General features: G+C 42.8%; 104 protein-coding genes, 2 tRNA genes and 1 other RNA gene (1 of these 107 only partly in view). 57 read left to right on the top strand and 50 right to left on the bottom strand.

Annotated elements, in window-relative coordinates; genetic code table 11:
- The first annotated feature begins 249 nt into the window (after window positions 1-249).
- On the top strand, window positions 250-726 hold the full coding sequence (locus tag AAAH86_RS06845) for a hypothetical protein (RefSeq protein WP_343486770.1): 477 nt from the start codon (window positions 250-252) through the stop codon (window positions 724-726).
- Here AAAH86_RS06845 and AAAH86_RS06840 read toward each other — a convergent pair.
- The 7 genes from AAAH86_RS06840 to AAAH86_RS06810 form a co-directional block, all read right to left on the bottom strand.
- On the bottom strand, window positions 718-2052 hold the full coding sequence (locus AAAH86_RS06840; RefSeq protein ID WP_343486769.1) for a DUF58 domain-containing protein: 1335 nt from the start codon (window positions 2050-2052) through the stop codon (window positions 718-720). The two genes, AAAH86_RS06845 and AAAH86_RS06840, sit on opposite strands and share 9 nt — an antisense overlap.
- Before the next feature lie 119 nt (window positions 2053-2171).
- Entirely contained in the window at window positions 2172-2660 is a 489-nt protein-coding gene (locus tag AAAH86_RS06835) for a hypothetical protein (protein ID WP_343486768.1), read from the bottom strand.
- Window positions 2661-2764: 104 nt separating this feature from the next.
- On the bottom strand, window positions 2765-3763 hold the full coding sequence (locus AAAH86_RS06830; protein WP_343486767.1) for a MoxR family ATPase: 999 nt from the start codon (window positions 3761-3763) through the stop codon (window positions 2765-2767).
- 2 nt (window positions 3764-3765) lie between these two features.
- Window positions 3766-4977 (bottom strand): DUF4350 domain-containing protein, encoded by a 1212-nt coding sequence (locus tag AAAH86_RS06825; protein WP_343486766.1) that lies wholly within the window; start codon window positions 4975-4977, stop codon window positions 3766-3768.
- Window positions 4978-5694 carry a DUF4129 domain-containing protein gene (locus tag AAAH86_RS06820; protein WP_343486765.1) on the bottom strand — a complete coding sequence of 239 codons (717 nt, stop codon included), beginning with the start codon at window positions 5692-5694 and terminating at the stop codon, window positions 4978-4980.
- Complete coding sequence (locus AAAH86_RS06815; protein WP_343486764.1) at window positions 5691-6632, bottom strand: hypothetical protein; 942 nt, start codon at window positions 6630-6632, stop codon at window positions 5691-5693. The genes AAAH86_RS06820 and AAAH86_RS06815 overlap by 4 nt, the downstream gene beginning before the upstream one ends.
- Window positions 6595-7581 (bottom strand): stage II sporulation protein M, encoded by a 987-nt coding sequence (locus tag AAAH86_RS06810; protein WP_343486763.1) that lies wholly within the window; start codon window positions 7579-7581, stop codon window positions 6595-6597. The genes AAAH86_RS06815 and AAAH86_RS06810 overlap by 38 nt, the downstream gene beginning before the upstream one ends.
- 35 nt (window positions 7582-7616) lie before the next feature.
- On the opposite strand from AAAH86_RS06810, the gene AAAH86_RS06805 reads away from it, so the two are divergent.
- The 4 genes from AAAH86_RS06805 (at window position 7617) to AAAH86_RS06790 (ending at window position 9779) form a co-directional block, all read left to right on the top strand.
- On the top strand, window positions 7617-8342 hold the full coding sequence (locus AAAH86_RS06805; protein ID WP_343486762.1) for an RDD family protein: 726 nt from the start codon (window positions 7617-7619) through the stop codon (window positions 8340-8342).
- A gap of 278 nt (window positions 8343-8620) precedes the next feature.
- A complete protein-coding gene (locus AAAH86_RS06800; protein WP_343486761.1) occupies window positions 8621-8872 on the top strand; it encodes a type II toxin-antitoxin system ParD family antitoxin in 252 nt (83 codons plus the stop codon).
- Window positions 8859-9161, top strand: a complete 303-nt coding sequence (locus tag AAAH86_RS06795; protein ID WP_343486760.1) for a type II toxin-antitoxin system RelE/ParE family toxin — start codon at window positions 8859-8861, stop codon at window positions 9159-9161. The genes AAAH86_RS06800 and AAAH86_RS06795 overlap by 14 nt, the downstream gene beginning before the upstream one ends.
- 12 nt (window positions 9162-9173) lie before the next feature.
- Complete coding sequence (locus AAAH86_RS06790; protein WP_343486759.1) at window positions 9174-9779, top strand: trimeric intracellular cation channel family protein; 606 nt, start codon at window positions 9174-9176, stop codon at window positions 9777-9779.
- A gap of 183 nt (window positions 9780-9962) precedes the next feature.
- On the opposite strand, the gene AAAH86_RS06785 is transcribed toward AAAH86_RS06790, so the two are convergent.
- Window positions 9963-10682 carry a peptidylprolyl isomerase gene (locus tag AAAH86_RS06785; RefSeq protein ID WP_343486758.1) on the bottom strand — a complete coding sequence of 240 codons (720 nt, stop codon included), beginning with the start codon at window positions 10680-10682 and terminating at the stop codon, window positions 9963-9965.
- Between AAAH86_RS06785 and AAAH86_RS06780 the strand changes: the two genes are divergently transcribed.
- Window positions 10681-11322, top strand: coding sequence for a CoA pyrophosphatase (locus tag AAAH86_RS06780; RefSeq protein ID WP_343486757.1), 642 nt, complete (start codon window positions 10681-10683; stop codon window positions 11320-11322). The two genes, AAAH86_RS06785 and AAAH86_RS06780, sit on opposite strands and share 2 nt — an antisense overlap.
- A 36-nt stretch (window positions 11323-11358) precedes the next feature.
- Complete coding sequence (locus AAAH86_RS06775; RefSeq protein ID WP_343486756.1) at window positions 11359-12174, top strand: lysophospholipid acyltransferase family protein; 816 nt, start codon at window positions 11359-11361, stop codon at window positions 12172-12174.
- Here AAAH86_RS06775 and AAAH86_RS06770 read toward each other — a convergent pair.
- From AAAH86_RS06770 to AAAH86_RS06760, 3 genes are all read right to left on the bottom strand, one after another.
- Window positions 12171-12818 carry a hypothetical protein gene (locus tag AAAH86_RS06770; RefSeq protein WP_343486755.1) on the bottom strand — a complete coding sequence of 216 codons (648 nt, stop codon included), beginning with the start codon at window positions 12816-12818 and terminating at the stop codon, window positions 12171-12173. The two genes, AAAH86_RS06775 and AAAH86_RS06770, sit on opposite strands and share 4 nt — an antisense overlap.
- 2 nt (window positions 12819-12820) lie before the next feature.
- On the bottom strand, window positions 12821-13315 hold the full coding sequence (locus AAAH86_RS06765) for a sigma-70 family RNA polymerase sigma factor (RefSeq protein WP_343486754.1): 495 nt from the start codon (window positions 13313-13315) through the stop codon (window positions 12821-12823).
- Between the two features lie 123 nt (window positions 13316-13438).
- Window positions 13439-14866 (bottom strand): amidohydrolase, encoded by a 1428-nt coding sequence (locus AAAH86_RS06760; RefSeq protein ID WP_343486753.1) that lies wholly within the window; start codon window positions 14864-14866, stop codon window positions 13439-13441.
- A 101-nt stretch (window positions 14867-14967) separates the two neighbouring features.
- Here AAAH86_RS06760 and AAAH86_RS06755 point away from each other — a divergent pair, with 101 nt between their 5' ends.
- A complete protein-coding gene (locus tag AAAH86_RS06755; protein WP_343486752.1) occupies window positions 14968-16257 on the top strand; it encodes an NAD(P)/FAD-dependent oxidoreductase in 1290 nt (429 codons plus the stop codon).
- Window positions 16258-16506: 249 nt separating this feature from the next.
- On the top strand, window positions 16507-17016 hold the full coding sequence (locus AAAH86_RS06750; RefSeq protein ID WP_343486751.1) for a hypothetical protein: 510 nt from the start codon (window positions 16507-16509) through the stop codon (window positions 17014-17016).
- Between the two features lie 3 nt (window positions 17017-17019).
- Here the strand turns inward: AAAH86_RS06750 and xerD are convergent, their stop codons facing one another.
- Window positions 17020-17916 (bottom strand): site-specific tyrosine recombinase XerD, encoded by an 897-nt coding sequence (gene xerD, locus AAAH86_RS06745; protein WP_343486750.1) that lies wholly within the window; start codon window positions 17914-17916, stop codon window positions 17020-17022.
- Between the two features lie 167 nt (window positions 17917-18083).
- On the opposite strand from xerD, the gene AAAH86_RS06740 reads away from it, so the two are divergent.
- The 6 genes from AAAH86_RS06740 to AAAH86_RS06715 all read left to right on the top strand — a co-directional run bounded on the left by AAAH86_RS06740 (window position 18084) and on the right by AAAH86_RS06715 (window position 22503).
- Entirely contained in the window at window positions 18084-18593 is a 510-nt protein-coding gene (locus AAAH86_RS06740) for an outer membrane beta-barrel protein (RefSeq protein WP_343486749.1), read from the top strand.
- Window positions 18594-18762: 169 nt separating this feature from the next.
- Window positions 18763-19278 (top strand): hypothetical protein, encoded by a 516-nt coding sequence (locus AAAH86_RS06735; RefSeq protein WP_343486748.1) that lies wholly within the window; start codon window positions 18763-18765, stop codon window positions 19276-19278.
- Window positions 19279-19397: 119 nt separating this feature from the next.
- Complete coding sequence (locus AAAH86_RS06730) at window positions 19398-19985, top strand: porin family protein (RefSeq protein WP_343486747.1); 588 nt, start codon at window positions 19398-19400, stop codon at window positions 19983-19985.
- 300 nt (window positions 19986-20285) lie between these two features.
- The gene (locus AAAH86_RS06725; protein ID WP_343486746.1) at window positions 20286-20789 is read left to right on the top strand and encodes an outer membrane beta-barrel protein; all 504 of its coding nucleotides are present in this window, start codon (window positions 20286-20288) and stop codon (window positions 20787-20789) included.
- Window positions 20790-20869: 80 nt separating this feature from the next.
- A complete protein-coding gene (gene aroQ, locus AAAH86_RS06720; RefSeq protein ID WP_343486745.1) occupies window positions 20870-21286 on the top strand; it encodes a type II 3-dehydroquinate dehydratase in 417 nt (138 codons plus the stop codon).
- A 50-nt stretch (window positions 21287-21336) separates the two neighbouring features.
- A complete protein-coding gene (locus AAAH86_RS06715; RefSeq protein ID WP_343486744.1) occupies window positions 21337-22503 on the top strand; it encodes a PQQ-dependent sugar dehydrogenase in 1167 nt (388 codons plus the stop codon).
- A 4-nt stretch (window positions 22504-22507) separates the two neighbouring features.
- On the opposite strand, the gene AAAH86_RS06710 is transcribed toward AAAH86_RS06715, so the two are convergent.
- The 6 genes from AAAH86_RS06710 to AAAH86_RS06685 form a co-directional block, all read right to left on the bottom strand.
- The gene (locus tag AAAH86_RS06710) at window positions 22508-22786 is read right to left on the bottom strand and encodes a DUF3817 domain-containing protein (protein ID WP_343486743.1); all 279 of its coding nucleotides are present in this window, start codon (window positions 22784-22786) and stop codon (window positions 22508-22510) included.
- 87 nt (window positions 22787-22873) lie between these two features.
- Complete coding sequence (gene lpdA / locus AAAH86_RS06705; protein ID WP_343486742.1) at window positions 22874-24265, bottom strand: dihydrolipoyl dehydrogenase; 1392 nt, start codon at window positions 24263-24265, stop codon at window positions 22874-22876.
- A 97-nt stretch (window positions 24266-24362) separates the two neighbouring features.
- A complete protein-coding gene (locus AAAH86_RS06700) occupies window positions 24363-24896 on the bottom strand; it encodes a DUF1572 domain-containing protein (RefSeq protein ID WP_343486741.1) in 534 nt (177 codons plus the stop codon).
- 22 nt (window positions 24897-24918) lie between these two features.
- On the bottom strand, window positions 24919-25344 hold the full coding sequence (gene msrB / locus AAAH86_RS06695) for a peptide-methionine (R)-S-oxide reductase MsrB (RefSeq protein WP_343486740.1): 426 nt from the start codon (window positions 25342-25344) through the stop codon (window positions 24919-24921).
- Window positions 25341-25841 (bottom strand): peptide-methionine (R)-S-oxide reductase MsrB, encoded by a 501-nt coding sequence (gene msrB / locus AAAH86_RS06690; RefSeq protein WP_343486739.1) that lies wholly within the window; start codon window positions 25839-25841, stop codon window positions 25341-25343. Before msrB (AAAH86_RS06690) ends, msrB (AAAH86_RS06695) begins: the two co-directional genes overlap by 4 nt.
- 129 nt (window positions 25842-25970) lie before the next feature.
- Window positions 25971-26501: a hypothetical protein gene (locus AAAH86_RS06685; protein WP_343486738.1), complete on the bottom strand. Its 531-nt coding sequence runs from the start codon at window positions 26499-26501 to the stop codon at window positions 25971-25973.
- 152 nt (window positions 26502-26653) lie between these two features.
- Here AAAH86_RS06685 and glgB point away from each other — a divergent pair, with 152 nt between their 5' ends.
- The 5 genes from glgB (at window position 26654) to AAAH86_RS06660 (ending at window position 33884) form a co-directional block, all read left to right on the top strand.
- Window positions 26654-28549, top strand: coding sequence for a 1,4-alpha-glucan branching protein GlgB (gene glgB, locus AAAH86_RS06680; protein ID WP_343486737.1), 1896 nt, complete (start codon window positions 26654-26656; stop codon window positions 28547-28549).
- A gap of 93 nt (window positions 28550-28642) precedes the next feature.
- Complete coding sequence (locus AAAH86_RS06675; RefSeq protein ID WP_343486736.1) at window positions 28643-31042, top strand: glycoside hydrolase family 31 protein; 2400 nt, start codon at window positions 28643-28645, stop codon at window positions 31040-31042.
- Between the two features lie 163 nt (window positions 31043-31205).
- Entirely contained in the window at window positions 31206-32012 is an 807-nt protein-coding gene (locus tag AAAH86_RS06670; protein ID WP_343486735.1) for a M48 family metallopeptidase, read from the top strand.
- A 63-nt stretch (window positions 32013-32075) separates the two neighbouring features.
- Entirely contained in the window at window positions 32076-33398 is a 1323-nt protein-coding gene (locus AAAH86_RS06665; protein WP_343486734.1) for an MFS transporter, read from the top strand.
- Window positions 33399-33482: 84 nt separating this feature from the next.
- Window positions 33483-33884, top strand: coding sequence for a hypothetical protein (locus tag AAAH86_RS06660; protein WP_343486733.1), 402 nt, complete (start codon window positions 33483-33485; stop codon window positions 33882-33884).
- Between the two features lie 77 nt (window positions 33885-33961).
- On the opposite strand, the gene AAAH86_RS06655 is transcribed toward AAAH86_RS06660, so the two are convergent.
- From AAAH86_RS06655 to AAAH86_RS06640, 4 genes are read right to left on the bottom strand one after another with little or no spacing between them, the layout of a single operon-like run.
- Window positions 33962-34687, bottom strand: a complete 726-nt coding sequence (locus tag AAAH86_RS06655) for a head GIN domain-containing protein (protein WP_343486732.1) — start codon at window positions 34685-34687, stop codon at window positions 33962-33964.
- A 41-nt stretch (window positions 34688-34728) separates the two neighbouring features.
- Window positions 34729-35829 carry a hypothetical protein gene (locus AAAH86_RS06650; protein ID WP_343486731.1) on the bottom strand — a complete coding sequence of 367 codons (1101 nt, stop codon included), beginning with the start codon at window positions 35827-35829 and terminating at the stop codon, window positions 34729-34731.
- Complete coding sequence (locus AAAH86_RS06645; protein WP_343486730.1) at window positions 35807-36367, bottom strand: hypothetical protein; 561 nt, start codon at window positions 36365-36367, stop codon at window positions 35807-35809. The genes AAAH86_RS06650 and AAAH86_RS06645 overlap by 23 nt, the downstream gene beginning before the upstream one ends.
- A 10-nt stretch (window positions 36368-36377) precedes the next feature.
- Entirely contained in the window at window positions 36378-36932 is a 555-nt protein-coding gene (locus tag AAAH86_RS06640) for an RNA polymerase sigma factor (protein ID WP_343486849.1), read from the bottom strand.
- Window positions 36933-37153: 221 nt separating this feature from the next.
- Between AAAH86_RS06640 and lon the strand changes: the two genes are divergently transcribed.
- Both lon and cmk read left to right on the top strand, forming a co-directional pair.
- The gene (lon, locus tag AAAH86_RS06635; RefSeq protein WP_343486729.1) at window positions 37154-39604 is read left to right on the top strand and encodes an endopeptidase La; all 2451 of its coding nucleotides are present in this window, start codon (window positions 37154-37156) and stop codon (window positions 39602-39604) included.
- A gap of 50 nt (window positions 39605-39654) precedes the next feature.
- A complete protein-coding gene (cmk, locus tag AAAH86_RS06630; RefSeq protein WP_343486728.1) occupies window positions 39655-40377 on the top strand; it encodes a (d)CMP kinase in 723 nt (240 codons plus the stop codon).
- Between the two features lie 12 nt (window positions 40378-40389).
- Here the strand turns inward: cmk and AAAH86_RS06625 are convergent, their stop codons facing one another.
- The gene (locus AAAH86_RS06625; RefSeq protein ID WP_343486727.1) at window positions 40390-40770 is read right to left on the bottom strand and encodes a LysM peptidoglycan-binding domain-containing protein; all 381 of its coding nucleotides are present in this window, start codon (window positions 40768-40770) and stop codon (window positions 40390-40392) included.
- 263 nt (window positions 40771-41033) lie between these two features.
- Between AAAH86_RS06625 and rpsA the strand changes: the two genes are divergently transcribed.
- The 9 genes from rpsA to ppk1 all read left to right on the top strand — a co-directional run bounded on the left by rpsA (window position 41034) and on the right by ppk1 (window position 49432).
- A complete protein-coding gene (gene rpsA / locus AAAH86_RS06620; RefSeq protein WP_343486726.1) occupies window positions 41034-42896 on the top strand; it encodes a 30S ribosomal protein S1 in 1863 nt (620 codons plus the stop codon).
- A 101-nt stretch (window positions 42897-42997) separates the two neighbouring features.
- Window positions 42998-43537, top strand: a complete 540-nt coding sequence (gene pyrR / locus AAAH86_RS06615; protein ID WP_343486848.1) for a bifunctional pyr operon transcriptional regulator/uracil phosphoribosyltransferase PyrR — start codon at window positions 42998-43000, stop codon at window positions 43535-43537.
- Window positions 43534-43890, top strand: coding sequence for a hypothetical protein (locus AAAH86_RS06610; RefSeq protein ID WP_343486725.1), 357 nt, complete (start codon window positions 43534-43536; stop codon window positions 43888-43890). Before pyrR ends, AAAH86_RS06610 begins: the two co-directional genes overlap by 4 nt.
- 12 nt (window positions 43891-43902) lie before the next feature.
- Window positions 43903-44829, top strand: a complete 927-nt coding sequence (locus tag AAAH86_RS06605; RefSeq protein ID WP_343486724.1) for an aspartate carbamoyltransferase catalytic subunit — start codon at window positions 43903-43905, stop codon at window positions 44827-44829.
- A gap of 4 nt (window positions 44830-44833) precedes the next feature.
- A complete protein-coding gene (locus AAAH86_RS06600; RefSeq protein WP_343486723.1) occupies window positions 44834-45166 on the top strand; it encodes a ribonuclease Z in 333 nt (110 codons plus the stop codon).
- Entirely contained in the window at window positions 45163-46068 is a 906-nt protein-coding gene (locus tag AAAH86_RS06595) for a ribonuclease Z (protein ID WP_343486722.1), read from the top strand. The genes AAAH86_RS06600 and AAAH86_RS06595 overlap by 4 nt, the downstream gene beginning before the upstream one ends.
- A 68-nt stretch (window positions 46069-46136) precedes the next feature.
- Window positions 46137-46784, top strand: coding sequence for a pyridoxamine 5'-phosphate oxidase (gene pdxH / locus AAAH86_RS06590; protein ID WP_343486721.1), 648 nt, complete (start codon window positions 46137-46139; stop codon window positions 46782-46784).
- 68 nt (window positions 46785-46852) lie between these two features.
- Complete coding sequence (locus tag AAAH86_RS06585) at window positions 46853-47338, top strand: histidine phosphatase family protein (RefSeq protein ID WP_343486720.1); 486 nt, start codon at window positions 46853-46855, stop codon at window positions 47336-47338.
- Window positions 47339-47341: 3 nt separating this feature from the next.
- Entirely contained in the window at window positions 47342-49432 is a 2091-nt protein-coding gene (gene ppk1, locus AAAH86_RS06580) for a polyphosphate kinase 1 (protein ID WP_343486719.1), read from the top strand.
- A 341-nt stretch (window positions 49433-49773) separates the two neighbouring features.
- Here the strand turns inward: ppk1 and AAAH86_RS06575 are convergent, their stop codons facing one another.
- A complete protein-coding gene (locus AAAH86_RS06575) occupies window positions 49774-50355 on the bottom strand; it encodes a tRNA-(ms[2]io[6]A)-hydroxylase (RefSeq protein WP_343486718.1) in 582 nt (193 codons plus the stop codon).
- Between the two features lie 58 nt (window positions 50356-50413).
- Window positions 50414-52192: a DNA polymerase III subunit gamma/tau gene (locus tag AAAH86_RS06570; protein ID WP_343486717.1), complete on the bottom strand. Its 1779-nt coding sequence runs from the start codon at window positions 52190-52192 to the stop codon at window positions 50414-50416.
- A gap of 105 nt (window positions 52193-52297) precedes the next feature.
- Between AAAH86_RS06570 and rnpB the strand changes: the two genes are divergently transcribed.
- Window positions 52298-52616: RNase P RNA component class A (gene rnpB / locus AAAH86_RS06565), an RNA gene on the top strand.
- Between the two features lie 51 nt (window positions 52617-52667).
- On the opposite strand, the gene AAAH86_RS06560 is transcribed toward rnpB, so the two are convergent.
- The 4 genes from AAAH86_RS06560 to AAAH86_RS06545 all read right to left on the bottom strand — a co-directional run bounded on the left by AAAH86_RS06560 (window position 52668) and on the right by AAAH86_RS06545 (window position 55389).
- Window positions 52668-53231: a hypothetical protein gene (locus AAAH86_RS06560; RefSeq protein ID WP_343486716.1), complete on the bottom strand. Its 564-nt coding sequence runs from the start codon at window positions 53229-53231 to the stop codon at window positions 52668-52670.
- A gap of 64 nt (window positions 53232-53295) precedes the next feature.
- Complete coding sequence (rsmD, locus tag AAAH86_RS06555) at window positions 53296-53838, bottom strand: 16S rRNA (guanine(966)-N(2))-methyltransferase RsmD (RefSeq protein ID WP_343486715.1); 543 nt, start codon at window positions 53836-53838, stop codon at window positions 53296-53298.
- Entirely contained in the window at window positions 53838-54674 is an 837-nt protein-coding gene (locus tag AAAH86_RS06550; protein WP_343486714.1) for a DUF3822 family protein, read from the bottom strand. Before AAAH86_RS06550 ends, rsmD begins: the two co-directional genes overlap by 1 nt.
- Window positions 54652-55389: a hypothetical protein gene (locus AAAH86_RS06545; protein WP_343486713.1), complete on the bottom strand. Its 738-nt coding sequence runs from the start codon at window positions 55387-55389 to the stop codon at window positions 54652-54654. The genes AAAH86_RS06550 and AAAH86_RS06545 overlap by 23 nt, the downstream gene beginning before the upstream one ends.
- Before the next feature lie 104 nt (window positions 55390-55493).
- Between AAAH86_RS06545 and AAAH86_RS06540 the strand changes: the two genes are divergently transcribed.
- From AAAH86_RS06540 to AAAH86_RS06515, 6 genes are all read left to right on the top strand, one after another.
- Window positions 55494-56930, top strand: a complete 1437-nt coding sequence (locus AAAH86_RS06540) for an AAA family ATPase (RefSeq protein WP_343486712.1) — start codon at window positions 55494-55496, stop codon at window positions 56928-56930.
- 66 nt (window positions 56931-56996) lie between these two features.
- The gene (locus tag AAAH86_RS06535; RefSeq protein ID WP_343486711.1) at window positions 56997-57566 is read left to right on the top strand and encodes a DUF4126 domain-containing protein; all 570 of its coding nucleotides are present in this window, start codon (window positions 56997-56999) and stop codon (window positions 57564-57566) included.
- A gap of 38 nt (window positions 57567-57604) precedes the next feature.
- Window positions 57605-58318: a 3-deoxy-manno-octulosonate cytidylyltransferase gene (kdsB, locus tag AAAH86_RS06530; protein WP_343486847.1), complete on the top strand. Its 714-nt coding sequence runs from the start codon at window positions 57605-57607 to the stop codon at window positions 58316-58318.
- Window positions 58309-59019, top strand: a complete 711-nt coding sequence (locus tag AAAH86_RS06525; RefSeq protein WP_343486710.1) for an HAD family hydrolase — start codon at window positions 58309-58311, stop codon at window positions 59017-59019. Before kdsB ends, AAAH86_RS06525 begins: the two co-directional genes overlap by 10 nt.
- The gene (locus tag AAAH86_RS06520; protein ID WP_343486709.1) at window positions 59019-60140 is read left to right on the top strand and encodes an iron-containing alcohol dehydrogenase family protein; all 1122 of its coding nucleotides are present in this window, start codon (window positions 59019-59021) and stop codon (window positions 60138-60140) included. The genes AAAH86_RS06525 and AAAH86_RS06520 overlap by 1 nt, the downstream gene beginning before the upstream one ends.
- Window positions 60141-60214: 74 nt before the next feature.
- Window positions 60215-60754 (top strand): 1-acyl-sn-glycerol-3-phosphate acyltransferase, encoded by a 540-nt coding sequence (locus tag AAAH86_RS06515; protein ID WP_343486846.1) that lies wholly within the window; start codon window positions 60215-60217, stop codon window positions 60752-60754.
- On the opposite strand, the gene AAAH86_RS06510 is transcribed toward AAAH86_RS06515, so the two are convergent.
- The 3 genes from AAAH86_RS06510 to AAAH86_RS06500 form a co-directional block, all read right to left on the bottom strand.
- Window positions 60751-61245, bottom strand: coding sequence for a hypothetical protein (locus AAAH86_RS06510; protein ID WP_343486708.1), 495 nt, complete (start codon window positions 61243-61245; stop codon window positions 60751-60753). The genes AAAH86_RS06515 and AAAH86_RS06510 overlap by 4 nt on opposite strands.
- Window positions 61246-61309: 64 nt before the next feature.
- The gene (locus AAAH86_RS06505) at window positions 61310-62683 is read right to left on the bottom strand and encodes a sulfatase-like hydrolase/transferase (protein ID WP_343486707.1); all 1374 of its coding nucleotides are present in this window, start codon (window positions 62681-62683) and stop codon (window positions 61310-61312) included.
- Window positions 62684-62685: 2 nt separating this feature from the next.
- Window positions 62686-64509 (bottom strand): family 43 glycosylhydrolase, encoded by a 1824-nt coding sequence (locus AAAH86_RS06500; RefSeq protein WP_343486706.1) that lies wholly within the window; start codon window positions 64507-64509, stop codon window positions 62686-62688.
- A 169-nt stretch (window positions 64510-64678) separates the two neighbouring features.
- On the opposite strand from AAAH86_RS06500, the gene AAAH86_RS06495 reads away from it, so the two are divergent.
- The 11 genes from AAAH86_RS06495 to AAAH86_RS06445 all read left to right on the top strand — a co-directional run bounded on the left by AAAH86_RS06495 (window position 64679) and on the right by AAAH86_RS06445 (window position 85110).
- Window positions 64679-67468 carry a Two component regulator three Y domain-containing protein gene (locus tag AAAH86_RS06495; protein ID WP_343486705.1) on the top strand — a complete coding sequence of 930 codons (2790 nt, stop codon included), beginning with the start codon at window positions 64679-64681 and terminating at the stop codon, window positions 67466-67468.
- Window positions 67469-67703: 235 nt separating this feature from the next.
- Window positions 67704-70766, top strand: a complete 3063-nt coding sequence (locus AAAH86_RS06490; protein ID WP_343486704.1) for a TonB-dependent receptor — start codon at window positions 67704-67706, stop codon at window positions 70764-70766.
- Window positions 70767-70785: 19 nt separating this feature from the next.
- On the top strand, window positions 70786-72333 hold the full coding sequence (locus AAAH86_RS06485; protein ID WP_343486703.1) for a RagB/SusD family nutrient uptake outer membrane protein: 1548 nt from the start codon (window positions 70786-70788) through the stop codon (window positions 72331-72333).
- Between the two features lie 11 nt (window positions 72334-72344).
- A complete protein-coding gene (locus tag AAAH86_RS06480; RefSeq protein WP_343486702.1) occupies window positions 72345-74138 on the top strand; it encodes a LamG-like jellyroll fold domain-containing protein in 1794 nt (597 codons plus the stop codon).
- A gap of 46 nt (window positions 74139-74184) precedes the next feature.
- The gene (locus tag AAAH86_RS06475) at window positions 74185-75558 is read left to right on the top strand and encodes a glucoamylase family protein (RefSeq protein ID WP_343486701.1); all 1374 of its coding nucleotides are present in this window, start codon (window positions 74185-74187) and stop codon (window positions 75556-75558) included.
- Window positions 75527-76942: a glucoamylase family protein gene (locus tag AAAH86_RS06470; protein WP_343486700.1), complete on the top strand. Its 1416-nt coding sequence runs from the start codon at window positions 75527-75529 to the stop codon at window positions 76940-76942. The genes AAAH86_RS06475 and AAAH86_RS06470 overlap by 32 nt, the downstream gene beginning before the upstream one ends.
- Window positions 76943-76962: 20 nt before the next feature.
- Entirely contained in the window at window positions 76963-79236 is a 2274-nt protein-coding gene (gene bglX, locus AAAH86_RS06465) for a beta-glucosidase BglX (RefSeq protein WP_343486699.1), read from the top strand.
- 3 nt (window positions 79237-79239) lie between these two features.
- Entirely contained in the window at window positions 79240-80166 is a 927-nt protein-coding gene (locus AAAH86_RS06460) for an alpha/beta hydrolase (RefSeq protein WP_343486698.1), read from the top strand.
- Window positions 80163-81788 carry a sulfatase gene (locus AAAH86_RS06455; protein ID WP_343486697.1) on the top strand — a complete coding sequence of 542 codons (1626 nt, stop codon included), beginning with the start codon at window positions 80163-80165 and terminating at the stop codon, window positions 81786-81788. The genes AAAH86_RS06460 and AAAH86_RS06455 overlap by 4 nt, the downstream gene beginning before the upstream one ends.
- Window positions 81785-82618 carry an endonuclease/exonuclease/phosphatase family protein gene (locus tag AAAH86_RS06450; RefSeq protein ID WP_343486696.1) on the top strand — a complete coding sequence of 278 codons (834 nt, stop codon included), beginning with the start codon at window positions 81785-81787 and terminating at the stop codon, window positions 82616-82618. Before AAAH86_RS06455 ends, AAAH86_RS06450 begins: the two co-directional genes overlap by 4 nt.
- Window positions 82615-85110, top strand: coding sequence for a glycoside hydrolase family 2 TIM barrel-domain containing protein (locus AAAH86_RS06445; protein WP_343486695.1), 2496 nt, complete (start codon window positions 82615-82617; stop codon window positions 85108-85110). Before AAAH86_RS06450 ends, AAAH86_RS06445 begins: the two co-directional genes overlap by 4 nt.
- A 45-nt stretch (window positions 85111-85155) precedes the next feature.
- On the opposite strand, the gene AAAH86_RS06440 is transcribed toward AAAH86_RS06445, so the two are convergent.
- The 8 genes from AAAH86_RS06440 to thrA all read right to left on the bottom strand — a co-directional run bounded on the left by AAAH86_RS06440 (window position 85156) and on the right by thrA (window position 94034).
- Entirely contained in the window at window positions 85156-85866 is a 711-nt protein-coding gene (locus AAAH86_RS06440; protein WP_343486694.1) for a YebC/PmpR family DNA-binding transcriptional regulator, read from the bottom strand.
- A gap of 50 nt (window positions 85867-85916) precedes the next feature.
- The gene (locus AAAH86_RS06435) at window positions 85917-86204 is read right to left on the bottom strand and encodes a 4a-hydroxytetrahydrobiopterin dehydratase (protein ID WP_343486693.1); all 288 of its coding nucleotides are present in this window, start codon (window positions 86202-86204) and stop codon (window positions 85917-85919) included.
- Window positions 86205-86211: 7 nt separating this feature from the next.
- Entirely contained in the window at window positions 86212-86925 is a 714-nt protein-coding gene (locus tag AAAH86_RS06430) for a flavodoxin family protein (RefSeq protein ID WP_343486692.1), read from the bottom strand.
- Between the two features lie 135 nt (window positions 86926-87060).
- On the bottom strand, window positions 87061-87912 hold the full coding sequence (locus AAAH86_RS06425; protein WP_343486691.1) for a sugar nucleotide-binding protein: 852 nt from the start codon (window positions 87910-87912) through the stop codon (window positions 87061-87063).
- Between the two features lie 4 nt (window positions 87913-87916).
- On the bottom strand, window positions 87917-89005 hold the full coding sequence (gene gcvT, locus AAAH86_RS06420; RefSeq protein ID WP_343486845.1) for a glycine cleavage system aminomethyltransferase GcvT: 1089 nt from the start codon (window positions 89003-89005) through the stop codon (window positions 87917-87919).
- Between the two features lie 104 nt (window positions 89006-89109).
- Window positions 89110-90405: a threonine synthase gene (gene thrC / locus AAAH86_RS06415; protein WP_343486690.1), complete on the bottom strand. Its 1296-nt coding sequence runs from the start codon at window positions 90403-90405 to the stop codon at window positions 89110-89112.
- A gap of 157 nt (window positions 90406-90562) precedes the next feature.
- Window positions 90563-91489, bottom strand: coding sequence for a homoserine kinase (locus AAAH86_RS06410; protein ID WP_343486689.1), 927 nt, complete (start codon window positions 91487-91489; stop codon window positions 90563-90565).
- A 100-nt stretch (window positions 91490-91589) separates the two neighbouring features.
- Window positions 91590-94034 (bottom strand): bifunctional aspartate kinase/homoserine dehydrogenase I, encoded by a 2445-nt coding sequence (gene thrA, locus AAAH86_RS06405; RefSeq protein WP_343486688.1) that lies wholly within the window; start codon window positions 94032-94034, stop codon window positions 91590-91592.
- A gap of 395 nt (window positions 94035-94429) precedes the next feature.
- On the opposite strand from thrA, the gene AAAH86_RS06400 reads away from it, so the two are divergent.
- The gene (locus AAAH86_RS06400) at window positions 94430-95962 is read left to right on the top strand and encodes an NAD(P)H-hydrate dehydratase (protein ID WP_343486687.1); all 1533 of its coding nucleotides are present in this window, start codon (window positions 94430-94432) and stop codon (window positions 95960-95962) included.
- A gap of 3 nt (window positions 95963-95965) precedes the next feature.
- On the opposite strand, the gene AAAH86_RS06395 is transcribed toward AAAH86_RS06400, so the two are convergent.
- Both AAAH86_RS06395 and AAAH86_RS06390 read right to left on the bottom strand, forming a co-directional pair.
- Window positions 95966-96382, bottom strand: a complete 417-nt coding sequence (locus tag AAAH86_RS06395) for an STAS/SEC14 domain-containing protein (protein WP_343486686.1) — start codon at window positions 96380-96382, stop codon at window positions 95966-95968.
- Between the two features lie 209 nt (window positions 96383-96591).
- Window positions 96592-99141: an ATP-dependent Clp protease ATP-binding subunit gene (locus AAAH86_RS06390; protein WP_343486685.1), complete on the bottom strand. Its 2550-nt coding sequence runs from the start codon at window positions 99139-99141 to the stop codon at window positions 96592-96594.
- A 259-nt stretch (window positions 99142-99400) separates the two neighbouring features.
- On the opposite strand from AAAH86_RS06390, the gene gyrA reads away from it, so the two are divergent.
- Window positions 99401-101932 carry a DNA gyrase subunit A gene (gyrA, locus tag AAAH86_RS06385; protein ID WP_343486684.1) on the top strand — a complete coding sequence of 844 codons (2532 nt, stop codon included), beginning with the start codon at window positions 99401-99403 and terminating at the stop codon, window positions 101930-101932.
- A 28-nt stretch (window positions 101933-101960) separates the two neighbouring features.
- On the top strand, window positions 101961-103205 hold the full coding sequence (locus AAAH86_RS06380; protein ID WP_343486683.1) for a tetratricopeptide repeat protein: 1245 nt from the start codon (window positions 101961-101963) through the stop codon (window positions 103203-103205).
- A gap of 55 nt (window positions 103206-103260) precedes the next feature.
- On the opposite strand, the gene AAAH86_RS06375 is transcribed toward AAAH86_RS06380, so the two are convergent.
- Together AAAH86_RS06375 and AAAH86_RS06370 are read right to left on the bottom strand one after the other, a co-directional pair.
- A complete protein-coding gene (locus tag AAAH86_RS06375) occupies window positions 103261-104106 on the bottom strand; it encodes an NlpC/P60 family protein (RefSeq protein WP_343486682.1) in 846 nt (281 codons plus the stop codon).
- Window positions 104033-105208 carry an acetyl-CoA C-acyltransferase gene (locus AAAH86_RS06370; protein ID WP_343486681.1) on the bottom strand — a complete coding sequence of 392 codons (1176 nt, stop codon included), beginning with the start codon at window positions 105206-105208 and terminating at the stop codon, window positions 104033-104035. Before AAAH86_RS06370 ends, AAAH86_RS06375 begins: the two co-directional genes overlap by 74 nt.
- Before the next feature lie 109 nt (window positions 105209-105317).
- Between AAAH86_RS06370 and AAAH86_RS06365 the strand changes: the two genes are divergently transcribed.
- The 3 genes from AAAH86_RS06365 (at window position 105318) to AAAH86_RS06355 (ending at window position 107755) form a co-directional block, all read left to right on the top strand.
- Window positions 105318-107354 (top strand): HDIG domain-containing metalloprotein, encoded by a 2037-nt coding sequence (locus AAAH86_RS06365; protein WP_343486680.1) that lies wholly within the window; start codon window positions 105318-105320, stop codon window positions 107352-107354.
- Between the two features lie 109 nt (window positions 107355-107463).
- A tRNA-Ser gene (locus AAAH86_RS06360) sits at window positions 107464-107547 on the top strand.
- 133 nt (window positions 107548-107680) lie between these two features.
- Window positions 107681-107755: transfer RNA gene (locus AAAH86_RS06355), tRNA-Pro, on the top strand.
- 532 nt (window positions 107756-108287) lie between these two features.
- On the opposite strand, the gene AAAH86_RS06350 is transcribed toward AAAH86_RS06355, so the two are convergent.
- The 6 genes from AAAH86_RS06350 to AAAH86_RS06325 form a co-directional block, all read right to left on the bottom strand.
- Window positions 108288-108410 (bottom strand): hypothetical protein, encoded by a 123-nt coding sequence (locus tag AAAH86_RS06350; protein WP_343486679.1) that lies wholly within the window; start codon window positions 108408-108410, stop codon window positions 108288-108290.
- On the bottom strand, window positions 108403-108693 hold the full coding sequence (locus AAAH86_RS06345) for a nucleotidyltransferase family protein (RefSeq protein WP_343486678.1): 291 nt from the start codon (window positions 108691-108693) through the stop codon (window positions 108403-108405). The genes AAAH86_RS06350 and AAAH86_RS06345 overlap by 8 nt, the downstream gene beginning before the upstream one ends.
- 527 nt (window positions 108694-109220) lie before the next feature.
- Window positions 109221-110234: a sugar kinase gene (locus AAAH86_RS06340; RefSeq protein WP_343486677.1), complete on the bottom strand. Its 1014-nt coding sequence runs from the start codon at window positions 110232-110234 to the stop codon at window positions 109221-109223.
- 32 nt (window positions 110235-110266) lie between these two features.
- Window positions 110267-112579 carry a chondroitinase-B domain-containing protein gene (locus AAAH86_RS06335; protein ID WP_343486676.1) on the bottom strand — a complete coding sequence of 771 codons (2313 nt, stop codon included), beginning with the start codon at window positions 112577-112579 and terminating at the stop codon, window positions 110267-110269.
- A gap of 10 nt (window positions 112580-112589) precedes the next feature.
- Window positions 112590-113537, bottom strand: a complete 948-nt coding sequence (locus AAAH86_RS06330) for a TIM barrel protein (RefSeq protein WP_343486675.1) — start codon at window positions 113535-113537, stop codon at window positions 112590-112592.
- 40 nt (window positions 113538-113577) lie between these two features.
- Window positions 113578-114288: a ribonuclease activity regulator RraA gene (locus AAAH86_RS06325; RefSeq protein ID WP_343486673.1), complete on the bottom strand. Its 711-nt coding sequence runs from the start codon at window positions 114286-114288 to the stop codon at window positions 113578-113580.
- A 109-nt stretch (window positions 114289-114397) separates the two neighbouring features.
- On the opposite strand from AAAH86_RS06325, the gene AAAH86_RS06320 reads away from it, so the two are divergent.
- Complete coding sequence (locus AAAH86_RS06320) at window positions 114398-114895, top strand: shikimate kinase (RefSeq protein ID WP_343486672.1); 498 nt, start codon at window positions 114398-114400, stop codon at window positions 114893-114895.
- A gap of 99 nt (window positions 114896-114994) precedes the next feature.
- A protein-coding gene (locus AAAH86_RS06315; RefSeq protein WP_343486671.1) for a polysaccharide lyase family 7 protein crosses the window boundary here: on the top strand, window positions 114995-115343 show its start. It continues 1661 nt past the right edge of the window; only the first 349 of its 2010 coding nucleotides appear in the window; it begins with the start codon at window positions 114995-114997; the stop codon falls past the right edge of the window.

The following is a 115343-nucleotide window of genomic DNA, read 5'->3' as shown; positions in this document are numbered from 1 at the left end:
ATGATGTGTCAAAAGGTAGTGTTTTTTCTTTTGGCGACTGTCCTTATGGTTGGGGGTGGTTCAAATCGACTGGCTTTACCATGTGACGCAACAATGTCGCGCAGATTAAAGCTTATTATTTAACTACTCTAGGTGGAACAGAAATACATTTTTATACCCAAATTTCTACAAAACCAGTACGAATTACTAAAACTTGCAGTTTATCGAATAAATGTTTGTTGCTGAGTTCATTTTTTACCTTTGGCAAACATGAAACCAACAATCACCATCTTTTGCCTTTTAGTGGCCTTTAATGGCTTTTCGCAACTAGAACGTGATAAGGCCCTACACTTTTTAGGTGGCAATCTTTTTGGCCTTGCTGGAGCAGGTATTGCCAAAAATGTCTCCGATGGCAATCGCTTTTGGACCTTTGCAGGGGCTGTTGGCGGCGCTACGCTGGTCGGTCTAGGCAAAGAAGCCATTGATTCGGGGCAACGCGAAAATGGTTGGGACAATGATGACCTGTTGGCCACCATTCTCGGTGGGGTAACGGTCGGGGTGACCATCGACCTTTTTACCGACCACAAGCGAAACAAGAAACGAAGAGAACGAAAAGAAGCAGAAGCTGAGATAACTTTTCAATATCCTACAGGGCAAAATTCTGATGTTTTGGCATCGCAAAATAAATCGTTGCCCTCACTGTCAAGTCTAGGGCTTTCGCAGCATTTGAAGCTGGGTTTAGAGTAGCCCCCGTGCCTTGATTTCCAAATATTTGTTGATGGTATTGATGGTCAAGTCCTGTGGTTTGGTCAAAATGGTCTGAATGCCGTGTTTTCTAAGTTCGTTGACAATCAATTTCTTTTCGTAAATAAACTTTTCAGCAATGGTCTGCTCAAAGATTTGGCGCACGTTTTCGGCCTTTTTCTCAGCGAAATGGTTGAGTTCCGTATTTTCAAAAAAGATGACGACCAGCAAATGTTGTTTGGCCAAGGCCTGTAGGTAACCCATTTGACGGTGCAGTGCATCTAAGGTCTCAAAATTGGTGTAGAGCAGCAACAGACTACGTTGGTTGATGTTCCGTTTGATGTCAACGTACAGGCGACTGAAATCGCTCTCCACAAAATCGGTGTGTAGGTTGTAGAGCGTTTCCAAAATCAGGTTCATCTGAGAGCTTCTCCGCTCCGCCACGACCCTATTCTCGATTTTGTTGCTAAAGGCAAACATGCCCGCCTTGTCGTGCTTTTTTATGGCAATGTTGCTAATGACCAACGTGGCATTGATGGCATAATCCAATAAGCTCAATTCCTCAAACGGCATTTTCATGACCCGCCCCTTATCGATGACGGAATAGATGGGCTGCGATTTCTCGTCTTGGTATTGATTGACCATTAACTGGCTTTTTTTGGCCGTGGCCTTCCAGTTGATGTTGCGGATGTCATCGCCCCGAACATACTCCTTGATTTGTTCAAACTCCATAGTGTGGCCGATACGACGGATTTTCTTCAGGCCGTATTGAAACAGGCGATTCGTAAAGGCCATCAAATCATATTTGCGCAATTGCAAAAAGGAGGGATACACAGGCACCTCGTAGGCACCGTCAAACACATATTTTCGGGCGATGAATCCGATAGGGGATGAGGCAAAAACATTCAGGTTCCCAAAGGAATAGACACCACGTTCCGTGGGGCGCAGCTCGTAAGCGTAGTTTTTGATTTCCCCGGAATTCAATTGGCTTTTGAGACCAAAATCCCTTTTCTGGAATTGAAACGGCAGTTCATCAATGATTTTTACTGTTGCTGTAAATAGATATTCATTGGCCACTTCAATCGTAATGGGATTTTCATCCCCATTCGACAATTTATCAGGTACTAGACGTTTGCCAACGATTTGCCCTTTGGAACCATAAAGCAATAAAAAATCCACAATGAACAGTAGCACAAACAGAAAGAACAGAATCTTAAAAACGCCAAAAAGATTGTTCAAGAAATAGGCCGCAAGAAACCCTACGATAAGCGAGACAAGCACGATAAAGAATCGTTTTTGAAGAAAGGTATGTCGGAAAAGTCGCTTCACTGTTCGCTACGCTTAGTTAATGGCTATTGGGTTAATGGTTAATTGGTTATCCATTTCAAGTTTCTGGTTTCTCACTTCGACTGCGCTCAGTGTGACACGCTTCATACTTCCAAACGTTGTTACAAATCGATTTCTCTATTTTTATATAGTTCCATTGCCTTTAAGTAATTCAAGGCACCTTGCATGGTCAAATCATATATAAAACCGTCCAGTTCAGGATGATGGGTCTTGGTCCATTCCACCAATGAATTCACTTGCTTTTCCCAGACTTGCCAATCGGCGTTCGGGCAATCAAGCTCTTCAAAGCTTGAAATCTTATCTTCTTTAAAATTGATTTTGTATTGGCACGTCAAATGATTGTTCTTTAGAAATTCATATCGCATTGAGCTATACGACACAGTTGCAAGGATATCATTATCAGAGCTTTCTACATTTAGTAATTTTTTTCTAGTTCTTAAAACGGAATCCCATTTAAAAAACTCATAAAAACTTGTATGCGAATACGTTGTCACATAATCTCCTGAAGTAATCGAAATGCTATCGTTCAACAACGTTCTCATGGTATTAAAATCTGACATATCGAATGCTTCATAATATTGTTTTACCATTTTGGTACGGGATGGTTTTTTCTCAGTGCATCCAATTAAAAGAAATATGATCGTCCCGCTTAGTAGAAAATAGTTTTTCATGAATTACATCTAACGTCTCACGTCTATCGAGGTACCTCAATCCCCTCCACAATCTGCTGTACCACTTTTTCGGTGGTAAAACCTTCCATTTCACGTTCCGGGGTCAAAATGACCCGATGGCCCAGAATCGGATAGGCCACTTTTTTGATATCGTCGGGCGTGATAAAATCACGGCCGTTGATGGCTGCCATGGCTTTTGAGGCATCCATCAAAGCGATGGAAGCCCTTGGCGATGCCCCCAAATAGAGATTGGCATTGGTGCGGGTATTGTTGACAATACTTGCGATGTATTTCATGAGATTGTCTTCAACAATAACCTCTTTAATGGTCTTTTGGTACTCCGCAATCTGTTTTGCGGTTAGCACTGATTTTATCAGTTCTTCAGGGTCGGCATTCTTCTGTTCGTGCTTGGATTCCAATATTCTGATTTCCTCTTCCAATGAGGGGTATTCCACATTGATCTTGAACAGAAAACGGTCCAGTTGCGCTTCAGGTAGGCGATAGGTACCTTCCTGTTCTACAGGGTTTTGGGTGGCAAACACCAAAAAGGGCGGTTTCATATCAAATTCGAGTCCATCAATGGTGATTTGTCGTTCTGCCATCGCCTCGAAAAGTGCTGCTTGTGTCTTGGCAGGGGCACGGTTGATTTCATCGATGAGAATGATATTGGCGAACAATGGCCCTTTTTTGAACTCAAATTCTGAGGTCTTCACATTGAACACCGAGGTGCCCAAAATATCACTGGGCATCAAATCGGGCGTAAATTGTATTCTGCTGAAATCAACGTTCATGGTCTTGGCCAAAAGCTTGGCCGTGACGGTTTTGGCCACACCAGGCACACCCTCAATCAATGAATGGCCATCGGCCAAAATGGAAATGACAAGCAGCTCAATCATGTTCTGCTGCCCGATGATGACCTTGCCCAATTCGTTTTTGATTTTGGTCACGGCTTCTTGCAATTTGCTTAAATCAATCCGTGAATTGAATTGCAGCGATTCGTCTTGTGGGTTCTGTTCTTCCATGTTCAGTGTTTGAATTTGTATATTTTTTTGCTCAGCTCGATGCTTTCGGTCTCACTGTGTACGCTTTTGTTTTTAAGATGGTGGATGTACTCCATGAGATTTTTAGTCTCCTCCACACTTTTTCCAGATTTGGCCGCCAATTCGGGAATCAATTTTTCAATGGGTTGATTGGTGTCGACATAATGGCGACTTCTCAAATATTCGAAAAAATAATTCAGTTTTTTGTTGACGATGTCCGTAAAATCTTTGTTCTGGTGGTAGAGCGCCCCGACGGTCTGGGCAAATTCCACGGATGAATTTTTCAGGGGTTCGATTATGGGGATGATGCGCTGCTCACGCCTGGCCCTGAAAATTACGAACAACAAAAGCCCGACCATGGTGAGGTAATACGTCCATTTTAAAGCAGCTTGGTTGAGCACAAATCGCATGGGGGAATCGATGACCGCCCGCCCCGACTTTTTGTAACCATCCCAATAGAGATAAGGTTTGTTCTGTAGGTACGAAAAAGCATGCTCCACATAGGCATCATTGCCCCTGAGCATGTAATAGTTTGAAAATGCTTCCGGAGCAGCGCTCAAGTAGAATGTACCCTTGCCAAATGTGGTCTTGATAAAATTCGGATAACGTCGCTTCTCATCCGGTTTTTGTGCCAATGGGTCTTCCCACACATAATTGACATGGCCCAAAATGGTGGTGTTGGCGGTATCGACACTGGTGAACCGCCATTTGTTCATTCCCCTTGCATACTCGAAGGAAGCATTTGAGAATTTGGGATGGGTCAAGTCCAGTGAGAGCGTATCCTCCCGAATGCCATAATCGGCTGAGGTATACACATTCAGGGTGTCGGCCAAAATACCGTGCAATTGGTTGGTCGCAATAAATACGGTATTGCCCTGACCGACATAATCGAGCAATTGAAAGCTCTCTTGGTCATCAAAATAAATGTAGTTGTTGATTAGCAAATAATTTGATTTTTCAAGCGAATCACGTTTGGTCATCATGTCGTATACACTTTCTTCAACGGTTTTTATATCGTGATTTTGAAACAGATTCCCCAGTTCACTGTACAGCACAAAACAACCAAAGGGAATTTTATCGGTTGCCGTGTACGAAGGCCGCCAATTGATGGGTTTGGGGCGCACGATTTCGGTTACGATAATGGCAACGACCGCTATGCAAAAAATGCCCAATATGATTTTTGACTTTTTATCCATCTAGTCCCTTAGCGTATTGGTGAGTACCGCGAACAGTGAATCAGCGGCTCTGTATTTTCGACCATCGATGTCTTGCTCGCCGTACCAGATATAATCGTAGATATAGGCGACCTCTCTGAACCGGGCCTTTACATCGGGCCTCTCAATTTCTTGTTGGTAATCACTGTTCGTTTTTTCAAAATGCCAATCGATGATGTTTTTTTCCGATAACCGTTTCAAAATCTTTAGAAATTGATAGCGTATGGCCAGACGGTATTCTTTTTGCTGTAGTGCTTCGTTCAAGAGTTCATCCAAATCAATATTTTCAATGTGCTGTTCGGATAAGTCTATATCGATAATGGATTTCGCCTTTTTTGTAAAGATGGAGTTGAACCGTTCATTCACTAGCACACGAACCAGTAGAAAAATGACCAAGGCCCCCATTAGGATGTAGACAATGATTTCAATCACTTTGAACGCCCCTGGCGGAACATCGATTCCGAATGTATTGTTCAGCACCCGACCTAACCAGTTGAAAAAACGTGCCAATAGGTTTTGGGCCTCCCCCGTCTTTACATCATAGTCGAATTCCTCGCCTTGGTATTTTTCGTTTAAATTATCAGGAAGTTTCCGCTCGACCAGTGGTGAGGTCGTATCTTTTGGAATGGTATCGTTGTCTGCTTGGCAAAATCCAACCGAGAAAAAGAAAACGAAGATGTAGCACGGTAAAAGTCTCACTCTGAAGTACCTCCTATTTGTTCGATTTTACTTCGGGTGTTCAGGTTGTAGGTTTTCTCGTGGAGGGAATAGTATAAGATTCCGTTGACAAATTGGGTGAGGCATTGGCCGTACACGCTGATGACCAGAAAGAGACAGGTGCCCAGAGTGTAAATGACAGTTGCCACGATGGATGAGGCATAATCCACATTATTTTCCACCACATGAAAGGTGTAAATGCCGATAAGTACTCCCGGAATGGTCAGTGCCAACAACAGCAAAATACTCAACAACAGTCCCATGACAAAGTTGACGCCCACGGCTTTCCAAAAATTGCCCGTGACCAAACTCCATCCTTGTCCCAAAGAATCGGTTACTCCTTTGTTCTCCCTCATCATGGTAAAATAAGAAACCCCGAGCCATGACATCATAAAGTATTGGATGATGTATTGCGCAAACAATCCTAACAGTGGAATGAAGGCCAAGATGATGGCCACAATCATAAAGCCAAAAAACACCAAAATCAGTAGCAGTAGAAAAACAATGGTGCTACCCAACCGACTTTTGGTATGCTCCCAAACGGATTTCTTTTCAAAATCAAACCCTTGGGTCTCTTCGTAACGAATCATGTAGCTGCTTGCCAAGCTGTAGTTCAATACACCGACCATCAGAAAAATGACAAAGAAAACGATGCCGCCCGCAATCATGTAAATGGTGTATTTTGTGTCCAACGGTGCTGCAGCCCCAAAGCTTCCCGGATTGTTCTCGTGGGCGATAAAACCAATAAACCCAGAAACCAAAAGGTAGCTCGCAATCAAAAGACCGACCAAAAAGACACCATTGTAACTGATAAAGACATTGGTGAATTTTTTGATGTTCTGCTTGAAGAAATCAAAATAGGTGGTGATGATATCGCCAAAATCACGGTTGATCCTGAGCTCGATGTATTTTTTCTGCATGAATCTTGTGTAACAATATGGGGTAAATCAAATAATAAAAAACAATCAGGGTCAATGAGGACCAGATAATGGTAAAGGCCAGCCAGTTGGGCATATTGGAGTATCGGGTGATGAATCCCTCGATAAATCCGGCAATGATGAAGAAGGGTAGGGTACTAACCACTACTTTGAGGCCATCTTTGGCACCCTTCATAAACGACACCCTTCTTGAATAGGTCTTTGGAAACAAGATGCTGTTGCCCATAATCAGCCCTGCACAACCTGCGACAATAATCACGGATATTTCAATGGTACCGTGCAGCCAAATTTGCTTGTTGGCTTCAAAAAATACGCCTTGGGTATAGAAAAAGGTGATAAAGGCACCCAACATCACCCCGTTGCTGAACAAAATATAGGCCGTGCCGATACTGGTAATGACCCCAAAGGCAAAGGCCAGAAAGGCGACACGGATGTTATTGATGGTAATGCCCAAAAAAGACCCGATTTCACTGCCACTTTTATAGATGGCCGTGGGGTCGCCGTTGGCAATATTGTTTAAGGTTTCGTTCACATAGGCATCGCCCAAAATCAATCGTACAAAAGTGGAATCGTTCAAGGCTGAAATCGAACCAATGGCCACAGCCACGATAAATATCAAAAAAGAGATACCGAGTGTCTTGTGATATTGCCTAAAAAACAATGGGAACTCATGGCCCCAAAAGTCCAAAATACGGTTACGGCTCTCTTTTTTGTTCTTGTAGATTTTTTGGTGTGCCTGTGAGGCCAGTGCGTTTAGATACAATAAAGTCTTGCTTTCAGCGTAATAGGTCTGTGCGTAGGCCAAGTCGTTGGTCAATTGAATGTAGCCGTCGGCCAGTTCGTCTGGGTCGGTTTTTGAGCCAAGGTTGATAGCCTTTTCAAATGCTATCCATTTTTCCTTATTTTGCTTGACAAAGGCGGCTTCGCGCATAAATCTATTCCTCTGAAATTTAAAAGTAGTGCTTAATGGGCAACCTTCAAATCAATACAACGCAAAATGTCAACCTAGATTATAAAATCGTCAGCATCGGTGAGCGAATCGTCGCTTTTTTGATTGATGGCTTTATTCTCTATCTCTATGCATTGCTTGTCGATACGATTGGTGATGCCATCGGATATGTCTATGAGGACCGGTGGACACAGCGCGGACTCGTCGCCCTCATATTTCTGCCCGCCATGTTTTACAGTCTCTTGATGCACAGTATTTTTAACGGACGCACTGTTGGGAAAATGTTGTTGCGGATGCGGGTGGTACGATTGGATGGCACCCCGGTTCATTGGAGCAATTATCTCGTACGTTGGATGCTTCGTCTCGTTGATATTTGGCTCTTCTTTGGTTCTGTGGGCTTATTGACCATTCTTTTCACTGAACGACGACAACGCTTGGGGGATGCCGCTGCAGGCACCGTTGTGATATCCACAAAGAATAAAGTCAAGGTCACCCACACCATTTTGGAGGAAGTCGAAGAAAAATACGAACCTATTTTCACCAATGTGACATTGTTGACCGACAAGGATGTTCGTCTCATTAAAGAAACCTATCATATCGCCCGAAGGAGCAATGATTTTAAAACATTGACAGCACTTCGGGTGAAGGTGGACAGTATTTTGCAGACCAATTCCAATCTGTATGATCGAGAGTATTTGGATACCGTGCTGAAAGACTATAATTATTATACGCAGAAGATGTGAAGAGGTTCAAGTGTCAAGTTCAAGCGCAAGTGTCAATTCCAAATGCAATTTGATTTGAAAATACAATGATTTGAAAACAATGTTAATAAAGAAATAAGTGTGCAAAAAAACATGATAATCTGTGAAATTCGTATCCAAAAACGGTTTAGGAGTTGAAGAGTTTAGTTAATTGTTGTTCTGTGAAACTTTATGGAATAGTTTGTAAAATTAGAAAAGGATTCTTGTGCATCCTATAAAAAACAAATAAATTGCACCATTATTATTAATATTGGTTCATTATGGGAACTATTAGAAAATCAATAACATTTACCGAACAGCAAGATGCCTTTGTAAAAAGTTTGATAGAACAAGGGTTTTATACCAATGATAGTGAGTATATAAGGGATATCATCCGGAAAGACCAAGAACGCAGAAAGCGTATCGTGGATTTAAATGATGCACTTATAGACGGCATGGAAAGCGGGCCAACGGATGCCACCGTAGACAGCATCTGGGAAGAAGCCATCAAAGAACATCATGCCAAAGGCTAAGTATGTCATCAGTGCAAGGGCAAAATCGGATATCAAGTCGATTGCAACCTATACTGTTGAAAATTTTGGCGAGTCCCAGGCATTAAAATATGCCCAGGGCCTCAAAACCATACTTCGAGAATTGGCCAATGACCCAGAGCTTGGAAAAAGATATGTTGCAGTAAAAAATCAGATGTTACTAAAATATCGATATAAATCGCATGTCATTTTCTATCACAAAAAGGATACGGGAATTTTCATCGTCAGGGTTTTGGGGGGTCGGATGGATTTTCCAAAACATCTGAAATAAACATCCAAAAAAATGCTTTTCTACGAGGTCATCGACATACTGGGCACCGTCGCCTTTGCCATTTCGGGCGTTTTGATTGCGATGGATAAAAGGCTTGACCTTTTTGGTGTCATTATAATTGGTTTTGTGACCGCCATTGGCGGTGGCACGCTAAGAGATTTACTGATTGGGAACACACCAGTGGTATGGATGCGTGACCTCACGTATGTCATCACCATTTTAACCACAGCAACCTTTGCCATTATTTTTTCAGGCAAGCTCAAACACTTTCGAAAATCGCTGTTTATGTTCGATACTATCGGTATCGGGTTGTACACCATGGTTGGGGTAGAAAAAGGACTGCAAGCCGAATTGTTACCCGTCATGTGCATTGCTTTGGGCACCATAACCGCCAGTTTCGGCGGGGTGATTCGTGATATTCTGTGTAATGAAATTCCCGTGATCTTTAGAAAGGAAATCTATGCAACGGCCTGTATTTTGGGTGCTGCTTCCTATTTTTTGCTATTGAAATTCTCGGTGCCCGAGGCTTACGCATATATCGCGGGCATCATCATCGTTATCGGCCTTCGCTTATTGGCCGTTAAGTTCGGGCTTCGTCTGCCGAATATTTACAGGTAAGTTCAAATTCAATTTGTGATAATTCGTGAAATTCGTGTCTTTTGAAGTACGAGGTACGGAATCAGAAATATAGGAAGCGTATAGCGTAAGGCGTTTAGCTTATGGCGAATCTCGGTGAAACTCTGCGAAACAACATTTTTAGGTAAAATTCCAAAAAAGTCATTTTTTTCATTAACCATTAACCTACAACGCTTCCGCCTTTTCAATCCAAACATTTTGGTACGGCCAATCACCATCACCTACAGGCACGTTGTTGATGGCATCAACGACATCCATTCCTTCGATGACCCTGCCGAAAGGCGTATAATTTCCATCCAAGTGGTACGAGCCCGGACGTGTCACCACAATGAAAAACTCATAGGGCGAGGCCAGTTTATGTGGATTGTCACGTTCGCTACTGGGCATTGAAATGGTGCCCCGATGATGGCGATATCCTTTTTTGCCATCCGGTGGAAGCAGATAACGGCCTATTTTTCCGCGTTTGTTCGCAGTTTTTTTGTCATCCGAATTTCCTCCCTGAATAATAAAATCCTTTACCACACGATGAAATTGGGTGTCATTGAAATATCCCTTTCGGGTCAAATAGATAAAATTGGCCTTGTGGTAGGGCACGTTATCATAAAGCTGTACCGTAAAACTGCCCATATTCGTGGTAATCTTGACCTTGTTTTGTTTTAGTGTATCTGCATAATTGAAAAAGAAATCAATGGCGTTTTCTTCATTCAAACGAAAAGCTTCCTCTTTTTTTTCAGGAGTATTTTTTGGATTGGAAACCAAGGAATCTTTTTTCTCCGTTGTTGTTTTTGCATTTTCTTCGGTTTCCTTTTTAGTGGATTTTTCGCCACATCCCACAAAAAAAATTAATACTATACTTGCAATGATTGCTTGAATGCTGTTTTGCATGAAATTTGAAAATTTTAGAAAGAATGTCGTAAAAATAAAAAATCTGCCCCTTTCGGGGATGGACGCCCATTTTGAAATGGTACCTCCTTTCCGCAGAAAATTGATCAAAGAAGCCAGATTGAAAGCAAAGGATGCCAAAAGGGCAGGGGTGATGGCACTATTTTATCCCGATGGGGAAAAAATGACCCGTTTGTTGCTCATCCATAGAAATGAGTATCCCGGGGTGCATTCAAACCAAATTGGTTTTCCCGGGGGGAAGATGGAGCAATCTGATGAAAACCTTGTGCAGACGGCACTTCGGGAAACCCATGAAGAAGTTGGGGTGAGCCCCGATGCGGTTGAGGTAGTTGCCGAGTTGAGCGATGTCTACATTCCACCGAGCAATTTTTTAGTCACCCCATTTCTGGGCTTGTACGCCAACCCAAAAAAATTTGTAATCGACACAGCCGAGGTACAACAATTGGTCGAGGTACGATTCGATGATTTTTTGGATGAAAGCAATCTTATGACCCAGCAAATCTCGACTTCTTATGCTCAAAATGTAAAGGTTCCGGCCTTCAATTTAAACGGATTTGTGGTCTGGGGTGCAACGGCAATGATGTTGAGTGAAATCAAGCAGCTGTTGCGTCAAGTGCTTTGACCCCTGTTTTGTATATTAGCCCAGCAACTTATCATAATGGGAATTTTTAAAAAAAATCCTTTCGGCCATAACTTATTTCTTAAAAAATGGCTGATACGTATTTTGGGCCTGATAACCCATTCGCGGTACAAACAGTTCAACAATTTACAGATTGAGGGCTCTGAGATTATTCGCGAACTACCTGATAAAAATGTACTATTTGTCAGCAACCACCAGACCTATTTTGCCGATGTAGTGGCCATGTTTCACGTATTCAACGCCAGTCTCAGTGGTCGTGAAGACAGTATCAAAAATATTGGATATCTGTGGCGGCCCAAGCTGAACATTTACTACGTTGCGGCTAAAGAGACCATGAAAAAAAGCCTGTTGACCAAGGTTTTGGCCTATGTCGGCTCTATCAGCATTGAGCGTACATGGCGGGCCGGCGGTGAAGACGTGAACCGACAGGTAAAGTTCAGTGACATTACCAACATTGGTACCGCGTTGAATGATGGTTGGGTCATCACCTTTCCACAGGGTACGACCACCCCGTGGAAACCGCTCAGAAAGGGTACGGCCCATATCATCAAACGATACAAACCCATTGTGGTACCCGTGGTCATTGACGGATTTCGAAGGTCTTTTGACAAAAAGGGGCTGTACATCAAGAAAAAAGGAATTTTACAATCGATGCAAATCAAAGAACCCCTTGAAATTGATTATGACAACGAATCTGTCGAACAGATTATTGAAAAGCTTGAATATGCCATTGAGCAGCATCCCTCATTTTTACATGTCATTCCAGAAGAGGAACTGGCAGAATATGAAAAGGATCATAAAAAAAGGCAGTATAGCTATAAAGGGGATAGCTAAACCTCAAGATTTCTAAGCTCTTTATAATTCATCCGCAGGCGTTTTAGCAATATTCCATAGAGCAAACGATAGAATAGCCAGAGCAGCCCAACAAACATCGCGATGGTTGCGAACAGGGCCAGAAAAATCAAAATCCACATTAGAATGGGGCTATTGGCCTGTGCCACTTGCTCTGTGACCTCTGAATAGTTTGGATTAAAAAATACCACCTGTATGAACACCAAAAGCATGGATGCAGCAAAAAGGCCTAAGCTGATCCAGACATAGGTCATCACGGTCTTTCGCGTGATGATGATGTTTTTCATCAAATCCCTCGCGGAGTCTGTGACACTTATTTTCTTGTAGTTGCTATAAAATTTGAAGATAAAATAGGCAAGGATCACATAGCTGAGAACCTCTAGTGATACCAATAGCGTTTTTGAAAATGCCCCGTCTGTCAGTCTACTTTCTTCATCACCCAACGGAATTCTATTGATGGCAATCCAAAAAACAAATTCAATAATGCTGATGTAGAAAATCCACCTGACAATTGAAGACGATTTTTTTCTCAGCATCTTGTAGATTTCCTCGTAGCTGAGTTTTGGCAGATGTCCTTCTTTTTTCTGCCAGTCTTTTTTCAATAATTCCAGTTCGTCCATCGCCATATCTACGGATTTAATATGGTTCTTAGTTTGTTTTTGATACGGTTCATTTTGACCCGCGCATTGACCTCCGTGATACCCAGTGTTTCAGCAATTTCGGTATAATCTTTATCCTCAAGGTATAAGAACACCAAGGCCTTGTCAATATCGCCCAATTGCCTCACTGCATCATACATCAATTTGAGTTGCCGCTCTTGGGTATCATCATATTCGTCGGCTTTGATCTTGAAAATTACGGAGTCATAATCTTGGGTCTGAACCCTTCTTTTCGATTTTCGGTACAAGGTAATCGCCGTGTTCAAGGCCACGCGGTACATCCAAGTACTGAACTTTGAGTCGCCCCGAAATTTCGGATAGGCTTTCCAAAGTTGAATCGTTATCTCTTGAAACAGGTCATTGTGTGCATCACGGTTGTTGGTATACAGGCTACAGACCTTATGAACAATATTTTGGTTGTTCTCAAGCTCGGTCACAAAACGATGTTCCAGTTCTTTGGTCACGTATCAGTTGGTAGATTGGTTGTTCTATTGGTAGTGAAAATGGTGTTTTTGTTACATTTCAGTAGTCGGTAGCCGGTGAACAGTAAGCGGTAACGAAAATATTTATTCTTCTAAACTCTACCATTACTTTCGATAATCCAACGCTGGCGGACGATCTCCCAACAATGGCTGATACGCGAAATCTGAACCCCTTCGTTCTTCAAACTCCGTTTTGGCCTTTTTTACCAAATCTGTTTTTTGAAACAAATCAATGGCAGTGGCGGTCAAGGTTTTTGCAGCGACCATCATGCCTTTCACACCGATGGAAGTACCCCCGGCGGCAACGGCCTGCCAGCTATGGGCAGGAGTGCCGGGCACCCATGTTGCGGTGCTGAAACCAACGGTGGGCACGACGAAACTGACATCACCCACATCGGTCGAACCATAAGCACGGGCTTCTTCTTTATAGGGCTGTACACTTTTTGCCCGTTCTTCGTTGGCATTTTCTTGCCCTAAGCTCACAGCGATTTGGTCTGCAAACTTTCTCTCTTCTTCAGAATAGGTGATGCCACCAATCTTTGAAAGGTTATCGTGCACCAACTGTTGCAGGGTAAGGTTGGGCAGTAGTTCATGAACGCCGTTGACCAATTCATAATCCATGGTGGTGCCTGTACCCATGGCGGCCCCTTCCGCAGCCTTAACAATGCGTTCAAAGATGTTTCTGACGACGTCACGACGATTGTGACGGGCATAATAATAGACCTCTGCAAAATCGGGTACCACATTCGGAGCTTTTCCCCCATCGGTGATGACATAATGAATACGGGCTTCTTGGGGAATGTGTTCACGCATCATGTTGACCATCATATTCATGGCTTCAACACCATCCAATGACGACCGGCCCATTTGGGGTGCTCCGGCGGCATGTGCAGAAATGCCATGAAATCGAAACTTGGCCGAGATATTCGCCAAGGCTGCTGCAGCACTTGCAGCATTTTGCGAACCTGGATGCCAATGCAATGCCACGTCAACATCATCAAAAAGTCCTTCACGGGCCATGTAGACTTTGGCACCACCGCCTTCTTCCGCTGGGCATCCATAAAAACGGATGGTACCTTGCTGGTTGGTTTTGGTCATCCAATCCTTTACGGCAATTGCCGCTGCCGTAGATGCCGTTCCGAATAAATGATGCCCACAGGCATGACCAGCTTCCCCGCCTGCAGATTTTTTCTCGGGCACCGCTTCTTGGGAAAGTCCCGGCAGGGCGTCAAACTCGCCCAGAATGGCAATCACAGGGTATCCTGATCCGTATTCCGCAATGAAGGCCGTGGGAATTTCAGCAACTCCTTTTTTAATGGAAAACCCTTGTTCTGACAGCGTTTTTTGAAGAAGGGCAGCGCTTTTTTCCTCTAAATAGCCCATTTCTGCCAAATCCCAGATTTTAAGGGCTATTGAAGCATATTGTTCTTTTTTTGTGTCAAGCCGTTCGAGAACTTCTTTTTTATTGCTTTGTGCGGTGATTGACCAAATGGCCAACAAAGTGAAGACTGTGGTTGTAATAAATTTGTGCATGGTACTCATTTTGGTTGTCATTCGAATATACTAAAATCTGTTGGCGAAAATGCGTTTTGCCCTTGTGTTAAATCGTAAATTTGCACTTCTAACAATAGCTAATGAACATACCACAATCGAGTTTTCCCAGAGTTGTGATTATTGGTGGGGGTTTCGGAGGCATCTCCCTTGCCAAAAAACTGAGCAAGAAAGAGTTACAGGTCGTTCTTCTTGACCGACATAACTATCACACATTTCAACCGCTTTTGTATCAAGTTTCCACAGGAGGATTGGAACCTGACTCCATAGCATATCCCATACGAAAAGTGTTACAGGGCTACCCCAATTTTTACTTCCGTTTGGCCGAGGTTTTGAATGTTGATATCGAAAAAAATCTGGTCAGCACCAACATCGGGGATTTGAAATTTGACTATCTGGTCGTGGCGACGGGTTCAGAGACGAATTTTTTTGGCAATGAATCCATCGAAAAAAACAGTATGGCCATGAAGACGATTCCACAATCGTTGAATCTTCGTAGCCTTATTCTTGAAAACTTCGAACAGGCCTTGTTGACCGACGACCTTCACGATCGCGATGCGCTGATGAACTTTGTGATTGTGGGCGGTGGCCCAACGGGAGTTGAACTGGCTGGTGCACTGGCAGAAATCAAAAAAGGGATTCTTCCCAAAGATTACCCCGATCTTGATACGCGAAGGGCACAGATCAATTTGGTGCAGGGCGGGGATAGATTGTTGCCCGCCATGAGTGAAATCGCCTCAAAAAAGGCTGAGGATTTTCTGGAAGGCTTGGGGGTTAACGTTTGGAAAAATATCAGGGTGACCGGCTATGATGGCAATTTGGTGACCACTGACAGGGATGTTTCTTTTGAAACGGCAACCGTGGTGTGGGCAGCTGGTGTCAAGGCTGCTTCTGTAAAAGGGTTGGATGCGACAGAGCTCTGTACTTTTGGCCACCGTCTGAAAGTGAACCCGTACCATCAGGTGGAAGGTTTTGAACACATCTTTGCTATTGGTGATGTGGCCTGTATGAGTACTGAGAAACATCCAAAAGGGCATCCGATGATGGCACAGCCGGCCATGCAACAGGGCGATAATTTGGGTGACAATCTGGTACGAATGCTTGAAGGAAAAAAATTGAAAGCCTTTGAATATCACGATAAGGGCAGTATGGCCACCATAGGCCGCAACAAAGCCGTGGCCGATTTAAAACGGTTCAAATTTCAAGGGGTTTTTGCCTGGTTTGTTTGGATGTTTGTACACCTTTTCTTTTTGATCGGCTTTAGAAACCGAGTGGTGGTGTTTATCAACTGGGTCTACAATTACATCAAATTTGACCGAGAGGCCAGATTGATCATCCGACCTTTTAAAAAGCAATATCAGACTTCTAAATAACTTTGAATGATGGATAAGCGAAATCGTCTGATTTTTCTTTTCCCCATACCCTGAAGGGAAGAAAAATCCTCAAAAAATATCTGAAATTCAGGAAATTATTACCCTTCAGGGTCAGGGAAATATAATTTCCGGCTTCGGATGGCTTATCCATTATTCACGTTAAAATAAGCAGTTTCGTTGCTGTTAAATTTGTCTAAATCCAGCTGGGCATCATTGTTTAGTTCTTAACTTAAAGGTCAAATTACCGCTTTGAGGCCGATACAATTATGCATAGCGTTTATTTTCATCCTTTTTGTATTTCAAGGTTATAGTCAAGAACCAAAACCTATTACTGTTGAGAGTTTTGGCTATGATTTCGCTGATGAGAAATATGATTTTGGCAATTTTTCGGTAAGTTATCCCTTGAATCCATCGACCGATATCATTCTGAGGGGTTTCAATGAAAAGACCCCTGCTTTTGAAATTTTTCGAAGTCAATTGGTTCTTAGAAAGAAAATTGCAAAGAAATTATACGGAGTAGGTGGGATTCAATACGAATGGGATTTTACTTCCATGAGAAACGGAATAAATATGATTAATCCTAGAGGTGATTCAGCAAGAAAAGAGATTCTTATTGAAATTGAATATGAGCCCAAAGAAGATATGTTTATTCAAGCTGGATTCAGACAACTTCTCAACACTCCTAAATTTGCGCCACAGGGATTTAGTAATCCAGATGGCAAAGGGGCACTATACCTGGGTTCAAAATGGAAGTTCTAAGACTTAATTTCGTGGGTGAAAATCCCTAAGCGTTTTTGCCAAATGCGTGCGGTCAACATGTACATACACCTCGGTGGTGGTGATGCTCTCGTGGCCCAACATTTGTTGAATGGCACGCAAATCCGCACCGTTTTCCAATAAATGGGTGGCAAACGAGTGACGAAAGGTATGTGGACTGATATTTTTCTTCAATCCAATCTTTTCGGCCAATCTTTTGATGATGGTGAACACCATGGCACGGGTCAATTGTTTGCCCCGTCGGTTCAAAAACAAAACGTCTTCACTTTCTTTTTGCGGTTTCAGATGATTGCGTACTTCGTGCCTGTAGATGTTGATATATTTTTTGGTCACTTCACCAATGGGTACAAAGCGTTGTTTATTGCCTTTTCCGGTTATACGGATGAAATCCTCATCAAAAAATAAATCCGATAGGCGAAGACCAATCAGTTCTGACACGCGTAGGCCACAGCCATATAATGTCTCCAATATGGCACGGTTGCGCTCGCCTTGAGGTTTTGAAAGGTCGATGGCGGCTATGAGATCATTGATTTCATCGGTAGAAAGTGTGTCTGGCAGTTTTCGCCCAATCTTTGGGGTTTCGATCAAATCCATCGGATTGTCCTCCCGATAGTTTTCAAAGACCAGATAATTGAAAAAACTTTTCAGGCCAGAGACGATTCTGGCCTGTGACCTGGGCTTGACCTGTTTTGCGGTTTCGTAGATGAATTGCTGCAAATAGTCTTTTTCAATGACAATGGGTGAGGCTTGCAAATCTTTTTCCTCAAGAAAATCAATAAGTTTTTGTAGGTCGTATGAATAATTTTTGATGGAGTTGGCTGAAAGTCCACGCTCAATCTTGAGATATACCTGATAATCTTGAAGTGCTTGGGGCCAGTTCATGGTTTAAAGATAAGTTTACAAGTGCACAAACCATACGAATAGTTTGGGTTTACATATCAAAAATGCTATTTCTGACAACGTTTTCTTACAATTTGACAACTATTTTATTAGCCGCAAGATGCGATAAGGTATGTTTGGGCCATCAAAAAAAATTAAAACACAAAAACATGAAAAAAGTAATAATGGCTTTTGCCATAGGTTTATTTACCATTGGTCTTGTTAATGCACAGGAAGGATTTAAACTTGGTGCCAATGTTGCCCTACCCGTTGGTGATGCTGGCGATATCTCAAGCTTCAGTCTTGGTCTTGATGCCAAGTATCACTGGGAAATATCAGATACTTTCTACGCTGGTGTGGCGACAGGATTTACCAATGCGTTCGGCAAAACGGAAACCATCTCTGAAGATGGATTTGAATTGGAAGTTGAATTTGAAGACGTTCAATTCTTGCCGATTGCGGCTTCAGGTAAATTTAATGCTTCAGAAGACTTCAGTATTGGTGCTGATTTGGGTTATGCCGTCGGTATCAGTGATGGAAATGATGGAGGATTCTATTATAGACCTGGAGTGGGTTATAAAATTGGTGGAAACACTGAACTGAATCTATCATATACTGGTATTTCACTTGATGGTGGTACATGGAGTACCATAGCCTTGGGCGTTTTGTTTGGCCTTTAGAAATAGTTATATGAATAATGATGCGGAAGCCTTTAGGCTTCCGCTTTTTTTTACCCTTATGTTATTGGAAGGAGTTTTCACAACTCCTTTTTTGCCAATCACAACTAAAATTATTTGAATACCATCAAAAACCCGTGCTTGCAGCCTAAATGCAACAAACCAATAAAAAATGAAGAAAGCAACTATTCTTATCATTCTTCTGTTAGGGCTGGCCGTAAAGATACAGGCACAGAACAATACCGATCGTGACAAATTCAAGTTTGGTATCAATGGCGGGCTTCCTGTCGGCGATGCCTCCGAGATTGCCAAGTTCAGCTTGGGGTTGGATGCAGCGTATCATTATGGGGTTTCAAAAGTGTTCGATATTGGCTTGGCTACCGGGTTTACAAACGCCTTTTTAGAAACTGATGACCTGGCCGTGCAATCAAATTTTGATAATGTACAGTTCTTGCCAGTTGCGGGACTTGTTCGTGTTTTTCCCCATGTGAGGAGCAGATTGAATTTTGGTGCTGACGTGGGATATGCTGTTGGCGTTTCAGAAGATACCGATAGTGGATTTTACTATCGCCCGATAGTGGCCTTCAACATTGGCCGTGGTACAGAGATTACTGGCTCATACACAGGCATTGAACTTGATGGCGGTACATGGAGCACTGCGACTTTAGGGGTGCTTTTTGGTTTTTAATACCAGTTTTATCATAAAAAATGAGTGGGCGGGCCTTCGATAAGGCCCGCTTTTCTTTTTAAATAGCGGTGTGGGTGAAATTTTTATCTTTGATAAAGAACGAACTAAACACTTTGATTATGAAAAGATTACTCCTAGTAGGTGCAATGCTACTTCTTGTATGCAGCATTTGCGCGCAAGAAACACCAAGGTTTGGCCTTACTGGTGGCTTGTTGAACAGTAATGTTGATTTTGATTTTACCCTCGGCAACATCTCGGCCACCAATAATACGGGATTTTATATCGGTGGAATTCTTGATGTACCAATTTCTGAAAAACTGCATTTTCAGCCCGAACTGACCTATGGTAGTGCAGGCGATCTGGGCTTTATTTTTCTACCGGCCATGCTCAAGTTTTATGCTGCTGAAAGTTTTCATCTGCAGGCAGGCCCCCAATTTAGTTTTTCAACGACGCTGAACGATATTAAAAATGACGTGACTGGTGCTGTAGAATTGATTGATGATGATTTTGCTGATACCATTGAAAGCATTCTTCGAAATTTTGGCGTTGACATTGGTTTTGGGGCAGGTTATGACATCAATGAGAATTTCACGATTCAGGCAAGGTATTCGATAGAGTTGACCAACAGGTACAATGGCCCTGGTTCAGGTTTGCTCACGCTAAGGGCACAACAGATTAATGTAGGGGTAGCGTATTTCTTTGATTGAAAAAGTGTTGTGATAATATGACAAATACAGAAAATTTAATCGAAAAGAATTCTTCGCAGCTTGCTGCGGGGTTTCCGATGAAATGTCATTCCCGTGAAAACGGGAATCCAAATAACAGTCCCGATAGCTATCGGGATGGTTTTTGACCTTTAGGTTAAAATGGAACCAGCTAAATACTCCTACGGCCATGCCTTGGGGATAGTTGGCTTCGAGAAATTCTCTATTGCTTGTAATATTTTTACAACTCAATTTTTGAGTTTTGTACCTTTGTTGAACAATAACTAAATAAAAATCTTAATCATGAAAAAAACGATTCTTACAGGGTTAGCGATGTTCGCAGTGATTGTCACAGCTACTGCCCAAGAGGGCTTTGCAGTTAAAGCCGGTTTAAACAATGTTTCAATAAGTGTTGACACCAATGGCTTTTTCGATGCGAGTGACAGCGAACTGGGTTTCTTCATTGGGGGGAGTTACAATTTTGAAGCGGGAGATAATTTTGACATCGAGCCCTCTTTATTGCTCAGCATTGTCGATGATTTAACATCATTGTACATTCCTGTTATGGCAAAGTATAAAATATCAGATCAATTCAATATTCAGGCAGGTCCCCAGATCAATTATTTGTTAGAAGATATTCCTGATGGCGAACTTGGTCTTGATCTCGGATTTGGCGCAGGCTATCAAATCGATAGCAATTGGTTTGTTGAAGCACGTTATGCATTTCAATTGACCAGGGGCGGAGATTTTGGTGATGTTGTTGACATCAACACGCTAACCATTGGAGGTGGTTACCGTTTTAATTAAACAATCGGAACGTTAAAATATATGGGGAGCAAATATGCTCCCCTTTTTTTATGCCCTAAAATTATAATTACATTTATGGCATGAAAATCATCATCATCAATGGCCCGAATCTTAATTTACTTGGTAAGCGTGAACCAGAAGTGTACGGTGATACCACTTTTGACGATTATTATTCACAGTTACAATTCAAGTTTAAAGATGTACAGCTCGAGTATTTTCAATCGAACATTGAGGGCGAGTTGATTGATAAAATACAATCAGTGGGGTTTTCTTACGATGGCATCGTTCTCAACGCTGCTGCGTATACCCATACCTCAGTGGGCATTGGTGATGTGGTCAAAGCCATCGACACCCCCGTGGTTGAGGTGCATATTTCAAATACTTTTTCAAGAGAAGAGTTTCGGCATCAATCCTTTATATCGCCAGTGGCAAAAGGGGTCGTTTTGGGTTTCGGGCTCAAAAGCTATGACTTGGCCATACAGAGCTTTCTTGACTGATGGAAAATCCATCAGGGGGATTGCTTCCGTAAATTATAGAAACCCCCGCTATGAAAATTCCTAATTTTTTGCTCTTGTTGGTATTGATTGGTGCTTTTTCTTGTGATAATGATTCAACAAGTACCGATGATTCGCCAACAGACGATACTGTTGACCAAGTTGAGTTGACCCTTGCGAATGCGTTTCCCCAACTATCGTTTTCACAACCGTTGGATTTACAGTCCCCAAATGATGGCACAAACCGAATTTTTGTCGCCGAAAAAGGTGGACGTATACATACATTTTCCAATGAAGAATCGGTTGATGAAAGTACGGAGTTCTTGGATTTGAGCGGTACGCTATCGACCACAAGCGAACAGGGGCTGTTGGGTTTTGCCTTTCATCCCAATTATGAAACCAACGGTTATTTTTATGTGTGCTACACGCCATCAGTAACACTTTCAGTAATCTCTAGGTTTAGTGTTTCGGCTTCCGATACCGACATGGCCGACCCCAACAGTGAGTTGATGCTTTTAGAGATTCCCCAACCTTTCGACAATCATAATGGGGGCCAAATTGCCTTTGGTCCTGATGGGTATCTTTACATTGCTATGGGAGACGGTGGTGATAGTGGCGACCCCCAAAATAATGCACAGACTCGTTCAAACCTCTTGGGCAACATCCTCCGTATTGATGTGGATAACCAAGATAGTGGACTTAATTATTCCATTCCCTCGGATAACCCTTTTGTGGGAGAAAGTAACGTTCGTCCAGAAATTTATGCATACGGTTTCAGAAATCCGTGGCGGATGAGCTTTGATGCACAGACCGGAGATTTATGGATTGGCGATGTCGGACAGGGTAAATTAGAGGAAATCGATATTGTTGTATTGGGAGGTAATTATGGCTGGAAACTCTTTGAGGGAACGGATTGTTTTTCTGGGGATTGTGACACTTCAGGGCTTACACCGCCCATTTTCGAGTACAATCATGACAATGGCGACCGTTCGATTACAGGAGGCTATGTGTATCGAGGAAGCTTAAACCCTTCCATCAATGGAAGGTACATTTACGGCGATTTTATCACTGGCAGAATATGGGCATTGGAACTTGACGGAAGCGACAACGAATTATTGTTGCAATCTGGTCTTAATATTGCTTCCTTCGGTACGGATGCAGCCAATGAACTATATGTCTGCGCTTTTGATGGCAACATCTACAAATTTCAGGAAGACTGACCGTTTAGGCCTTACTCAGATATTTCTTATCCGCATAAAAAGTCCCAAAAGGCAATAGAGAAGCCACAAAAAGTATCAAAAACCGTTTGATGCTCCATTTGCGTTCATAGCAAAATACCGCCGCAATGACCACAAACAGAATGAACAAAACGCCATGGGCATAACCCACCCATTTATTCGGCTGGCCAATCTCTGCCCAATATTTCAAGGGCATGGTAAGACCAAACAACAGTAAATAAGAGATTCCTTCGAGTATGGCAATGATTCTGAAGAGCTTTAACATAGGTAGTTTAAAAGTTTATGGGTTTTGGAGTCGAAAAACGAGGGTATTACAATCATTTAAACACATCAACTCTTACACTTTTAAACATTAAAGGTGAATCACCTCGTCATACGCATCGGCAACCGCTTCCATAACCGCCTCGCTCATGGTGGGGTGGGGGTGCACTGCTTTCAGTACTTCATGCCCTGTGGTTTCCAATTTTCTGGCGACCACGGCTTCGGCAATCATATCGGTCACACCGGCACCTATCATGTGGCAACCCAACCATTCCCCATATTTGGCATCAAAAATGACCTTAACGAAACCATCAGCGTTTCCGGAAGCTTTCGCCTTACCACTGGCCGAGAATGGAAACTTACCGACTTTAATGTCATAGCCTTTTTCTTTGGCCTGCTTTTCGGTAAGTCCGACAGAGGCGACTTCAGGCATACAATAGGTACAACCCGGAATGTTGCCGTAATCGAGTGGTTCAACATGCATACCCTTGATTTTTTCGACACAGAGAATGCCTTCAGCAGAGGCAACGTGCGCCAAGGCTTGGCCTGGCGTCACATCACCAATGGCGTAATAGCCTGGAATGTTGGTCTGGTAATAATCGTTCACCAAGATTTTATCGCGGTCGGTGGCTATGCCGACTTCTTCCAAACCGATGTTTTCAATATTGGACTTAATTCCGACTGCGGAGAGCACGATATCGGCCTCGAGCACTTCTTCGCCCTTTGAAGTTTTCACGGTGGCCTTGACACCATCGCCAGACGTATCCACTTTGGTCACTTCGGCAGAAGTCTTGATTTTTATTCCCGTTTTTTTGAAACTTCGTTCCAATTGTTTTGAAACATCCTCATCTTCAACAGGAACAATGTTGGGAAGGTATTCAACAACAGTGACCTCGGTGCCCATAGCATTGTAGAAATAGGCAAATTCAATACCGATGGCACCACTGCCCACTACAATCATCTTTTTGGGCTGTTTTTCCAACGTCATTGCCTCACGATAGCCAATCACTTTTTTGCCATCTTGTGGAAGGCTAGGCAATTCACGGCTTCTAGCGCCGGTCGCGATGATGATATGGTCTGCCGAATATTCTGCAGCATCACCATGTTCGCCCTTTACGGCAATTTTCTTGCCCGGCAAGAGTTTGCCGAAACCATTCAAGACCTCGATTTTATTTTTTTTCATCAAAAATTGAACGCCCTTGCTCATGCCATCGGCCACATTTCTACTGCGTTTGACAACCGCATCAAAGTCATGCTCTACTTTTTTGGCATTGAGCCCGTAATCTTCGGCATGTTTCAGATATTCAAATACTTGAGCAGATTTCAGCAGTGCTTTGGTAGGGATGCACCCCCAGTTCAAACAGACCCCGCCCAAGTTCTCTTTTTCGACGATGGCGGTCTTGAAACCCAGTTGTGAAGCACGTATAGCGGTAACATATCCACCAGGACCACTACCTAAAACAATGACATCAAATTTGCTCATTATGTTGTGATTTTAGTTGTTAAAAAGGCGGTGCAAAGATAGTGAACAGAACTAAGTTTTCCTTGATTGTTTTTGAAGTAAAAGAGGTACAAAAAAACTAACTTCTTTTTCCAAAGATTTTCTTGTTGAAGGCCTCTGATTTGCCTTTGGGCACAGAAAGTGATTGCCAGTCTTCTTTTTTTACCATCTTGCCCAACAAAATAATTTGGCCCACATGGCCTGAATAATGTGCTAATTGGCGGTGAACGGCTTGAACAATGGAGTGTTTTTCTCCTCGAATCTTTATTTTGGTCTCAAAGTTTGACTCGTTTAACGTATTCAAAGCATCGAAAAGACAGTTCCACCCTTTTTCCCAGAGTAGTATTAATTCTTCTTTTGTTTTTGGCGGATTTTCAAACTCGGCATCTCGATGCCGCCATGGTTTTTCACCATCCTCGGTCAAAAAATGGGTCCACCTACTGAGCATGTTGCCCGCTAGATGTTTGACAATGATGGCAATGCTGTTTTCATGTTCTGAGGATTTCCAATGTAAATCCCTTTCAGAAAGTTGGGCAAAGGTCTTGTCACCGAGCGTTTTGTACCGCTCAAATTCAAATCGGGCACTTTTGATAAAATCAACAGTGAAATTCATTTTATCTACTTTAGAAAACTAGCTATTCTTCCCCTTTGGGGAAGTCCTGAGGGGCCTTAAAATCAATACTCACTGAATTGATGCAGTACCGTTGCCCAGTGGTATCTCTTGGGCCATCATCAAAAACATGGCCCAGATGGCTGCCACAATTGGCGCATACGGTCTCAGTGCGAATCATGCCGTGCGAAGTGTCTCGAATGTATTCAATGGCACCTTCCACGGCTTGGTCAAACGACGGCCAACCGCAGCCACTTTCAAACTTATGGTCGCTTTCAAAAAGCTTGGCATTACACGCCCTGCAATGATAATCACCGTTTTTAAAATGAAGGTTGTATTCGCCTGTATACGGATATTCAGTGCCTTTTTGACGCAACACCCGATATTCTTCGGGTGAGAGTTCTTTTTTCCAGTCTTCTTCTGTTTTCTCTATGGAATATTTTTTGCTCATTCAGGATTGGGTATAAAGTCTAACGCGGCACCATTGATGCAGTGTCTTTTTCCCGTGGGTTCTGGGCCATCATCAAAAACGTGCCCCAAATGCCCACCACAGGTGGCACAATGCTCCTCGGTTCGGGCGTAACCTATTTTATAATCGATATCATAGGCAACATTGCCCTCAATTTCTTGATAGAAACTGGGCCAACCAGTACCGGAGTCGAATTTGGTCTCGCTTTTGAACAGGGGTGTGCCACAGCCCGCACAGATATAGGTGCCTTTTTCTTTATTGTCGAGCAAATCACTGGTAAACGGATTTTCAGTGGCCGCCTTTCTGAGCACGTAAAACTCCATATCGGTCAATTCGGCCCTCCATTCGGCCTCGGTTTTGGTAACCTCAAATTCTTTTTCGGTGGTGTCGGCATTTGCCATGGTATTTTTCTCTTCTTGTGAGACCCCTTTGCAAGCGCTCAGAAGCAAAAGCACCATCATAAAAAAACTTTTGTACATAATTTCCGTTTCTCAAAATAGACGGAAAAAGTCTTCCATCCTTTCAAAAATAACCATTGCCCAACACTAAAAAAAGCCCAAATCACAATGAAATGGGCCTGTAGTCTATACAGTTGTGCTATTTGGATCTTATCTTTCGATATGCTTTATATCATTAACATCCAAACCACTTATGTCCATCACTTTTTCGAGGCTTATAAAATCTTGGGCGTTAAACTCACTTCTAAAGTCTGCGGGGATAATAGCTACCCGTACAGGGATGTTTTGGGTGCTAGCTGCATCCAAACCACTTAAATCACTATCTCCAATGATTTGTAGTTCAACAGTATTGATGTCGTGGTCAAAAACATATTGAAATTCGCCAAATTCATCGAAAACACTTGCTGGTAGAGGGGTGTACAAATCGTTTCCAAATGAAATGTAAACCAAAAAAACGTCACCTTCAAGAACCCCATCATAAGAGAGTATGTCACTTACCCAAGTATTGGCTTCTGTCAGGTACTCAAAACTTACCGATTCTTGAAATACGGTGGCTATGGTGTCAGCTCCATCCAATCCGTCAAGTCCGGGAGGTCCTGGAGGCCCTTGTGGTCCCTCACAGGCAAAGGCCGTTATGATGAATAGTGCTGCTAATACTGTTTTAAATGTATTTCTTCTCATGATTTTTGATTTTATAGGGTTGTTTTGAATATTTTACCAAGTAAATCAAAAAGCGTTCCATTTTTATCAACCCTCATGTTTTCTTATGTTGCTGGCGTTTTTTGATGCTACCTCATTAAAGATCTGTAAGTTTGCATTTGAAACCGAACAATATGGCCAACGTACTATCACACAGTCTTTTTACCGATTTTGACATTGATCTCTTTAAATCGGGCAAGCACTATCGACTTTTTGAAAAACTGGGTTCCCATTTGGTGGAAGTCGATGGTAAAAAAGGAACCTATTTTGCCGTTTGGGCCCCGTCGGCGAAGGCAGTTTCGGTTATCGGCGATTTCAATTACTGGACCGAAGGTGAGCACCCACTGTTCGTGCGCTGGGACGAAAGCGGTATTTGGGAAGGATTTATCCCAGGGGTGAAAAAAGGAGACAAATACAAATACAAGATACATTCCCACAATAACGATATCAGTACAGAGAAAGCTGATCCATTCGGACGCTATTGTGAGCAACCGCCTAAAACGGCATCCATTGTTTGGGAGGATGATTATTCATGGAAGGATGCAGATTGGATGAAGGCCCGACCAGAAAAAAACGGCCTTGACAGTCCATATTCTGTGTATGAGGTGCATTTGGGCTCTTGGAAACGAAAAGACGACAATGAATTTCTCAGCTACAAAGAGTTGGCCAATGATTTGGTGGCCTATGTGAAAGAAATGGGGTTCACCCATGTAGAGTTCATGCCCATCATGGAGTATCCTTTTGATCCATCTTGGGGGTATCAACTGACGGGCTATTTCGCACCAACCTCACGTTTTGGCGAACCAGCAGATTTTAAATTGTTGGTCGATGCCCTGCATAAGGCTGGTATAGGGGTGATATTGGATTGGGTGCCGTCGCATTTTCCTGAAGATGCCCACGGGTTGGGATTTTTTGATGGATCACATCTCTATGAACATCCCGACAGACGGAAAGGCTACCACCCAGATTGGAAAAGCCTGATCTTTAACTATGGAAGAAATGAGATACGCGCTTTTCTGATAAGCAACGCCATCTTTTGGCTGGATCAGTACCACGTTGACGGATTGCGAGTTGATGCCGTGGCTTCGATGCTGTATTTGGATTATTCCCGCGAAGATGGGGAGTGGGAGCCCAATATGTACGGCAACAATGAATATTTAGAGGCCATGTCGTTCATTCGAGAGCTCAATGAAGAGGTCTATAAACGATTTGATGGTATTCAGACGATTGCCGAAGAATCCACCGCGTTCACTGGCGTATCAAAACCGGTATATCTTGGCGGTCTCGGTTTTGGCATGAAATGGATGATGGGCTGGATGCACGACACCTTAGAATATTTCAAGAAAGAACCTGTGTATCGCAAGCACCACCAAAACGACATTACCTTCAGTATGACCTATGCGTTTACCGAAAACTTTATGTTGCCGTTTTCACATGATGAGGTGGTGTATGGCAAACAATCACTGATTTACCGCATGCCCGGTGACGAGTGGCAACGCTTCGCGAATCTGCGTTTGTTGTTCGGGTATATGTTTACCCACCCGGGAACAAATTTGATTTTTATGGGCGGTGAGTTTGGCCAGACGTCTGAGTGGAATTTTCAGCAAAGCCTTGATTGGCATTTGACACAGTATGATCTTCATTCGGGCATTCAAGAACTGATCAAAGATTTGAACGCTCTCTATAAAAACCAACCTGCATTGTATGAAAAACAATTCAGTCAAGAAGGTTTTGAGTGGATAGATTGGGGTGATGCCGAAAACTCGGTGTTGACCTACACCAGAAAAGGCCATGATGACAAAAATGACCTGATAATTGCCTGTAACATGACCCCAATGGTTCGAGAGAATTATAGGGTGGGGGTGCCAAAATCAAAGCAATTGAAATTGGTGTTCAACAGTGATGATTCAAAGTACGGTGGTAGTGGCACTGGCAAAAAAACCATGAAGCCCTCAACCAAATCATGGCACGGTAGAAAACACTCTGTAGAGATGAACCTACCCCCTTTGGGTGTACTTGTTTATAAATAGTCGTACTACAACGTTGTAGTTTTTCATTTGTTCACAACATCTTTTTAGAATCTCAATCTAAAATGCTTCTTTTGTGGGTCTAATCTTTCCGAAATGATTACAAATACCGAGTTTGAAAGAAGGGGCAATCAATACCCCGATCAGATTGTCGATTTCAAGCAAGAGAACGAAAAGTTTTACTTCACCACGCAGAACGGGGTGATTCTTGAAATCACGGTATTGCGTGACAGCATGATACGTTTCAGGTATGCTACCGAACATGTTTTTGAACCTGACTTTTCGTATGCGGTCAGTGAAGATGTGAGTTTGGGCTATAACGAGTTGGATGTCAAGGAAGAAGCACCTGAATACGTCATCACCACGTCAAAAGTAAAGGTGTATGTGAAAAAAGAAAACCTCAAAGTCCAGATTGCTGACTTAGAGGGAAACATCATCAACGAAGATGAACAAGGTTTTCATTGGGAAGAAAACTTTGCTTACGGTGGCAATGTGGTGAAGATGAGCAAAGTGACCCAATCATCTGAAAGTTATTACGGGCTTGGCGACAAGGCCTCACACACCAACCTAAAAGGCAAAAGAGTCAACAATTGGGTCACCGATTCGTATGCTTATGGCAAAGATCAAGAACCACTGTACAAGGCAATACCCTTTTATGTCGGCCTTCACTCAGAAGTTGCTTACGGTGTCTTTTTCGACAATTCGTTCAGTACCTATTTTGATTTCGCCAATGAAAAAAGAAACATCACCAGTTTTTGGGCCGATGGCGGCGAAATGAACTACTACTTTTTTTACGGCCCTGAAATGTCAAGGGTCGTTGAGGCATACACCGATTTGACCGGCGTGCCAGAAATGCCACCCTTATGGGCCTTGGGATATCACCAATCAAAGTGGAGCTATTATCCTGAAAAACAGGTAAAACAGCTTGCTGCCAAGTTTAGAAAATTAAAGATACCCTGTGACGCCATTTATTTGGATATTGATTATATGGATGGCTTTCGTTGTTTCACGTGGGACAATAAAAAATTCCCCGACCCAAAAAAAATGGTCGATGAGCTGGCAGAAGCTGGCTTTAAGACCGTTACCATGATTGATCCAGGGCTGAAAATAGATAGGGATTATTGGGTCTATCAACAGGCGATGGACAATGACTTTTTCTGCAAAAGGGCTGATGGACCTCATTTTAAGGGCAAAGTCTGGCCAGGGGATTGCAAGTTTCCTGATTTTACAAATCCAGAGGTTCGTGAGTGGTGGTCGGGCCTTTATAAAGAAATGATTGCCGATGTCGGTGTTCAGGGCGTTTGGAACGACATGAACGAACCCGCAGTAATGGAAGTACCGACCAAAACCATGAATCTTGATGTGAGACACGATTATGACGGCCACCCTTGTAGCCATCGAAAAGCGCATAATGTCTATGGTATGCAAATGGCCAGGGCAACCTATGATGGTATCAAAAAATTCATGTTTCCGAAACGGCCCTTTGTCTTGACAAGGGCAGCCTATTCGGGCACACAGCGGTATTGTTCCACTTGGACGGGGGATAACGTTGCTACTTGGGAACACCTCTGGATAGCCAATGTGCAGATGCAGCGCATGTGCCTGAGCGGCTATTCGTTTGTTGGATCCGATATTGGGGGTTTTGCCGAACAGCCCAATGGCGAACTTTTTGCCCGTTGGATCCAACTGGGTATTTTTCATCCATTTTGTAGGGTACATTCCAGTGGTGACCATGGTGATCAAGAACCTTGGTCGTTTGGTGATGAGATCACCGATATTGTCAGAAAGTTCATTGAACTTCGGTACCAACTGCTTCCATATTTGTATACCATGTTCTACAAATACATCAAAGACGGTCTGCCGATGCTGAAATCATTGGTGTTTTACGACCAGGCCGATGTACAGACCCATTTCCGTACCGATGAATTTATTTTTGGCGAACAGATTTTGGTCTGCCCGGTACAGGAACCCAACGCACAGGGGCGCAGAATGTACATTCCCAATGGAAAATGGTACAATCACTGGACCGGTGAAGTGGTTGAAGGGGGTATGGAAAAGTGGGTTTCCGCGGGAATCGATAAAATTCCATTTTTTATCAAAGAAGGCGCCATCATACCCAAATATCCTGTTCAGCAGTATGTCGGTGAAAAAGAATTGACAGAGTTGCTTCTAGATGTCTACTATAAAGAAGGAACCGAAAACTCCACGGTCTACGAAGACCAGCATGATGGCTATGATTATAAAAAGGGGCGTTTTAGTCTGCGCAATTTCAGGCTTAAGGGCAAACCCAATGAATTGATCATACAACAGTTCAAAGATGGCAGCTACATCACACCCTACGAAACCTTTAAGTTACAGTTTCATGGCCTGCCCTTTAAAATTAAAACTATCGAGGTCGATAATGAAGTGGTCGATTTAAAATCGGTAAAGCTCAACGGCAACAACAGTATTCAAATCAGCAAAGATTTCACCGAATTGCACATTATTGGTGAATGATATTTTTCGTAATTTTCTATCTCTAAACACTTAAGATATGAAATGAGCATAAACTTTTTTAAGCATACCCTATCGATATGATTAAAATAAAAATATGCGAATTACTGAATGTGCAGAAATTTCTAGTTTCTTCTTTTTCAGCAAACTATAAAATTTTAAACAGATGAAACGATTACTCTTGGCAATAATGCTGTTTTTGGCCGTTGTCGCGTGCAAGACAAACCCCTTTACGGGCAAGAAAACCTTGAATTTTTATCCGAATAGCCAGATTTTTCCCATGGCTTTCGCCCAATATGACCAATTCTTGAATGAAAACAAAGTTGTAGAAGGCACCTCTGAGGCAAAAATGATCACCAATGTCGGCCAACGAATCTCATCTGCTGCCGAACGCTGGCTTGATGCCAATGGGTATCCTGGCTATTTGAAAGATTATAAATGGGAATACAACTTGGTCAACGATGAAACCGTTAATGCTTGGTGCATGCCAGGCGGTAAAATCGTGTTCTACACGGGCATTATGCCCATCTGTCAAGATGAAACTGGCGTAGCTGTGGTCATGGGGCACGAGGTGGCCCACGCATTGGCCGATCATGGCGCCCAGCGTATGAGTGCGGGCACCTTACAACAAATCGGTGCCGTGGCTGGTAATGTTGCCATTCAAGACCCCCAAAAGCGCAACATGTTCAATCAAGCCTATGGTCTTGGCACTACTATAGGTGGTATGCTTCCGTTCAGTCGAAGTCATGAAACAGAGGCTGACCGAATTGGCATACAGATTATGGCCATTGCAGGGTACAATCCTGATGAGGCCGCTGATTTATGGCGACGCATGAAAGCCAAAGGAGGGCAGGCACCACCAGAATTTTTGAGCACGCACCCTTCAACGGATACCCGTATCAAGAATTTGGAAGCTTGGGCGCCATTGGCCAAACAAGAAGCCACAAAATTTGGGGTGACCAGCTTTAAGTAGAGATGTTAAAAAGATTTTATTTCAAGCCGTCTGTTCTGGGCGGCTTTTTTTATTTTTAGCCCTATGGCTAAGGTACTTGCGATGAAGGGCAACAAAAAGTTGCTGAATGCTTGGGCATTCTACGATTGGGCCAATTCCGTATACAGCCTGGTCATCGCTTCGGCCATTTTCCCGATTTTTTATGGGGCCTTGTTTCGCGTGGCCGAAATAGAGAAAATTCAGATTTTTGGTGGTGAAATTGCACGCGCACCGCTCATCAGTTACGTCACTTCGGCGGCTTTTGTCTTTATCGCTTTTATCACCCCGCTGATTTCAGGTATTGCAGATTATTTGGGGAATAAAAAAATCTTCCTCAAATTTTTCTGTTACTTGGGCGCGGTTTCCTGTATCGGCCTGTACTGGTTTTCATTGGAAAATATCTATCTGGGATTGACGTGTTATTTCTTTGGATTGGTGGGATTTTGGGTCAGTTTCGCCATCAACAACTCCTATTTACCTGACATTGCTTTTCCCGAACAACAAGACGGCATAAGTGCCAAAGGATTCTCTTTGGGCTATATCGGAAGCGTCATCTTGCTTCTCTTTAATTTGGCAATGGTCATGAAGCCCGATGTGTTTGGCATTACGGACAGTGGGGGAGAAGCAGCTGAAATCAAGGCCATGAAATACTCTTTTGTCTCTGTAGGCATTTGGTGGATGCTTTTTAGTCAATATACCTTTTTACATCTTCCCAAAGGATATAAAAGGGAAGGCGAGCGAAAAAACATCATCCTCAACGGCTTTCGAGAGCTGCAGTCCGTTTGGAAGCAATTGGGTACTGAAACAAAGCTAAAAAGATATTTGGGTGCCTTTTTTGTTTATAGTATGGCGGTTCAGACCATCATGCTCATCGCCACGTATTTTGGGGAAGAAGAAATAGCTTGGGGCAGTGACAGCGAACGAACCACAGGGCTGATCATCAGTATACTGGTGATTCAAGTCGTCGCTATATTTGGCGCAACGGCCACAGCAAGGGCCTCAAGAGCCTTTGGGAATATCAGAACTTTGATTGTCGTCAATATCTTTTGGCTGCTGCTCTGTATCTACGCATATTTTCTACAGACACCAATGGATTTCTACATCGCCGCGGGTTTGGTGGGTATTGTGATGGGTGGTATACAGGCACTCTCACGGTCGACTTATTCGAAATTTCTGCCTGAAACCACCGATACCACTTCTTTTTTCAGTTTTTATGATGTGGCCGAAAAAATTGGTATCGTCATTGGCACCTTTTTATATGGATTTGTCGCACAATTCACGGGCAGTATGCGCAATGCGGCCATCTTTTTGGGTATTTTCTTTTTGATCGGTGCATTTTTATTGACAAGGGTTGAGCGTAAAAATTAGCAAAAGTTTAAATCAAGTTTCGATGTAAGAGTACTTCCATCGCTACGGAAACAAATATTTTTAGCACCTAATTTGTTTATAATTATGAAGCCACAAATTACATTTTTACTATTGCTATGCGCATTGGGTCTTTTTGCCCAAGAAAAACCAAAACTTTCTACAATAGAATTCGTTGAAGTCCTTAATGAAAATAGGGATGAGGCACGTTATTATTTTGAGAACAATTGGAAGGTTTTCAGACAGAAGGCCCTAGAACGAAACTATATTGCAGGCTTTCAATTGTTGGAAACCGCTAAGACAAAAGAAGCATCTTTTGATTTTATTTTGGTGACCACGTATGCCAATGAGAACAGCTATGCCAACGGTGAAAAAAACTTTCAGTCTATTATATCGGAAGCCGAAGGACTCAAACTTTTAAATCAGAAAAAGCCATCGGAGTTCAGAAAATCTGTTGCGGTACAAGAAAAGGTCATGCACCTTGAATAAAAAACCCCACTGGTTGAGTGGGGCGTGCTTTTGATTGATGATGGTTGTTTGATGATTGATTTCGATAAACCCCCTTTTTAATAACTTGATACGTCGCCTGAGCCTGAAACTTTGCTGTCAATTTTTCCAGGATTCCCTTTATAGCTGATATCACCTGAACCTGATACTCTCGCTTTTAGCATGCTGTTGGCGGTAATTTTTATATCGGCCGAACCTGAAACTTGGGCAGTGACGTTATCCGCTTTAAGGTCATAGGCTTTGACGTCGCCAGAGCCAGAAACCTGAACGTCAAAGTCTCTTGCACTGCCTTCAAGTACAATATCCCCAGAACCAGATAATTGTGCTGATAATTCGTCAGCCTCGATGGACAGTTCAACATCACCCGATCCCGCCACGTTGGCCTTGAACCTATCGGCTTTTAAAGTGGTTTTGCTCACCACATCTCCGGAGCCCGATAAAGAGACCGCACTGATGTCTTCTACGGGCACTGTGATGTTGATGCCCGAATTCCAATTGGAAGGTTTTAGATTGACCCCTTTTTCGACCTTGATGACCAAACGGCCATCGTCTTTTACTTCGGTTTTGATATACTCCAAAAGATTTTCTTCGCCTTTGAGTGTGATTTCACCTTCGTTGCCCGAAACCAATTCCACATCAAACCATCCGGCAACTGCAATGGCATCGTATTCGCCAACCGAACGTTCAATGGTGACTGTTTTTCCATTTCCTTTTACTCTTTTTCCCCATTGTGCCGTAGCAACAAAAGTGAAAAGTAATAGTGTTACAGTGAGTGTTTTTTTCATGGTTGTGTTCGTTTTTTGGTCCGCCTACAGCGGACAGGTTATTAATTTTTATAAAAAGTGATTCCTCCGTATTCGCTGTTGATATAGACTACATTACCAGAATTATCATCGCCGTGGTATCCGTTGTAGTACTTTTCACTTGATTTCTCTTTTCTGACCTGAACTTCAAAATCATCCAATCCACTGACCCCCGCATATTCTGTGGTGATGTCAAAATCAAAATGATAGCCGGGGTCATATCCAATTTTAATCCCCGTATAATCGGTTTTGATGTTTACATCTCCGGCTTCGGGCATCATTTTTGAAATCTTTACCGATCCATAATCGGCAGAGACATCAACATTGCCGTGAACTTCACCTAATTTGATGCCAATGTAGTCACCGTTGCCCTGCACGTTTTTCACATGGCCCACTTCCATAGAACCATAGTCAGAGGAATAGTCCAAGTTGCCCATCTCATTGATGACGGCATTGGTATAATCCGCTTTTACGGTCAAATCGCCAGCCTTCTCAATGGTAAACCCTGAATAGTCTGCAATGATTTCAGCACTGTTGACGTATTCAAAGGTCGACCTTGAAGTATAATCAAATCGCAGCTCATTGTTACGCCCACGTAGCTCGCCCACCTCAATTTTACCATAATCGCAATTGATCTTGGCATGGCCGTCAATGCGGTCAAGGTAGATGTTACCGTAGTCATTGTTCAGGTGCACGCTGTTTTTTACGGGTAATTTTATGGTGTAGTTCACCTGTACGTTGACATTGTTCTTCTTTCCCCAGCTCCAGCCCCAATTTCTGTCTTTATCACCAAATCGGGTACGTGCAGCGACATAACTTGCCTCATTTTCAAAATATACATCAATCTCATTGAGCCGCTCTTGTACACGGCTCTCGTTGTTGCCGTTTGTTTTGATGTGCACCTCTATCATCACTTTGTTTTCGTTCCAAGAAGTGATGTTAAGGTTGCCGTAACTGTTCTTGACCTTGAAAAGGGCATCTGAATTCACATTGAACTCTCTTTTTATGGTCTTTTCTTTGGTGTATTTTCCCTTCCAACCACTGTCACAGGGGTCAGCCTTGACTGCCAGTGGCAGCACAAAGAGAATTAGGGTCAGATATTTAAATGGTAAAATTCGCATCATTGTATGGTTTTAAATTTTTTACTTCTTCAATATTGGTCAGTACATCTTTCAATAGATCGATTCTTGTTTGAAAGTTGATAATCATGGCATTGAGTATGATTTTGCTGTTGCCCCCGTTGACCAAGTCTTGTTCCAACTTTTTGTAATCATTTTCCAATTTGGTCAACTGTAGAAGAGCGTCATCAACCAGTTGCGCCGTCTCGGGCGACTTGGCATTTTTCAACTCTTGCACCTGTTCTTCAATGAGGCTGGCAAAATAGAACTGGGTCTCTGATACCTCTGGCGCAATCTCGACCACTTGTTCATCAATGGTTGGTTTCTCATTGAACAATTGAAGCCCTAACATGCATAGTAAGGCTATTGAGGCAGCGATGGAAAGCGGTTTCCACCAACTCGTCTTTTTCCTTTGGATGCCTACCACCCCTTTTGATCGGTTCAATTTTTCAAGAAACCGTTCTTGATGTCCATCTCTGGGTTCACCAATATCAAATTGGCCCTGTAAGCTGTCAAACAATTCTTCTATTCCGTCCTTCTTCATATCAATTTTTTTAATTCAATACCAACTTCTTTCTCAAACTCTCCTTAGCCCTTGAAATCGTCGTTCTACAGTTCGCATAACTGATGTTCATGATGTCGCTGATTTCTTCGTAATCATAACCTTCGATGAGGTGTAAGGTCAAAGAAACTCTGTAATTGTCTTTTAAACTTTTCATGGTCTCCATCACTTTTTGAGCCTTCAGTTCTGTTTGACCATTGTGGCTTAAAGCAACTCCATCATTATCCTCGACCTTGTATACAACCTCATCTATATCAACAGTGTTTATTTTCTGCTGCTTTCTATAATGATAGATACTGTTGTTCACCACAATTCGTTTTAACCATGCCCCGAAGGTCACTTCACCCTTAAAAGTGTGCAGTTTCGTAAACGCGTTCAGAAACGATTCTTGCATCACATCTTCGGCTTCAGCTGTATGTTTTACAATCCGCAGTGCCGTGTTGTACATGGCCTTGTAATAGCGGTTGTAAATTTCGAGCTGGGCACTTTGTTTTCCTTCCAGACATAATTGCAACAGTGCATCAGTATGTTCGTTTTGGCGGCTCAAAAAGTTGAATGGTTTGTAGTAAAGATTTAACAATTTACCGATTGTTACACTTTTTCTTAAATTTTTAGTCTTTCATGGCACAAGAATTGTCCTTTCAAGGAGGTAAAAAGCCGTTGCATGAACTACAAGGCCTATTTTCAAAGGCTTGTGGGCAATGATTGAAGAAATAATTAGCTAAGTGCCACTGCTCAATGAATGACAGAATGGCTGAAATATGATATATGGGAGAAGTAAAATTCACAAATTTTGACAATTTGTCTTTACAGGGGATTGATGAGGATGCAGAGTTGATTCCCCTTCTGACACCGGAAGATGAAGAAGAGATGAACCGTGAGAGACTACCGGATACCTTACCGGTGCTGCCACTCAGAAATACGGTGTTGTTTCCCGGTGTGGTCATACCGATCACTGCAGGTAGGGACAAATCAATCAATCTGATCAAAGACGCCAACAATGGCACAAAGACCATTGGGGTGGTCTCACAAAAAGACGAAGAGACAGAAAATCCGAGTGTAAAAGATATCAATACCTTGGGTACGGTAGCCCGAATTCTGAGGGTTCTTCAGATGCCCGATGGCAATACCACGGTCATTATCCAGGGCAAGAAAAGGTTTGAGATTGCCGAGGTGCTTACCGAGAAGCCCTACATGACGGCGACCATCCGTGAGGCGAAAGAAACAAGACCCGATTCAAATGATAAGGAATTTTTGGCCATCATCGATTCTATCAAAGAATTGGCGTTTCGCATCATCAAAGACAACCCAAATATACCCAGCGAGGCCAATTTTGCCATCAAGAACATTCAGAGCAATTCGTTCTTGATCAACTTTGTGTCTTCAAACCTCAACCTAGAGGTTGCCGAAAAGCAAAAATTGCTTGAAATCGAGAATCTACAAGAGCGGGCCCTCACCACACTCAAGTATATGAACGTTGAGCTTCAGAAGCTGGAGTTGAAAAACGACATCCAATCCAAGGTCCGTAGTGATATGGACCAACAACAACGCGAGTATTTCCTTCACCAGCAAATGAAGACCATTCAAGAAGAATTGGGTGGTATTTCGTATGAGGAAGAGGTAGACGAGATGCGCATCAAGGCCAAAAAGAAAAAATGGGGCAAAAAGGTCAAAGAACATTTTGAGAAAGAATTGGCCAAGATGCAGCGCATGAATCCGCAGGTGGCGGAGTACTCCATCCAAAGAAATTATCTTGATTTGTTTCTTGACCTGCCATGGAACGAATACTCCAAAGATAAATTCGACCTGAAACGCGCCCAAAAAATACTGGACCGTGATCATTACGGACTTGAGGATGTCAAACGCCGGATCATTGAATATCTGGCCGTATTGAAATTGCGCAACGATATGAAATCCCCCATTCTGTGCCTTTATGGCCCTCCGGGCGTGGGTAAGACCTCATTGGGCAAATCGGTCGCAGAGGCTTTGGGGCGTGAATACGTGCGTATGTCGTTGGGTGGGCTACGTGATGAGGCTGAAATACGCGGACATCGTAAAACTTATATCGGTGCTATGCCAGGGCGCATCATTCAAAGTATCAAAAAAGCGGGCACGTCAAACCCTGTCTTTATATTGGATGAGATTGACAAGCTTTCAAACAGTCATCAAGGTGACCCATCATCGGCGATGTTAGAGGTGCTTGACCCTGAGCAGAACAGTGAATTCCATGATAATTTTTTAGAGATGGGCTACGATCTGTCAAAAGTGATGTTCATAGCTACCGCAAACAATCTCTCAACAATTCAACCAGCCCTGCGCGATCGTATGGAAATCATCAATGTTACAGGCTATACGATTGAAGAAAAGGTCGAGATTGCCAAACGACATCTACTGCCCAAACAATTGAAGGAACATGGGCTGACAGCAAAACATTTAAAGATTGGCAAGCCCCAACTCGAAAAAATTGTGGAAGGCTATACCCGCGAATCGGGGGTACGAACATTAGAAAAGCAAATCGCCAAAATGGTACGCTTTGCTGCAAAGAATATTGCTACTGAAGAAACATACAATGTCAAGGTCACGCATGCCGATGTTGAAGAAGTGCTCGGCCCACCACGAATGGAGCGTGACAAGTATGAAAATAACGAAGTGGCAGGGGTGGTAACCGGTTTGGCATGGACGAGTGTGGGAGGTGATATTTTATTCATAGAGTCCATACTTTCCAAAGGAAAAGGCACCATGAACATCACTGGAAACCTTGGCAAAGTGATGAAAGAGTCAGCAACAATCGCTTTGGAATACATCAAGTCAAATGCTGATCAGTATGGCATCAATCCAGAAGTATTTGAGAAATACAATGTACACATTCACGTACCCGAGGGCGCCACACCTAAAGATGGCCCCAGTGCGGGTATCACCATGTTGACCTCATTGGTGTCGTTGTTCACCCAACGCAAGGTGAAAAAGAGCTTGGCGATGACCGGCGAGATAACGCTACGTGGCAAAGTACTTCCCGTTGGCGGAATCAAAGAAAAGATTCTGGCTGCCAAACGGGCCCGTATCAAAGAAATCATTCTTTGCGAGGGCAACCGAAAAGATATTTTGGAAATCAAGGAGGAGTACCTTAAAGGCCTCAAATTCCATTACGTAACCGATATGGCCGAGGTCATTGATATTGCGATTACCAAACAGAGGGTAAAGAACGCGAAAAAGCTATAATCTTTGACAAAGTCCGAAACTTTGTCAAAGTTGCTTCCTATTTTTGCCCCATGCGTAAAATCATCGTTGCCATTGACGGCCATTCCTCCACAGGTAAAAGCACTGTTGCCAAGCGTCTAGCCAAAGCCTTGGGCTATGTTTTTATCGACACAGGGGCCATGTACCGCGCCGTGACGCTCTATGCCTTGCAAAATGGTTTTGTTTCAGAAGGTAAGTTGAATGCCCAAAAATTGACCGCCGCATTACCCAGTATTGAACTGAAATTCAAGACCAATACCGATACAGGTAAATCAGAAATGTACCTTAATGGCAAGAATGTTGAAGGTGAAATACGTTCTATGGAGGTTTCAAAATATGTGAGCCCAGTGGCCACGATTAAAGAAGTGCGTGAGAAATTGGTGGCACAACAGCAAAAAATGGGATTGGAAAAGGGCATCGTGATGGATGGAAGGGATATTGGCACCGTTGTTTTTCCCGATGCCGAGCTGAAAATCTATATGACCGCTTCTGCTGAGATCAGGGCACAAAGACGGTATCAAGAATTGTTGGGCAGAGGTGAGAACGTTTCCTACGATGAAGTATTAAAAAATGTGCAAGACCGTGACCGTATTGATTCCACCAGAGAAACATCCCCATTAAAAAAGGCAGAAGATGCCATAGAATTTGACAACAGCGAATTGGGGATGGAGGAGCAGTTTGAAAAGATTTTGGATTTAGCGAGACAAAAAATAGACCTTCAAGGTTTTCAAAACCTTGAAGGTCTGAAACCTTGAAGGCGTGAATCTTTATGGATTTGGAATGACCAAAACTTGGTCAGGATGAATCACATCAGGATTGTTCAGAATGTTTCGGTTCGCCTCAAAAATAGCATTGTATTTCATGGCATCGCCGTAATAATGCTTGGCAATCTTGCTCAATGATTCCCCACTTTTGACCACATGACGATGGTATACAGAACTGTCACCCACAGAAATATTGGCTTTGACATCAGAGGGGTTTTCGCCTCCGATTTGCTTGATTTTGTCCCAAAGAAGGTCTTTTTCGTATTGGGTATTGGCCTCGCCCTTGATTTTGAGCACGCCATTTTCTTCAGAAACGTCGCCATCCTTGATTCCGAGTTGCTGCCCCAGATCAAGTACGGGTTGATATTTTGCTTTAACGCCCATAGTGTTTTCGATGTTTAATGGTTATACAATTAGTGTGTCACAATATAGCCATTAAAGTCTCATTTTGGCTTAAATTTTCATTAATACTTGAAGTGGCAATCACTATCACAAGTAAATGTTTGTAGTACAATAAATTAATTGTATTTTTGCACTCCTTTTTGGCGAAATTCAAGAGAGAAAAGGAATCCAAAAAAAATCTAATTACTTCTGCGGTAATCGCCTGACTCTTGTAGCACCAGCAGAATACAAACTAAAATCAGCACATGGCTGAAGAAAAAAAGAAAGCAAAAGTAGCTGAAGCTGCTGAAGCGATAGAAGTAGCTAACACCACTGCAGAAGTTGGCGAAGAAATCAAAGAAGAGACTCCTAAACAAGACCCAAAAGAATTTCTAGAAAACTTCGACTGGGATAAATATGAAGAAGGTATTGAGCGTGTCGAGGATTCTAAACTGAAGGAGTTTGAATCTTTGGTAGAAGAGAATTTTGTCGATACCGCCGATGAAGAGGTTGTCGAAGGTACCGTTGTACACATGACCGACCGAGAGGCAATCATTGATATCAACGCCAAGTCTGAAGGGGTCATCTCGTTGAATGAGTTTCGTTACAACCCTGATTTAAAGGTTGGTGACAAGGTTGAAGTCCTTATTGACATCCGTGAAGACAAAACAGGCCAATTGGTGCTTTCACACCGTAAGGCCCGTACCATAATGGCATGGGATCGTGTAAATGACGCCCATGACAAAGAAGAAGTGGTACAAGGCTTTGTCAAGTGCCGTACCAAAGGGGGTATGATTGTCGATGTCTTCGGAATCGAGGCCTTTTTGCCCGGTTCTCAAATTGACGTGAAACCTATTCGTGATTACGACCAATATGTTGGCAAGAACATGGAGTTCAAGGTGGTGAAGATCAACCACGAGTTCAAGAACGTTGTTGTATCGCACAAAGCGTTGATTGAAGCTGATATTGAAGAACAGAAAAAAGAAATCATCGGCCAATTGGAAAAAGGCCAGGTTTTGGAAGGTGTGGTCAAAAACATCACTTCCTACGGTGTCTTTATCGATTTGGGCGGTGTAGATGGATTGATCCACATCACCGACCTGTCATGGAGCCGTATCAACCACCCGAATGAAGTGGTTGATCTGGATCAGAAACTGAATGTGGTCATCCTTGATTTTGACGATAATAAATCAAGAATCCAGCTGGGTCTGAAACAATTGGAGAAACACCCATGGGATGCCCTTGGTGATGAAATCAAAATTGGTGACAAAGTGAAGGGCAAAGTCGTGGTCATCGCTGACTACGGTGCCTTTATTGAAGTCGCTGAAGGTGTTGAAGGTTTGATTCACGTTTCTGAAATGTCATGGTCTACCCACCTGCGTTCTGCACAAGACTTTGTAAACGTTGGCGATGAGGTAGAAGCCGTTGTTTTGACCATGGATAGGGAAGAGCGTAAAATGTCATTGGGCATCAAGCAATTGACCCCAGACCCATGGACGGATATCACTTCAAAATACCCAGTTGGCTCACGTCACAAGGGAATCATCAGAAACTTTACCAATTTTGGTGTTTTTGTTGAATTGGAAGAAGGTATCGACGGTTTGATCTATATCTCTGACCTTTCATGGACAAAGAAAATCAAGCATCCATCTGAATTTGTGAATGTTGGCGATACCATTGAGGTTGAAGTATTGGAGTTGGATGTTGAAGGCCGCAAGTTGAGCTTGGGCCACAAGCAGACCACCGAAAATCCATGGGATAAGTATGCTGCCGAGTTTGCTGAAGGCACGGTGCACAAAGCCAAAATCACAGAGATTGTTGACAAAGGTGCTACGATTGACTTCAATGAAGACATCACAGCATTTGTACCACAACGCCACATGGAAAAAGAGGATGGCAAGAAACTGGGCAAAGGCGAAGAAGCAGAATTCAAGATCATTGAGTTCAACAAAGACTTCAAGCGTGTAGTGGCCAGCCATACCGCTATCTTTAGAGAGCAAGAAGAGCGTAATGTAAGATCGGCCAAAAGGAAAATGGCTGCCGCGCAAGAAGATGCTCCGACTTTAGGTGATGCAAATTCACAATTGCAGAAACTGAAAGAAAAAATGGAAGCTGACAATAAAAAATAAGTTTTCAGTTTGAGAGATATGTGAAGCCCCGACTATTTGGTCGGGGCTTTTTGTTTTGAAATTCCTTACTTTTGTCAATCAAACGAGCTGGTGCAACGCCCATGAGCCAAAAAGTACTGCTTTCCGCCAAAGAAATCCATATCATTCTCCACCGTTTGGCCTGTCAATTACTTGAAAACCACCTAGATTTTAGCAATACGGTATTGATTGGCATACAGCCGAGAGGCATCTATCTAGCAGAGCGATTGACTAAAATCTTGAAAGAAGATTACAAGGTGAAGGATATCAAACTCGGCTCGCTTGATATCACTTTTTATAGGGATGATTTTCGAAGGGGCGACAAAACCTTGGAAGCCAGTACGACCAAAATCGATTTTTTGGTAGAGGATAAAAATGTGGTCTTTATTGATGATGTGTTGTATACAGGAAGAAGCATTCGTGCCGCATTGACAGCCATTCAGTCCTTCGGAAGGCCACTTGAAATAGAACTTTTGACCCTCATAGACAGACGCTTCAGCAGGCATTTGCCCATACAGCCCAATTACAGGGGGCGTCAGGTAGATGCCATCAACGAAGAAAAGGTCAAGGTCTTATGGGCAGAGAACGATGGTAAAGATGTGGTTTATCTGGTCAACAAATGAAGGCTAAGAAAGTGAACATAGCACATGAAACCACTCTGGGCAAAGACTCAGTATTGATACGTTTCGGGGCTTTTTCAGGTTTGGATGAAATACACAGATTGGATTCTCGATTATTTGACGAACTACCTCCACATACCGGAAAGCACGATGGTCATGAAGTGGCCATTGACGATAGCCATGGTACGCTGTTCACTTATGGAAATAATGCAGAAGAACTGTTCAAGGCCATGCAGCCTATTTTAAATGATTTTTATTTTTTAAACGGGGCAGCGGTACACCTTAGCTTTCAGAAAGAAGCTAAAACACTTGAATTGGAGTTTGATTTTGAAATAATGGATAATTCGAATCAATAATCTCAGAGACACATGAGCGAACTGAGTGTAAATCATTTACTGGGAATCAAATATCTAAACAAAAGAGATATTGAGCTCATTTTTGAGACTGCCGATCATTTTAAAGAGGTCATCAACCGATCTATTAAAAAAGTACCCACGCTGCGCGATATCACCATTGCGAATATCTTTTTTGAGAACAGTACCCGAACAAAATTGTCTTTTGAATTGGCCGAAAAACGGCTTTCCGCAGATGTCATCAATTTTTCTGCATCCCAATCATCGGTAAAGAAAGGGGAGACCTTGATTGATACCGTGAACAACATTTTATCAATGAAGGTCGATATGGTGGTGATGCGACACCCCAATCCCGGGGCAGGTATATTTTTGTCGAAACATGTGAAAGCTTCCATCATCAATGCAGGTGACGGTGCCCATGAACACCCTACACAAGCGTTGTTAGACTCCTTTTCCATCCGTGAAAAATTGGGTGGCGTTGAAGGAAAAAATGTGGTGATTGTCGGTGATATCCTGCATTCAAGGGTGGCACTTTCCAACATTTTCGCACTGCAGCTGCAAGGGGCCAAGGTCAAAGTTTGTGGACCAAAAACATTGATTCCCAAACACATAGAGTCCTTGGGGGTAGAAGTGGAGACCAACCTCAGAAAAGCCCTTGAATGGTGTGATGTGGCCAATATGTTGCGCATTCAAAACGAGCGTATGGAGCTCAGTTATTTTCCTTCCGTTCGCGAATACACCCAACAATACGGTGTTAACAAGGCTATTTTAGATAGTCTTGACAAAGAAATAGTAATCATGCACCCCGGGCCCATCAATCGGGGCGTAGAAATTACCACTGATGTGGCAGATTCAAATCAATCTATTATCTTAGAACAGGTAGAAAATGGGGTGGCCATCAGAATGGCGGTAATTTATCTTTTGGCTTCAAAAATTAAATAGCGAAATGATTTTCGACAAAGAGGGCAATACCACGATTGTTTTTCAAGAGAAAACCTCTTTGGCCATGTTTTTGAAGAATCTGGAAAATGCCTATCCGAAACTAAGACACGACCATATTGTCATTAATCTTTTTTCTTTCGAAAAACTCACAGCCAATGATGTTTTGGAGTTTCTTGAAATTTCTAGAAAGCACAAAGCGGCCAACAAATCGTTTGTTTTGGTCACTGACAAGGTCTCGTTTGACGATGTACATGACGAAATCAGTTTGGCGCCAACCATACAAGAGGCCAAAGACATTATTGAGATGGAAGAAATTGAGCGCGATCTAGAATTATGAGGCTTCATATTCTTGGATGTTATTCCGCTACTCCCAGAACGCTTACCAATCCGACTTCACAGGTACTTGACATCAGAAACCACCTCTTTTTGATTGATTGTGGTGAGGGCACCCAAGTGCAGTTGCGAAAGCATAAAATAAAGTTTTCGCGTACGAAGCATATTTTTATCTCGCACCTTCATGGCGACCATTTTTTTGGACTTCCTGGATTGATATCCACATTCAGGCTGTTGGGCCGCGAGACCGAATTGCACATTTATGGGCCAAAAGGCATCAAAGAAGCCATTACCTTATTTTTAAAGTTGGGAGATTCGTGGACGAACTATCCGCTTAAATTTCACGAGTTAACATCAAGAACCTCTGAAACCATCTATGAAGATGATAAAGTGCTGGTCAAGACCATACCACTCGAACACCGCATCTATACCAACGGATTTTTATTTGAGGAAAAACCGCTTCCCAGAAATCTGAATATCGATGCAGTAAAAAAACATAAGGTGGACCGCAGTCAGTTCAACAATATCAAAAACGGGAAAGATGTGATTTTGGAGAATGGAAAAACCATTTCCAATAAAGCATTGACCTTTGACCCGCCAAAACCCAAAAAGTATGCCTATTGCAGTGATACGGCGTACAATGAGCGTATAGTGCCGCTTATTGAGAATTCAGACATGCTCTACCATGAATCCACTTTTCTGGAATCAGAAAAGCATCTGGCCGAGAAAACAAAACATTCTACAGCTCAAGAAGCGGCAACCATCGCCAAAAAAGCCAAGGTCGGTACTTTGGTTCTCGGTCATTATTCGACCCGTTACAAAAGCATTGAACTATTTAAGGAAGAAGCAGTAACGGTTTTTGAAAATGTTGTTTTGGGCGAGGATGGCAAAGTCATTGAAATCTGACGCTGTACACCATAAATAAACCCTGACAAGTTTTAACTTCTCCGTTCTTTTGCTGAAATTTGAAAGTGATGGAAAAAGATTTGGCCAATTACCGAAAGAGCTACAAAAAAAGTGCGCTTACGGAAGATGTTGTTTCCGATAATCCGATGCAGCAGTTTCAGACTTGGTTTTATGAAGTGGAGGGTTCTGATACCATTGATGAGCCAAACGCAATGACAATTTCTACAATCGGTAAAGATGCTTATCCGAAGAGTAGGGTTGTGCTGCTGAAAAAGTTTAATGAAGATGGTTTTTTCTTCTATACGAATTATGAAAGTGAAAAGGGTAAGGCGATAGCGGCAAATCCGAATGTATGTCTTTCATTTTTTTGGCCCAGTTTAGAACGTCAGGTGGTTATCAAAGGCACGGCCGAAAAAATTCCTGAAAATCTTTCTGACGGGTATTTTGAAAGCCGCCCCAGAGGAAGCCAATTGGGTGCCGTGGTATCTGACCAAAGCGAAGTCATAGAATCTAGAGAAGTCTTGGAAAAGAAACTGTACCATTTGGAAAAAAAACTTGAAGGTAAAGAAGTTGTACGGCCCAAACACTGGGGCGGATATGTAGTGAAACCTGTTTCCATTGAATTTTGGCAGGGCAGACCCAATCGTTTGCATGACAGGATTCGATATACCTTGCAAAAGAACTGGGATTGGAAAATAGAACGCTTACAACCTTAGAATTGTCCCCTTGAAGGCCCCGATAGCTATCGGGGTTAGGGGTGTATTGAAACTTTGTAAGACTGGTTATGAAGACAATAATCTTGATGCGTCACGGAAAATCCTCATGGGAGTATGGGGTTTCAGACAAAGACCGACCGTTGAAGGAAAGAGGCATCAATGATGCTCATTTGATTGCACAAAAGTTTAAGAAAGAAGGTGTAAGAATCGATTTTGCCTACTCGAGTTTGGGCAATAGGGCACTCCACACGGCCATCATCGCCCTGAGAAACCTTGACCATGATTTTGAAAAATTCCGGGTGACCGAAAATCTCTATGATTTTTCTGGCGAAAGTGTGCAAAACCACGTCAAAAACCTCGATGACAATTTGAATACGGTGATGATTTTTGGCCATAACCATGCCTTTACAAGTCTGGCCAACCTTTGGGGAAATCAGTACATCGACAATGTGCCCACGTCAGGTTTGGTACAGATAGAATTTTCTGGAAGGGAATGGAAATCGATTTCCAAAGGAAAGACTATATTGACCCTTTTTCCAAAACACTTTAAATAACCTATGGCAAATCCGAAGAACGAATACGTAAACAGAGAAATCAGTTGGCTGCATTTTAATGACCGGGTACTGCAAGAGAGTGCCGATAAAAATGTGCCTTTGATTGAGCGATTGCGCTTTCTCGGAATTTTCAGCAATAATCTAGATGAGTTCTTCAAAGTGCGCTATGCCACTGTCAAGCGTATCGTAGATGCCGGTAAAAAGGGAAAAAGTGTTTTGGGCGGTGAACGGGCAAAAGATTTGTTGGAAGAAATCACCAAGATTGTTATTGCCCAGCAATCCAAGAGTATTGAGATTCTGCGCAATATTGAAAAAGAACTCGAAGAGCGAAATATTTTTATCGTCAACGAGAAAGAAGTAGATGAACAGCAGATTGATTTTATAAGCACCTACTTTTTGAAGGAGGTGAATCCTGAATTGATGATTATCATCCTCAATGAGACCACAGAGTTCCCCGTTCTTAAAGATACGGCTGCCTATTTGGCTGTCAAGATGGTGTTGAAAAGTGAAAAGGCATCCCAAAATCGAAAAGCCAAGGAGGTACAGTACGCACTTATTGAAATTCCAAAGGGTATTGACCGTTTCGTGGTATTGCCAAAACAAGGAGACAAAGATTTCATCATCATTTTAGATGATTTGATTCGGGTCTGTTTGAATAAGATTTTTACCATGTTTGAGTATCAATCCATATCTGCCCACATGATCAAGATTACCCGTGATGCAGAATTGGATATCGACAACGATTTGAGCAAAAGCTTCATCGAGAAAATTTCATCCAGTGTTGAGCATCGAAAAATCAGTGACCCCGTACGTTTTGTGTATGATAAAAGCATCGAGAGGGATACGCTTAAGTACCTGAAAGAGAAAATGGGCATTGAAGAGAATGATAGTGTCATACCCGGTGGGCGTTATCATAATCGACGTGATTATATGGGGTTTCCCAGTTTGGGAAGGAATGACCTGCTCTACGAAAAAATCACCCCCTTGCCCGTAAAGGGGTTGAGCCTTGACGGAAGTCTTTTTGAGAGTATTGCCAAAAAAGATTATCTACAATATGTACCCTATCATACCTTCTCGTATGTCATCAAATTTTTGAAAGAGGCTGCTTTGGACCCGAAAGTAAAGTCCATCAAAATAACGGTATATCGATTGGCCAATGACTCACAAGTAGCTGCAGCGTTGATAAATGCCGCTAAGAATGGCAAACAGGTGACCGTACAGATTGAATTGCAGGCACGCTTTGATGAACAGGCCAATATTCAATATGCGAATGAGCTGCAAGAAGAAGGGGTCAAGTTGATTTTTGGTATTCCCGGTCTGAAGGTACACAGTAAAATATGCATGGTCGAACGTGAAGAAGATGGTGGGTTAAAGCGCTATGGCTTTGTCAGCACTGGCAATTTCAATGAGTCGACCGCAAGAATCTATACCGATTATACGTTGTTCACGGCCAACGATTCCATATTGAAAGAGCTGAACAAAGTGTTCAATTTCTTTGAGACCTCGTACAAAATAAACAAGTACAAGCATCTTATTGTTTCACCGCATTATACCCAAAGTGTTTTCAGTAAGCTCATTGACAATGAAATAGCGAATGCCATAGTCGGTAAAGAGGCGTACATCAAAATCAAGATGAACAGCTTCACATCGTATAAAATGGTGGATAAGCTCTATGAGGCGAGCAGGGCAGGGGTGAAGGTACAGTTGATTGTAAGGGGTATTTGCTGTTTGATTCCCGGGGTTGAGGGCATGAGCGAGAACATCGAGGCCATCAGTGTGGTCGATAAATTTTTAGAACATCCGCGTCTTTTTGTCTTTGCCAATGACGGAGACCCAAAAGTTTATATTTCTTCTGCGGATTGGATGACCAGAAATATTGATTACAGGGTTGAGGTAGGATGCCCGATATACGACAAAGACATCAAAAAAGAACTGGTTGACACCTTTGAAATCAGTTGGAACGATACTATTAAGGCCCGTGTTTTTTCAAAGAAACAAGACAATGCCTACAGAAAAACAGATGGCCCAGAAGTACGTTCACAGTTTGCGCTCTATGATTATTACAAGGAAAAGTTGGAAGAAAAAGCTATTTGAAATACGAATTACGAATTACGAATTACGAATTACGAATTACGAATTACGAATTACGAATTACGAATTACGAATTTTGCTTTTAAATGATCTGTGAAATTTCTGAAATGCAAACTCAAATGTCAAACACAAACTAAAAAGCCAAATTTTAAAAGTTATTTGTGAAAATAAGTGTAATTCGTGTCCACCAAAGCTAAAGAAGGGTAAAATTTAAAAGTGTAATTTTCCCTGCGAAACTCTGAAAGACTCAGTACAGAGCTTTGCGAAACAATTTTGAATGAAAAATCCAAAATTCTAGCACCAAATTTCAAAAAATTCTTCTCTTTCATTAACCATTAACGACCTTAACCGTGCATGGTTTCTTTTTTGCCCAAGTTTTTCATGATTTCCGCCTCGTATTCCAATAGGTCTTGCCATTTTTGGTCAACTTCTTCTCGAACACCATATTTTCGGGCGAACTGTAAAAACATGGTATAGTGATTCGCCTCGCTGACCATCAATCTTCGATAGAATTCTGCCAGTTCTTCGTCGGCTATGTGTTCAGATAACAACCGAAACCGTTCACAACTTCTTGCTTCAATCAATGCAGCGTAAAGCAATTTGTGAACAAGATGTGTTTCTCGGCTGCCTCCCTTTGGAAAGAACTTCATCAATTCAATGACATACTCATCTTTTCGTTCACGGCCCAACGACCACCCACGCTCCAGAATTTTTTCATGTACCATGTTAAAATGGCCCATTTCTTCACGTGAAAGGGCAATCATCTCTTTGACCAATTCTGATTTTTCAGGAAATCCGATAATCAGTGAAATGGCCGTGCTGGCCGCCTTTTGCTCACAGTAGGCATGGTCAGTGAGAATCTCTTCAATATTTTTTTCAACAATGTTGACCCATCGTGGATCGGTGGGCAGTTTGAGTCCAAGCATATTATTGTATCAATTTTCACAAAGATAAATTATAGGGCACGTATAAGAAAGAATCGACCTAAAGGTCTAGGTCAAACTCTTTTCGGAGCAGATCAAGGGCAGGATTTTTCTGTTTCAACTTCTCATACTTCTCTTCTGGGGTAAAGGCGTATTTTTTGTTCGTTTCTTCGTTGATTTTTATGCTCAGGGTGATAGTGTGGTTGTTCAGCTTTTCCTTCAGGTAGTCCATCAGCGGTTTTTGCTCGCGCTCTAACTCTTTTTTCATGGTGTCGTTGGGCAGTTCGATTGTGATGACGTTGCCCTCCCTTAATTTTGGGATATCGGTATGCAGGTTGCTGGCCAGAATCCGTTTTCCTTTTTTGACCAAGATGTTTGCAAAATCGTTCCAATGTCTTTGTAGGTCAACCTCTTCAAAAATAGCTTCAGGCAACTCCTTTGCATCCAGAACCTCAGAACTTTTGGTGTTTTGATGTTCTTTTTTGGTTTTCAGGCTTGAAATGGATAGCCCGGAGATCCGTTTCGGAAGATTGTTTACTATCGGTTTTTTGGTTGGTTGGGATTGGATTTCCTGTGTGTCAACTTCCTCACTGACGGAATGTCCATCGTTTACAGGCGGTGCCTCGCTCTTCACTATTTGGGGAGGGGATTTTTCTTCCACTTCTTTTTGCTTTGGCGGGGCGTCAATCCGTTCTTCCGCAGCAATGGTGGTATTTTCCTTTCTAGGTTGCATCTGCCTAAAATGGGAAGCAGGTATCAGCTGCTCAGGCTTTTTTTTTTCGCCTTCGAAAGTAAGTGATGCGAGCTTCATGAGGGTGAGCTCTACCAAAAGCCTTTGGTTTCTACTGGTTTTATATTTCAGGTCGGCATCATTGGCCACATCGAGCGCTTTGAGCAAGAATTCCTTTGATGTTTTTTTTGACTGTTCAGCGTACCTTTTTTTGGCCTCTTCACCCACTTCCAACAAAGCAATGGTCTCTGAATTTTGGCACACCATTAAATCCCTAAAATGCGAAGCGAGCCCTGAAATGAAATGGTGGCCATCAAAACCGAGCGCTAGGGTCTTGTCCAATAATACTAATAGACTGGGAATGTCATTATCAAGAATCAGTTCGGTGGTCTCAAAATAGGTGTCGTAATCGAGTACGTTGAGATTTTCAGTGACGGCCTTTCTTGTCAAGTTTTTGCCTGAAAAGCTGACAACCCTATCAAAAATGGAAAGGGCATCGCGCATGGCACCATCCGCTTTTTGGGCAATGATGTGCAGTGCATCATCCTCGGCATCAATACCCTGTTCTTTGGCAATATACTTCAGGTAATCGGCGGCATCTTTTACCGTTATCCTCTTAAAATCAAATATTTGGCAGCGTGAAAGTATGGTCGGAATGATTTTGTGCTTCTCTGTGGTCGCCAAAATAAAAATGGCATGTTTGGGAGGCTCTTCCAAGGTCTTTAAGAAAGCGTTGAAGGCCGATTGCGAGAGCATGTGTACCTCATCGATGATGTACACTTTGTATTTACCGACCTGTGGAGGAATACGAACTTGATCGATCAAGCTGCGAATATCATCGACGGAATTGTTCGAGGCCGCATCCAGCTCGAAAATGTTGAAGGCAAAGTCTTCATCTTCACGTTCAGAACCGTCTTCATTGATTTTTTTGGCCAATATTCTGGCACAGGTAGTCTTGCCAACTCCGCGGGGGCCACAGAACAAAAGTGCCTGTGCCAAGTGGTTGCTCTCAATGGCTTTGGTAAGCGTATTGGTAATGGCCTCTTGCCCAACCACATCTTTAAATGTTTTGGGGCGGTACTTTCTTGCTGATACGATGAACGGTTCCAATGTGGAGTGATTATGGCAAATACAAATATAAAAATAGCTCGGTGTAACGAATAGGGTCAAGTGGCCAACGTTTCCTTTTTTATCAACAATTGGATTACCTTTGTATGTGCAGGCCACCTTATCGACCTGACGACAAGTGTCAGGTAGGAAAGTCCGGACACCACAGTGCAGCATAGCGGGTAACACCCGTCGTCTCGATTACGGTCGGGACAGGACCAGTGCAACAGAAAGCAAGTACAGTTCGGCTGTAGTGAAATCAGGTAAACTCTATGCGGTGAAACGCCATGTAAACCGGTGATCGAGGGTAGCACGCCCGAATCGGAGGGTAGGCGGTTAGAGCTTTTGGGCAACCAAAAGTCGAGATAAATGATAGGGCCCCGATTACTATCGGGAGACAGAATCCGGCTTATAGCCTGCTTACTATTAAAAAAGGCCAAGTTTTTTGACTTGGCCTTTTTTATGTTTATTGGAGTACTTATTGTTTTCTGAAAACAATTCTTGAATCTACATCAATATCCAAAGGTATTCCCCCTTCATTTATTTGAAGGTCTTGAACCTGTTCAATAACAAGGTTTCCATTGCCGTCGATAAACGATTCGAAAGTACCATCTACTGATGCACCTTCAAGATCAGAATTGATGGATTCTAAATCAACAAGTTCACCATCGATGACAAGTTCACCGTCTTGAACACTGTACGTACCTGACTCGTTAGCGTCTGAAATGGTCTGTCTGTCCTCATCGATTGGCACTCCATTTAATGTTCCATTAGTGACAATATCGTAGGAACCAGAAGCAGTATAAGTTGTTTCTGTAAATGTGATTATGTAATCAAAATTTTCACCTACAGTATTGGTTTCACTAGTAAATGAGATACCTTCAATATTTCCTGAAAAGTCGATATCGGCATTTAAGCCCGTCATTTCCCAGGTGCCTATCAAAGAATCTTGATCTACAGGTGTAGTATTCTCATCATCGTCACTACAAGAAATGAAGAAGGTGAGCACAAAAAGGGCTGAAATAAGTTTCAAAGTTTTCATAATTGCTATTTATTTATGACTAGAACGACTTCATTGGGAGTTCCGTATGTTGCACATCAAATATTTAGGCTAATTTTTCAAAAAAGCTAAAGACACTGCTTCCGTATTTTCGGCTTTCAGAAAAATATTCTTGATCGGATAAGTTTATCTGCAGACCATGTTCAATGACCATCAGGCCACCTTCTTTGAGCATGTCATTTTGAAAAACCTGTTCTGGAATTTTTCTCAATAGGGGAGTTTCCATTGCATAGGGCGGGTCTGCAAAAATGATATCCGCTTTATTTTTTGTCCGCTCCAAGAATTTAAAAACATCAGATTTAATCACTGAAATTTCAAAATCCAACGCAGTGGCAGTCTTTGAAATAAACTGGGCACATTTAGAATTGACATCCACGGCAGTGATGTGTTGGGCACCACGGGAAGCGAACTCAAAACTTATGTTTCCGGTACCGGAGAAAAGGTCAAACACTGCAACATCCTCAAAGAAAAAACGGTTTGCCAAAATATTGAACAAAGCCTCTTTGGCCATATCAGTCGTGGGTCTCACAGGAAGGTTTTTCGGGGCGTTCAACCGTTTTCCTTTGTATTTTCCTGAAATGATACGCATTATAATGCGCTGAGAATGGTGAAATCGATGCTTTGGCCACTATCGGATTCTATCAAATAAGATGGGCCCGACGGCACAAAAACCGCCACTTTTGAAATATAGTCTTGGCACAGCTTGAATACGGCATCGTCTTCTTCAACTTGCCCAAACATTTTTAACGCTGTGGTTTCGGCATCCAATTCAAGTTGTTCAAAAGTGAACAAGATGTAATAAAGAAAATCTTCTTTGGTATGGTATTGAAAGTGATTGTAGAAAAGTAATCTTTTTTGTTTTAGGATAACCACCTCTATGGTTCGCTCGGTAAGGTAGGCATAACAAACAGGGTCTCTAGAGGTATTTTTTTGTGAAACGAGGGTCTGTATCAGTACCGTGCCGCTGTGCTTGAATTCAAATTCACCAAAAAGACTGAAAAGATAGTTGTTGACATTGACCAAAGGCACGTATACATTGATGATATCCAAAGTCGAAATTTCGTCAAAGACGATATGGTCATGAGCCAGAAGTTTGGTGTTCATTTTCAAATAGTTGGGCAACTCATTTTCATCAAACAGGTCTTTGGGCACAAGGGCAAAAAGATTGTTTTTATGAACTACACTGATGTCGGTGTATGTGCGTCCGATGACGTCTTTATCTTCAAGCAGCGATTTCAGTTCTTTTTGAACCAGATAGGGTGTTGAAGGTGCTTTGAATCGAACTTTGCCAGAGTTTGTAACTGTGTCGGTGATAGTGTCTATGACACAAAAAGAAAGTCCATTCAAACTGACTTGAATGGACAACTTCTCAAATTTGTTTCCTTCGTTTTTTTCCGTGGAACTATTGATCACCTTTTCTGTCATAGATGGCAGGCCAGTTTCCATTGGTGCTGACATCGGTCAACGAGCCTACTTTGATGGCATCGCCATTAACTTCTTCTACACTTAGTCGGGTGTTCTCTTGGGCAACCAAATCTTTTGGTTGGTCATAGAGTAAGACGTCTTTTTTCACTTTGGCCTCGAATACTGGGGCTTTATAACCGCTCTTATCGATGATATCTGCTTTCAAATCAAATTTTTCATTGTTTTGGGCGTACGGTACGTTCATCATGGTTTTGTAACGATCACTGTTTTTGAACAGTGAATCTTTGACCTTAACGGTACCCAATGTATCTACGATGACAGTATCTTGCTGTAATTCAATTTGGTACACTTTGTCATAGCGCATGAAAGAAGAATCTCTTTGCTGGGTGATGACATAGTTGCCCGTATCTACAAACTTGACAAGGTTGTTGAAATCACCTGCATACTTGCCATGCACAGTTTTGTAGGCCTCTTGTGCATCTCTGATATCTTTAAGTTTGGCGATTACCGCAGAGAAACGTTCTTGCCGCACTTGTTTGAACTTAATCGGAGCGTTGATGGAATTGTAAATAAGGTATCCTAAAAAAATGCTTAAAAATCCAAAGAGAATGACAAGAAAAGGTTTTGATTTTTGGGGCAAGAATTTATCAATAAGAAATACAAGCCCAAAAGTAAGAAGGCATATTACTACTACAATCAAGATTAAAGTCAACATTGGTATAGTCTTTCTGAGTTAATTTGTGGTTATAGACAAATCTACAATTTTTTTTTAATCACGAAACTTTTTGCCCTGAAAATAGGCTGTATCTTTAGGCGTTTATGAATGACATCAATCCTGCAGGATTCTTTAAAACCATGGTTGAAAATTTTCGTTTTCAACCGACTGCTGTTCAAGAGGTTGCCCTTGAAAAACTTTCCCACTTTGTTTTTTCAAAAAATAGAGAAGAAGTTTTTTTGCTAAAAGGCTTCGCGGGTACGGGTAAGACCACTTTGATGGCAGGCCTGATCAAGAACCTATGGAAGGCGAAGATGAAGTCAGTGCTCTTGGCACCGACGGGCAGGGCCGCAAAAGTGATGTCAAGCTACTCGGGTACACAGGCTTTTACCATACACAAGAAGATATACTTTCCAAAAAAACAAAAAGCGGGCAACATTCAATTCGTGCTTTCGCCCAACAAACATCGCAACACCGTATTCATTGTTGATGAGGCATCAATGATTCCTGATGCCCCTTCTGATTCAAAGCTTTTTGAAAATGGGTCGCTGTTGGATGATTTGATTTTTTACATCTACTCGGGCCACAACTGTAAATTGGTACTGATTGGTGATACTGCGCAACTACCGCCCGTAAAATTAGATTTGAGCCCAGCGCTCAATGGCGACAAGCTTTCGCTGAACTATGGCAAAGAGGTCATTGAGATTGAAATGAAAGAAGTCTTACGTCAGGCCCAAGATTCTGGCATTCTCTTCAATGCGACCAATTTGAGAGAACAGCTGAACGATGATTTCTTTGGGGAATACAAATTTCATGTGGATGCATTTTCTGACATCGTCAGATTGATTGATGGTCACGAAATTCAAGAGGCTATAGATTCATCCTATTCAGAGGATGGTAAAGAAGAAACGGCCATCATCGTGCGTTCCAATAAACGCGCCAATCTTTATAACAAAAATATTCGCGAGCGTATCCTTTTTTTGGAAAATCAACTCGCTGTTGGGGATTATATGATGGTGGTCAAGAACAATTATTTTTGGCTGCGACCCAACTCTGAAGCGGGCTTTATTGCCAATGGGGATATCATCGAAGTGCTCGAAATCTTCTCCATCAAAGAGCTGTATGGATTCACATTCGCAGAGGTCAAGGTAAAAATGGTCGATTACCCCAACCAAAAGCCTTTTGAGACCGTATTGCTTTTAGATACGGTGGATGCGGAAACACCTTCTCTTCCGTATGAAGACGGCAATAGATTGTATCAAGAAGTGTTGAAAGACTATGCGCACGAAAAGTCTAAATACAAACAGTTTTTAGGGGTGAAGAACAATCGTTATTTCAATGCGCTGCAAGTAAAATTTTCGTATGCGATTACCTGTCATAAGTCGCAGGGCGGGCAATGGAAAACCGTGTTTATAGAACAGCCATATCTCGCCAATGGCATCGATAGAGACTACCTTCGATGGTTGTACACAGCTTTGACCAGGGCTACACAACAGGTATATCTGATAGGCTTTAAAGACGATTTTTTTGTTGAACCCTAAAGGGTTATTTTCGTATTCAAGGATTTTATAATAGTCGAACCTGAAACTTAAACTTGAATTTTAGAGGTGACATCTGAAACCATCATCAGTATTTTTTTGGGAATCGGCCTTGCGGCATCTGCCGGCTTTCGCGTCTTTCTGCCACTTTTTGCCTTGAGTCTCGCAGCCTATTTCAATATCTGGGAACTCAACGAAAATTGGGCGTGGATAGGTAGTGTTCCAGCCCTGCTTACATTGGGTGTTGCCACTTTTGCAGAGATATTCGCCTATTTCATTCCATGGGTTGACAATGCGCTTGACAGTCTGGCCATACCCTTGGCGGCCATTGCGGGCACAGCGGTCATGGTTTCGACCATTGCAAACCTTGACCCCGTGATTACATGGTCGTTGGCCATCATTGCAGGGGGCGGTACCGCAGCGGCCATTAAAGGGGCCAATGCAACAGGCAGATTGGCATCTACCGCGACCACGGGGGGCATTGCCAACCCCATAGTTTCAACGGTTGAGACGGGTACAGCGGTCACGGTTTCCACAGCTTCCATTTTCGCACCGGTTATTGCAGTGATTTTGGTTATTATTATCTTGGCGTTCATTTTTAGGATTTATCATAAACTCCGTCCACGAAAACAACGATGACCCAACAAATCATTTTATAAAAAGTGAAGATAATCGCCATGGTTCCAGCACGTTATGAAGCTTCCCGTTTTCCGGGAAAGCTCATGCAGGATTTGGGCGGAAAACCGGTCATCCAACAAACTTATGAAGCTGTGGTGGCCACTCAACTGTTTGACGCCGTGTATGTGGTTACGGACAGTGACATCATCAGAAAAGTTATTGAAGCGGTCGGTGGCAAAGCGTTGATGAGCAAATCGACCCATGAAAGTGGCAGTGATCGAATTGCCGAGGCCATTGTTGATATGGATGTGGATATTGCCATCAATGTACAGGGTGATGAACCCTTTATTGATGCAGAAAGCTTGAGAAAGATCATTCAGGTTTTTGAGGAGGATGTAGAGAAAGAGATTGACCTTTCTTCACTGATGACCCCCATATCAGACTGGGACGAAATCGCGAATCCGAACACGGTAAAAGTGGTGGTTGACAAAGAAGGTTTTGCACTTTACTTCTCCCGTTCTGCCATTCCGTATCCACGCAGTAAAAATGAAAATACCACATACTACAAGCACAAGGGCATCTACGCCTTTAGAAAACGTGCTTTGTTGGATTTTCAGAGGCTGCCGATGCAGGTATTGGAGGCCACAGAGAAAATAGAGGCCATCCGATTTCTGGAATACGGCAAAAAAATAAAGATGGTCGAGACCCATGTTACGGGTATTGAAATTGATACCCCAGAAGACTTGGACAAAGCCAGAAAAGCATGGAAATGAACTTAGACAGTGTCAAAGTGGTAGGTTTTGATGCAGACGATACGCTCTGGGTCAATGAAACGTACTTCAGGGAGACCGAAGAACGTTTTGCCGAACTGCTTGAATCTTTTGAGACCAAGAACAAAATCGACCAAGAACTTTTCAAGGTAGAAATGCAAAACCTTGACTTATATGGCTACGGCGTCAAGGGGTTTATATTGTCAATGATCGAATGTGCACTGCAATTGTCAAACCATACCATTTCAAATGATACGCTGCAAGAAATTTTGGATGTAGGCAAAAAAATGATAGCACATCCGGTGGAATTGTTAAGCGGTGTCGAAGAAGTATTGCAAAAGCTTGAAAATAAATACAGACTGATTGTGTTGACCAAAGGAGATTTGTTGGATCAAGAGCGAAAGCTTGAAAAATCTGGTTTGTCAAAATATTTTCACCATGTGGAAGTATTGAGCGAAAAAAAAGAGGAAAATTATCAAAACCTTTTGGAGCACTTAGAAATTGATGTCAATGAGTTTTTGATGGTAGGGAATTCCCTCAAGTCAGATGTTATACCTATATTAAACATTGGTGCGAAAGCCGTTCATGTTCCTTTTCATACAACATGGGCGCACGAGCTGGTGTCAAAAGAAAAAGAAAAAAGCACAAACGGATATCTGAAGTTGGAAAGCATTAAGGATATTCTTGATTATTTGAAGCATTGATGAAGTTGGATAAAGAAGAAAGCACGGTCAAGAGAATACATAAAACCGACCATAGAAATTTTCCTATGGTGCCAAGGGTGGTCTACGGCAGGGGCAGTTTCAGCCAATTGGCGGATATCATATTGCCCATGCGCAAAAATTCAGAAGCACCCTTTATTTTTTTGGTGGATGATTTTTTTGAGGGAAAGCAATTGGAAGAACAGATACCATGGCTTTTCAACGACCAAATCATATTTATCTCGGCCGACGAAGAGCCGAAGACCGAACAGGTAGATGCAATCGTTCAAAAATTGAAGGATGATTTTGAAGAACTGCCATCGGGCATCGTGGGCATCGGCGGCGGTACACTGCTTGACCTGTCAAAGGCGGTGGCCATCATGATGGCCAATAAAGGGCTGGCACACCAATACCAGGGCTGGGATTTGGTGCAACGCCCTGCACTATACCATGTGGGGGTGCCCACCATTAGCGGCACGGGGGCCGAGGTATCGAGAACCACCGTACTTTCCGGACCTGAAAAAAAATTGGGCATCAATTCTGATTTCACAACTTTTGACCAAGTGGTGCTTGACCCAGATTTGACAAACACAGTGCCCAAAGAACAATGGTTCTACACTGGCATGGATTGTTTCATCCATTGCATAGAGTCACTCAATGGCACTTACTTGAACGCCTTCAGCCAAAGTTATGGCGAAAAGGCACTGGCATTGTGCAAAGAAGTGTTTCTCGGTGATTTGGCAGCACAAGAAAGTCAAGAAAAATTAATGATGGCCTCTTGGCACGGGGGTATGAGCATTGCCTATTCACAAGTGGGCGTGGCCCACGCCATGAGCTACGGGCTTTCGTATGTGTTGGGCGTAAAACACGGTATTGGCAATTGTCTGGTCTTTCAACATCTTGAGGATTTTTATTCCGACGGGGTAGCACTTTTTCAGCAGATGCTCGAAAAACAAGAGATTGATCTGCCAAAAGAAATATGCAAAGAACTTTCAGGGCATGATTTTGAGACCATGGCCAGCATCGCATTGAGTATGGAGCCGTTGTGGGAAAATGCCATAGGTAAGGACTGGAAGGAAAAAATCAGCACCGAACAACTCATCTCTATTTACAAGAAAATCTGAGAGACTGTAAGAAAGTAATCGAGATATTTCAAAGCAGTCTATAACTTTCACAACAGCCAAATATTTAAAGAATGATACGCCAGTTGGCCAAATTCATCTATTTCAGGGTTATGGGCTGGAAGTTGGTCGGCCATTTTCCTGATGTTGATAAATGTGTGGTTATCGTGGTACCCCACACCCATTGGCATGATTTTCCATTGGGATTGATCATTCGAAAAATTATGGGAAAAGACATTCACTATATCGCCAAGAAAAGTCTTTTCAAACCCCCTTTCGGTTTTATTTTCAAAAGTACTGGCGGTACCCCGGTAGACCGCTCAAGAAACAATAATTTTGTCGAAGCAGTGGCAGATATTTTTAAAAAGCACAAAGTATTTCGATTGGCCTTGGCACCTGAGGGAACCCGAAAAAAGGTCTCGGCATTGAAAACTGGGTTTTACTACATTGCAAAATCGGCCAATGTGCCGATTGTCATGGTCGCCTTTGATTTTGGTAAAAAAGAGGTCAAGATTTCACAGCCATTCCATCCCACAGAAAATAAAGAAGAAGATTTTCAGACAATCCACGCTTTCTTCAAAGGTGTTGTCGGTCGAGTACCAGAATACAGTTTCTAAGTTTTTTTCAGGATTTTTTGTTTTGGCTTTTCCTTCTTCTTGGTATTGCCAGGAAACACCAAATTGGTGCTAGAATAGCTCTTGCCAAACGTTAGTGCGGCTGCATATACTTGTTGTATGGCATCAACCACTTGAGCTTCAGAAAGTTCTTTGAGAGGGTGCGTGTAGACTGACCAGATAATCTCATCGCTGAGCGCATATTTTACATCCAAGGCAGAATGAAAATTGGCCACCAGCGCGTTCAACAGTTCTTCTTCTCCCAACTTTTCACGTTCCACAATGGGCGAGATAATGCGCATGCGATTCGCATTTTCATCATAGATACAGATGAGTATGCCATCGTTGACCATAAACCGAACTTGGTTATTGTCGTGGGCCATTGTATCTGCCTCTTGTTCAATGATTTCTATGAGCCTTTCAGGGGTCATTTGTTGCGAATGCAAAACACAAGTAAGAGACATGGCAGCAAGAAGAAAGAGGAAATTTCGCATGGCGTATGTTTTTTGATGAGTCGTGAATACCTCAACCAAATTACGTGATTTTTGGCTGGCCTCCTTATTGTTGTTTTTTATTGCTTTCCAAATGGTTGAAATGGCTATTGTCACTTCCCATTCTCATAACCAGCGATGGCGGAAGTTCGCCAAGACCATGGTATTCATCTTCCATCTGGTCAAAAAGTTTGAGTGCCAATTTTTTGTTTTTGGGGTACAGGTTGTTTGACTCGCCAGGATCATTCTTTAAATTGAACAACAGTGTGTCATGAGCCGCTACCGCAGATTGCCAAGGACTTCCTTTTGTGCCCTTGAAAGGCATCTTGATTTTCCACTGACCTTTACGGTAGCCTTGCAGCTTGTTGCCGTCAAAAAAAAGGAACGAATCGCCTTTTCTGTTCCCTTTTCCGAAAAGCACTGCTGAGATATCCCTTCCGTCGATTTTCAGTTCATCTGGTACATGGGCGCCTGTGATTTTGGCAAGCGTGGGAAACCAATCCATTTGGGTGGTCATCGCAGCGTGTACAGTTGCCGGTTTGATTTTTTTCTTCCACATGGCCAGTGTCGGTACCCGCATACCCCCTTCAAACGTAAACTGCTTCCCTTCTCTTAAGATCCCTGCGCTACCGCCATGGTCCTCCATGACCAGCCAAGGGCCGTTATCACTTGAAAAAATTATCAGCGTGTTTTCCAAAAGTCCTAGCGATTCGAGCTTTTTGGTGATTTGCCCGACACTCCAATCCAGTTCTTGTATGACATCTCCATACAACCCTCTTTGGGAGGTGCCCACAAAAGCTTCTGAAGCATAGATGGGCACATGGGGCATGTTATGGGCCACATACAGAAAAAAGGGCCGTTCTTTATGCTTATCAATAAATTTTAGGGCTTCTTCAGCGTACGTTTTGGTGGTAAGCCTTTGGTCTACTTGAAATTCTTCAATGTTGTTATCTCGCATATAGACCACGCTCTGCATATCGTTACTGTAAGGAATGCCAAAATAGCTGTCAAAACCCTGCTGCAAAGGCAGGAATTCTTGGCGATGCCCTAAGTGCCATTTTCCAACAATTCCAGTGGCATAATCTTTTTGTTTCAACAACTCGGCTATGGTAAGTTCACTTTGGGGCATGCCTGTGAAACTCTGGGGGAAAAACACGCCATTGATGCCCATTCGCTGCGGATAGCGGCCCGTCAACAATGCCGCCCTTGAGGGACTGCAGATTGATGATGCCGAATAAAAGTCTGTGAATTTGATGCCCTCATTGGCCAGTCTGTCAATATGGGGCGTTTTGATATCTGTGGCACCATAACAGCCCAAATCACCGTAGCCAAGGTCATCAGCAAAAATATAGACGATGTTGGGAAACCCATCAGGGTCATTTGGCCCAATTTGTCCAAAACAGCAACTGGCAGCCAAGAGAGATACTACAATCGACTTCATGCTCAATCAATTTGCAGGATTTCACTTCGTTCTGAAATACCATTTTCGTTAAATGCTTCAATACAAAAGTAATAGGGGGTATCTCGATCTAGACAGCGCATAAAGTGCTCGTTGGTATCATAAACCAACCACGATTGGTACAATTTGTCAGGGGCAATTCCCCAACGAATATTATAGCCTTGGGCTCCCTCTACAGCATTCCAAGCAAATGCAGCATCTCTACGGTCAGCTTCACGTTTTACTGTGAATCCCCCGACCTTTTTTGGTATTTCCCCGTGGCCCAGGCCAAACACCCGAAGTTCCGACATGGCAAAGTTTGCGCCGGGTACTTCGACATTGTTATAGCGTACGTACTTGGCATTTACCGGGTTTTCCAATACGATATAGGCATTAGGGGCGTCTTTGTCGCTATTGCTTCGGTCGACTACGGTTTGCCAGTTTTCCCCATCTTCTGAAGCTTCAATAAGAAAACGATGCCTCAAACCTTCGGTACGCGTATAGATTCCTGACTCATGGTCATGAAAATTCAATTGGAAGGCATAAATCTTTCCAGGATTCCGCATTTCCATCCTTATCCATTGCTTGTTGTCATTGGCTTCGGCTACCCAAAACGTTTTCGGATTTTCATCAGTTAATACTTTTGAAATAATTTCTCCATCAGCGGTTTTTTCAAGTGGTAATTCAGATACCTGCACTTCATCATCGTTTGAAGTAAATTTCATAATCTGTGTCGAGGATGACGAAACGGTGACATTTCCTTTATACGAAAGCAACATCCAACCACAATGCGCTCCTGGCTTTGTAGGATGACTTGGGGCAAACCGCGGATAATCACCGAATGCCGTGTCGGTATACATCAATCCATTGTCATCAAAATAGGTCGGGAACATGCACAAACGACGTTCCCACTGGGCGTTGGAGGCAAGTGCCATAGTTGCGAAATGCCAGTATTGTCCGTTGGTCTGCTTCACGGTAATTCCATGTCCGGCACCATTGGTAAAACCGCCCGGCTTAAAGCTCATGGGATTGTTTTTCATATAGGTAAAAGGCCCTAGGGGCGTCTCCCCAACATAGACACCATCGGCATAAACATTAAATTGGGTGCCCGGGGCTGCGTACTGCAAATAATATTTTCCGTTGTGCTTGGTCATAGAAGCCCCTTCCATATAGCCTTCCTTCAACGTTGGGTGAAAATTATCTTCCCCAAAGCGTTCCCATCCGTGTTCTTCCTCCTCCAGGTTGATCAATTCTTTTTGAACCCCTATCTCCAGGAACCGATCGTCTTTGTTCAGCATTTTTACACGAATCGGGTGCACATTCGATGACCCCCAATAAAGATACGCCTTGCCATCATCGTCGATGAACAATTCTGAATCCTGGATGTTGTTGCTAATGGATGGTGTTGGGGTCCATTTTCCGCTTTTGGGATCGTCGGTATAAAGAATGCTCCCGTAACCAGCCGGATCACCTGCAAAGTAAACCAGGGAGTCTTTATAATTAAAAGCGGTAGGAGCATTGCACCCCTCAAAAAACCATTGTTGGGGCTTGATAAAATTCCAATTTAACAAATCGGTGGAGTGCCAATAGCCAAAAGAACGTGTAACGAACATATAGTATTCACCACGAAATTCAATAACCGCGGGATCGGCACCTGAACGATAGGAAAGATTTCGGCTTGAATTGTAAACCATGTAAGTATAGTCTATATCCAAGGGGTTGCAATAGGTTTTTAACTGGTTCTTTTCGAGGACATCTTGTGCAAATGACCTTTGCCATGACCATAAAAGCATAGAACTGATAAAAAGGGTAAGAAATCTGGTTTTCATTATAAAAAAGTGAATTTGCAATTCCACACAATTTAATAAAGAACTGTACCAACGCTAAAGAAAAAAGTACATAAAAACTACATCAAAGAGACAGTTTTCATATTTTTTTGTCGTTTATAGCCTAATTTTTATGAAAATCTATGTTTTGTATCTTCATAGTTAAATGTTAATGGTGCGAAAAACCTTCAAAAACATACAAGCAACGAATAAAGTTATAGGTATCCTGTTTTTCTTTTTAATGGCGGTTTTTTGCCATGGTCAAAATGTACTGCCACCGGTCTATAACTATAATTTATCAGAATACGGGGGTGGCAGTAAAAATTGGGGATTGGCCCTTAATAAGAGGGGTGAACTCTTCGTGGCGAACAACAAAGGGCTGCTTCACTATAATGGAGAAGACTGGAGTTTGAACAAACTGCCCGACAATACCATTATTCGTTCTGTTACCACGGTTGGGGATAGCATTTATACAGGATCGTATGAAGAATTTGGCTATTGGAAGAAAGATGCTATTGGAAAATTGGAGTACACCTCGCTCACACATCTTATCAAAGAGTATTCGTTTACCAGCGAGGAGTTTTGGGAAATCCTTCATATTGATGATGCCATCGTGTTTCGTTCTTTTTCATCCATCTACATTTTTAGAGATGGAGAAATAAAAGTAATCGACCCTCCCCAAATCATATCAGATTTCATCGTGTACGATGATAAGATCATTGTGGCTGCTGGAAATAGTGGGCTTTTCGAGTTGACCGATGATAAGCTGACACCCTTGCCCAACCAAGAACTGTTGTTGAACAAAAATGTCACCGATATGGTATTGTTCGATGACGGGCTTTTGGTCGGCACAAAACTCAATGGGTGCTACTTCTATGATGGTACAACGGTTAAACCTTGGCAAACAGAAATCAATGAGGATCTCAAGTTGCACCAATTGAACAAGGTGGTGTATTTGGGCCGGGGCAAACTGGCTTTTGGCACCATCAAAAACGGAATGTACCTTTTCGATACAGGTTTGGCAAATGCCCAAATATTCAATAAAGCATCAGGGCTTCAAAACAATACGGTGCTTTCAATGACACAATATCAGAGCCAGTTGTGGTTGGGCCTTGATAATGGCCTTGCAAGGGTAAAGCTCGACAACCCGATTACCTATTATACAGACTTCACGGGCGCGTTGGGTACCGTTTATGATATGCAATATTTCAATGAAAAATTGTATTTGGGTAGCAATACCGGCGTTTTTTGCTTTGATAATGGCGAATTGAGGTTTATCAATGGTTCCCAAGGCCATGTTTGGGATTTAAAAGTGGTCGAAGATGATTTACTCGTCGGTCACAATACGGGTACTTACGAGGTGGATGATGGCAACTTTGATTTGGTTTCTCCCATTTCTGGGGGGTACGAAATCAAAAAAATTCCGGAGCAACGCACTGTTTACATTCAAGGAACCTATAATGGTCTGGCGAGGTTTGAAAAATTGGACAATGATACCTGGAATGTTGAAAGGGTCAGCGGAGTTGATTTTCCAATAAAGCAACTGTGTTTTGAGACCCCGACAATTTTGTGGGCCGTACACCCCTATAAAGGTTTTTTTAGAATACATTTTAGCAGTGATTACCGAGAAGTATCGCGGTTACAAGAATTTAACGGCGATGGCGCACCGAGCAAGTATAATGTGAGGTTGTACAATGTCAAAAACCAGATTGTTTTTTACAGTGAGGGCAATTGGTTTAAGTACGATCCCATAGGTGACCGTATTGTGGCCTTTGAAGAGTTTGACAGGTATAACAATAAAGAGCTGTTGTTTTTTGACGAAGACTATTTTTGGTTTGTCAATGCCGAAGGTGATAAAGAACTGGTGTATACCGATCTCAAGAGAGACAACCTTCTGATCACTGACCTACCGCTACAAGAAAGGTTGGTGCCAGACTCTCAGCGTATGGTCAAGGCGAACGACTCGACCATGCTTATTGCCTTGAGTGATGGCTTTGCCAAAATAAACAGTTCGGCACTGCTCAGACAATCAAAAGAAACCAGTTTACCCGTTCCACAATTGAGTGTTTTGTACGATGAAAAAAACTCATATTCATTGTCGGGTAAGGATGAAACAATAACAATACCCTATAAACATTCACAGCACATATCGATTGCTGTGGCCTCACCTGAATTGATACAATCGCGTTATCGATATGAGCTGCAAGGCCCCAAAGAATATACCGAAATTGTGGAATCAGGCACCATTGAGTTTCAAAACCTGCCGCATGGCAGCTATTCTTTTAAGGTCGCTACGGTTGGTATGGGCAATAAGGTTTCAGAGGCACAAACCATCAATTTTGAAATCTCGCCACCGTGGTATTTGTCGTGGGGCAGTTTTTTACTGTATATGGCTTTAGCTGTAATTACTGTACTGATTGTACGTAGGTATAATCGGAAAAAGCTCATGAGAAAACAGCTTGAGTTGGAAGCGCAAATGAAAAAAGAGCAACAAGAGCGTTTGGCCAAACTTGAAAAAGAAAAACTGGCCAAAGAAATCAAACAGAAGCAGAATGAATTGGCGAGTACCACTCTGAATATCGCAAAGAAGAACGAAATGATTTTAGAGTTGAAGAACATGCTCTTGATGAACAAAGACAAGTTTTCAAATTCACAGCGCTACCGATCTTTTATGAAAAAACTGAACAATTCCGTAAAGGACACTGAGGATTGGAAACGCTTTGAAGTAAACTTTAAGGAACTTCATGAAGACTTTTTTGAAAGACTCTTAAAATCATATCCATCATTGACCCCGAAAGACTTAAAACTGTGCGCCTATCTGAAAATGAACCTATCGACAAAAGAAATTGCACCTCTTATGGCCATATCCATTAGAGGGGTAGAGATACACCGTTACCGTTTGCGAAAAAAATTGCAATTGGAGGGCTCTGAAAACCTTTCCAACTTTTTGATAACCTTTTAGTTTTTGATTTACATCAAATTAAGTTTGCCAAATCTTTACTTTTTTAAGTACATCATCACTACATCACAATGTTAATTTTATTTGCATAAACAATAGAAAGCACTACACAAACACAGTGATAGCAGGCTTTTCGGGGCTAAATTGCATGATGTATTTGTTATGTACTACCGGCGTATGTAAATAAGCGGAGCTCTTTACTAATTTGGTAATATTCTAACTCAATTTTTAGACATTCATGAAAATCAAACAATCATTTTTGCTAATCTCATTTTTGCTGTTTCAGATTGTTGGTATTGCACAAGACAATACGATAACGATTTCGGGAACAGTTACCGATAGTCAGGCACAGCCATTACCCGGTGCTAATGTCATTGTAAAAGGTACTACAACAGGTGTGCAAACCGATTTTGACGGAAATTACACGCTTACCGATGCGCCAAGTGATGGTACGTTGGTGTTTAGCTACATAGGCTTCAGTCCTCAAGAGATTGCCGTTAACGGACAAGCAACCATAAATGCATCATTGCAAGAAGATACACAATCATTGGATGAAGTTGTGGTCATTGGGTATGGTACCCAGAAAAAAGCGGACTTAACAGGTTCAATAGCAACCGTTAAAACTGAAGAAATTGCTCGAACCCCTTCAGGTGCTCCAATGCAAGCACTTCAAGGAAAGGTGGCGGGCCTACAAGTGGTGAGCAGTGGTGCTCCAGGTACAGGGCCCACCATCAGGGTTAGGGGCTTGGGTTCATTTGTTAATGGTGCCTCAGACCCATTGTATATAGTGGATGGTGCATTTTTTGATGATATTGATTTTTTGAATCCAGAGGATATAGCAAGCATATCGGTCTTAAAAGATGCATCAGCAACTGCTATCTATGGGGTCAGGGCTGCCAATGGCGTTGTTTTAGTGCAAACTAAATCTGGAAGACCGAACCAAAAACCACAAATTACCTACAACGGTTATCAAGGGGTACAAGTGGCCCAGAATTTAGTGACACTGTCAAATACAGAACAGTTTGCCACTTTGGCCAGAGAGTCGGGTTCCGATGCCGAAGCGCAGTTTATTGAAAATGCCATCCAACGTTACGGACGTAGCAGAATTAATCCAAATGTACCAGATGTAAACACAGATTGGTATGATTTGATTCTCCGCCATGCATTGCAACAAAATCACAGTTTTGGGGTTACGGGGGGTACAGAAGACATCACTTATTCTGTGGGATTGAACTATTTTGAGCAAGAGGGTATTCTAAGGATGAAGAATGACTTTGAACGGCTCAATATCCGGAGCAAGTTAAATTTTGATGTCAGTGACCGCCTTAATGTGGGTGTCTCAGCACTATTCAGCAATTCAACTAGATTTCGACCAGAAGATACTGCTTTTGCGCGCGCTTATTTTGCGGTACCGGTAATGCCTGTTCTCGACCCATCAAAGACCGATGCTTTTCCAAGGCCTTATGCCAATGCACAGGATTTGGGCTATAGGGGAACCCAAAACCCTTTCCCAATCATGGAGAACACAGAGAACAGAAATAAAGGCAGAAACACCTTGACAACCATTGATTTGAGTTATCAGTTGATTCCTGACAAATTAACATTCAAAACAGCCTATTACCACAACTTTGAAACACTTGAGGTTAGAGATGTCAGGCTTCCCTTCTTTTTTGGCAATGGTGATGCTTTTAGGGAAAACGCAGAATTAATCAAAAGAACTGAAATTTTCTCTGAGCAAACCTGGGACAATACTTTAACCTATGAGGACAGTTTCGGTCTTCACAATTTGACCGTTCTCGGCGGTACCGCATACAGGGATCGGTCTTTTGAACGTCTGGATGTCAAAGGACTTAACTTTCCCAACGGGCCGGGTATAGGTGATGAATCCTACTTCATCGATTTGGCTGACACCATAGATGTGAGTGAAGATAACAATATTGGAAGGGTTACAGGCGATGATGGCTTAAGGGAGTTTTTCTTCTCTTATTTTGGCCGAATTGCCTATAATTTCGACGATCGCTATCTTTTGTACGGAACGTTTCGTGCAGATGGCACCAGTAGGTACCAAGAAAAATGGGGTTATTTTCCGTCGTTTGGTGCAGGATGGGTCATTAGTGAAGAATCTTTCTTTCCAGAAACCAATGCCGTTAACTTTTTAAAACTAAGGGGTAGCTGGGGAGAAGCCGGTAACGGCAATGTGGCCTCCAGTACCGGGGCCATAACTTCGGAGGAAGTAACCGCAGCATTTGGGGACACCCAGTTTGCCGGTGTGGTAACCAGTAGTGATTTTGAGGCCTTAAAGTGGGAGGTCACCCAGACCACAAACTTTGGTGTCACCGCCAGATTGTTTGACAACCAATTGTCATTGGAAGCCGATTACTTTAGGAGGGATACCAGAGATGCCGTGATTCCGGTGTCTAGACTTCTCGTACCCGGAACAACAAGACAGAATGTCGGCGAGATAAGAAATACAGGATTTGAAATTGTTTTAAATTGGAATAAGCGTGTTTCTGAAGATTTCAGCTACTCCATTGGGGCCAACTTCGCAACACTTGAAAACGAAGTGCTTGATTTGGAAGGTCAAGAAAATCTGACCACGGGAGGCGATGTCGCCCAACGCACGGTTGTGGGAGGAACCTTAAACCCGTTCTTAGGCCTTGAAGTGGCCGGCGTATACCAGACACCGGAAGAGATACAAAACGATCCGGCAGCACAAACTGCAATAGCTAATGGGTTAACCGTTGAACCTGGTGATTTTAGGTTTGTTGACCACAATGGTGACATGATGATTGATGCCCAAGATAGGGTCGATTTGGGGTCGTTCATACCTACCTATACTTTCGGCTTTAATCTAGGTCTCAATTACAAAGCATGGGATTTTACATTGAACGTGATTGGGCAAGGGGGCAATGTTATAGCTAACATAAAGCGATTTGCTATACGACAGACTCCAGATCCCAATATTGATAGAGATTTTGCCATCAATCGATGGAATGGTCCGGGCACTTCAAATTCATATCCCTCGGCGAGAGGCATACGAAACCCTTGGAGCAATCAATTTTTAAACAGCTTTTTTGTCGAAGACGGTGATTTTGTGAGATTGCAGAATGTTACGTTGGGCTATACGCTCCCTCAGTTTGGTGGAAATTTTGACCCAAAAATCAGATTTTATATGACTGCCGAGCGACCTTTGACTTTATTTGACTACAATGGTTTTACCCCTGAGGTTCCAAATGGCAGGGACCAACAGACTTATCCCATCCCAGGTGTGTATACGTTTGGTGTAAACATTACAATTTAAAATAATAGCTATGAGATATATGAGAACAAACAAATTTTTTGCGCTACTCGCTTTGACAGGCATATTGCTTATGGGCTGTTCGAAAGAGTTGGATCAACCTGAGCTCAACAACAATTTTGCTGGGGGTACCGACTTTTCAAAAACCGAAGACATGATTTTTTCGCTCGTCGGGGTTTACCAAGCGGTAACTTCAAGAGGTTGGGAACAACCCTTGGTCGTTTCCACTAGGGGAGATGATGTAAACGCAGCTGGAGACCAGCAAGGGCTTATCAACCAAGATCGTTATGTGTATGACAATTCGTTTTTTGGATCTCGCACACTTTGGGAAACCTATTATGGTGATATTATTGCTGCCCATACAGGCATGGAGCAGATTGGCCGTTTCCAAGAATTTGCCGATCCAGATGGTGTAGCCTTGGGCAACCAATATATTGCCGAAGCAAAGGTATTGAGGGCCATACTGCTCTTTCAACTGTCACAAGTTTACGGTAATGTTTTTATCCCTACATCTTCTGATTTGAATGAATTTGCTGACGTAACCTCGGTACCGACCAAAGAGGAGGTTATGCAACATATTTCAGATCAAATGGATGAGGCCATACCGTTTTTGCCCGATATGCGACCCAACGAACGTACCGATTTGCCGGGTGGCGTCACAAGGTATACCGCATTGATGATAAAGGCGGTGGCAAACCAAGAATTGGAGAATTACCAAGCTGTGGCAGAGGCCGCTGGGGAGATTATCAACTCAGGAAAGTTCAGTCTTTTCAATGACTATTACGAACTCTTCAAAACACCCGGAAAACTCAGTGATGAAAGCCTTTTCGAGTTTCAATATTCAGATTTTGGCCAAGGTGAGGGCGATCGGGTGAGCCACCTTTATAATCCCTATGGGCCAAACAGTTGGGATCCCACGGTAGCTGGAGCGGGTAGTGGTTGGGGCTTTTTTGAACCCACCATAAAATATGTAGAATTTATGTTGGATAGGGGAGAAGACGTTCGATTGGAAACCTCAGTGTTCTTTTCTCAAAGGGGCATTGACAGCCTTATAGCCTCAACGCCCTATACTGAAGCGACGTTGCCTGCATTTGTTTCTCCCATGACCAGGGATGGCGATACCAATACATCCACTGTGAGATCTATATTTTCCAGTGGAAAACATTATTTGCCGACCAATCAATTGATTACTGGCCGAACGGCTTATGGCAGTAATAAACACTATATTGTTTTTCGCTATGCAGAAACACTCTTGATATATGCAGAGGCATTGTTACAGGGCGCTTCACAAACTGCCATTTCAGCGGACGATGCTGTAAATCTGGTCAGGGCTAGGGCTGGTCAAGACCCTCTAAATGGTGTTACTTTAGACCAACTTGTAGACGAAAAATATGCCGAACTTTCCATGGAATGGGGCAAACGCTTTTTCGACATGGTTCGTTTGCAACGATTTGATGAATTGAGTTTTGGCGGAAGAACATTTACCCCAAATAGGGCCTTTGTGACGTACCATCAAGATCAAATTGATGAATTTCCCATCCTTCAGGATGTAATTGATAATCGAAATTGAAATCCAACGATATGAAACTAGTAAAAAACATATTCACGATTTTCTTGGCTTGCTGTACTTTTTATAGCTGTGACCAAGGTATAGACGGTCTTACCGAAATTGATCCAGGAGCAGACGCGTCAGCTCCTCAGGTAACCATAAACTACCCCACAGAAGGTACAACTATAAAAGTATTGGAAGCTGTGACTTCCATCACGGTAGATTTTGAAGTCACCGATGATATTGAAGTGGGCAGTATTGAAGCATCTATAGATGGTAACTTGATTGCCTCAATGAGCGATTTTTTAGATTATCGCCGTGTTTTGGTTGATGATTTGACCTATGACAATTTGGGTGATGGAGACCATACTTTTACAGTCAGTGCCACCGATTTAGACGGTAAGACCACCTCAGTAACCATAAATTTTGCCAAAGAACCAGCCTATGTGCCAATATACGCAGGTGAGGTCTTGTATATGCCCTTTGATGGCGACTATTTTGATTTGGTCAATCTAAGGGCTGCTGAACAAATAGGCGACCCAGGATTTGCTGGTGATGGCTTTGTAGGCCTGAATGCCTATGCAGGTGCGGCAAATTCCCATTTGACACTTCCCACTGAAGGAATGCTCGAAGATGAGTTCACAGCCGTTTTTTGGTACAAGGTCAATGCAGACCCTGACCGGGCTGGCATTTTGGTCATCGGTCCACCAGATACTGAGCGTGCAGGATTTCCAGAGACACAAAACTTAAGAACAAACGGTTTTAGGTTTTTTAGGGAAAATGCCGCAGGCGAACAACGTTTTAAATTGAACGTTGGCCGTGGCGATGGCGATAGCTGGTTTGATGGTGGCGAAGCGGCAGATATTCCTGCAGATGCTGGATGGACCCACATGGCATTTACTATTTCTCCTACTCAGGCCACAGTATACATCAACGGTGAGATTGTGAGCCAAGGTGACTTGGTCGGTGGTGTAGACTGGTCTAACTGTGACATCCTTTCCATTATGTCAGGTGCACCAAGATTTACCCAGTGGAACCACCTTTCTGATTTAAGCAATATGGATGAGCTCCGCATGTTCAACAGGGCATTGTCACAAGGTGAAATTCAAAATATAATGACCACGGAAGCTGGAGGCTTTGTGGGCACATTTGAAAATGAAATGTTCTACATGCCCTTTGATGGCGACAATACCGAAATGTTCTCAAACCTTGAAGCTACTGCAGTTGGGAGCCCAGGTTTTGCTGGTGAAGGCGCTGCAGGAGACAATTCGTATGCAGGTGCTACAGATGCTTATTTGACGTTTCCGACCAACGGATTGACCACAGAAGAGTTCAGTGCAACCCTATGGTACAAATTGAATGCTGATCCTGACAGGGCTGGTATTTTGGTCATGGGCCCACCCGATACGGAGCGACCAGAATTTCCAGATGTTCAAAATCTTCGTACCAATGGTTTCCGGTTTTTCAGGGAAGCAGGGGGCGATGGTCAAGTATTCAAATTGAATGTGGGCAATGGCACCGCTGATTCTTGGTTTGATGGTGGTGCGGCTGCATCCATTCCATCAGATACCACTGATTGGGTACATCTTGCTTTTACCATTTCAGGCTCAGAATGTGTGGTTTATATAGATGGTGAGGTTGTTGCACAAGGTGCCTTCACCGGTGTGGATTGGACAGGTTGCGACATACTTTCCATAGCATCCGGAGCGCCAAGATTCACACAATGGAACCACTGGTCAGATTTGAGCTATATCGATGAGTTGCGACTGTTTGATAAAGCGCTGACACAATCAGAGGTACAATCTGTCATGAACCATGACCAATAAGATCTTTTGTAACTAAAATTATTTGAGTTAGTTAGTTTTCATATCAATGAGGTTGATTTTTAGTTCAATTGTAGTGGCCATTGTATCTGTAGTAGCGGGATGCAATGGCCTTTCTACCAAGAAGGAAAATAAAGAACACAAAGAAGAGGTTGCAACGACATGGTCTGATGAGGCCTTGATGGACACGTTGCAATACCAGACCTTTCAATATTTTTGGGATGGTGCTGAACCGACATCGGGGTTGGCACGTGAACGCATCCATCTAGACAATATCTATCCCACCCACGATAAAGATATCATCACCATTGGTGGCTCAGGTTTTGGTCTGATGGCCATTCTGATGGGCGTTGAGCGAGGCTTTATCACCCGAGAACAAGCGCTGGAGCGACTTGAAAAGGCTATAGATTTCCTCAAAAAAGCCGACCGCTTTCATGGGGCTTGGCCCCATTGGCTGATGCCCAATGGAGAGACGGCACCCTTCAGTGCCAAAGATGATGGTGGAGACCTCGTCGAGACCGCTTTCTTGGTCCAGGGCCTGCTTACGGTAAAAGAATATTTTAAAAATGGAAATGAGCGTGAGCAAAAACTGGCCCAAGACATTCAAACACTCTGGGAAGAAGTAGAATGGGACTGGTACACCAAAGGTGGTGAAGAGGTACTGTATTGGCATTGGAGCCCCAATTATGAATGGGAACAGGATTTTCCAGTTGGCGGATACAATGAATGTTTAATTATGTATATTCTGGCCGCCGCCTCGCCAACACATTCAATATCCAAAGAAGTCTATGAAAAAGGATGGGCCAGAAACGGCGCCATTGCCAATGATACCACGTACTATGGACTTGAAACCGAACTGGACCACTATGAACATGACAAGGCTCATGTTGGTCCACTGTTTTGGGCGCATTATTCCTATTTGGGGCTTGATCCCAACGGATTGACCGACCAGTACGGCGATTACAAAATGCTCAATACCAACCATGCCCTGATTCATTACAGACACTGTGTTGAAAATCCAAATGGGTACGAAGGCTATGGTGAAAATTGCTGGGGATTGACCTCGAGCTACTCCCTGAAAGGGTATGCAGGCCATCGACCTGATAAAGATCTGGGGGTAATTTCGCCCACTGCTGCCCTGTCGTCCATGCCGTACACCCCTCAAGAGAGCATGCAGTTTCTGAGATTTTTGTATACGGAGCAGGATAGTTTGATAGGCAAGTACGGCCCTTTTGATGCCTTTAGTTTTGAAAAAGATTGGCACCTGCCACGCTATCTTGCCATTGACCAAGGGCCGATTCCCGTAATGGTCGAAAACCATAGGAGCGGCCTTTTCTGGAAACTCTTTATGGCCAACGAAGATGTACAAAAGGGATTAAAAAAACTGGGCTTTGAGAGTCCGTATTTGCAACCTGATGCATAAAGCTTCCCTCTTTGTCGTACTATTTTTTTTTCTGTTTTTTTCCTGTGGGGAAAAGCAAGAATTCACCTATGTTCCTCCAGACTCAACTGAAAACCCCGATGGTGAGGGCAGCGATGATGATGAAGTTCCAGCGATTACGGATGAGGAATTGTTGGACTTGACACAGCGGGAAACATTTAAGTATTTTTGGGATTTTGCGGAAGAAAATTCAGGCGGTGCAAGAGAGCGTTACCATCCCAATGACCCAAGCCGTGATGCCCAAGTGGTTACGGCCGGGGGTACAGGCTTTGGTTTGATGGCCATTCTGGTGGGCGTAGAACGGGGATTTGTTTCAAGGGAACAAGCTGTCGAACGGTTGCAAACACTTTTAAATTTTTTGGAAAATGCAGATCGTTTCCACGGGGCGTGGTCGCATTGGATAGACGGAGCCACTGGCAACGTCATTCCTTTTAGTCCAAAAGACAATGGGGGTGATCTCGTCGAAACTGCCTTTTTGGTTCAAGGATTGATTTGTGTAAAGGAATATTTTAAAGACGGTTCCGACACCGAAAAAGCACTAGCCGAGCAAGCAGACTTATTATGGAAAGGTGTGGAGTGGGATTGGTATACCCAAGATAGGGATGCACTGTACTGGCACTGGAGCCCCAATTTCGGTTTCGACATCAATCTAGAGCTGAAGGGCTACAACGAAGTGCTCATCACCTACGTGTTGGCCGCTGCCTCACCTGACCATGGTATTTCAAAAGAAGTCTATACCACCGGTTGGGCATCCAACGGCAATATACAATCGACCAACACACAATATGGTTTTCCGTTGTTGGTCAGGCATCCCGGGGCGCAACAGTACGGTGGGCCGCTGTTCTGGGCGCATTACTCGTATTTGGGGTTGAACCCGAAGATGCTTTCTGATGAGTTTGTCAATTATTGGGATGTCAATGTCAACCATACCAAAATCAACTATCAATATTGCGTTGAAAATCCGAAGAACTTTAAAGATTATGGACCTGATTGCTGGGGGTTGACAGCCAGTTATACCCGCAACAGTGACGGAAATATTGGCTACAATGCCCATCACCCTGCAAACGATACTGCGGTGATTTCGCCCACAGCGGCTATAAGTTCGATTCCGTATACGCCTGAAGAATCGCTGGAGGCCATGCACTATTTTTACAAAAACAAGGATAAATTGCTGGGACCGGCCGGATTTTATGACGCTTTTAGCCCTGAGCACAATTTTTGGGTGGCCGAGGCTTATTTGGCCATCGACCAGGGCCCACAAATTGTCATGATAGAAAATTATCGTTCAGGACTGCTCTGGAATCTTTTCATGCAAAATGGAGAGGTACGAGCGGGATTGGATAAATTGGGTTTTCAATACGAGTAAAATTTAAACGTGCGAAAATAATGTTGAGAAAAAATCATAGTGCCATTTTGGTTTCATTCTTTTTTACTGCATGCCTTTGGGCGCAGCAAAAAGATAAAATTCCAGAAGTGGAAGCCCTTCTTGAAAAAATGACCTTGGAGGAGAAAATTGGCCAATTGAACCTTCTGACCCCTGGTGGTGGGGTGGCTACCGGTTCGGTCGTCAGCAAAAATGTCGAGGAAAAAATCAAGGCGGGCAAAGTTGGTGGCTTGTTCGGAGTAGCTGGCCCAGACCGTGTGCGAATGGCCCAAGAACTGGCGGTCAACGATACCCGTCTCAAAATTCCCTTGCTCATCGGGTCAGATGTCATTCATGGATATAAAACCACCTATCCCATCCCGCTAGGATTATCCTGCAGTTGGGATATGGATTTGACTGAACAGGCAGCACGCATGGCAGCCAAAGAGGCCACGGCCGATGGTATCATGTGGAATTTTTCACCCATGGTCGATATTGCACGTGACCCTCGATGGGGGCGTATCGCCGAGGGCGCTGGCGAAGACCCGTATTTGGGCTCTGCTGTGGCCAAGGCCATGGTAAAAGGGTATCAGCAGAACGACTTGGCCGCACCCAATACCATGTTGGCCTGCGTAAAGCATTTGGTGCTGTATGGGGCTGCTGAAGCTGGGCGTGACTATCATTCTGTCGATATGAGTAGGGTAAAAATGTTCAACCAATACCTGCCACCGTATCAAGCGGCAATCGATGCCGGAGTGGCAAGTGCGATGAGTTCTTTCAATGATATTGACGCCATACCCGCATCGGGAAACAAATGGCTGTTGACCGATTTGCTCCGTGACCGTTGGAATTTTGATGGTTTTGTGGTGTCTGACTACACCTCTGTAAATGAGATGATTGCCCATGGATTGGGCGACCTTCAGGCAGTTTCAGCCTTGGCATTGAAAGCAGGACTGGATATGGATATGGTCGGGGAAGGATTTTTGACCACGCTGAAAAAATCATTGGAGGAAGGTAAAATCACCGAGGAAGAAATCACGGTGGCCTGTCGTAGGGTGCTCGAAGCCAAATACCTTTCAGGTCTATTGGATGACCCCTATCGCTACTCGGATGAAAGCCGCCCCGAAAAAGATATCCTGACAGAAGAAAACCGGGCCTTGGCACGCAAATTGGCGACCCGTTCGTTTGTGTTGCTCAAAAACCACAATCAAATACTTCCCCTTAAAAAGGAAGCCAAAATAGCGTTGGTCGGGCCATTGGCCGACAGCCGCAACAATATGCTAGGTACTTGGGCGCCGACAGGCGATACCAAATTGGCAGTGACCATTTTAGAGGGATTCAAAAATGTGGCTCCTGACGCCACAATTTCACATGCCAAGGGAGCCAATATCTCAGACGACCCAGAGATTGCCAAAAAAGTCAATGTGTTTGGTTCCAGGATTGAAATAGATGAGCGTTCCCCCGAAACCCTTTTACAAGAAGCTGTTGAAGCGGCTAAAGCTTCCGATGTGGTTGTGGCAGTGGTCGGTGAAGCTACTGAGATGAGCGGCGAGGCAGCGAGCCGTACCGATATCTCCATCCCTGAAAGCCAGAAAAAATTGATTCGTGCCCTTGTCGAAACAGGTAAGCCGGTCGCTTTGGTGCTGATGAGCGGCAGACCGTTGACCATTCCCGAAGAGTTTGAAATGCCCGTTGCCATTTTACAGGTATGGCATCCTGGGGTAGAGGCGGGCAATGCCATTGCCGATGTGGTCTTCGGAGATTACAATCCGTCAGGAAAATTGACCACCACATGGCCCAGAAGCGTAGGCCAAATTCCTATTTACCACAGCGTAAAAAATACGGGAAGACCGGCACCAGAGGACAGGTTCCAAAAATTTAAATCCAACTATCTGGATTCAGAAAATACACCTCTCATCCCATTTGGGCATGGTCTGAGCTATACCACTTTTGAATACTCTGATATAAAACTGAGCAATAGTGAAATTTCACAGGGAGAGTCAATTGAAGTGACCATCACATTGAAAAATACGGGCAATGTCGACGGAGAAGAAGTGGTGCAGCTTTATCTTCAAGATGTGGTACGCAGTATCACTCCACCAAAACGTCAGTTGAAGGGATTTAATAAGGTCATGTTGAAAAAAGGGGAAAGCAAGCAGGTTTCCATTACGCTTTCTGATGATGACCTGAAATTTTACAACAGCGACTTGGAATTTGTATCGGAACCCGGCGAGTTCAAAGTGTATGTGGGAACGGATTCCAACGCTACCTTATCGCAATCCTTTACCCTAAAGTAAACGATGAAAGGCTTTAACTTCATTTTTAGGCAGTTGTGTTTTCATTTTGTCCTCCTATTTTTTGTGCCTGCATTGGCACAGGAGCGGTATGTTGATTCATTGTTTGCCGATGTTGGAATACAGACATTCAATTACTCAGATACACTTCAATTAGATGTGTATTCTCCTAAAAATGATAAGATTACCGATCGACCTCTCCTATTGTTGGTACACGGTGGTGGTTTTGCAATTGGCAAGCGTGACAATCCATTGGAAAAGAAGTTCAGTACAACACTGGCAAAAAAAGGGTATGTAACGGCCTCTATGAGCTATCGATTGACCAGAAAAGGGAAATCGTTCAGTTGTGATTGCCCTGCTGATGAAAAATTAGAGACCTTTAAGTTGGTAACTGAAGATGTGCTCAATGCTACAAATTACCTGATTAAAAATGCTACATCGATAAAATTCAATCCTGATAAAATAATTTTGGTTGGCAGCAGCGCAGGTGCAGAAGCCGTTCTGAACACAGTTTACATGCGTTATCACCGAGATTTTAGACAACTGCCCTACGGAGAACCGTATTTCGCCGGAGTGGTATCATTTGCAGGGGCGGTTTTGAATGTAGAATACATTACCAAAAAAAATGCAGTGCCCGCCTTGCTTTTTCATGGGGCCAAAGATAGATTGGTGCCTTTTGGCACAGCTCCGCATCACTTTTGCGATGACAGCACTCCTGGGTTTTTGCCGTTGGATGGTTCTAAAACCATAGCGGAAAAGCTCACAGAGCTCAATGTGCCTTTTCAATTGTACCATGATCCGAAAGGAAACCATGATTGGGCAAATATAGCTTACGATTATACCGACGAGGTTGCTCATTTTGTAAAGGCTATCATTTTGAATGGACAACAAGAAAAATCAACCATTACAATAACTTCAAATCCACAAGGATGAATTCCAAGATACTTCTGGCAATACTATTGGTCTTTGCCGCCTGTAAAGAAAAAAAAGAAGAAATAGCTGTAGAGAAGGGGCCTCCGAATATTGTATTCATCATGTCAGACGACCATGCGCTACAGGCGATAAGCGCGTATGGCCATGAGCTGAGCCGATTGGCACCCACGCCCAACATTGACCGGATTGCGAAAAACGGTACCGTTTTCAAGAACAATTTTTGTACGAATTCCATTTGTGGGCCGAGCAGGGCGGTAATCCTGACAGGGAAGCACAGCCACATCAACGGATTCCGTATGAACGGGGAGCAGTTTGATGGCAATCAGGCCACCTTGCCCAAGCATTTGAAGAAATTGGGGTACGAAACGGCCATCGTGGGCAAATGGCATTTGCACGGCCAGCCCAAAGGATTTGATTATTGGGAAATCTTAAACGATCAGGGCAACTATTACAATCCCGAGTTTATTCAAGGCAGCGATACCACAATTGTTGAGGGCTATGCCACAGATTTGATCACCGAGAAAAGCCTGCAATGGTTACAGCAGCGAGACAGTATGCAACAGCCATTTTTCTTGATGGTGCACCACAAGGCCCCACACCGCAATTGGATGCCCGCGTTACGCCATGCCAATCTTTATGACTCGGTGACATTTCCATTGCCTGATACCTATTTCCCGAATTTTGAAAATCAGGCGGCAGCTAAAGAACAGCAGCAGACCATTTATGAAGATATGTATGAGGGCCATGACCTCAAAATGACAAAAGAATATGGCAGTACAGAGTTGGCGCACAACCCATGGGCCAAAGATTTTGACCGTATGACCGATGAACAGCGAAAAGCTTGGGATGAGGCGTACCTGCCAAAGAACAATGCCTTTCATCAAGCGAATCTGACCGGTAAGGAATTGGCAAAATGGAAAGGCCAACGGTATCTTCAAGAATATTTGGCTACCGTAGCGGCCGTAGATGAAGGTGTTGGGCAACTTCTGGATTATTTGGAAGAAACAGGGCTTGACAAAAACACCCTGGTCGTGTATACATCGGATCAAGGTTTCTATTTGGGAGAGCACGGTTGGTTCGATAAACGCTTCATGTACGAAGAGTCGTTGAAAATGCCGTTGCTGATGCAATTGCCCGGAGTGATCGAACCAGGGTCAACGATTGATGGCATGACCCAAAACCTAGACTTTGCACCCACTTTTTTAGATTTGGTGGGCGGAGCGAAATATGCTTCCGACATGCAAGGTGAATCGTTCAAAAAATTGTTGGATGGCTCCCAAAATGATTTCAAAAATGCCATTTACTACCATTATTATGATTTTCCCGCTTTCCACATGGTCAAAAAACAGTACGGTGTACGCACAGAGCGCTATAAACTCATCCATTTTTATGATGATATAGATGAATGGGAATTTTACGACCTTCAAGAAGATTCCAAAGAATTGCACAATGCCATCAACGATAAGCGATACAAAGAGGTGATTGCGACGATGCATCGAAAACTGGACAGTCTTCAAAACCACTATGAAGTCACCGAAAAAGAATTTGAAAACGCCCCAGAAGAACAGGTCGAAAAGGCCTATGAGGGATTCAAAAAACTACGTGGTACCCCAATGAAATGAGAAAGACACCACTGGTTCTGATTTTGCTGTTCGCTATACATTTCGTCTCGGGGCAAACCATTGAGGTGCTCACCTACAACATCAAATACGATAATCCTAAGGATAGCCTGAACAATTGGGACAGCCGTAAAGATTTTCTTATTTCACAGCTACGCTTTTATTCCCCTGATATTTTTGGTACACAAGAAGGGCTCGTCCATCAATTGAAGGATATCGAACAGGGCCTTGACAATTATGCCTTTTTTGGTGTGGGACGGGATTATGGAGATGAACGAGGAGAATTCACCGCCATTTTTTATGACCAAACGAAGTTTGATGTGCTGAAAGAAGCTACTTTTTGGCTCTCTACAACACCAGAAGAACCTTCGAAAAGCTGGGATGCCGCCTTGCCGAGAATCTGTACCTACGGGCATTTCAAACTCAAAAAAAGTGGTGAGGAATTCTTTGTGTTCAACACCCATTTTGACCATGTAGGAAAAGTTGCCAGAAAAGAAAGTGCCAAGCTCATCTTAAAGAAAATCAAAGAATTGAACACAAAGAGGCTTCCTGTGGTTCTCATGGGTGATTTCAATTTGGAAAACTCTAGCGGGGGAATCCAGTGGATATTGAAAGAGATGCAAGACGCCCACGCTGAAGCGGGTCAAAACGCCCATGGCCCTGAAGGCACGTTTAATGGGTTCAATTTCACCAAGCCTGTGAACCGAAGAATCGACTATATTTTTGTCGATGGTTTTGAGACATCCAAAAGCGGTATCCTCAGCGATTCCTTTGACTGCCGATATCCCTCGGACCACTTCCCGGTTTATGCTGAACTATATTTTGAAAAATGAGTGGTTGTAAAGTTTCCATAGCGCTTTTTTTCCTTTTTCCGCTGCTCTTGTTGGGGCAACGAACCGAGTTGAAGCATTGGGATTTTCATTCCGAGAATGATCCATCCATCCAAAAAGTAAGCATTCCACATACATGGAATGTACGTGATGCCTTCGACGACGAACGCGGCTACTGGCGTGGCAAGGGGTTCTATGAAAAGACCCTGGCAATTTCTGATATTGAAAAAGCTTATTTTCTTCACTTTGAAGGCGCAAACCAAAAGACCAAAGTCTGGGTCAACGATACTTATGCAGGCGAGCATCATGGGGGGTATACCGCCTTTCATGTCAACCTCACCCCGTTTTTAAAGGTTGGTGAAAATTCAATAAAAGTTGAAGTAGATAATGCACATGACGAGACCGTTCCGCCCCTTGATGCCGATTTTACCTTTTATGGGGGGATTTATAGGCCTGTTTTTTTGGAGAAAGAACATCCTGTTCATTTCAAGAAAGAACATGGCGCCGATGCCATTACAATAGATGCGCTGTTGGAGGATGCTCTACAACAGGGCATTGTAAAAGTTCGCGGAGGCATAACGAATAGCGACCGAAATTCCGTCAGTTTGAAGATTACTTTGCTTGATGCTGACGATATGGTGCTGCACAATGAGAAAGTGTCCGCGACGTATAGCTTTGAACAAGAGTTTGTCATATCCTCACCATTGCTTTGGTCTCCCGAATCACCACATCTTTATCGTTTGGTGTTAGAATTGCGTGATGGCGACCAATTGGTGGATAGTTATGAACGCCAAATTGGGTTTCGAAAATTTGAGGCAACCCCGTCAGGTTTTTTTCTGAACGATAGCCCTCTGAAACTTATCGGGGTAAACCGTCACCAAGATTGGGAAGGGTATGGTAATGCAGTACCCATAGCGTTGCAGTTGAAAGACATGGCTGCCATCAAAGAAATGGGGAGCAATTTTCTGAGATTGGCCCATTATCCACAGTCCAAGGAAATCTATAAAGCCGCAGACAGTCTGGGATTGATACTTTGGTCAGAGATACCTGTCGTGAACAAAGTTCCCACCGGAGAAGCGTACGAAGCGTATGCCCAAAACTCGTTGGACATGCAGCGGGAGCACATTGCCCAAAACTACAATCACCCCTCTTTGGTCTTTGTGGGCTACATGAATGAAATTTTTCTGCGGATGGTTTTTGATAGGCCAAAGGAAGAGGAGAAACAACAGATTGTGCAAAACACTTTGGATTTGGCCCATAAGTTGGAAGAAATGACCAGACGTGAAGCACCGCACCACATCACGGTGATGGCCGTACATGGCAATCAAATCTATAATGATACAAAAATTGCGGAAATACCCATGGTCATTGGCTGGAATCTCTATTATGGCTGGTATGAGGGCGTAATTTCAGATTTGGGCGGTTTTTTGGATGCAGAGCATGAAAAATATCCTAATAGACCCTTGATTATCTCTGAATATGGGGTAGGGGCAGACATACGTTTGCATACAGATGCGCCCATGATTTTTGACTTTTCAGAAGAATATCAATTGCAATACCACAAAGGATATGTAGAACAGGTCATGGAGCGGGATTATGTGATTGGCATGTCGGCGTGGAACTTTGCAGACTTTGGTTCTGAATTCCGGGGCGATGCCATGCCGCACATCAACCAGAAAGGGTTGGTCAATTATGACCGGTCACCCAAGAATATCTTTTATTGGTACAAGGCCAAACTGCGACCTGAAGAACAATTGATTCGTATGTATCGTGATTTGCCAGTTCACATAAGCACTTCCAATGAAAAGAAAATCAAAATCATTGCGAACACCAAAACGGTTCTCAAAGTCAATGATTCTGTTTATTCTGTATCGATTCCAAAAGATGGCATTATCGAGACTTCAGTGCGTTTAAAAGAAGGTAAAAACGCATTGGAAGCTTATAACGAAAACGGAAAAAAAGTTGACAGTCTGGGTTTACTATGGAAAAAGCCCCAAACCACCCAAAAGGGAGATGTGCTGGCCATAAATTTAGGAACCCACACCCGGTTTTTGGATTCAAACGGACAAATTTGGATTCCCGCTTCTGATATACCCGCATTGTCATTTACCGGCAAAACCAACGATAAAAAGACCAGCGCAAATATCAGGATGACTCCTGATGATCCTTTTTATCAAACTGCTGTATCAGAGATTCAAAAAATGACTTTGGCCGTTCCAGAAGGGTTGTACAAGGTGGTCTTGTATACCTCCAATTTCGGAAAATCGAAAAAATTAGCGTACGAGCTTGACAAAGAAAAGGGTAACACAGTTTCCGATACCGATGGAGCCATGTTATTGGTAAGTGGAAAAGAAACGGAACTACTGAAACCTGAGAGATTCCATTTTGACACTCTTGAAATTGAAGTAGGGGTAAAAAATAAGGGCATTGAAATTAGCGCAAAAAATAAGACACCCTTTTCACTTTCAGCGATTTATGTGAAAAAAATCGAATAGCTGATATATGACCGCGGGGAAGAGATAAACAACTCAAAAAAGTGATCAGTCTTTCATGTTGTGAAAGACGTTCTGTACATCATCATCCTCTTCTATCATTTCCAAAAGTTTTTCAATGTCAGCAGTTTGTTCCTCATCAAGTTCTTTGGAAACCTGGGGAATTCGTTCAAAACCTGAAGACAGGATTTCTATTTCCCGCGACTCCAATTCCTTTTGAATGTCTCCAAAACTTTCAAAAGGGGCGTAAATCAGAATGCCATCATCATCCACAAAAACCTCCTCGGCACCAAAATCAATCATTTCAAGTTCAAGTTCCTCTGGGTCAATTCCCTCCCCATTGATTCTAAAATTGCAGGTGTGGTCGAACATAAATTCCACTGAACCTGAGGTGCCCAGGCTACCGTTGCATTTATTGAAATAACTGCGGATGTTCGCTACGGTACGTGTATTGTTATCCGTGGCGGTTTCAATGAGAATGGCGATGCCATGGGGGCCATACCCTTCGAACAAAACTTCTTTGTAATCGCCCTGGTTTTTATCTGATGCCCGTTTGATGGCCCTTTCGATATTGTCTTTGGGCATGTTGACGGCCTTAGCATTTTGAATGACCGCCCTTAAACGGGAGTTCGAATCGGGGTCAGGGCCACCTTCTTTGACCGCCATTACAATATCTTTGCCAATACGTGTGAAGGCCTTTGACATGGCGGCCCAACGCTTCATTTTTCGCGCTTTTCTGAACTCAAATGCTCTACCCATACTATCTTAAATCAGTTTGGGCAAATGTAACAAAAGAAGAAAAATTGAAACTAGCTGCCGTTTGTGATGGCCTCTATTTTTTCGGCCAAGTTGAAGTCTTTTTCGGTAATGCCATTCGCGTCATGGGTGTTCAACCGAACGGTGAGTGAATTGTAGACATTCGACCAATCGGGATGGTGGTTCAACGCTTCACATTCAAAGGCAATTCGTGTCATGACCGAAAAGGCTTCCTTGAAGTCTTTGAATGTGTATTTTTTTTGAATTGTTTCATTTTCAAAAGACCACCCATTGAGGTCCCGTAGTTTTTCTTGAATTGCTGTATCGCTAAGTTTTTCCATAATTGTATTATCTGTATTCTGGATTTTCGAATGCCCACCGCGAACCGGTGTCCCAATCGGCACGTGAGTTCCCATAGGCAGGGTATCCGCCATTTTCCTTGAGCATCTTGGCCAAATGCAAGAGGTTGTAGGTCATAAAGGTGGTATTTCTGTTGGTGAAATCATTGTCTTGGGCATTGGCCTCCTCATCAAGATAGCTCGGACCTGGGCCGATTTCGCCCAACCAGCCGCAATCTGCCTGTGGCGGAACGGAGTATCCTAAATGTTGCAAAGCATAAAGAATGCCCATAGCACAATGTTTTACACCATCTTCATTACCGGTAATGATGGTTCCGCCCACTTTTCCGTAGTAAAGATATTGCCCTTTTTCATTTTGCTTTCCTGACATGGCATAAAGGCGCTCAATAACTTTTGTGCAGATAGAGGAGCGCTCGCCCAGCCAAATTGGAGTGCCCAGCACCAAGATATCGGCATCAAAAATGGTATCAAAAAGTGATGGCCACTCGTCTTTATCGGCCCCTTGTTCGGTCATGTCTGGTTGTACCCCGATGGCGATATCATGGTCGGCGGCACGAATGTTGGTGACCTTGACACCTTCTTTTTCCATAATCGATTTTGAAACATCCATTAAGCCTTGGGTATGGCTTTTTCTGGGTGATTTTTTTAGCGTACAGTTGACATAGATGGCACTGAGGGCACTGAAATCAGATTTTTGAGACATGTGATAACGGATTTTTCTAAAATTAAGAAAAAAGGAAGGCGATGCCGTGTCGAAAAGCCAAAGAGTTTACTCGATTCGAAATTTTAAGTTACTGTTTCTTTCAACGTCTCGTGGCTTGCCCCGAGGTAGTTGACATCAATCAACCATCAAATGATGGTCGATGATTTCTTGGCAACTGATGTTCAGGTTTTTGGGCAGCCTATTGGTTTTGGGCAATACCGCCAAATAACGGTTTTCATTGGTGGTATATACCCTTTTCAAAACTGGATGATAGTTGCCGAGGCGTTTGATGATTTCTTTGATGAGCTCTTCGTGCTGTATCAGGTCGTGGCTGCCCAGATGGTATATGCCAAATTTACCCCTATTTATAAGAAAGTGCACCTGTTGCGCCAACCGGTCATCATTGGTAACATTGATGATCAAGTTAGGAAAAACCTCGACTGGCTCATCGTTGATTACCGCCGCTTTGACTTCTTTGATTCTGGGTGATGTATTGCCAAAGACCATGGGCACCCTCAAAATACCCATTTTTTGCATGGGCAAGCGCATCATCATGTTTTCGATCTTGATCTTCAACCGGCCATAGATGCTTTCTGATAAGGTCTTGTCGTTTTCGTAGGATGGAAATTTGCTATACGCATCAAATACATTGGCCGAAGAGATGAAGAAGAGGCGGCATTTATTTCTTGAGAGATATTGTACAATCAGTTCATGGGCTAAAACTTGGGAAGAAAAATTGCCTCTTACGGCAGATATGACATAATCGGGGCGTACCTTCTTGAGTATTCTGGTGATATCGTCCTCCTCCATATCAAACTGGAAGAATTGTTGGTTATCACGATACGATTTGTTTGAATAATAGGTGCCGTAGGTATCGTAATAATTGCAGAGTTCTTTATAGAGCGTGTTTCCGATAAACCCGCTAGCCCCTAAAATGAGGATTTTCTTGCCCTTCTCCCGCTTCCATCTTCCGTTCTTTTCTCCCATTAAATCATGCTCCTTTATAGAAAGGTGGTTTTGTTACCGTTGCCGGAATTGATTTTTTGCGGATTTGTATATGGATTTTCTCCCCTTCCTTAGCGTAGGAGACGGAGACATAGCCCAAGCCGATGCCTTTTTCAAGGCTCGGTGACATGGTACCCGAAGTAACCTTGCCAATGGGATTTCCAACTGTATCGGTGATTTCGTAGCCATTTCTTGGTATGGCCTTTTCATCCATCGTAAATCCGACCAATTTTCGGGTGATACCTGCTTCTTTTTGTTTTGCGAGTGCCCCACTGTTCACAAAATCTTTGGTGAACTTGGTGATCCATCCGAGCCCAGCTTCCAGAGGAGAGGTGGTTTCATCGATATCGTTTCCGTAAAGGCAATAGCCCATCTCGAGGCGTAAAGTGTCGCGGGCTGCCAATCCTATGGGTTTGATGCCAAAATTGGCACCAGCATCCATGACCTTGTCCCAAATCTGTTTTACCTCAGAATTCTTGCAATAGATTTCAAACCCGCCTGAACCAGTGTAGCCTGTGGCCGAGATGATGACATAGTCAACCCCTGCAAAATCGGCAACAATAAAATTGTAGAACTTGATTTCAGACAGTTTCACAGAAGTCAACGATTGCATGGCTTCAACAGCTTTTGGACCTTGAATGGCCAAAAGCGAATAGTCTTCTGAAATATCGCGCATTTCTGCACCGATAGGTGTGTTGTATTTTGAAATATGGTTCCAGTCTTTTTCAATGTTCGAGGCATTGACGACCAACAGATATTGTTCTTCTTTGATGCGGTATACAATGAGGTCGTCGACAATGCCCCCAGATTCATTAGGCATGCAGCTGTATTGTGCCTTACCGATTGTGAGCTTTAAGGCATCGTTTGAGGTCACTTTTTGTATGAGGTTCAGGGCCTGCGGACCGCTGATCAAAAATTCGCCCATGTGCGAGACATCAAACACACCGACACCTTTCCGGACGGTTTCATGTTCTACGTTGACCCCTTCATAGGAGACAGGCATGTTATACCCTGCAAAAGGAACCATTTTGGCGCCCAATTCAATATGTGTTTCGGTAAGTGCCGTGTTTTTCATATTCATGACTATCACGGTAAAAATATTGAAATAAGAAGCGAATCAATAATAATATTGTAGATGTTTTGAACGAGCTGTTGTTGAAAGTTTCTTTTGGAGATACGTTACTTTTTTAGTAAAAACTGCTTCAGCTCTTCGTAATCAGATATTTTACGGGCTATTTTTTCTTTTCCCATTACCTTTTTTATTTGAGGTGGGATTTCTGGCGCAAACCCCAAGGTTTCTTCAACAACGGGCAAAAACTTTACAGGGTGTGCGGTCTCTAAAAAAACACCATAAATGTGCGGATGCTCTTTTTGGTATTTTTTCAATCCCAAATAACCTACAGCACCATGCGGGTCGGTCATATACCCTGACCTGTCATACAGTTTTTTCATGGCCAATTTTGTTGCCTCGTCGGTAAAGGAGTAAGAGGACAGGTTTTCTTTCAATGTATTGAAATCATTGCCATAAAGCTGTTGAATGCGCACAAAATTGCTGGGGTCACCAACATCCATGGCATTTGATATCGTAGCTGAAGATGGCTTCGGATGATATGCTCCCGTTCTCATGAATTCAGGAACGGTACCATTGACATTGGTGGCAGCAATGAAATGCTTGACCGGCATCCCCAATTTTTGTGCAACCATGCCCGCACAGATGTTTCCAAAATTTCCACTGGGTACCGAGAAAACAATTTCCTTCTTTTTTGATTTGAGTTGCCTGTAGGCAAACAAAAAATAAAATAGCTGTGGTAGCCAACGGGCAACATTGATACTATTGGCGGAAGTCAAAACTCTTTTTGAGGTGATATCTTCATCTAAAAAAGCGGTTTTTACCATGCGTTGGCAATCGTCAAAAGTACCGCCAACCTCTAAAGCCGTGATATTTTGGCCTAAAGTTGTCAATTGCTTTTCTTGAATTTCACTGACTTTTCCGCTGGGATACAAAATGACGACATTTACCCCTTCCACACCTAAAAAACCGTTTGCCACGGCACCGCCGGTATCGCCAGAGGTGGCGACCAAAACAGTGATGTCACTTTCTTTTCCTTTTGAAAAATGACCGAGACAGTTCGCCATAAACCGGGCTCCGACATCTTTAAAGGCCATTGTTGGGCCATGGAACAGTTCGAGCACGGCCACATTTTCTTCAATTTCTACTACTGGAAAATCAAAATCAAGCACTTGGCCCAAGATTTTTTTTAGTTTTTCTGGGGGGATTTCCTCTCCAGTAAATTGTTGGATGGCCTCAAGGGCAATCTCATTGTTCGAAAGCCTTTCAATTTCCTCAAAAAACAGGGTAGGCAAGGGCTTGATTTCCTCTGGAAAATATAAACCCTTATCAGGAGCGATTCCATGGGTTACGGCCTGTTGAAAAGTAGCGGTTTCGTTTCTATTGTTGAGACTGTAGAAGTTCATAGTTAAAAGTGAGAGGTACGAAATAAGAAATTAGAAGCTTGCCTTTGCTTCCGCATATTGACTTTTTGGTTGAGTAGTAAATTATTCTCTGTCTTCAAAATTCCTTTATATAGCTTCATTCAATCAACTTCGTATTTCGTACCTCGTATTTCTAATTTCATAATTTCTTCATCCCCTCCGCATTGATTTTTGAAACATGAACATCAAAATCAATCTCAATATTCTTGTAAACACCAGCCATTGCCTCGGCAACTTTTTCAGCTATTGCTTTTCCTTTTGACAATGCAAAAATGGAAGGCCCAGAACCTGAGATGCCACAACCCAATGCCCCAGATTCAAGCGCAGCTTTTTTGATTTCATCAAATCCCGGAATCAAAATCGACCGAATAGGTTCCACAATATGGTCTTCCAGTGAACGGCTTATCAAACCATAATCTTCGGTGTAAAGCCCTGCAATAAGCCCGCCGAGGTTGCCCCACTGACGGATGCCTTTTTGCAATGTAATCGTGGTGCGCAGAATTTTGCGCGAATCTGAGGTCTTGATTTCTATTTGCGGATGGATGACCGTAACAAAAAGTGCGGTTGGGGTCGGAATGGCGACCACATCAAGAGGATTATAGCTTCGCACCAGTGCAAAGCCGCCGAATAGAGCCGGAGCCACATTATCTGCATGGTGCACATCGCTGGCCAATTTTTCGCCCTGCATGGCAAATTCGACCAATTGCAGCGTTGAAAACGGTCGGCCCAGCAGTTCGTTCATACCCCATACGGCACCTGCCGAACTTGCCGCACTACTACCGATGCCACTGCCCGGTTTTATTTTTTTATGGATTTCAATCTCAAAACCACCTGAATACGGGGAAGCTTCCAGAAAAGCCAATCCGGCGACCCCTGCTACATTTTTATTGGTCTCCAAGGGTAATTTTTGTCCCGATATTTTGGAAATTTTAATACCATAATTACTGGTTTTTCTGATGATCATCTCATCACCGACCAAATCCAAAGCGAAACCGAGCACATCAAATCCGCAGGAAACATTGGCCACTGTTGCTGGGCAAAAAACTTTGATTTCATTGCTATTCATGAGAGTGAATCTTTTGTATGATGATACATCTCCCTTACTCCCCCTTCAAAGGTGGAATCGCAACCTTTAAACTTATAAACTCTTGAACGGATAAACATCTTTAGAAATTTCCAATCCTGATAATATCGGCAAAGATACCCGATGCCGTGACATCGGCACCTGCGCCCGCCCCTTTAATGATCAAAGGTTGTTCTGTGTAGCGGTCGGTGTGGAATAGAACGACATTGTCACTGCCCTCTAAATTATAAAAGTCATGCCCTTCAGGGATTTCTTGTAGACCAACCGCGGCCTTTCCATTTTCAAAACGGGCCACATATTTTAGCCTGCACCCTTTCGTATTCGCCTTTTCATACATTTTTTGAAAATGGTTTTCATGTTTTTGCAACGATTCAAAAAAAGCATCATTGGTTTTGGTCTTTAAACTTTCCTCTGGTAGAAATGGGTCGTTATGAATGTCATCAATATCGAGTTGATAGCCACTTTCACGGGCCAGAATCAGAATTTTCCGCATGACATCAATTCCGCTTAAATCGATTTTTGGGTCTGGTTCTGTGTAGCCTTCTTCTTTGGCTTGCTTCACGACATTGTGAAAGGTCGTACTGTCGTTAAAATTATTGAATACAAAATTCAGACTTCCCGAAAGTACCGCCTGTATCTTGTTAACTTTATCCCCAGAGGCAATCAAGTGCTTTAGGGTGTCGATGATGGGCAAACCCGCACCCACATTTGTTTCAAACAAAAACGGGGCGTTGTAGCGCTTCGCCAATTCTTTGAGTTCTTTGTACAATCCAAAGTCTGATGAACAGGCAATTTTATTACAGGTCACGACCGAGACACTGTTGCTTAAATATTCACCATAACTTTTTGCTACGGTCTCATTGGCGGTATTATCCACAAAAATACTATTGCGAAAGTTCAGCTTTTTAATGGTTTCGATAAACTCTTTGGGATTTGCCTGCTGCCCATTTTCCAAAACGGTCTTCCATTCCTTTAATGAAATGCCACTTTCATCGAATACCATTTTGCGGGAGTTTGAGAGCCCGATGACACGCAGGTTCAACTTCAGTTCTTTCTTTAGATAACTTTTTTGTTGCTGAACTTGCGCCAAGAACCTAGAACCTACATTGCCAACCCCCATGACATACAGGTTCAATTGCTTGATATTTTCTTCAAAAAATGCTTCATGAAGGGCATTGAGGGCTTTTTTTACATCATTTTCATCGATTACCGCAGAAATATTGCGTTCTGAAGCACCCTGCGCAATGGCTCTGATATTGACATTATTCCTGCCCAAAGTGCTGAACATTTTACCGCTCAATCCTTGGTGGCTTTTCATGTTGTCACCGACCAGAGCAATAATGGCCATATTGCTCTCGACCTTCACGGGCTTGATTTTTTTGGTCTCTATTTCGTAGGCAAAGGCTTCATTCACAATTTGTTCAGCCATTTTGGCATCTTCGTCTGAAATACCAACACAAATGGAATGCTCTGAAGAGGCCTGGGTAATCAATACGACACTAATGCCATATTGCGAAAGGGTCTCAAAAAAACGTTTTGAAATGCCCGGTACTCCGACCATGCCGGGACCTTCCAGTGACAACAAGGTGATGTTGCCCACATGACTGATGCCCCGCACAGTTTTGCCTGCCCCGTTTTGGTTTTTGGTGATCAGGGTACCTTCATCCTCTGGAGCAAAAGTATTTTTGATGCGGATGGGAATGCCCTTGCTGAGTACGGGTTGTATGGTCGGTGGATAAAGTACTTTGGCCCCGAAGTGCGAGAGTTCCATAGCTTCTTCGTACGAGATCTGCGAAACACATTTGGCCTGTTTTACCATTTTCGGATTGGCCGTATACATCCCGCTGACATCCGTCCATATCTGTAGTTCAGAGGCATTGTTTGCTGCTGCCAGAAGGGCTGCGGTATAGTCTGAACCACCCCGGCCCAACGTGGTATGGTTGCCATTTTTTGATGAGGCCACAAAGCCGGGCACCACCACGATTTTTTCGCTAACCTTACCAAAATAGTCTTTGCAGTTTGCATAGGTGGTTTTTGCATCCACATTCGCCCTGCCATGGTTTTCATCGGTGATGATGAGCTCTCGACCATCTTTAAGGGCAACATCCAGACCCTCACATGCAAAATGCTCGGTAATGATGAATGACGATAACAATTCACCGTAACTGACCACCTTATCAGATAATCTTGGTGTGGTTTCACCTATCAAAAAAGAACCTTCCAAAAGGGTTTGCAATTCATTGAGGTCTCCCTTGACCTTACCCAAAATAGCACTTTGATTTTTTACTGGAATCAATTCTTTTACGGTGACCATGTGCCTGTTTTCAAGTTCGGCCAGCACATCTTCGTAGCCCAATTCTTGTTTTGATGCCAGTTCGAGACACTTGAGCAATAAATCTGTGACTCCGCCCAGTGCAGACACAACCACGATAGTCTTATCTGCATTGGTGTTGGCCACAATTTCTTTGACCCTTTTTATATTTTCAGCGGTGGCAACTGAGGTGCCCCCAAATTTGAGTACTTTCATGTTGATGTTTGATTGAATAAAAAGAAAGGAAAATCAGATATACGAGAAAATAAGATACATTACCCCAAAGGGGTCGTGAAGATGGTTGTGGGTACAGTTGCCAAACCATTTTTGAGATGTGGGTTACTATCCGATTGTTTAAATTGCATCATCTAATTTGTAAGTTCAAAAGTAACCTTTTTGCACAGTCGTTCAAATGTTTGCCGAATTTTTACGAAATCAACAACAACCCAACCTCTTTTTTAATAGATGAAACGAACATGAATTTTTTTAATCAAGAATTCACAAAGAGCGATGATTAAAATAAATTCATGTGAGAACGAGTGCAACGAGTGGTCGCATGGGCACTTAAATTTTTAAATAGATTTTCACAGATAATTGAAAATTTTAAAAACATGAAAATATTCAGTGCCGAACAAATCTACCAAGCTGACAAATTCACAATTGAAAAACAGCAGATTACAAGCGATGCGCTCATGGAGCGTGCTGCATTACAGCTTTTTCATTGGATTCATGATAAGATGGAGGGTGCACCCATAACCATTCATCTATTCTGTGGTATTGGCAATAATGGTGGTGATGGTTTGGCACTTTCAAGGCATCTGCACGGGCATGGGTATCAGATCAAGGCCTATGTGGTCAACTATAGTGAAAAGCGTTCGAAAGATTTTTTGCTGAACCTTAATCGGCTCAAAGAAAGAAAAGTATGGCCTGAATTCTTGGACGGTAAATCGGGTTTGCCCGAAATTGGGGAGTCTGACCTGATTGTCGATGCCATTTTTGGCATTGGCCTCAACAGAAATCCTGATATGTGGGTCGTTGAACTGATAAAGCATCTGAATGCTACCCGAGCCTTTATGCTTTCTGTGGATGTGCCTTCGGGACTTTTTATGGATAAAATTTCTGAAAATGACGATGCTGTTATACAAGCAAATGTCACCCTCAGTTTTCAAGCTCCCAAATTGATTTTTTTCCTTCCCCAAACAGGAAACTTCACCGAGCATTGGGAAATTTTGGATATCGGTCTTGACGCTGAATATCTCATACAGACCGAATCAGAATTTTACTTGGTTGACAAACCGCTGGTCAAATCGTTTTATCGGCCTCGGCAAAAATTCACCCACAAAGGCACTTATGGCCATGCAGCCATCATTGGTGGAAGCTACGGTAAAATAGGGGCAGTACATCTTACGGCCAAGGCCTGTCTGACCACTGGGGCTGGTTTGGTGACCAGTTACGTGCCGAAATGCGGCTATACGCCCCTGCAAACAGGTTTGCCAGAAACCATGGTGGCCACCGATGCCAATGAACATGAGGTTTCAAGGATTGATTTACCCCTAAAACCTGATGTGGCCGGTATCGGTATGGGCATGGGTACCTCAGAAAATGCCATCAAGGCTTTTTCTGCTTTTCTGGATACCGTGGATTTTCCTTTGGTCATCGATGCCGATGGGCTCAATATCTTATTCAAAAAGAAAGAATTGCTTGAAAAACTACCAAAGCAGGCGGTATTGACACCACACCCCAAGGAACTGGAACGGCTTATTGGGCCATGGAAGGATGATTTTGATAAACTGAAAAAGGTCAAAAGCTTTTCAAAAGAGTACGACTGTGTGGTAGTGGTCAAAGGGGCACACACCATAACCGTTTATAAAGACAAGGGTTTTGTCAACACCACCGGTAACCCAGGAATGGCAACGGCAGGCAGTGGCGATGTGCTTACCGGCATGATCACATCATTGTTGGCGCAGGGGTATGCACCATTACAGGCTTCAATTTTCGGTACTTTTTTGCATGGCCTGGCAGGTGATATCGCAGTTTCAGGAAATAGCTATGAAGCCCTGACCGCCCAAAGGATAATATCGTTCGTTGGCAAGGCCTATGTTGAATTATTCAGAAACGATCAACCCGGTACAGAAGAAAAATAATGGTTATTTTTTCGGTCTTTTCTTGTAAGCAATCCTCTTTTTCACCCATGCCAATGCATTGTCGTACTCAATGAAAAACTCCATTTTTCTTTTGTAGAAGAGTTTTTCAATCTTGAAATTGTGCATGTCAATTTCTTTCTTCGAAACAATGGCGAAAGCTTTGAGGTTTTTCAGTCCTCTTAGATACGTATACACCGTTGGATCGATTGCATAAGAATTCTTTCTCATGCTGATATAGCCAAAAGGTCGATTTCTAAAATGTATCTCTGAAATACCAATGATTTGATAGGCCCTTTCAAGGGTAAGCGTTGCGCCCTCGTCAAACGTTGATACCATATAATTATCATATACGCATACAGTACCTATATCGAGACCGTATTCCTTGACCAAGATGGTCTTTTTAGGAGAGTCGATGTTCATTCCCTTAATTCTAGTGTTCTAAAGCGAATGTATGTTATCGCAATGCGGCCAAGAAAAAATCTAGATTAACTGTCAAAATATCGTATATACTGCAGTTATTGTATGAACGGTTATTTATCGTGTACAGATTGCATATTGCGGAATAAAAAAAGGAAGCCTTTCAAAGACTTCCTTCCTATAAAATGAGTACGTTTATCTGCTTATAGCGGTTATGCTTCAGAAGACTTTTTGGCCTTCTTTATTTTAATGGTAAGCTCATCTTTTTTCTCATCGAGATCCATGGTGATGCTATCACCTTCTTCAAGATTTGAATTCACGATTTCTTCTGCCAGAGCATCTTCGATGTATTTTTGGATGGCCCGCTTCAATGGCCTGGCACCGTATTGCTTATCGAAACCTTTTTCTGCGATATAGTCTTTGGCCTTTTCAGACAGCTTCAAATCGTAACCAATATCCTTGATGCGCATAAAGAGCTTATCGAGTTCAATGTCAATGATTTTATGGATGTCTTCCCTTTCAAGGGGATTAAAGACAATCACATCATCGATTCTGTTCAAAAACTCAGGGGCAAAAGCCTTTTTAAGGGCATTTTCGATAACAGTTTTCGTATGGCTGTCAGCCTGTGCCTTTTTAGCGGCAGTGCCGAAACCAACCCCTTGGCCAAAGTCTTTCAACTGGCGTGCGCCAATGTTCGAGGTCATGATGATGATGGTGTTTCTAAAATCGATTTTACGACCGAGACTATCCGTAAGATATCCGTCATCCAACACTTGTAGCAACATATTGAACACATCGGGATGCGCTTTTTCAACCTCATCCAACAATACTACAGAATAGGGCTTTCTTCTGACCTTTTCTGTCAATTGGCCACCTTCTTCATAGCCCACATATCCCGGAGGCGCACCCACCAATCGCGAGATGGCGAATTTCTCCATATACTCGCTCATATCAATTCTGATAAGGGCATCTTCAGAATCAAATAGCTCTTTGGCCAAAATCTTGGCCAATTGGGTTTTACCAACCCCTGTTTGACCTAAGAAAATAAATGAGCCAATGGGCTTGTTTGGGTCTTTGAGTCCCGCACGGTTTCGTTGTATGGCCTTGGCCACTTTTGCAACGGCCTCATCTTGACCGATGACATGGTCTTTGATCAATTGGGGCAGCTCAGCCAGTTTGTTGCTTTCGGTCTGTGCGATTCTATTGACCGGAATGCCGCTCATCATCGATACCACATCGGCAACGCTCTCTTCATCAACAGTTTCGCGGTGTTGCTTGCTGTCTTCTTCCCACCGTTCTTGGGCAAGCGCTAAGTCTTTTTCAAGACGTTTTTCATCATCACGCAGCTTGGCGGCCTCTTCGTATTTTTGTTTTTTGACGACGCTGTTCTTTAACTCGCGAACTTCTTCCAGCTTTTGTTCAAGCTCTAGAATCTGCTTGGGCACATCCATATTGATGATGTGTACCCTTGAACCAGCTTCATCAAGGGCGTCGATGGCCTTGTCTGGCAAAAACCTATCCGTCATGTACCTATTGGTCAATTTGACACAGGCAACGATGGCATCGTCGGTATAGTTGACGTTATGGTGGTCTTCATATTTTCCTTTGATGTTCATGAGGATTTCAATCGTTTCCTCAACGGTGGTGGGCTCGACCATCACTTTTTGGAAACGGCGTTCAAGAGCCCCATCTTTTTCGATGTACTGTCGGTACTCATCCAAAGTGGTGGCACCTATGCACTGTATCTCTCCTCGTGCCAAGGCGGGTTTGAACATGTTGGAGGCATCCAAGCTTCCTGTTGCACCACCGGCGCCAACTATGGTGTGGATTTCATCAATGAAGAGAATAATGTCATCGTTCTTTTCGAGCTCGTTCATCACGGCTTTCATCCGTTCTTCGAACTGGCCACGATATTTCGTTCCAGCGACCAGCGAGGCCAAATCCAAAGTGACCACCCTCTTGTTGTAGAGTATTCTGGAAACTTTTTTATTGATGATACGCAATGCCAATCCTTCGGCAATGGCACTTTTACCAACTCCTGGCTCGCCAATCAACAATGGGTTGTTTTTCTTTCTTCGGCTCAAGATTTGTGAAACACGCTCTATTTCCTTTTCGCGGCCCACGACAGGATCTAGTTTGTTATCCTCTGCCAATTTGGTAAGGTCGCGACCGAAGTTGTCAAGAACAGGGGTCTTTGATTTTTTGTTTCCTTTTTGGGGGTTTGCAGACCCGAAGGTGCTTTCCTTTCCATCCCCCACATCATCAGAATCACCAGGAAAAGACTCAGCTCTTGGTGTATCTACATAATCATCGTCACTGGTGATCATCGACTTGAATTGCTCCTTCACATTGTCGTAATCGACTTTCATGCGGTGCAGCAATTTGGTCGTCGGATCGTTTTCATTTCTGAGGATGCACAACAAAAGGTGTGCAGTATTGATCGAGGAACTTTGAAAAAGTTTGGCCTCTAAAAAGGTTGTTTTTAATGCTCGTTCAGCTTGGCGGGTCAAGTGCAGGTTCTTCTTGTCTTTGTGTACGGCACTCGGACTTGGGTTGGCCGGACTCAGAATCTCTACTTTTTGGCGTAGATGGTCGAGATCAACATCCAGGGCATCCAAAATGTTGATGGCCTTGCCATTGCCATCCCTCAACAAACCCAACATCAGATGCTCGGTACCTATGAAATCGTGGCCGAGTCTGAGGGCCTCTTCCTTACTGTAAGCAATGACATCTTTGACCCTTGGTGAAAAATTATCATCCATAAATTCTCTTTTCAGCAATTAAAATTAATAAAAGTAATCTAACAAGTGTCAAATACCATACCCTTATTCGATAAAGAAGGAGTAAATCACGAAAAAAGGAGGCGATTTATGAAAATCCCATCCTTTAAATTGATGAAATCACAGTTTGAAGATGTGTTGATAAAATTTTTAATAAAGTCACCCATTACCCTATCAAAAGGGGCTATTTTCCGTATATTGCCCCATTATTTTAAAAGCAAAAAATCGATAGGATTTTAGTATGGCTGAAGGAGAAAAATTGATTCCGATCAACATTGAAGATGAAATGAAATCTGCCTACATCGACTATTCGATGTCGGTCATTGTGTCACGTGCGTTACCTGATGTCAGGGATGGTTTAAAGCCCGTACACCGTAGGGTACTTTTTGGTATGCACGAGCTTGGGGTACGATCCAGTAGTTCGCACAAGAAATCGGCACGTATCGTCGGTGAGGTCTTGGGTAAGTACCACCCCCATGGCGATACTTCGGTCTATGACACCATGGTCAGAATGGCACAAGAATGGAGCCTACGCTACATGTTGATAGACGGTCAGGGTAACTTCGGCTCTGTGGATGGCGATAGCCCGGCAGCCATGCGTTACACCGAGGCCCGAATGCGCAAGATCGCCGATGAAATGTTGGCAGATATCGATAAGGACACGGTTGACCATCAATTGAACTTTGATGATTCATTACAAGAGCCAACGGTACTGCCTACGCGAGTGCCCAATCTTTTGGTCAACGGCGCCTCGGGAATTGCTGTCGGCATGGCAACAAACATGCCTCCGCACAACCTATCGGAAGTAGTCGATGGTACGGTTGCCTATATCGAAAATAACGATATAGAAATCGATGAGCTGATCGGGCACATCAAAGCACCTGATTTTCCTACTGGTGGCATTATCTACGGTTATGATGGCGTCAAAGAGGCCTTTCACACCGGCCGGGGTCGCGTTGTTATGCGGGCCAAGGCCAGTTTTGAAGAAGTTCAGGGCAAAGAATGCATCATTGTGACCGAAATTCCCTATCAGGTGAACAAGGCGGACATGATTAAGAAAACCGCCGATTTGGTCAACGACAAAAAGATTGAGGGCATTTCGGCCATTCGCGATGAATCTGATAGAAAGGGAATGCGAATCGTCTATATCTTAAAGCGAGACGCGATTCCGAATATCGTGTTGAACACCCTTTACAAGTACACGGCGTTACAGTCGTCGTTCAGTGTCAATAATATTGCTCTGGTCAATGGCAGGCCAAAACTCTTGAATTTAAAAGAGTTGATCACTCATTTTGTCGACCACCGCCATGAGGTAGTGGTTCGTCGAACCAAGTATGAGCTTAAAAAAGCTGAGGACCGGGCGCATATTTTAGAGGGGCTGATCATAGCTTCTGATAATATAGACGAGGTTATAAAGATCATTAGAGCCTCTTCAAACGTAGAGGAGGCGCGCGAAAATTTAATGGAACGGTTCAAGCTGACCGAAATTCAGGCCAAGGCCATCGTCGAGATGCGATTGCGACAGTTGACGGGTCTAGAGCAAGATAAACTTCGCGAAGAGTATGATGAACTGTTGAAGACCATTGAAGACCTTAAAGACATTCTTGACAAGAAAGAACGCAGGATGCAAATCATCAAGGACGAGCTTCTTGAGGTCAAGGAAAAGTACGGCGATGATCGTAGGTCAGAAATTAATTTTGCGGGTGGCGATTTAAGCATTGAAGACATGATACCTGATGAGCAGGTGGTAATTACCATTTCTCACGCCGGATATATCAAAAGAACACCACTTACAGAATATAAAACCCAGAATAGGGGCGGAGTGGGGCAAAAAGCATCCTCTACCCGAAATGAAGACTTTTTAGAGCACCTTTTCGTGGGTACCAACCACCAATACATGTTGTTCTTTACCCAAAAAGGAAAATGTTTTTGGATGCGGGTCTTTGAAATTCCCGAAGGAAGCAGAACATCTAAAGGAAGGGCCATTCAAAATTTGATCAACATCGAACAAGAGGATAAGGTCAAGGCATTTATTTGCACACAAGATCTAAAGGATGAAGACTATGTGAACAGCCATTACGTCATCATGGCGACCAAGAAAGGCACGGTGAAAAAAACTTCTTTGGAGCAGTATTCACGACCCCGCCAGAACGGCATCAATGCGATTACCATCAGAGAAGACGATGAACTGCTCGAAGCAAAACTGACAACGGGCACAAGCCAGATACTTTTGGGTCTTAAATCAGGCAAGGCCATCCGATTTGAAGAAAGTAAAACACGACCCATGGGTCGAAATGCCTCTGGAGTACGGGGTATTACCTTGGCAAACGACAAAGATGAAGTCATAGGTATGATATCGGTACATAATTTTGAAGATGATATCTTGGTTGTTTCAGAGAACGGTTACGGCAAACGATCCACCATTGATGACTATAGGGTCACCAATAGGGGCGGAAAAGGGGTCAAGACCATTTCCGTTACCGATAAGACAGGTGGTTTGGTGGCCATTAAAAATGTCAGTGATACAGATGACCTTATGATTATTAACAAATCGGGTATCGCCATCCGAATGAGTGTTGAAGACCTGAGGGTGATGGGCCGCGCTACACAGGGCGTGAAACTCATCAATTTAAAAGATGGAGACTCCATCGCCGCAGTGGCCAAGGTCATGAAAGATGAAGACGATATTGACGATACGGATATCCGCAATATAGAGGTGAAAGGAGAAGATGGCATGGCTCTTGATAACGATACAAGCGAAACAAAAGAATAATCAATAAACACTAATAAATTACATTAAAATGAAAACTAGAATTTTGATAGCTCTAGCCATGACGATCACGATGGCTGGATTTTCACAAAAAAATGAAGTGAAGGCTGCTGAAAAAGCCATGAAAGGTGGCGATGCCGCAGCTGCCAAAACCGCCCTTCAAGGCGCCGCTTCAAGTATTGATGGCGCTGACGCAAAAATACAGGCGCAGTATTATTTCATCAAGGGTAATGCGCATGCGCAATTGTCTGAATTCAAGGATGCAGCTGATGCTTACGGCAAGGTGGTGTCTATCGAAGAAGCCAGCGGAAAGGCCAAATATTCTACCGATGCACAACAAAAAATGTCACAGATGACCGCAGATTTGGTCAATGCTGCTGTAGAAGACAATAACAACAAAAAATTTAAGGAAGCAGCAGAGAAGCTGTACCTGGGTTATAAACTTAGTCCATCAGATACCATCTATCTTTACTTTGCTGCCAGCAGTGCCGTTAATGCAGGGGATTATGACAACGCATTGACATACTATAACGAGTTGAAAGATATTGGCTATGATGGAAGCGGGGTAAAATATACCGCAGTGAATGTTGAGAGCGGTGAGGTTGAAGAGATGGATGAACAAACTAGGGATTTGTATGTAAAGGCTGGTACCCACAAAGACCCAAAAGAAGAAAGAACCCCTTCAAAGAAGCCTGAAATCATCAAGAACATCGCATTGATCTATCAACAACAGGGTAAGAATGACGAGGCATTGGCTGCTTACGATGACGCCATTGCCAACAATCCCGATGATGTCAATCTTGTCTTGAACAAAGCCAATCTTCACTACACAATGGGCGATAAGGAAACTTTCAAAGCGTTGATGGCAAAAGCCTCTGAAATGGCACCGGATAATCCTGATCTTTTGTACAATATCGGTGTTATCAATATGGAGCAGGGCAATCTTGAAGAAGCCAGGGATGCTTACAAAAAGACACTTGCAGTAGATCCAAACTATGTAAATGCCTATTTAAATCTTTCCACCACGTATGTGAACGAAGGCAACACATTGATTGATGAAATGAATACATTGGGTACTTCACGTGCTGATACCGCTCGCTATGAAGAATTGAAAGAGAAGAAAGAGGAATTGTTCAGGGAAGGGGCCAAAGTCTTGGAAGATGCCCTAAAACTGAACCCTGACAATGAGGGCATCTTGACACAGCTCAAAAATATCTATGGCGCTTTAGGTGACAATGATAACTTTATGCGTGTTAAAAAATTATTGGGAGAGTAAAAAGCCCAACAGAAATTTAATCCTTAAAAAAGCCCTGATTTTTATCAGGGCTTTTTTATATGATTTTTTTGATCACCCTTAATTTGTGTGAGTAGATTTTTTCTTCTGAATTGAAGATGCCTGTATGGTCAATTCGATCGATGCGCACCTTGCCGTGTGCATGAATGATATAATTATCTTTCAAAATAATGCCCACATGGTTTATCACGCCTTCTTTATCGTCAAAAAATGCAAGATCGCCCGGTTCGCTCTCTTCAATGAAGCTCAATGCTTCTCCCTGACCAGCTTGTAAAAAGGCAGTACGCTTTAGGGCAAGACCATTGATTTTATAGACCATCTGGGTAAGGCCGGCACTATCGATGCCAAATGGGGTTTTACCGCCCTCTAGAAAAGGTGCGTTCAGATATAAAAGTGCGGTATGCACCAAATCTTGGCGAGAGGATTTTCCATTCTTAAAATTTCCTTCAAATGCATGTCCAAGAATTTTCAGAGTTTCCAGACCAGAACCCAATACGATGGGCATCAAATTGTTTTGATTTTTGCAGATATGCGATACCAAGTCAAAAGAATGTTTATGCTTTTTTTGATTGGTCAGACCTTCAAACTCCTCTTTTGAGCAAAGGTGGTATTGGTTGTTCAGAACCCATCCTTCCATAGCATCATAATCAATTCTGATTTTACTACGGGTCTTTCGTTTCTCAAGGATTTTAAAAAAATCACCATAAAGAAGTTGGGTCGTCATTTGACCTCCCTCTTCAGGAGAAAGCCTAACGGGTACGACACTGAGAGAACAAATTCCGAATTGCATCAAGGAAGGAATCGGGATATCAATTTCGTTCCAAAACCAATGCAGAAGCACCACCACCGCCATTACAAATGGCAGCGGCACCAAATTTTGCATTGTTTTGCTCCAAAACATGCAGTAAGGTGACGGCTATTCGTGCCCCAGAACATCCAAGTGGGTGGCCTAAAGAAACGGCGCCACCGTTAACGTTTACGTTATCATCTGAAAGACCAAGAAGCTTCATATTGGCCAGACCAACTACCGCAAATGCCTCATTGAATTCAAAAAAGTCGATGTCATTGATTGAAACACCGGCTTTATCCAATGCTTTCGGTAAGGCTTTAGCGGGTGCGGTCGTGAACCATTTGGGTTCTTGCGCAGCGTCGGCATATCCTTTTATCTTGGCCAAGGGTTTTAAATCAAGTTCCGCTGCTTTTTCGGCACTCATCAGCACCAAGGCTGCTGCACCATCGTTAATGGTAGAGGCGTTGGCAGCGGTAACCGTACCGTCTTTTGTGAATGCTGGCCGAAGTTGAGGTATTTTCTCCATTTTAACGTTCTTGAATTCCTCATCCTCAGAAACCACTACGGGCTCTCCCCTACGTTGTGGTACTTCAACAGGAATTACCTCATTGTCGAACTTGCCATCTTTCCAAGCAGCAGCAGAACGCTCATACGATTGAATGGCAAAAGCATCTTGGTCCTCACGGCTAAAATCATGCTTGACAGCACATGCATCAGCACACACGCCCATGGCGTTTTGGTCATATACGTCTACCAAGCCATCTTTTTGCATGCCATCAATCAGAGTGGCAGGGCCAAATTTAGTTCCTTGCCGCATGTGCACATAGTGGGGAATCTGACTCATGCTTTCCATACCACCTGCGACTACAATTTCATTATCGCCAAGAGCTATTGATTGGGCCGCTTGCACAATTGTTTTCATGCCCGAGGCACATACCTTGTTTACAGTAGTGCAGGGCACAGTATCAGGTATACCGGCGTAAATGGCAGCCTGTCTTGCCGGAGCTTGTCCGGTACCAGCTTGCACCACATTGCCCATCAAGACCTCTTGAACCATCTCAGGTTTTAAATTTATTTTTTTAAGCGCCCCTTCAATGGCAATTGCCCCAAGTTTAGTTGCGGGTAAGGATGACAAAGCACCCATAAAACTTCCTATTGGGGTTCTCACAGCAGAAACGATGACAACTTCTCTCATATACCTTAGAAATTACTGATGCGAAAATACGAATTTATAGAAGAAGGCCTCGATCTAAGAGGGCAACGGCTACGGTATATTTTTCTATTTTTGAAAAAGACACGTTCACATGGCCAAAACCTTTGACGGTATTTATAAAAACCAATCACTCATCTACAAGTATATTCTCTACTTCGTGTCGATTGGGCTTGTTGTTTTCTTTTTCCCTCGAGGGGGAAAATTTAAATATGAATTTCAAAAAGGCAAACCTTGGCAGTACGAGAACCTTTACGCACCAATTGACTTTTCGATAAAGAAAACTCCTGAGGAGGTTTCTGAGGAACGCCAATCCATTAGGGCGAAGCACCCCGATTATTATGTTTTTGATTCGGATGAAAGCGAAAAAATCAGGGCATCATTTTCTGAAAGATTGAGCTCAATTCTTTCTTCGCAGGGTTTGGGTACCCGTCAGAGAAACAGTATTCGTGAACAAGCCGATGCTCTTCTGGAACAATCTTATTCCGAGGGAATTTTTCCAAAAAAACCTGATAATAAAAGAATCAAGCTGGTCAAAAACAATGCGGCCAGAACTGTCTCACCCGAGTCGGTCAAAACTTTGGAAACAGTAAAAAGTGAAATGGCCCGTTTGCTCGAGCAGAATACCTCAAGATTTGGTCAAGCATCGTTGAACAGCTTAAAGGAATTGATTACTTCAAATCTTTACGTAGACAATGAACTTACCAAACAAACATTGGATGATGAACTATCTAAAATTTCATTTACCCGTGGCAATGTTTCACAAGGTGCCCTGATTATCGCCAAAGGAGAAGTCGTGGAGGCTGAGAAGCTAAAAATGCTCGATTCTTTAAAAGAAGAATATGAATCTGAACTTTGGAAAGGCGATAACCAATATTACATACTTTTTGGATATACCATTCTCGTCGCCTTGGTGTTGATCATGTTGTTTCTGTTTTTGAAAAAGTACCGTCGTAAGATTTATGAAAACAACACCAAGGTCACTTTTATCTTTGCAAATATTCTTTTGATGGTCTTTGTCACCACGATGGTGGTCAAGAATAATGAAAGCTACGTGTATGCAGTGCCCCTGTGTATTCTGCCCCTGATCCTGAAAAACTTTTTTGATGCCCGATTGGGGCTTTTTGTACACGTGCTCACCATTTTGATCCTCGGTTTTGTGGTGCCGAATAGTTTTGAGTACATCTTTTTACAGATTATAGCCGGTATCGTGACCATTCTGACCATTTCTGAAATGTACCGCAGGGCCAATCTTTTTATCTCAGTAGGTCAGATTACCTTCATTTACATTGTTGGGTATTTTGCCTTTCACATTATACACGAAGGAAATTTAAACGGGATAGAATGGATGACCTTTGCCATCTTCTTACTAAACGGTATGATTACCCTATTTGCCCAGCCTTTGATTTATCTCTATGAAAAAATATTTGGTTTGGTTTCTGATGTTTCGCTTTTGGAGCTGTCAGACACGAACTCAAAACTGTTGAAAGAAATGGCGAACAAGGCCCCAGGTACATTCCACCATTCTTTGCAAGTGGCAAATCTTGCTGAAGCTGCGGCCAATGAAATCGGGGCGAGTGCCATGCTGGTAAGGGTGGGGGCATTGTACCACGACATTGGCAAGATGGAAAAGCCTACCTATTTCACAGAAAATCAGACAACGAATGTGAACCCACATGACGATCTTCCTCCGAGGGAAAGTGCCAAAATCATCATCGATCACGTCATCAAAGGAATTGAAATTGCGAGAAAGAACAATATACCCGATCGTGTCATTGATTTTTTGCGTACGCATCATGGTACCACTTTGGTGTATTATTTCTTCAAGAAACAGCAAGAAATTGAGGAAGATGTAGAAGAATCAGATTTTCGATATCCTGGCCCCATACCATTTTCAAAAGAAACGGCCATTTTGATGATGGCAGATGCTGTTGAAGCGGCATCAAAGAGTTTGAAATCTCCGACGTACCCCATAATTGATGATTTTGTTGAAAAAATAGTGAAAGGCCAAATGCAGGCGGGCCAATTTTTGAATGCCAACATCACTTTTAAAGAGATTGAACAGGTCAAAAAAGTGTTGAAACAGAAACTGACCAATATTTACCATTTGCGGGTAGAGTATCCTGAATAGAGCGAGCTTTATTGAGACTTCACAAAAAAGCCAGAAAAAGTTGCTAACTAACTTTTGAAAAAGTATTTTTGCATCCGCATTTTTAAGTGCATGTTCTGTTAGAATATTAGGAGAGGTGCCGGAGTGGTAACGGAGCAGATTGCTAATCTGTCAGCGCGTAAGTGCTGCCCGGGTTCGAGTCCCGGTCTCTCCGCATTTTTTTTGCATTTCAGAGTGTAGTACCGTGTCAGGCAAGGCATAAACTAAGCCCGGAACCGGGCTACTGAACCTGAATTTATTTTAGGTTTGGAATTTGAATATTGAAATTTTACAGCGAAAGCTGTTTTCGGGGTGTAGCGTAGCCCGGTTATCGCGCCTGCTTTGGGAGCAGGAGGTCGCAGGTTCGAATCCTGCCACCCCGACAGAAGTGGTTCCATTAAGGACCACTGGATTGCATTTCATTTGGAAACCAGCAATTTACGTTTTTGCTGGTTCCATCTGGAACCATTTGGAACTGTTAAGATTATGACCAATCCGTAGTCTATATTTTGACTTCTTCTCTAGCATAGCAAGTACAAAAGATTCATCTAAAGCACTGATTTTACTGGCCGCTAAGTGAATAAAAGGAGTCTGGGTTTTTCCTATTTTCATTTTTTTGAAGTACTCCCGATATGACCAATTCATAGCCTATTTTTTTTATTCTGTTTTGAACCCCCTATGATTACTGGTTTTTTGCTACGGAGTTGTCGGGGAACCCCGATTCGAACCTTGTATAAATTATAGTGGTATATTATCCTTAGAAAGAGTTTTTTAAAACCCTGCGATTGGAAACCCCACTTTACAGCAAAGCTTATATGGGCTGAAAGCCAATATTCTTTTGAATTTATTGATTGAACGAGTTAGAGTAGCCAGATATGGTTTTTGAACTTTTTATTTTATAAATCAATCAAGGTATTAAAAGGAGCCATTCGGATTGTCCAAAAATGATTCATAGTTAAGATCAGAGGTATATTTCAAGATTTTTTCTGCTCCCTCAAGCATATCCTGAAGTAAAAGGGAGTTATCTCTTTTAGACATAGATCAAATCTTGTTCAATGGATTTAAGGTATCTCTTTTTGATTCCCTTTTTTGAAACAAGGTCAACTTTTAATCCAAACAACTTTTCCAACTCATTGGCAAGATCGATAAATCGAACCCCGATCCTATCATTGAATTCCACTAGAATGTCCAAATCACTGTCTTCATCTTCCTCATTTCTTGCAAATGAACCAAAGATAGCCAACAATTTAATGTGGTAGGAACGGAATAAATTACTCCTATTGCCTTCTAATGTCGATTTTATCTCATTCAGTGATTTCATAATACTAATTTAATCAAAAAACTGCCCAGTGTCCGATTTTTCAATTCACACCCAGTTTTCAATTGGTTTTTAGTCAAGGATATAGAAATAATAACTTTCCCACAAATATCAGTCTGGTCAAGTGGTTAAACTTCTCTTAAGAATGTAATTTTTCGGTTGGTTTTGCGTCAAATAGACCGTGTAAATAAGGGTGTTTGTTGCATCCATCACAACCTAAAGAAAAAGAAGTAAAAATGAAAGATACAAAGAGAAACATCAATAAGAATAGCGGTATTATTGATAAGATACTTAACCGCCACGAAAGCTGGAGGAATTATCGAAGGCATACAGGACTAAAGTTAATACGCTTTTCTTAAAAGCAACAAGTATTTAAAAAAGAGGGCGAAAGCCCTCTTTTTGTTTTTCATGGGTTTTCTACTACTTTATCAAATTTTTAAAAGCCTCATAAAAAGTTTGTTTTACGAAACCAAATAGATTCTACTTAATAGTTAAGACCCTTATCTTCTGAACTTTCAATCGCCTAAACATTATCTCCTGATTGCCCCTGAAGTATCCCCTTCCATTAAACTCGTTACGTTTTCCAGCGAAACCAGATTCACATCTCCCGGTACAGTATGTTTAAGTGCACATGCAGCCGAAGCGAAATTCAAGGCTTGCATATCATCATTATAGTGCAACAACCCATAAATAAGGCCAGCAGCATAGGCGTCTCCTGTACCAACACGATCGATAACGGGTGTAATGTTTAATGTTTTGGTTTTAAGATACTCTCTACCATTCCACATTTTGCCCAATATCTGTTGGTGGGATGCACTAACGGATTTCCTTGTTTTTCCCACTACTTTTCCAATTTTAGGGAATTTGTCCATTAGCAACTTGGCGGCCACCCGATATTTATCTCCTGGTTTGCTCAGTCCGAACATCTCATGAATACCACGGCTGCTGGTAATCACAATGTCACAATGTCGTACCAATTCTGGCATGACTTCCTGCATGGTTTCCCCATATTTCCACATATTATCACGTGAATTGATATCCCCAGAAACCTTTATGCCCATTTTATTGGCTGTTTTAATGGCATCCAGACAACACAAGGCCGCTCCTTTTGAAATGGCCGGGGTAATACCCGTCCAATGGAACCAATCGGCATCTTTGAGAATGTTTTCCCAATCGACCATTTCAGGCTGTATCAATGAAAAAGAGGAACCTTCTCGTTCGTAAATCACTTCACTTGATCGGTGCACAGCTCCTTTTTCGAGAAAATACTTGCCAATCATGGAGTCACCAAAGATTACATGTTCGGTACTCAACCAATGTTTACGCAAAAATTGGGTGGCTGCTTTTCCCAAAGCATTGTCAGGGAAGCGGGTCACATGGGCCGCTTTCATACCGAGGTAGGCGCATGAAATCCCCACATTGGCTTCGCCTCCACCGTAAACAAGTTCCAATGAGTTGGCCTGGGCAAATTTTTCGTATCCGGGCGGCGAAAGACGCATCATTACTTCGCCAAATGTGATTACTTTTTTAGGTACAGAGTTCATTTTGAATTTTTTGACCAAAAAAGGTTGGTTTATTAATACATCAATTTTAATGGCAGGTTTTGTTCGATTATGATTTGGCCAGAATTTTCCAAGGTATTGTTGGATTCAGAATTATTCTTCGCTCCCCATAAACGAGCTACCAATTTTACCTTGTTGTTCTGAAATATATTGTCCGAAATGTCAACATTGATTATGCCGTAGGTGTTAATCAAAACACCATTTTTTTCATGCGCACCGCAATTTTTGAATGTAGAACCTTTGACAATCAAGTTGCCCCCTACCGTCGATTCATCATAACCCCCACGGTAATAATCGATTACATTTTGGTTTACATTTTCAAAATGACAGTCAATAACATACAGATTTTCAGCATTATATTCACCACGGTCGTCATCTTCTGAGGATAATTCCAATCCATTCGTGCAGTTTTTTATAATCGTGGATTTAAACATTATAAACTCTGAAAAGGAGTGCTTGTAGGCTTTCAGCACATATTCGAAGTCTGATATTTCAGAATCGATTACTTTCAAATTATAAAGACTGCTCATGTTTTCTTTAAGGCTGGCGAAAGCATAGTTTTCGCCTGAACCTACAAGTTTAACTGCCTTTAGCGTAAGCTCGCCTTTCGGATTCATTTCAAAGGCTTGGGTACTGGCATCTCCAATAAAGACAATTGATGATTTTTGTAATATGTCAGCTGAATGTATGGTCAACTTTTTATCGATTGTAAGCGATAAATCTATTTCGTACCGATTTGAGGACAATTCTATAATATCTCCGTCATTGGAATTCGTAACTGCTTCAACCAATTCTTCAGATGTGCCCACAGTATGTATTTTAGGCTCTGCTTCTTGAGGAGTGGGGTCAAACCAATCAGGACCATATAAAGAGAGATTCATAATATTTGGCAGTTCTGGATTGGTTCCATTTATAGCCCCGATGGAATTTGTTTCCGTTCTAGGATTACCCAACAGATCATTCGAAATCTGTTTGAACTCGAAGCCCTGATAGACTTCGATATCTGGAAAGCTTGAAGCTGGTATCCAAATATTTTCTTCCAACTCACTCATGGAGAAATCTATCTGTTTAAGGCCTTCCACACGTTTAAAGTCCATCCCCTGATTGTTGATGACGTTATTTTTGAAAGCTATGCCATTTATGGAGTCGTAACGTACAATAGGAGTTTCATCTCCATCCGTATTGTAAATGACATTGTTGGCTATAAGGGTTCGTATGGGGGTTTCTGACCTAATTTCGGATGGTGGAAGCACGTCTTTCTGATCAACGTTTGAACCTACACCAAATTGCCAAGGTGATTTGCAATCGACCCAAGTATTATAGGCAACCACAACATCGGTGACTTGTATATATCGGTTTATGGCAGACCGTCGAATACCATTCATTATAGCAAGCGGAGCTCTAAAAATCTCCCCTCGCAGGTTATAAAAATAGTTGTTGGTCACCCAATGTCCAGTTCCTATAAGTCGTATACCACCGATATGGTTCGAATCTTCATCTCCGATAAAATAGTTGCCATCAACGGTACAGTAATTGCCGTGACGGGTCACCAAAGACCCCTCGCTTTTATAGAAAACATTGTTTCGAAATTCATTGAAGTTGGACTTACTGGAAATGATTTCCACTTCACCATTACATTCTTCGAAAAGATTATTGGCAACCAAAGTATTGCTGGGCGACATTGAGGTGCTACTGTTGCCCAATTGGACTGTTTCGGCGCTTGGCCCGCCTTTTGGTGGCCTTGGGCCAAAGTGATTGTTCACGATTTTGTGGTGGTTTTTGATACTTTGATTCCCCTCGATATCCACTCTTATTGTTGGTCCCCGGTTTGATTTTCCTGCTAAGTAGCAATGGTCCAACTGGTTTTGCCTACCCCTAAAACGAACCCATAGATCCTCATAGTTTCTTTGTGCTTTATTAAAATCTTGTATCACACAATTGGTAACCCTACTATGGTTTGCAAGGGTATCTTCATTAATGGCGTATTCGATAACAGCATTCGATGGCGAAGCACCGTTTTTGAAATAGAGTCCGTCTACCACTAGAAATTCGCCACCCAGTTTTAAATCTGATTGCCCTTTTATAATCACTTTGCCTCGGGTTTCAGACCTGAGGGTTACGGGCTTATCTTCCGTTCCCTGGGCAACAAAGCGAATTTGCACATTTTCCCATGACCCATTGGCCATGACGATTTCGGTGCCCGGTTCGGCATTTGAAATTGCGTAGCTCAATTCATCAGCATTTGAAACTAAAATCTCCGTATCTGCTTTTTTTGGTGAACAACTGACAAGTACAATCAATAAGATTACTGGTGGTAGGTATTTCATATCATTTGTCTTAAGCTTCTTTCCAAAATTTTTGAATCGTGTTTGAGTCTTTTTTCATGGCATCGAAAACTATCTCTTTATCTATAGTAATTTCGTTTCTACCTTTTTCAGCACCCCCCAAGGGATATTCAAGATGCAAGGAAGCTAGCGGGCGTAAACCGTATTTTTTCAAAAGTTTAAAATAGCCTTTGAAGTCAATCATGCCCTCGCCAATCGGTACGTTTACAACGCTCCATTGCCCCCCTACTTTTCCCCATTTAAAATCTTTCAAAACAATGGTCTTGATGGTAGAGTGAAGTAATCGAAGTCCGTTTTCCCATGACTTTCCGGCTTCCACCATGGCATGGCGAATGTCGTATTGCGTACCGAAATAATCTGGGTCTGCTGTTTTGAGCAGTTGCTCTATTTCCCAATAGGATGCCCCAATTTTGGTTCCTGCATGGTTTTGATAGCAGCCAACGATATTGTTATGTTTATTGACTTCACCTAGTTCCTTTACTTTTTGTTGGTAGAAGACTATTGACTCCTGCATCGACTTATTTTCAAAATAATTGAACCAATCACAGCGATAAAAATTTACGCCTTGTTTGGCCGCTGTCTCAATTATTATAGTGTCGTATGGTCCATTCACATCATTAATAGCAGTGGTTATCAGTTCACAGGAAGAACCAACCGCTTTGATATCTTGGATAGCTTTGGGCAAATCGGTCACCACATTTTCTGGTAACACATGACCTTTGGGACGTACCGTTAAATCCAATCCAGAAAATCCAAGTTCTTTTGAAATCTTTGCCGCTTCCTTTACATTTAGAAAGTGCAGGTGTTTTGAGAAAAGATGCACCTCTAATGGCTTGTTCAACTCCTCTATACTAAAAAAGGGCCATGGCGAAGTAGCCAAAGGTGTCAACATTGCGGTTGCTCCTATGTTCTTGATAAACTTTCGCCTACATATTGCCATTTTAGTTAAGTTTTATTTAGCGCCGGTTCATTCTTAATGTTCAACTTTTCGTCGACGACCAATCCTCAAAATCTTTTAAAGTCTTTGGGTCTGTTGGCGGATAAAGACCGATGATTGTTTGTCCCTCGTTTACTTTTTCCATCACAAATTCCTCAAACAAAGTCATTTGAACGCACTCCTCTGCAACTTCCTCAGCTAAATGTTCGGGAATGACCATCACTCCATCATCATCGCCAACGATAAAATCTCCCGGAAACACCGCAACATCGCCACACCCGATAGGTTCATTAATAGCTATAGCCTGGTGCAGGGTCAAGTTAGTGGGTGCAGATGGATACCTATGAAAGGAGGGAAAATCCAGTTCAGCGATTTCGGTTGAATCGCGAAAACCACCATCAGTGACAATTCCTGCTACACCTCTTTTCATTAGTCTAGTGACCAAAATGGAGCCAGCTGAAGCTGCCCTGGCATCTTTCCGACTGTCAATAACCAGAACAAAACCTTTTGGGCATTCTTCAACAGCAAGGCGTTGTAAATGCTTAGGGTCTTTGAACACTTCTATTGGATTTAAGTCTTCGCGTGCAGGTATGTATCTAAGTGTATAGGCTTGGCCCACCATGGTTGTCTTGCCCAGTCCGAGAGGTTTAACTTCATGAATGTATTGTTTTCTCAACCCCCGTTTAAAAAGACAAGTGGCAATGGTGGCCGTGCTTCCCCCCTTTAATTTTTCTATCGTCGTTTTTTTCACCATGATTTACTAAACCTATGATTATCTGAACTTTTTATGTTAAAAATTTGTAAGTGATACAAATATATGTATTTTTGGTAAACCAATCTGGTTAACCAATTTTATTTTTAGCATGCAACCTTATAATTACATAGTAATCTTAGTAGGTGTTTGTGGTACTGGTAAGAGTATCGTAGGTCAAAGAGTGGCCCATAATTTGAAGGCACCCTTTTTTGATGCGGACAAGCTCTTTATTTCAAAAGAATTGGGCGCGGGTAAACTTCCCCAAGACGAAAATCTGGAAGAGTGGTTAAAATCTTTGGAAGAATTGATTCTAGAGCAATCGACCAAAAAGGGCTGTGTGATTTCCTGTTCGGTATTGAAAAGAGAACATCGCAAGAGGCTTACCGCTATAATTGAATATCCACTTGATTGGGTATTCATGAAGGGTTCATACGAAGATGTGGTTCAGCGCATTGAATCAGAAGTTCACGAACGGCCCGTCTCATTTCTCAAGTCGGACTTTGAGACCCTCGAGACACCAAAACGGGCTTTGACAATCGATATGTCCTATTCAGAAGAGCAAATGGTAGATACCATCCTAAAATATATAGCGCGGAAATACTGGTAAAAGAAGGGCCCTAGTACAGTTATTAATCTAAAGAGAATCAACACACCATATAAAATGAGCTTCAAAATATTCAAATCAGTTTTCGTCCAATTTTTAGTATTGATAAGTCCAATTTTGCTTTTTAATTCCTGTGCTGAAAAGAAAAAGCGGCATACTACTGACGCAACAAATGGAGATAAGATAGTTGGTAGTGCCCAAGCAATTATCCCCTTTTTCGAACATTGGAACTTGATATTGGGTGATGGTTCCAATGTAGGTCAGGCAACCAATTTTGAGCATAAAGATTTCTTTTACACAGCGAGCGATAAACAAGGGGAATGGGTGGTATTTAAAACTCCCAATGCAGGCAATACCCATGGTACTTCAAATAACACAAGAACCGAGTTGGCCCAACTAAAGAAATGGTCGCCAATGACCGATGCCAAGATGAACGCCACCCTAAAAGTGA

Source organism: Allomuricauda sp. d1 (genome assembly GCF_039592695.1).
Taxonomy (GTDB): Bacteria; Bacteroidota; Bacteroidia; order Flavobacteriales; family Flavobacteriaceae; genus Flagellimonas_A.
Note: the sequence above shows the minus strand (reverse complement) of the source record. Positions and strands in the feature narration are given on the sequence as shown.

Excerpts from the sequence above, each read along its gene's own strand:
- AAAH86_RS06755 (WP_343486752.1), top strand. The coding sequence starts at position 14,968 with ATGAACATACCACAATCGAGTTTTCCCAGAGTTGTGATTATTGGTGGG.
- AAAH86_RS06395 (WP_343486686.1), bottom strand. The coding sequence starts at position 96,382 with ATGAACATCGACTCTCCTAAAAAGACCATCTTGGTCAAGGAATACGGT.
- AAAH86_RS06685 (WP_343486738.1), bottom strand. The coding sequence starts at position 26,501 with ATGAGAAGAAATACATTTAAAACAGTATTAGCAGCACTATTCATCATA.
- kdsB (WP_343486847.1), top strand. The coding sequence starts at position 57,605 with ATGGTTCCAGCACGTTATGAAGCTTCCCGTTTTCCGGGAAAGCTCATG.
- AAAH86_RS06350 (WP_343486679.1), bottom strand. The coding sequence starts at position 108,410 with ATGTCTAAAAGAGATAACTCCCTTTTACTTCAGGATATGCTTGAGGGA.
- AAAH86_RS06525 (WP_343486710.1), top strand. The coding sequence starts at position 58,309 with ATGGAAATGAACTTAGACAGTGTCAAAGTGGTAGGTTTTGATGCAGAC.
- lon (WP_343486729.1), top strand. The coding sequence starts at position 37,154 with ATGGGAGAAGTAAAATTCACAAATTTTGACAATTTGTCTTTACAGGGG.
- AAAH86_RS06645 (WP_343486730.1), bottom strand. The coding sequence starts at position 36,367 with ATGAAGAAGGACGGAATAGAAGAATTGTTTGACAGCTTACAGGGCCAA.
- AAAH86_RS06430 (WP_343486692.1), bottom strand. The coding sequence starts at position 86,925 with ATGTCTCAAAAATCTGATTTCAGTGCCCTCAGTGCCATCTATGTCAAC.
- AAAH86_RS06400 (WP_343486687.1), top strand. The coding sequence starts at position 94,430 with ATGAAAATATTCAGTGCCGAACAAATCTACCAAGCTGACAAATTCACA.
- AAAH86_RS06485 (WP_343486703.1), top strand. The coding sequence starts at position 70,786 with ATGAGAACAAACAAATTTTTTGCGCTACTCGCTTTGACAGGCATATTG.
- AAAH86_RS06450 (WP_343486696.1), top strand. The coding sequence starts at position 81,785 with ATGAGAAAGACACCACTGGTTCTGATTTTGCTGTTCGCTATACATTTC.
- AAAH86_RS06460 (WP_343486698.1), top strand. The coding sequence starts at position 79,240 with ATGAAAGGCTTTAACTTCATTTTTAGGCAGTTGTGTTTTCATTTTGTC.
- AAAH86_RS06780 (WP_343486757.1), top strand. The coding sequence starts at position 10,681 with ATGAAATTTGAAAATTTTAGAAAGAATGTCGTAAAAATAAAAAATCTG.
- AAAH86_RS06340 (WP_343486677.1), bottom strand. The coding sequence starts at position 110,234 with ATGAACTCTGTACCTAAAAAAGTAATCACATTTGGCGAAGTAATGATG.
- msrB (WP_343486739.1), bottom strand. The coding sequence starts at position 25,841 with ATGTACAAAAGTTTTTTTATGATGGTGCTTTTGCTTCTGAGCGCTTGC.
- lpdA (WP_343486742.1), bottom strand. The coding sequence starts at position 24,265 with ATGAGCAAATTTGATGTCATTGTTTTAGGTAGTGGTCCTGGTGGATAT.
- AAAH86_RS06835 (WP_343486768.1), bottom strand. The coding sequence starts at position 2,660 with ATGGTAAAACAATATTATGAAGCATTCGATATGTCAGATTTTAATACC.
- AAAH86_RS06800 (WP_343486761.1), top strand. The coding sequence starts at position 8,621 with ATGGGAACTATTAGAAAATCAATAACATTTACCGAACAGCAAGATGCC.
- AAAH86_RS06660 (WP_343486733.1), top strand. The coding sequence starts at position 33,483 with ATGAAGCCACAAATTACATTTTTACTATTGCTATGCGCATTGGGTCTT.
- AAAH86_RS06795 (WP_343486760.1), top strand. The coding sequence starts at position 8,859 with ATGCCAAAGGCTAAGTATGTCATCAGTGCAAGGGCAAAATCGGATATC.
- AAAH86_RS06845 (WP_343486770.1), top strand. The coding sequence starts at position 250 with ATGAAACCAACAATCACCATCTTTTGCCTTTTAGTGGCCTTTAATGGC.
- AAAH86_RS06725 (WP_343486746.1), top strand. The coding sequence starts at position 20,286 with ATGAAAAAAACGATTCTTACAGGGTTAGCGATGTTCGCAGTGATTGTC.
- AAAH86_RS06455 (WP_343486697.1), top strand. The coding sequence starts at position 80,163 with ATGAATTCCAAGATACTTCTGGCAATACTATTGGTCTTTGCCGCCTGT.
- AAAH86_RS06550 (WP_343486714.1), bottom strand. The coding sequence starts at position 54,674 with ATGACAGAAAAGGTGATCAATAGTTCCACGGAAAAAAACGAAGGAAAC.
- msrB (WP_343486740.1), bottom strand. The coding sequence starts at position 25,344 with ATGAGCAAAAAATATTCCATAGAGAAAACAGAAGAAGACTGGAAAAAA.
- AAAH86_RS06625 (WP_343486727.1), bottom strand. The coding sequence starts at position 40,770 with ATGGGCGTTAAAGCAAAATATCAACCCGTACTTGATCTGGGGCAGCAA.
- pdxH (WP_343486721.1), top strand. The coding sequence starts at position 46,137 with ATGGAAAAAGATTTGGCCAATTACCGAAAGAGCTACAAAAAAAGTGCG.
- AAAH86_RS06810 (WP_343486763.1), bottom strand. The coding sequence starts at position 7,581 with ATGCGCGAAGCCGCCTTTGTCAAGCAAAATAAGGAAAAATGGATAGCA.
- AAAH86_RS06375 (WP_343486682.1), bottom strand. The coding sequence starts at position 104,106 with ATGCAAAATTTGGTGCCGCTGCCATTTGTAATGGCGGTGGTGGTGCTT.
- cmk (WP_343486728.1), top strand. The coding sequence starts at position 39,655 with ATGCGTAAAATCATCGTTGCCATTGACGGCCATTCCTCCACAGGTAAA.
- glgB (WP_343486737.1), top strand. The coding sequence starts at position 26,654 with ATGGCCAACGTACTATCACACAGTCTTTTTACCGATTTTGACATTGAT.
- thrA (WP_343486688.1), bottom strand. The coding sequence starts at position 94,034 with ATGAAAGTACTCAAATTTGGGGGCACCTCAGTTGCCACCGCTGAAAAT.
- AAAH86_RS06510 (WP_343486708.1), bottom strand. The coding sequence starts at position 61,245 with ATGCGAAATTTCCTCTTTCTTCTTGCTGCCATGTCTCTTACTTGTGTT.
- AAAH86_RS06735 (WP_343486748.1), top strand. The coding sequence starts at position 18,763 with ATGAAGAAAGCAACTATTCTTATCATTCTTCTGTTAGGGCTGGCCGTA.
- AAAH86_RS06740 (WP_343486749.1), top strand. The coding sequence starts at position 18,084 with ATGAAAAAAGTAATAATGGCTTTTGCCATAGGTTTATTTACCATTGGT.
- AAAH86_RS06730 (WP_343486747.1), top strand. The coding sequence starts at position 19,398 with ATGAAAAGATTACTCCTAGTAGGTGCAATGCTACTTCTTGTATGCAGC.
- AAAH86_RS06520 (WP_343486709.1), top strand. The coding sequence starts at position 59,019 with ATGAAGTTGGATAAAGAAGAAAGCACGGTCAAGAGAATACATAAAACC.
- AAAH86_RS06560 (WP_343486716.1), bottom strand. The coding sequence starts at position 53,231 with ATGAAAACTTTGAAACTTATTTCAGCCCTTTTTGTGCTCACCTTCTTC.
- AAAH86_RS06655 (WP_343486732.1), bottom strand. The coding sequence starts at position 34,687 with ATGAAAAAAACACTCACTGTAACACTATTACTTTTCACTTTTGTTGCT.
- AAAH86_RS06675 (WP_343486736.1), top strand. The coding sequence starts at position 28,643 with ATGATTACAAATACCGAGTTTGAAAGAAGGGGCAATCAATACCCCGAT.
- AAAH86_RS06380 (WP_343486683.1), top strand. The coding sequence starts at position 101,961 with ATGAAAACTAGAATTTTGATAGCTCTAGCCATGACGATCACGATGGCT.
- AAAH86_RS06595 (WP_343486722.1), top strand. The coding sequence starts at position 45,163 with ATGAGGCTTCATATTCTTGGATGTTATTCCGCTACTCCCAGAACGCTT.
- AAAH86_RS06545 (WP_343486713.1), bottom strand. The coding sequence starts at position 55,389 with ATGTTGACTTTAATCTTGATTGTAGTAGTAATATGCCTTCTTACTTTT.
- rsmD (WP_343486715.1), bottom strand. The coding sequence starts at position 53,838 with ATGCGTATCATTTCAGGAAAATACAAAGGAAAACGGTTGAACGCCCCG.
- AAAH86_RS06790 (WP_343486759.1), top strand. The coding sequence starts at position 9,174 with ATGCTTTTCTACGAGGTCATCGACATACTGGGCACCGTCGCCTTTGCC.
- AAAH86_RS06575 (WP_343486718.1), bottom strand. The coding sequence starts at position 50,355 with ATGCTTGGACTCAAACTGCCCACCGATCCACGATGGGTCAACATTGTT.
- AAAH86_RS06610 (WP_343486725.1), top strand. The coding sequence starts at position 43,534 with ATGAAGGCTAAGAAAGTGAACATAGCACATGAAACCACTCTGGGCAAA.
- AAAH86_RS06390 (WP_343486685.1), bottom strand. The coding sequence starts at position 99,141 with ATGGATGATAATTTTTCACCAAGGGTCAAAGATGTCATTGCTTACAGT.
- AAAH86_RS06410 (WP_343486689.1), bottom strand. The coding sequence starts at position 91,489 with ATGAATAGCAATGAAATCAAAGTTTTTTGCCCAGCAACAGTGGCCAAT.
- thrC (WP_343486690.1), bottom strand. The coding sequence starts at position 90,405 with ATGAACTTCTACAGTCTCAACAATAGAAACGAAACCGCTACTTTTCAA.
- AAAH86_RS06700 (WP_343486741.1), bottom strand. The coding sequence starts at position 24,896 with ATGAATTTCACTGTTGATTTTATCAAAAGTGCCCGATTTGAATTTGAG.
- AAAH86_RS06710 (WP_343486743.1), bottom strand. The coding sequence starts at position 22,786 with ATGTTAAAGCTCTTCAGAATCATTGCCATACTCGAAGGAATCTCTTAT.
- AAAH86_RS06475 (WP_343486701.1), top strand. The coding sequence starts at position 74,185 with ATGAGGTTGATTTTTAGTTCAATTGTAGTGGCCATTGTATCTGTAGTA.
- AAAH86_RS06605 (WP_343486724.1), top strand. The coding sequence starts at position 43,903 with ATGAGCGAACTGAGTGTAAATCATTTACTGGGAATCAAATATCTAAAC.
- ppk1 (WP_343486719.1), top strand. The coding sequence starts at position 47,342 with ATGGCAAATCCGAAGAACGAATACGTAAACAGAGAAATCAGTTGGCTG.
- AAAH86_RS06805 (WP_343486762.1), top strand. The coding sequence starts at position 7,617 with ATGGGCAACCTTCAAATCAATACAACGCAAAATGTCAACCTAGATTAT.
- AAAH86_RS06785 (WP_343486758.1), bottom strand. The coding sequence starts at position 10,682 with ATGCAAAACAGCATTCAAGCAATCATTGCAAGTATAGTATTAATTTTT.
- AAAH86_RS06335 (WP_343486676.1), bottom strand. The coding sequence starts at position 112,579 with ATGAAATACCTACCACCAGTAATCTTATTGATTGTACTTGTCAGTTGT.
- AAAH86_RS06540 (WP_343486712.1), top strand. The coding sequence starts at position 55,494 with ATGAATGACATCAATCCTGCAGGATTCTTTAAAACCATGGTTGAAAAT.
- pyrR (WP_343486848.1), top strand. The coding sequence starts at position 42,998 with ATGAGCCAAAAAGTACTGCTTTCCGCCAAAGAAATCCATATCATTCTC.
- xerD (WP_343486750.1), bottom strand. The coding sequence starts at position 17,916 with ATGAACTGGCCCCAAGCACTTCAAGATTATCAGGTATATCTCAAGATT.
- AAAH86_RS06665 (WP_343486734.1), top strand. The coding sequence starts at position 32,076 with ATGGCTAAGGTACTTGCGATGAAGGGCAACAAAAAGTTGCTGAATGCT.
- AAAH86_RS06495 (WP_343486705.1), top strand. The coding sequence starts at position 64,679 with ATGGTGCGAAAAACCTTCAAAAACATACAAGCAACGAATAAAGTTATA.
- AAAH86_RS06775 (WP_343486756.1), top strand. The coding sequence starts at position 11,359 with ATGGGAATTTTTAAAAAAAATCCTTTCGGCCATAACTTATTTCTTAAA.
- AAAH86_RS06505 (WP_343486707.1), bottom strand. The coding sequence starts at position 62,683 with ATGAAGTCGATTGTAGTATCTCTCTTGGCTGCCAGTTGCTGTTTTGGA.
- AAAH86_RS06815 (WP_343486764.1), bottom strand. The coding sequence starts at position 6,632 with ATGCAGAAAAAATACATCGAGCTCAGGATCAACCGTGATTTTGGCGAT.
- AAAH86_RS06650 (WP_343486731.1), bottom strand. The coding sequence starts at position 35,829 with ATGATGCGAATTTTACCATTTAAATATCTGACCCTAATTCTCTTTGTG.
- gyrA (WP_343486684.1), top strand. The coding sequence starts at position 99,401 with ATGGCTGAAGGAGAAAAATTGATTCCGATCAACATTGAAGATGAAATG.
- bglX (WP_343486699.1), top strand. The coding sequence starts at position 76,963 with ATGTTGAGAAAAAATCATAGTGCCATTTTGGTTTCATTCTTTTTTACT.
- AAAH86_RS06830 (WP_343486767.1), bottom strand. The coding sequence starts at position 3,763 with ATGGAAGAACAGAACCCACAAGACGAATCGCTGCAATTCAATTCACGG.
- AAAH86_RS06500 (WP_343486706.1), bottom strand. The coding sequence starts at position 64,509 with ATGAAAACCAGATTTCTTACCCTTTTTATCAGTTCTATGCTTTTATGG.
- gcvT (WP_343486845.1), bottom strand. The coding sequence starts at position 89,005 with ATGAAAAACACGGCACTTACCGAAACACATATTGAATTGGGCGCCAAA.
- AAAH86_RS06370 (WP_343486681.1), bottom strand. The coding sequence starts at position 105,208 with ATGAGAGAAGTTGTCATCGTTTCTGCTGTGAGAACCCCAATAGGAAGT.
- AAAH86_RS06435 (WP_343486693.1), bottom strand. The coding sequence starts at position 86,204 with ATGGAAAAACTTAGCGATACAGCAATTCAAGAAAAACTACGGGACCTC.
- aroQ (WP_343486745.1), top strand. The coding sequence starts at position 20,870 with ATGAAAATCATCATCATCAATGGCCCGAATCTTAATTTACTTGGTAAG.
- AAAH86_RS06445 (WP_343486695.1), top strand. The coding sequence starts at position 82,615 with ATGAGTGGTTGTAAAGTTTCCATAGCGCTTTTTTTCCTTTTTCCGCTG.
- AAAH86_RS06480 (WP_343486702.1), top strand. The coding sequence starts at position 72,345 with ATGAAACTAGTAAAAAACATATTCACGATTTTCTTGGCTTGCTGTACT.
- AAAH86_RS06425 (WP_343486691.1), bottom strand. The coding sequence starts at position 87,912 with ATGGGAGAAAAGAACGGAAGATGGAAGCGGGAGAAGGGCAAGAAAATC.
- AAAH86_RS06770 (WP_343486755.1), bottom strand. The coding sequence starts at position 12,818 with ATGGCGATGGACGAACTGGAATTATTGAAAAAAGACTGGCAGAAAAAA.
- AAAH86_RS06490 (WP_343486704.1), top strand. The coding sequence starts at position 67,704 with ATGAAAATCAAACAATCATTTTTGCTAATCTCATTTTTGCTGTTTCAG.
- AAAH86_RS06585 (WP_343486720.1), top strand. The coding sequence starts at position 46,853 with ATGAAGACAATAATCTTGATGCGTCACGGAAAATCCTCATGGGAGTAT.
- rpsA (WP_343486726.1), top strand. The coding sequence starts at position 41,034 with ATGGCTGAAGAAAAAAAGAAAGCAAAAGTAGCTGAAGCTGCTGAAGCG.
- AAAH86_RS06715 (WP_343486744.1), top strand. The coding sequence starts at position 21,337 with ATGAAAATTCCTAATTTTTTGCTCTTGTTGGTATTGATTGGTGCTTTT.
- AAAH86_RS06325 (WP_343486673.1), bottom strand. The coding sequence starts at position 114,288 with ATGGTGAAAAAAACGACGATAGAAAAATTAAAGGGGGGAAGCACGGCC.
- AAAH86_RS06600 (WP_343486723.1), top strand. The coding sequence starts at position 44,834 with ATGATTTTCGACAAAGAGGGCAATACCACGATTGTTTTTCAAGAGAAA.
- AAAH86_RS06320 (WP_343486672.1), top strand. The coding sequence starts at position 114,398 with ATGCAACCTTATAATTACATAGTAATCTTAGTAGGTGTTTGTGGTACT.
- AAAH86_RS06345 (WP_343486678.1), bottom strand. The coding sequence starts at position 108,693 with ATGAAATCACTGAATGAGATAAAATCGACATTAGAAGGCAATAGGAGT.
- AAAH86_RS06330 (WP_343486675.1), bottom strand. The coding sequence starts at position 113,537 with ATGGCAATATGTAGGCGAAAGTTTATCAAGAACATAGGAGCAACCGCA.
- AAAH86_RS06365 (WP_343486680.1), top strand. The coding sequence starts at position 105,318 with ATGGCCAAAACCTTTGACGGTATTTATAAAAACCAATCACTCATCTAC.
- AAAH86_RS06760 (WP_343486753.1), bottom strand. The coding sequence starts at position 14,866 with ATGCACAAATTTATTACAACCACAGTCTTCACTTTGTTGGCCATTTGG.
- AAAH86_RS06440 (WP_343486694.1), bottom strand. The coding sequence starts at position 85,866 with ATGGGTAGAGCATTTGAGTTCAGAAAAGCGCGAAAAATGAAGCGTTGG.
- AAAH86_RS06670 (WP_343486735.1), top strand. The coding sequence starts at position 31,206 with ATGAAACGATTACTCTTGGCAATAATGCTGTTTTTGGCCGTTGTCGCG.
- AAAH86_RS06825 (WP_343486766.1), bottom strand. The coding sequence starts at position 4,977 with ATGGATAAAAAGTCAAAAATCATATTGGGCATTTTTTGCATAGCGGTC.